Genomic DNA, 114721 nt, shown 5'->3' with positions numbered 1-114721 from the left:
ACGGGCGCATCGCCTTCCTCTCGGACCACGAGGGCTACGGCAACCTGTATTCGGTCCTGCCGGGCGGCGGGGACCTGCGGCGCCACACCGACCACGAGGACTTCTACGTCCGCCACGCGTCCACGGACGGCAAGCGCGTGATCTTCGAGTCGGCGGGTGAGCTGTGGATCCTGCATGACCTTGGCTCCGATGCTGTCCGGCTGGAGATAACGCTCGGTTCGGCGTCCCAGGGCCGCCGTCCCTCGCTTCTCAAAGTCTCCAAGCACCTCGGTGACGTCCGGCCGGACACCGCAGGGGCAGCCAGTGCGGTGGAGGCCCATGGAACAATCCACTGGCTGCAGCACAAGGACGGACCGTCCCGCGTCGTCGAGGCAACGGCCGGCGTCCGCGCCCGCCTGCCGCGGCCCCTTCCGGACGGCCGCATCGCCTACGTGGCAGACCACGACGGCGACGAGGCCCTGTTCATCAGGGAAATCGCCCCGCAGGTCCCGGCACACGATGCCGCTGCCCAGGCAGCCGCAAAGGCCTCGGCAGCAGCCAACACCAAGGCCGCCCCGGACATAGCACCCGCCGGCGGCCAACAGGAAGCCGCGTCTCCGGTTGTGCCCCTGCCCAGTCCCGTTTCCGCCGCCGGCGTAGCGGGGCCCCGCGCCACGCACCCGGTGGCAGACGACGCCGCGGCCAACCTCGCTCCCGCGGAGGCAGCCACCGAAACGGCGGCCGGCCAGGCAACCGGCACTGCGGCCGCCGAAGCAGGTCCGCTCCGGATCCCATTCCCCAGGCCCTCACGCGCCAGCGCCATCGAGGCCAGTCCCGACGGCCGCTGGATCGCCATCGGAACCGCCTTTGGCGACCTCTACATCGCTGACGCCCACGACGGCGGGCTGACGGCGGTGACCAGCATCGGTGAGGGCAGCATTGAGGACCTTGCCTGGTCGCCTGACTCCGCGTGGCTCGCCTGGTCTGAACCCGTGACGTCCTTCGGGTCGCGCAGCCGCCTGCGGCTGGTCCGGGCCAACGCACTGGAAACGAACGCCCGGGAACCTGGCACGGGGGAAACCAGCACCCAGGCCGCCAGGGCCGGGGAGCCCAGCGACGGGGCGGGCAACATCGTGGAGGTGACGGACGGGCGCTTCCGGGACGAATCGCCGTCGTTCTCCCCGGACGGAAAGTTCCTGGCCTTCCTGTCCAACCGGAGTTTCGATCCGGTCTACGACGGCCACTCCTTCGACCTGTCCTTCCCCAGCCCCATCAAGCCGTACCTCGTGGCACTGGCCGCGGACACGGCCTCGCCGTTCGGTCCCAGCGTGGCCCTGGCAGACGATGCCGGCGAGCCGGGAAGCACAGCAGTCAAGTCCGATGCAGCCGCCGAAGGCAAAACGTCACCGGCCGCCGTCAGGGTGGACGCCGAAGGTCTGACCCACCGGGTCATCAGCGTCCCGGTGCCGCAGGGCAACTACTCGGCGCTGACCGCCGCCGACGGTGCACTGCTCTGGCTCGACAGTGCCCTTGCCGGTGTCACCGGAGAGGGCAGGGCCAGTCTGGAGGACAAGAACGCCGCCCCGAGCCTGGTCCGCTTCGACCTGGCCAGGCGCAAGAGCACCACCCTCGTGGATGCCCTGAATAGCTACCGCCTGTCCGGCGACGGCGGGAAGGTGGTTCTGGTCCACGACAAGCAGATCCGGGTGGTGCCCTCCGATGCCAAGGCCGATGAGGAGTCCGGCCAGCTGGTCAAGGTGGACCTCACTCGCGTCCGGGTCCTGATGGACCCGCTGAGCGTCTGGGGCCAGGCGTTCGACGAGGCGTGGCGGCTGCAGCGCGACTTCTTCTGGACGGAGGACATGGCCGGCCAGGACTGGGATTCCATCCACACCCGCTACCGTCCCCTCGTGGACCGGCTCGGGTCACATGACGACCTGGTGGACCTGCTGTGGGAGCTGCACGGCGAGCTTGGCACGTCGCATGCCTACGTGCGTCCTGCGGCGGCCACCGAAAACGGCAGCAACGGCCAGGGCCGGCTGGGCGCGGACCTCGCGTTCACCGGCGAGGGCTGGGAGATCGAGCGCATCCTGGCCGGCGAATCGTCGGACCCGCTGGCCGCGTCGCCGCTGACGCGGCCGGGCGCCGACGCCAAGGCCGGGGACGTCCTCCTGGCGATCGACGGCGTGCGCCTCACGGAGTCACTGACCCCGGCCATGCAGCTGGTGGGCGCGGCCGGGCGCGCGGTGGAGCTGACCATCCGCAACGGTGCCGGCCACGGCCCGGCAGCGGGAGCCCAGCGCCGCATTGCCGTCGTCCCGATCAAGGATGAGGAACGGCTCCGCTACCAGGATTGGGTGAACGCCAACCGCCGGACTGTGCGCGAGGCGTCGGACGGCAAGTTCGGCTACCTGCACATCCCCGACATGCTCGCCAATGGCTGGGCGCAGCTCCACCGTGACCTGGACACCGAGACGGCGCTTGACGGCCTGATCGTGGATGTGCGCCGCAACCGCGGCGGGCACACCTCCCAGCTTGTGGCCGAACTGATTGGGCGGAAGGTGACGGGCTGGAGCATGCCCCGCGGCGAAAAGCCGCGGACCTATCCGCACCACGCGCCGCGCGGTCCCGTCATTATCCTGGCCGATGAGTTTGCCGGGTCCGACGGTGACATCATCACCCAGGTGTCCAAGCTTCGCGGCATCGGACCGGTGATCGGCACCCGCACCTGGGGCGGCGTCGTCGGGATCGACAACCGCTTCACGCTGGCCGACGGAACAGGTGTCACGCAGCCCCGCTACGCCACGTGGTTCGGTGGAGGCGTGGGCTGGAGCGTCGAAAACCACGGTGTGGCTCCGGACATTGAGGTGACGTTCCCGCCGCACGCCTATGCTGCCCGCCGGGACCCGCAGTTGGAATCCGGCATCACGGCGCTGAAGGAGATGGTGCAGGAGCTTCCCACGGACCGGCCGCCGGCCCGCGAGGGTTACCGCCGGCTGCGCCCGGAGCCGCTGCCGGCCCGCCGCGCCGGCGCGTAGCACTCCGGAAACGCGCGAAGGCCCTGTTCCCGACTGGATTTACCAAGGGGAACAGGGCCTTCGGTTTTAAGATCAGGAAGCCAGCGTGGCGTCCAGGGTGATCTCGATGCCGGTCAGGGCCTGGGATACCGGGCAGCCCTTCTTGGCGGATTCCGCGATGCGCTGGAAATCCTCCTCGGAGATGCCGGGGATGCGCGCGTTCAGGGTCAGGTGGCTGCCGGTGATGCCGGTACCGGGCTGGAATCCAACCTCTGCCTTGGTGTTGACCTCGTCCGGCGTGAAACCCGCCTGGCTCAGCTCGTGGCTGAACGCCATGGAGAAGCATGCGGAGTGTGCCGCGGCGATGAGTTCTTCGGGGCTGGTCTTGCCGCCTGCCGCTTCGGTGCGGGCCTTCCAAGTGACGTCGAACGTGCCGAGGCCCGAGCTGTCCAGCGTGGTGTTGCCTGAGCCGTCCGTCAGGCTGCCGTTCCATACAGTGTGCGCGGTGCGTGTTGTAGCCATGTCACTCCTCAACGTTGATTCGATCCGGGGGTCCGGCACCTGCCGGAGCCCCGCCGCTACCAATCCTATGGATTGGTTGCCTCCGGTGCACGGGTTGTCCGCTGTCAGAGGATTATGACCGTACTGCCCGATGCCCGAATCAGTTCCACAGAGTGGCGATGGCGATGTTGATCAGAGCCAGCCCGCCAACGCCGTGGGCGAGGCCGGTTGAAACGGGCTGCCCGTTCTTAACTTTGCGCGCCCCGATTACGGCCAGGACGGCAACAACGACGGCGATGACGAACTTGATGCCCAGCTTGGCGTAGTTCGGGTCGCCAAAATTGGTCGGATCCTGGCTGTGCAGAATCGGTAGCACACCCATCATGGCGATGCCCGTGAGCAGCTGCAGGAAGGCTCCGTCGCGCTGGCGGGGGTGGACCGTGGGCTGCTTCATTGTGGCGATCCAGTAACCCACAATCATGGCAGCGCCGACGATGTGCAGGAACAACAAGATGCTGAAGAGAATACTCATGGCTACAGCTTAGCCAGAATCTTCTACAAGCCGTAGCAAAGCCACGGGGCAAAAGCCGCGAAGGCGAACAAAATATACGGGGCAGGCCCCGGCGGTTTCCCACCGAGGCCTGCCCCGTCGTCGTAATTACTACCGGATCAGAGTCCCAGGTCTGCTTCGAACGCGCCTTCTTCGAGGCGGGTCTTCAGCGTCTGCAGGAAGCGTCCGGCGTCCGCACCGTCCACCAGGCGGTGGTCGTACGTGAGGGACAGGTACATCATGGAGCGGATGGCGATCGAGTCGTCACCGTTCTCGTCCTGGACCACCACGGGGCGCTTGACGATCGCACCGGTACCCAGGATGCCGACCTGCGGCTGGTTGATGATCGGGGTGTCGAACAGCGCACCGACGGAGCCGATGTTGGTGATGCTGAACGTGCCGCCGGACAGCTCGTCCGGGCCGATCTTGCCGTTGCGGGTGCGGTCTGCGACGTCGGCGATCTTGCCGGCGAGGCCGGCGAGGTTCAGGCTGCCGGCGTCGGAGATGACGGGAACCAGCAGGCCCTTGTCAGTGTCGACGGCGATCGCCAGGTGCTCGGCGTTGTGGTACGTGATTTCCTGCTTGTCCTCGTCGTACGCGGCGTTGAGCTTGGCGTGCTGCTTGAGGGCCTCGGCCACAGCCTTGGCGATGAAGGGCAGGAAGGTGAGCTTGACGCCGTTCTGGGCCTGGAACGAGTTCTTGGCCTTGAGGCGCAGCTTGGCCACCTTGGTCATGTCCACTTCGTGCACCTGGGTCAGCTGGGTGGAAACATCCAGCGACTCACGCATGCGGCGGGCGATGACCTGGCGGATCCGCGGAGCCTTCTGCACGGTGCCGCGCAGCGATGATGCTGCGGCTGCCGGAGCAGCGGAAGCGGGGGCTGCCTGTGCTGCGGCTGCCGGAGCGGCCTTGGACTCGGCAGCGGCCAGGACATCCTGCTTGCGGATGCGGCCGCCGACGCCCGTGCCGGAGACGGAAGCGATGTCCACGCCGTGCTGGTTGGCGAGCTTGCGGACCAGGGGAGTGACGTAGCCGGACTCGGCGCCTGCGGCCGGTGCGGCCTGGGCTGCGGGTGCGGCCTGCGGTGCGGGAGCAGCCTGGGGAGCGGGGGCCTCTTCCTTTGCGGGGGCTGCTGCCGGTGCGGGCTGTTCCGCAGCGGGGGCGGCCGGAGCCTCGGCGGGCTTCTCGGGAGCAGCAGCAGGTGCAGCGGCGCCGGAGCCGATGACGGCGAGGACGGAGCCAACCTCGGCGGTCTCGTCCTCGCTGACGCGGATTTCCTGCAGCGTGCCGGCCACGGGGGACGGGATCTCGGTGTCCACCTTGTCCGTGGAAACCTCAAGCAGCGGCTCGTCAACTTCCACGGAGTCGCCAACAGCCTTGAGCCAGCGGGTGACGGTGCCTTCCGTGACGCTCTCGCCAAGGGCCGGGAGGGTGACCTCGTGGCCTTCGCCGGACGCGGGTGCTGCCTGGGCGGCGGGGGCCGCTTCAGCCTGGGCTGCCGGGGCCTCTGCGGCGGGTGCCTCTTCGGCAGGTGCTGCAGCCGGTGCTTCTTCAGCCGGGGCAGCCGCGGGTGCTTCGGCGGCCGAGCCGCCGCCCGAGCCGTCACCGATGCGCACCAGCGGGGCGCCAACTTCAGCGGTCTCATCTTCGGCGACGAGGATTTCCTCGATGACGCCGGCGATAGGAGAGGGGATTTCAGTGTCTACTTTGTCGGTGGAAACCTCGAGCAGCGGTTCGTCCACCTCTACCCGGTCACCCACCTGCTTGAGCCAGCGGGTGACAGTTCCTTCGGTGACGCTCTCACCGAGGGCGGGCAAGTTAACGGATTCAGACATGTCGTCCCCGTTCTCCTTATTAATCTAAAGTGCGGATGATTGCTGCATTGTTCGAGCCTGGTGCACCCTGCAGTTCGAGCCGGGCGCACCAGGCCCTGTTGTTTTGCGGAACGAATTAGCCGTGGAGGGCTTTGCCGGCGAGGGCAAGGTTGGCCTCGCCCAGGGCCTCGTTCTGGGTGGGGTGGGCGTGCAGCAGCTGGGCCACATCCTCCGGGTAGGCTTCCCAGTTCACGATCAGCTGGGCTTCGCCGATCTGTTCGCCCATGCGGGAGCCGATCATGTGGACGCCCACCACCGGGCCGTCCTTCTGGCGGACCAGCTTCACGATGCCGCCGGTGCCGAGGATGGAGCTCTTGCCGTTGCCGGCCAGGTTGTACTCCTGGATCTCCACCTGGTCGTCGCCGAATTTCTCCTTGGCGCCCTTTTCGGTGTAACCGACCGTCGCGATTTCCGGCTCGGAGTAGGTGACCTTGGGGATGTTGACATCCTCCACGATGACAGGCTTCAGGCCGGCAATTTCCTCGGCCACGAAGATGCCCTGCTGGTAGCCGCGGTGCGCGAGCTGGACGCCGGGGACAATGTCGCCGACGGCGTAGACGTTGCCCACGCCGGTGTGCAGGCGTTCGTTGGTGATGACGAAGCCGCGGTCGATGGTGATGCCAGCCTCTTCGTACCCAAGGTTGGCGGTCACCGGTCCGCGGCCGACAGCCACGAGGAGCAGTTCGGCTTCGAAGGTCTTGCCGTCAACCAGGGTGACCTTGACGCCGTCGTTGTTCTGTTCGACGCCCTGGAAGAACACGCCGGTGGAGAACTTGATGCCGCGCTTCTTGAAGGCACGCTCAAAGTTCTTGACGATCGCTGCGTCTTCGTTCGGGACCAGCGACGGCAGGCCCTCAACGATGGTGACGTCGACGCCGAAGGACTTCCAGACCGAAGCGAACTCGACGCCGATCACGCCGCCGCCCAGGATGATTGCACTCTTGGGGATGTAGTCCATGGTGAGTGCTTCGTCGGACGTGATGACCTTGCCGCCGATTTCCAGGCCCGGCAGTGTACGGGAGTAGGAACCCGTGGCGAGAACGATGTTCTTGCCCTTGTAGGCCGTGCCGTTCACGACGACGGTGTCGGTGCCCTGCAGCTTGCCTTCACCTTCGATGACGGTGATGCCCTTGGACTTGATCAGGCCCTGCAGGCCCTTGAACTTGCCGGCGACGATGCCGTCTTTGTAGGCGTTGACAGCGGTGATGTCGATGCTGTCGAGGGTGACGTTCACGCCGTACTTGGCGGAGTCGCGGGCGTGGTCTGCCAGTTCGGCCGAGTGCAGCAGCGCCTTGGTGGGGATGCAGCCGTTGTGGAGGCAGGTACCGCCGAGCTTGCCCTTCTCCACGAGGCCAACGGTGAAGCCAAGCTGAACGGCCCGGAGAGCCGTGGCGTACCCGCCGCTGCCACCACCGAGTACCAGGATGTCGAATTCTTGCGCAGTTGCCTGATCGGCCACTTAGACGCTCCCTCGCGTGAACGATGACACGAGAGTACGCATCATCTGGTCTTGGAAATTGCTCTGCCGTGATTATGCCAGCAGGCCTTTTCCCTTTCATTTGTGACTACCGTGGTTCACCTTAGCGAACCACTTATCCATGCTCCACCTTGCCGGTCCTTTTGTGGAGCGCTTGTGTCCAGTGTCACGCGGCTGTGTGGCGAGCGGATCACGCTGGCCGCACAGCCGCGCGGCGCGCCGGCTCAGGCCAGGAGATCCTCGACGTAGGCCACCAGCGTGCGCACCGTGCAGCCGGTGCCCTGCTTTGGCGTGTAGCCGTAGGGCGCCCCGTTGTTGAAGGACGGCCCGGCGATGTCGATGTGTGCCCACGGGATGGTCTGGCCGCCCTTGTCCTTGCCCACGAACTCGCGCAGGAACACGGCCGCCGTCATCATGCCGCCGTGGCGCTCACCGATGTTGGCGAGGTCCGCCACCTGGGAATCGAGGCTGGGCCGCAGCTCTTCGGGCAGGGGCATGGGCCAGACGAGTTCGCCGGCCCGGTCAGCGGCAGCTTTCAGCGGACCGGTAACGCTGTCGGCGCCCATAATGCCGGCGGTCCGGTTACCGAGCGCGATCAGCTGCGCGCCGGTCAGGGTGGCAACGTCGATGATGGCGTCCGGGTATTCCTGGCTTGCCGCGACGATGCCGTCGGCCATGACCAGCCGGCCTTCGGCGTCGGTGTTAAGGACTTCCACCGTCTTGCCGCCGAACATGGTCAGCACGTCGGCTGGACGTGACGCAGCCCCCGAGGGCATGTTCTCGGCGATGCACAGCCAGGCGGTCGCCTTGACGGGCAGCCCCAGGCCCGCGATGGCCAGGACCGTATTAAGCACGACGGCGGCGCCCGCCATGTCGCTCTTCATGTCGCCCATGCCGAGGGCGGGCTTAATAGAGATGCCGCCGGTGTCGAAGGTGATGCCCTTGCCCACCAGGGCGATTTTCCGGGTGGCCTTGGCGGGGGAGTACTCCACCTTGACGAGGCGCGGCTGCCGGGCCGAGCCCTTGCCGACACCCATGATGCCGCCGAAGCCTTCCTTTTCAAGGCGCTTTTCGTCCCACACCGTAACCTTGACGGGCAGTCCCTTGGCCAGTTCCTTGGCGGCGTCGGCAAACGATTCGGGGTAGAGGTGGCTCGGGGGCTGGTTCACCAGCGAGCGGGTGGCGTTCACGGCCTTTCCCAGCAGGCGGGCACGCTCGAGTGCAGCATTCAGGTCCTTGTCGGCGGCCAGTTCAGTGAAGATAGCGACATCGGCCACTGGATCCTTGAGGCCGTCCTTGGACGAACGGAATTCAGTGAAGGAGTACGCTCCCAGGGCTGCGCCCTCGGCGATGGCAGCGACGTCGGCGACATCCGCCGTCGGGAATGCCAGCGTGACCGACGACAGCCCGGCGAGCTGGCGGACAGCGGAACCGGCGGCGCGGCGCAGCGCCTCGCCCGAGACCCTTCCGCCGGTGTTCACCTTGCCCATGCCGGCCAGCACCAGGATTCCCGAGCCCGTTTCCGGAAGCCCGGGAAGGCGGACCGCCTGGTCCGGTGCACCGGTGATGCCGAGGACCTTCAAGGAGTCGCTCAGGGCCTCAACGGATTTCGCGGTCAGGGGGTTGTCCAGCAGGAAGGGGCCGTCCGTGCCCTGCCCGACGCCGATGACCACTGCGTCACTTGCCGCCTTCTTCAGGTCCCTGGCAATGGCACTAAGGTTGATTTCAGTATTCTTGACCACGAGGATCGGTCCTCAATTCTCTGTGATTGTTTGGGCAGGGAGCGCAGGCAAGGCGCCCACTCGCGGGGCCGGCCGCCGTCCGTGTCAGGGCAGCGGCGCCGGCTTCCAAGGAAGCCAATTCCGATCGTAGTCTCTCGTTCCGCAACTGCGGGGAAGCGCCTGGCAACCGGGCAGGTTGAGAGCCGCGCCACATCGCCCCGAGGAATGACGCCGACTGCCCGGGCGTTATGAAGATTAACCCCGACCACGAAAGGAACTCGCCGTGTTTGAACGGATTTCCGGCTCGCTGCTGGACCCCGATGCGCTCTATGCCAAAAACATTGGGCTGTTCCATAACCCAGAGCTCCGCGGACTGAACCTGGTGATGGGATTTACCGGATTCGCCGACGCCGGCCACGTGGTCCGGCAGATCACCGCGGAGCTCCTCGACACGCTCGACTCCGAGCAGGTGGCCGTGTTCGACGCCGACCAGCTCATTGACTACCGGTCACGGCGCCCGCATGTGACCTTCGTCGAGGACCATCTGCAGGACTACCAGCCGCCAAGCCTGGCCCTCTATAGGCTGGTCGACGGCTTGGGCCGGCCCTTCCTGTTCCTTGCCGGCTTCGAACCGGACCTGCAGTGGGAACGCTTCGCCCGTGCGGTGGTGCAGATCGTCGAGGCGCTGGACGTCAACCTGGTGGCCTGGATCCACTCGATTCCGATGCCCGTGCCCCACACCCGCCCGGTGGGGGTGACCGTGCACGGAAACCGGCCGGAACTCATCGAAGGCATCTCCTCGTGGAAGCCGACCGTGGAAGTTCCTGCCGCCGTCGGCCATGTCCTGGAGCTGCGCCTGACCGACGCGGGCCGCAACGTTGCCGGGTACGTGATCCACGTGCCGCACTACCTCGCTGAGGCGGAATATCCCACGGCGGCGGTGGCCGGGCTGGAGTACCTGGGCGCTGCCACCTCGCTGATGCTGCCGACGGACCGGCTCCGCGAGTCCGGCCGTGAAGTTGGCAGGCAGATTGCCGAGCAGATCGAGGCCTCGGAGGAAGTCCAGCAGGTGGTGGCCCGGCTCGAGGCGCGGTATGACGAAAAGGCCGAGGGCACGGTGCGCCGGTCCCTGCTCGCCAATGAGAACCATGAACTGCCCGACGCCGATGCCCTGGGCGCCGCTGTGGAGGCTTACTTGGCGCGGGAGAACCCCGCCCCGTAAGCCCCGTCACTGGGCGGCATAAGGCTCGTCACTGAAAGGCCAAACAGGGCAAATAAAATAGTATTTTTGCCCCCGCTGAGGATAATAAAAGGGTGACTGCACCCCGCGCCTGGCTCATTTGGTCCATTGGCATCTTTTCGTACCTCGTGGCCGTGACGCAACGTACATCGTTCGGGGTGGTGGGCCTGGAGGCCACCGAGAGGTTCCACGCCAGCGCCTCGGCCATCTCCTTCTTTACTGTGCTGCAGCTGCTGGTGTACGCCGGACTTCAGATCCCCGTGGGCGTGCTGGTGGACCGGTTCGGTTCCCGGGCGATGATCGCCGGGGGTGCACTGCTCATGGGGCTGGGCCAGCTGCAGCTGGCCTTCGCGGACAGCGTCCCGGCCGGTGTGCTGGGCCGCGTGCTCGTCGGTGCCGGCGACGCCATGACGTTCATCTCCGTCATTCGGCTGATCCCGCTGTGGTTCGCGCCTGCCCGGGTTCCGCTGCTGACCCAGCTGACCGGCATGTCCGGACAGCTCGGCCAGCTGCTGAGCGTGGTGCCGTTCGCCTTCATTCTGCACAGCGCTGGCTGGACCCCGGCGTTCCTGGCGCTGGCAGGATTCTCCGGAATCGCCGTCGTGCTGGTGGTGGTGATGCTGAGGGATGTGCCGCCGGGTACGCCCCGGCAGGAGGCAGCCAAGGGGCTGCGCGCCACGGGCGTCTCGCTGTCGCGTGCGTGGAAGCAGCCGGGCACGCGGCTGGGCATGTGGAGTCACTTCACCATCCAGTTCAGCGGCACGGTGTTCGCGATGACCTGGGGCTACCCATTCCTGATTTCCGCGCAGGGGCTCAACGCCGGCACCGTCGCCTCGCTCATGTCCCTCTACGTGGCCGGTGCCATCGGGGCGGGGCCGCTGATCGGGCGTTTTGTGGCGCGGCACCCCTTGCGCCGCTCCACCATGGTCCTGCTCCTGGTCGCTGCCACCGCGGCGGCGTGGGCGGCGGTGCTGATGTATCCAGGCCGCTCACCGCTGTGGCTGCTTGCCATCCTGATCGTGGTGCTGGCCATCGGCGGGCCGGGGTCCATGATCGGCTTCGACTTCGCCCGCACATTCAACCCGGCGCACCGCATCGGTACCGCCACGGGCATCGTTAATGTTGGCGGCTTCTTTGCAGCGCTCATCGCCATCTATCTGATCGGCGCCGTTCTGGACATCCTCCATTCCACAGGCTTTTCCCACGGGGAGCTGTATGGCCTGGAGCCCTTCCGCATTGCACTCTGCGTACACTTCCTGCTCCTCGGCGTTGGCTCTGTCGCCATGCTGGTGGTCCGCCGCAAGGTCCGCCGGCAGATGGCGGCCCAGGGTGTGCTGGTCCCGCCGCTGCTGCAGGCCATGGCCCAGCAGCGCAGGGCACGGATTGCCCGCCGTAAGACTCCTTCCCGCGATTAGAGGCTCTGTGCCACAGGTGGCGGGGCTGTTGCCCGGCCGAGCCACTGCTCCTCAACAGGCGCCGTTATCCACTTAGCGCCAAAGTCCACATAGCTCAGTGTCCACATGCAAGAACTGCCTGTCGCGCCGGCGGTGACCTCCGTCGGAAGCTGTTTCCATGACAGCACCGGAGCATCTCACCATCAGCGGTCCCGAAGACATCCTTGGTTACATTCCACACAGCCTGGGCTATTGGCCGTCGCAGAGCCTCGTGGCCATGACCATGCAGGGCAAGCGCCTCGGAGCGACGCTCCGGGTCGACCTCCCGGAGGGCGGTGGCCGTCGCGGCCGGGAGGCATTCGCCCGCACGGTGGCGGAGTACCTGCTGGCGGACAAGGAAGCCGACGGCACGCTGCTGGTCTTCTTTAGTGACGGTGGCTGGTTTGGTGGCGACGGGGGGCTCAACGGCGACGGCAGGGAAGGTGCCGTGGAGGCCTCCCTGCGGCGGCTGCTCGCCGACCTTGAATGCGCGCTCGGGCTGGCCGGCATGCCGGTGCGTGATGCCTGGTATGTCGGCGAAGAGTACTGGCGCAACGTGTACTGCACTGACAGCAGTTGCTGCCCCCTGCCCGGGCGCCCCGTTTCCGAGATCCGGGACAGCCGGCTGAACGCGGAGATGGTGTACCTAGGCAGCAGCGTGGGCGCGCCTCCCGGGGTTCAGGCGCCCGGAATTGCTGAAAAGCCGTCGGCGGAGGACGCCGCTGTCACCGCAGCCGAGCGTGAGTGGAGCACCCTACTGACCGGCAAGGGGACCGTCCGGGCCCAGTTCGATGCTGTCCTCGACGCCTGGGCGGCTGCGCTCGAAGCGGCCTCGCTTGAAGCCGTTCCGCCTGAAACCGGTTCACCTGCAGCCGGTGCACCTGTAACCTGTCCGCCCGCAGCGGGCTCAGCTGCAGCCGTTCCGCTTCCAGTTGGCTCACACGGGGCCGGTCCGGCAGGTGGCCTCGGACCGGAACTCGCCGGGTTCCTGCGCGCGTCCCTACATGTTCCGGCCTGGCGTGACGCGGTGCTGGTCATGGCTGCTGCCGGGCGCGCCGCGGCAGCAGCTGGGGCGGAAGCCTTCGGGATTTTCTCGGCCGGGACCGGAATGCCCGTCTCCTGCCCGCCGCTGCCGGAACCACTGCCGTCTCCGAGCTCTCCTCACCATGAGCACGCCCCTCACAGTCCCGACCGCGAACCGGCCTCCAGCTGCTGCCCGGATGCCCTGCCGGGTTATGGCGAAGTCCTGTTGGGCCTGAGTCCACCGGTGCCGGACTGGGAGACCATGAAACGACTGGAGGGCCTGATGCTGACGCTGTCGTCGTGCGGCGGGGGTGAGGCGCAGGCTGCGGCGTTAACGGCGACTGGCTGGATCGAATGGTGCCGCGGGAGGGGCTCCTTCGCGCACGCGTCCCTGACCCGGGCCCTGGATGCCAGTCCGGGATACCGGCTGGCAGAGCTGCTGACCGAGGTGGTCCGGCGCGGGACAATCTGCGGATGGGCGGGGCGCCGCGAGGCCGCCTGGCAGAGATTCGGATCGGACGCCGCCTAGATACAGAGCCGGGCGAGGCCGACACGCCTCCGCCCCAGGGTGTATTACGGCCCGATCGGCCTCCGCCCCAGGGTGTATTACGGCCCGATCGGCCTCCGCCCCAGGGTGTATTACGGCCCGATCGGCCTCTGGCGTGGAAATCATGAGACAATGGAGCCCGAGACCCGGTTGGGTCCGTGAATCAATGCTTGCAGTGGACCCCCAAACGGGAACATTGCGGCCGCCCCGGCAGTTCTACTTAGTGGCTCTGTCGGTCGGTTGCATCTGATATCAATCACGGACTTGACAGGGTCATAGTGGTGTTGCCCGAAGGTGACTCCACAGACCGCCGCTAGAAAGGTTTTCTGTGACCCCGTCTTCCCCGAAGAAGGAACCCGCCGCCTTGGCCGTTGACTCTGCCGAGGAGAAGCCGGCGGCATCCAGCGCCAAGCGTGCAGCCACCACCCGTGTCGCCGGGAAGCCCGAGCCCAAGAAGCGCGGACCCAAGCCCGGAGCCAAGGCTGCAGCCGAAGCTGCCGGAAGCCGCTCAACCACCGATGATGATGCAGAAGTCGAGGAGGACCTCGACGACGCGCAGCCCGACACCGCTGATCTGGTCGATGAACCCGACGAGGCCGGCAAGGAAGCCGCAGCGCCTACCGGCTCGGGATTCGTTTACTCTGATGCCGATGACGACGACGCACCTGTTCAGCAGGTCATGTCCGCCGGCGCCACCGCCGACCCCGTCAAGGACTACCTGAAGCAGATCGGCAAGGTAGCCCTCCTTAACGCCGAGCAGGAGGTTGACCTCGCTCTCCGCATCGAGGCCGGCCTGTTCGCCGAAGAGAAGATCGCCGCCGACGACGGCTCCATGGACCCGAAGTACAAGCGCGAGCTTGAGTTCATCATCCATGACGGCAAGCGCGCAAAGAACCACCTCCTCGAGGCCAACCTGCGCCTCGTGGTTTCGCTGGCCAAGCGCTACACCGGTCGCGGCATGCTGTTCCTGGACCTCATCCAGGAGGGCAACCTGGGCCTCATCCGTGCAGTTGAGAAGTTCGACTACACCAAGGGCTTTAAGTTCTCCACCTACGCCACCTGGTGGATCCGCCAGGCCATCACCCGTGCCATGGCGGACCAGGCCCGCACCATCCGCATCCCGGTGCACATGGTCGAAGTCATCAACAAGCTGGCGCGTGTCCAGCGCCAGATGCTGCAGGACCTGGGCCGCGAACCCACGCCCGAAGAGCTGGCGCTCGAGCTGGACATGACGCCTGAGAAGGTCGTCGAGGTCCAGAAGTACGGCCGCGAACCGATCTCGCTCCACACCCCGCTTGGTGAGGACGGCGACTCCGAATTCGGTGACCTCATCGAGGACTCCGAAGCCGTGGTGCCGGCAGATGCTGTGAGCTTCACCCTGCTGCAGGAACAGCTGCACTCCGTGCTGGACACCCTGTCCGAGCGAGAGGCCGGCGTCGTCGCCATGCGGTTCGGCCTCACGGATGGCCAGCCGAAGACTTTAGACGAAATCGGCAAGGTCTACGGCGTTACCCGTGAGCGCATCCGTCAGATCGAATCCAAGACCATGTCCAAGCTCCGCCACCCGTCCCGGTCGCAGGTGCTGCGGGATTACCTGGACTAGGAAACACTGGGCCAGTAACACCGGCCAGCAAGCGCGAACACAGGCCAGGCCTTCCACCGGTTTACCGGAGGAAGGCCTGGCCTTCGTCGTACGCGCTTTCCCGCTGTTGGTGTGCGACGCCGGACAGGCCATTCAAGCGCCCTCAAACAATGCCGGGGAAACCGCCATCGAGCCGTGCGTCCCGGCCGGGCTGCTGAAGGTCAAGGGTCTGGTCGAGCACGCGTAGACGTATGGCGGCATTAGCTCAGGCGGGGCAGTCCTCTGTCCCGTCCGGGGCGTATCTACGCTGCCGCACTTTTGCCTCCGACGCTTTGCCGTCCGCGCCCCGCTCCCTGCGACCGTACCCGTGCGGCCGCGCCTGTTACGGTGCCGGGCCAAGCTGTTCGGATGGGCCCGTTTCGCGCATCCCGGTTCAGGGCACGTTGGTTCCATTCGGTCCGGTGCCGGGCACTCTGAATCCGGCGAGTGGCGGGGCGGTGGAGCGGTAGGCGGGGCCGGTGGGTGTGGTGATTTCGATGGTGTGCCTTAGTCCCGGTCTGGGTTGGGCTTTCCAGCCGGGGAGTTCCTTGGTGTGGTTGCAGGCTTCGCACAGTCCCGCGCCGTTGGCCAGGGTGGTGGGGCCGCCGGCGTGCCACGGGACGATGTGGTCGTGGTGGCGGATCGGGGCGTCGCAGTAGGGGGTGCGGCAGGTGTCGTCCCTGATCTGGATGAAGCGGCGCAGCTTTGGCGGGAAGAGACGCCTTCGGGAGTCCATGGCCACCAAGTCGCCGCTTCGGGGTGCGGTGTAGAGCCGCATGAGCCAGGTGTTGAATTCCTGGTCTCCCTCTCTTTTTTCCTGAGTTATCAGGTTCCGGGCGAAGTCTGCGGGGATGATGCCGTAGCCGGGGATCCGGGCAGGTTCGGAGTCGCCTTGGAGGAGGGTGCGGTCGGTCATGACGAGGTTGAGTTCTATGCCGGTGATGCCGCCGGGGGTGCCGGTGGTGCACTCGACCAGAGTGTCGGCCTTGATCTGGTCGCGTGAGCGCGGGTCCCCGGTGGCCCGGAGCGAGTCGGCGCGCCGGGTCAGCGCTGTATGGACGGCGACGCCCTCGTGGACGGGCAGCAGCGCCGTCAGGTAGGTCATGCAGTCCGGGGCCGGGCGCAGGCTCACCCTCCGCACCGACGCGGCATGGCTGGCGCGTTGGGCGACGGAGCGGGGGTCCCTGCGGATCGCTGCGGCGCGGACCGCGGCGATGACGGCCCGGGTCCCGGAGCCGTTGAAGGTTCCGGTGTCGGCGGCGAGTTCCTCGTCAACGGCCGTCCGGTCCTCAACACTCAAACAGGCAGTCTCCTTGACCACGTGCATGACCCGCTCTTCATTCAGCTGCCCGGTATCCAGCGCGCCCAGGGTGTGCGGCATCCCCATCAGGGCCTTGGCGGTGCCGAGCAGCCGGCCGCCCCGGTTGGGGGATTCGCCCCGGGCCAGGGCGATCTGTTCGGCCGCGCCCGTGCCCCTGTCTTTCCCGCGGTCCTTGCCCAGGTCCTCTGCGGCCAGTGGCGCGGGCCTGTTCCTGGCGGTGACGGGCCTCGAAGGTCACAGCAAGCCGCGCCTGTTGCCCGGCGGCCCAGCACTTGACGTCCTCGTACGCGCGTATCTGGTCGATTAGCCCTGCATTGTCAGCGGTGGGGTCAGCTGCCGGGAGGAACCAACCCGAGGTCGTTGCAACGGTCCTGGGCCCAGGAACTGCCCGGAGTGTGCCCGGAAGCAGCGGCGCTGGAGGGAACGCCGTCGTGAAAATCGCAGTCGTGAAAGGCGTCGTCGTAAACGGGCTGTCGTCAAGGAGGCTGTCGTCGCGAGGACGGTCGGCAAACAGAGCCTCAGGAAACGGGTCCTCAGGAAAGGATGCCGGAAACGCGGCATCGAGGTCATCGTCAGACGCTAACCCGCCGTCCTCGAACTCATCGAATGGAAAATCGGCGCCATAGTTCCCAGCGTCATGAGGAAGGGCAACAAGAACGGCGGCAGGAACGGCGCCAGCGAACGCGGCAGCGTGCAGGCCGCGCGCTGTGGCGGCCCGCGGTGCCCCCGCCAAAACCTGCTCCGATTTCCCAATTCCAACCATGGATACAGTCTGATGAGGGGGCCTGACATTCAAGCGCTGCGTCCGCACCAAGGCCCCGGGAGCATTCACGGGGGAGCGGCTTGGGGACAAAGAAAAGCCAGGACCCCCGCAGGGGCCCTGGCTTTGAGCTTTGTTGTCTAGTCGACCGGAACCGGTACCTTTTCGTGGAGCCGGTCCGTCTCATCGTGCCAGTCGGAGCTGAGCGGCCTGAGGGTCGCTTCAACGGCGCGTGAATGGTGAGCGCAGAAGAGCAGCTCACCTCCGGAGGTCCCGAGTACAACCCGGACGTATGCCTGCGCTCCGCAACGGTCACACCGGTCAGCTGCGGTAAGCGTGCGGTCGGCAACTGCTGTTGTCATGTCGGCCTCCTTAGTAGATCTGTACATCTATATAACCAGCATTCGCTGACAAACCATGGCAAGGATGGGTCACTTTCGCTGTCCGCGTATCACGTCTGCGTAACGAGCGCCCGGAGCCTTCGCCCGTGTCGGGAGTGGCAGTCAGGCGTTAGGCCCTAGCAGGACTAGGCTAGGGGAAGCCATTTAGCGCCTTAGCCGGCCCATTTATGAAGGAGTTCACAACCTGTGGCACCGAGTTCTGATTACACCGCCCGCCACCTTTCGGTGCTGGAGGGGCTGGAGGCCGTGCGCAAACGCCCCGGCATGTACATCGGATCCACAGACTCCCGCGGCCTCATGCACTGCCTCTGGGAAATCATCGACAACTCCGTCGACGAGGCGCTGGCTGGCTTTGGCCACGACATCAGGATCATCCTGCACGCGGACAACTCAGTAGAGATCCACGACGACGGCCGCGGCATTCCCGTTGACGTCGAACCCAAAACGGGGCTCACCGGCGTCGAGGTGGTCTTCACCAAACTGCACGCGGGCGGCAAGTTCGGCGGCGGTTCCTACACCGCCTCCGGCGGCCTGCACGGCGTCGGCGCCTCCGTCGTCAACGCGCTCTCGGCCCGTCTCGACGCCGAGGTTGACCGGGGCGGCAAGACGTACAAGATGTCGTTCCGCCGCGGCGAACCCGGCCGCTTCAATGACAACGGCCGGCCCAGCCCCACCGCCACGTTCGCCCCGTTCGTCGAGGACTCTGTCCTCGACGTGGTCGGCAAAGCCAAGCGCGGCGTGACCGGCACGCGCATCCGTTACTGGGCGGATACCCAGATCTTCACCGCGGACGCCCGCTTTTCCTACGAGGAACTGACGGCGCGCGCGCGGCAGACCTCCTTCCTGGTTCCCGGCCTGAAAATCACCCTCCGTGATGAGCGCAAGCTCGCGGGCACGCCTGGGGAAATGGGGCCGCACGAGGAAGTATTCCACCACGACGGCGGTATCTCCGAGTTCGTCGAGTTCCTCGCCGCCGACTCCGGTGTCACGGACGTCTGGCGCCTGCACGGGGCCGGCAAGTTCAAGGAAACCGTCCCCGTCCTGGATGAGAAGGGCCACAGCAAGATCGCTGAAGTGGAACGCGATTGCGAAGTGGACGTCGCACTGCGCTGGGGGATCGGCTACGACACCAGCGTCCGCAGCTTCGTGAACATCATTTCCACGCCGAAGGGCGGCACCCACCAGGCCGGCTTCGAGCAGGCGCTCGTCAAGACGTTCCGGAAGACCGTGGAAGCCAACGCGCGGAAACTGAAGGCCGGAAACGACAAAATCGAGAAGGACGACATCTTCGCCGGGCTCACCGCGGTCCTGACCGTCCGGCTCGCCGAGCCGCAGTTTGAGGGCCAGACGAAGGAAATCCTCGGCACCTCGGCGGTCAAGGCCATCGTGGCCCGGGTCGTGGAGAAGGAGATAGCGGCCAAGCTTAACTCCGCCAACCGCAACGACAAGGCCCAGTCCGCGCTGCTGCTGGAAAAGATCGTCAGTGAGATGAAGTCGCGCATCTCCGCCCGCGTGCACAAGGAGACGCAGCGCCGCAAGACCGCCCTTGAATCATCCTCCATGCCCACCAAGCTGGCAGACTGCCGCACGGACGACGTCGCCCGTTCCGAACTGTTCATCGTGGAGGGTGACTCGGCGCTCGGCACGGCGAAGCTTGCGCGTTCCTCAGACTTCCAGGCCCTGCTGCCGATCCGCGGCAAGATCCTCAACGTGCAGAAGGCCTCGGTGGGCGACATGCTCTCGAACGCGGAGTGCGCGGCCCTCATCCAAGTGGTCGGGGCCGGCTCCGGGCGCAGCTTCGCGATAGAAGCCGCCCGCTACGGGAAGGTCATCCTGATGACCGACGCCGACGTCGACGGCGCCCACATCCGTACGCTGCTGCTCACCCTGTTCTTCCGCTACATGCGGCCCATGGTGGAGGAAGGGCGCGTGTTCGCAGCCGTCCCACCGCTGCACCGGGTGGAAGTCATCAATCCGGGGCAGAAGGCCAACGAGATGATCTACACCTATTCCGAAGCCGAGCTGCACGCCCTGCTGGCGAAGCTCGCAGCCGAGGGCAGGAAGTACAAGGAACCCATCCAGCGTTACAAGGGCCTCGGAGAGATGGACGCCGAACAGCTGGCCGAGACCACCATGGATCCCCGGCACCGCATGCTCCGCAAGGTCAACATCGAGAACGCCCAGCAGGCGGAAGCCACGTTTGACCTGCTGATGGGATCGGACGTCGCGCCGCGCAAGGACTTCATCATTGCCGGTGCGTCCAGCCTGGACCGCGAACGCATCGACGCCTAAAGTAACGGCGCGTAAAGCAACGGCACCAAAGGCATGTTCAGCCGAGCAGGCCCGGAACGATCAGCAGGGCGGTGGGCATCGCCAGCAGCAGCGCGCACAGCGCCAGGACGGCTGCACGAAGGCGGCCGGCAAGCGGAGGCTGGGGTGAGAGAAGACGGCTGACGCGTGACGCCGTCGTACTGGCTGCGCCGGACGCCCCCGCGCCGTCCGGCGCATGAAAGCCGGCACCCCCAAGGCCTGCCGGTTCGACGACGGCGGCCCCCTGGGGTGCCGCCGAGCCGCTGGCAACGATGGCTATCGCCTTGATCAGTGTTGCCTTGCTCTCGGTCTTGAGGGCAACGTCGTCCGCCAGCATTTCGATCAGGGAGTTCACCGCCTCCTGCGCCAGGCGCGTGGTGGGCAGCCACGGCAGCGCCTGGCGCCAGGCGGCGAAGGCCCACAGCAGCAGGTGGTGGCGCTGGGTCAGGTGCGCGTTTTCGTGAATCAGGACGGCACGCAGCTCCGCCGGCTCCAGCGCTGCCATGAGTCCGTCGGACAGGACGGTGACCGAGCGGGCGCCGCCGGGCAGGCAGTACGCGACCGGTGAATCATGGCTGATGACCACGGTGCCGGGCCCGTCGTCGGACGGAGAGGCCAGAAGGGCGAGCAATTCGCGGTGGCGCCGGCGCTGGCGCTCGATCTTGTAATAGGTCAGCAGCAGGGTGAAGACGAGGTGCGCCGTCAGCAGCGCCGCCGCGGAGAGCGCGAACAGGTGCCAGAAGCCCAGCGCGGTGGTGGGCGCAGCAAACAGCACCATGCCGGCCAGTCCGCGCAGGCCGGCAATGAGGTTGTCCCCGATGGGTCCGAGGCCGTAGACCAGCATGGCGCCGATCATCGACAGCCCGCCGGCCAGGCCGATCGCCTGCCACAGCACCATGGCCGTAAAGGGGTCGCGAGCCGGCCAATGGGCACGGGAAAGAAGGATAGGTACCGGCCAGGCCAGTACTATCGCCAGGACCGCCAGGAAATATGAGGTCCAGAACATCAGGTGCTAGTTGTGGCCAAGCAGTTTGCGCAGCGTTTCGGCTTCACCCTCCGTCACCGAACCGATGAACCGGGCCAGCACAGCCTCGCGGTCCGGAGCGGATCCCAGCACCTCGTGCATGAGTTCGGCTGTGTGGTCTTCGCGGCTGGAAACAGCCTGGTAGCGGTGCGGCCGGGTGCCGCGTTCGCGTTCCACGAGGCCCTTCTTTTCGAGTCGCGAAAGGACCGTCAGGACCGTGGTGACCGCCAGGTCCTTGCCCTCGTGCCCTGCCGTGCCGCCGTGCGCTGCCGTGCTCTGCGCCAGCATGTCCCGCAGCGTGTTTGCCGTAGCTGCTTCGTGGCCCGCCCAGAGCAGATCCATGACTGCGCGTTCCAGTTCCCCAAGACTTGCCATCTGTACATCCTTCTGACAACGCACTGCCAGGGTCCGGTGGCCCGGCCCGTGCCGTGATTCCAATACTGCAACTTCAAATCTACCGCGTTTGGCCCCGCGTTTCTACATGAGGTAGAACGCTCGGCGCGTCGCGGGTGATTGCGTTCCTCCGGAGTGCATGCAACCGTGTTTACAGGGTTCGACCTGTGTTCTACACTCTGTAGAAGTTGAAGTTCTACGTTGTGTAGAAAACAACGCTGGAGAGCTAGACCCAACCGTAAGTAGGGACCGCCTTGGACGCCTTGGAAATCGCACGCTGGCAATTCGGAATCACCACCGTCTACCACTTCATGATGGTGCCCCTGACGATCGGCCTGGGCCTGGTCGTCGCGGTGATGCAGACCGTCTGGCACCGGACCGGAAACCCGGCCTACCTGCGGATGACCAAGTTCTGGGGAAAGCTCTTCCTCATCAACTTCATCATGGGTGTGGCCACCGGCATCGTCCAGGAGTTCCAGTTCGGCATGGCATGGAGCGAGTACAGCCGGTTCGTGGGTGACGTCTTCGGCGCCCCGCTTGCCCTTGAGGCACTCCTGGCGTTCTTCGTCGAGTCAACGTTCCTGGGCCTGTGGATCTTCGGCTGGAAGCAGCTGAAGAAAGGCGTGCACCTTGCGTGCCTCTGGATCGCGGTGGTCGGCTCGTTCTTCTCCGCCTACTTCATCATCGTGGCCAACAGTTGGATGCAGCACCCGGTGGGCGTCAAGATGATCGACGGCCGGCCCGTCATGACCGACGCCTGGGCCGTCTTCACCAACAACACCGCCCTGGTGGCCGTGCCCCACACGCTCTTCGGCGCGCTTGCCGTGGCTGGCGGATTCCTGCTCGGCATCGCCTGGTACCACCTCTGGCGCCGGCGCCGCGACGGCATCGACGCCGTCGGCGAGGATGGCAAGGTCATCGCCGGGGAGGCCCAGATCCCGGGCCGCGACCGCACCGACTACACGGTGTGGATCAAATCGCTGCGGATCGGTGCCGTCGTCGCCATGATCTCCTTTGCGGGAACCGCCTTCACCGGCGACCTCCAGGGCAAGCTGATGTTCGAACAGCAGCCCATGAAGATGGCAGCTGCCGAGGCCGCATGCCACGACGGAACGGGCTTCTCCGTCCTGAGCGTGGGCAACGTCGGCTCGCGCAACTGTGATGACATCAAGGCCGTGATCGAGGTGCCGGGCATTCTCTCCTTCCTCGCCAAGGGCGACTTCACCACCGAGGTGAAGGGCGTCAACAGCCTGATCGAGCAGTACAAGGCCAACTACGGCACCAACGTCCCGGACAACCCCATCTACGGCGACCGCGCCGGCCAGGAGATCCAGTACGTCCCGGTCATGGAGGTCACCTACTGGGGCTTCCGCGCCATGATCGGCTTTGGCGGTCTGGCCGCCCTTGCGGCCCTGGTGGCACTCTGGCTGACCCGCAAGGGAACCGTGCCCGAGTCGGGGTGGCTCATGCGGCTGGCCGTGTTCGGCATCCTCGCTCCCTTTGGCGCCAACGCTACAGGCTGGATCTTTACGGAAATGGGCCGGCAGCCGTTCGTCGTAGCCCCCAACCCCGACCTCAACGGCATCGACCAGGTTTTCATGTTCACCGCCGCAGCGGTTTCGCCCGGGGTCTCCGCCGGCGAAATCCTGACCTCCCTCGTTGTCCTCACCCTGATTTACGCGGTGCTGCTGGTGGTGGAGGTGAAGCTCCTCGTGAAGTACGTCCGCGGCGGCGTCGTCTCGGCGATGCCCGAACTGGTCCACGCGCCAGTCGACGAGAACGAGGACGCCACACCCCGCGACGGCGGACCGGACAAACCCGGGACCCCCGACGACGTCCTGGCCTTCGCCTACTAAGCCCCGAGCCTGTTAAGACCGAGGAGACAAAGCATGGAACTGCTGCCAACCATCTGGTTCATTGCCATCGCCGTCCTGTGGACCGGCTACCTCTTCCTGGAGGGCTTCGACCTGGGCGTCGGGATGCTGATGAAGATCTTCGCCCGCAACAACACCGAACGCCGCGTGCTGCTCAACACCATCGGGCCGGTCTGGGACGGAAATGAAGTATGGCTCCTGACCGCAGGCGGCGCCACCTTTGCCGCCTTCCCGTTCTGGTACGCTTCCCTGTTCTCCGCCCTTTACCTGCCGCTGCTGCTGGTCCTGGTCGCGTTGATTTTCCGGGCTGTTGCGTTCGAATACCGCGGCAAGGTGGACACCGACCGCTGGCGCAACACGTGGGACTGGGCGATCGCCGTCGGGTCCTTCCTGGCAGCATTCGGTGTGGGTGCCGCTCTGGGGCTGACCACCACCGGACTGCCGCTGAACGCCAACGGCGACCGCGACGGCGGGCCGTTCGCCTGGTTCAGCTGGTACGCGGTGATGGGGGGCCTGGCGGTGGCCGGCTTCGCCCTCCTGCACGCCCTTGCTTTCCTTGCGCTAAAGACCGACGGCGACGTCCGGCACCGCGCACGGCAGTGGTTCGTTCGCCTGCTTCCCGTCCTGCTCCTCCCGATGGCCGGCTGGGCCATCGGCGTGCAGGCCCTCAGCGGGAAACCCTGGACACTGGTGGTCCTTGCGGTGGCCGTGGTTGCCGCGGCAGTGGCCTGGGCCCAGGCCCGGAAGGGAAACGAAGGCAGGGCCTTCCTGGCAACCGGCGTGTTCCTGCTGGGCGGTTCCGCCTCCATCTTCGGGGCAGTGTTCCCGGTGGTCCTGCCGTCCACCATTGACCCCGCCTACAACCTCACCATCTCCAACGCCTCGTCCTCCGACTACACCCTGGGCCTGATGAGCATCGTGGCGTGCGTCGGGCTGCCGCTGGTGATCGCCTACCAGGCCTGGACGTACTGGGTGTTCCGCCGCCGCGTCAGCGCGGCCCACATCCCGGAGGCGCACAGCTTCCTGCCCGCGGTGGCCGCCAAGGCACTCATCAGGAAAGACTGATCCGAGTTGAAACCCCAGTTTCCGTCCGGCCCCTCCACCCGCCGCGCCGTATACGGGCTTGGGCTGCTGGCTGCGCTGAAGGCCCTGTCCCTGGTACTCATGGGACAGGCCGTCGCGTCCGTGCTTGCCGGCTTCATGACGCAGGACGCGGCGTGGGCTGACCAGCTGGCCTGGGGCGCGGCCGGCGTGGTGCTGCGGTCCGTGACAGTCTGGGCGCAGGGCGTCGCAGCACGGCAGGCTGCCCTGGGCGTCAAGGAGGAGCTGCGCGCGCAACTCGTGGAGACGGCGCTGCGCAACGGCGTCCGGGCGGCGGGCCCTGCCGACGGCGGACTGGCGGTGCTTGCGACCCGTGCGCTGGATGCCCTGGACAGCTATTACACGCAGTACCTCCCGGCACTGGTGAATTGCGCGGTGATACCGCTGCTGCTCGGCGCCCGGATCCTGTTCGCCGACTGGGTCAGCGCGGTGGTTATGGTGCTGACCGTGCCCCTGATCCCGGTGTTCATGGTGCTGATCGGCCGCTACACCGAGGACAAGGTCCGGGACGCCCAGGCCGCCTTGTCCCGGCTGTCCGGGCACATGCTCGAACTCGCCAAAGGACTGCCGGTGCTGGTGGGACTCGGGCGCGCCGCCGCCCAGCGCCGCGCCCTGGAAGACATCTCGGAGGACTACCGCTCGCGAACCATGGGCACCCTGCGGACGGCGTTCCTCTCCGCCCTCGCCCTGGAGCTCATCGCCACAATCTCCGTTGCCGTGGTGGCGGTGTTCATCGGTGTCCGGCTCGTCCACGGCGACATGGCGCTGGAGGCAGGGCTGCTGGCGCTCATCCTCGCCCCGGACTGCTACCTTCCGCTCCGCGAGCTGGGGACCGCCCACCACGCGAGCGACGACGGCAGGGCCGCGCTTGCCGAAACAACAGCGGTGCTGGACGCCCCGGAGCCCCGGCGGCTCCTGCCGGGGCCTGCCGCCGCGGGGCTGGCGGGCGTCACTGTCCGGGACCTCACCGTGAGTTATCCGGGAAGGCAGGGTCCCGCCGTCGGCCCCCTCAGCTTTTCCGCGCCGGCCGGACTGGTCACCGCACTGGACGGTCCCAGCGGGGCGGGCAAGAGCACGGTGCTCGGCGTTCTCGCAGGAACGGTCGGAACCGGGGGCGGCACCGCCGTGTCCGGAACCCTTGAGGGATTCACGGCCGGCGGTGTGGCCTGGGTGCCGCAGCATCCGGTAATGGTGGCGGACACCGTGCGCGAGGAAGTCCTGCTGTACCTGACGGCCGGCACCGTGAACGCCGGCACCGTGAACGCCGGCACTGTGACGGCCGGCGGCCCGGCCGGCGGCGCGGGTGCCGGCTCCTCCGGGGGAGTCCTGCGCTGCCTGGCAGCCGTCGGCGCGGAGCACCTGGCCGGCAAACATCCGGCGGAACTGAGCCCGGGCGAGCTGCGGCGCGTCGCCCTTGCCCGCGGCCTGGCCCGCGTCGAGGCGGGGGCCACGGTATTGCTCCTGGACGAGCCCACAGCCCACCTCGACCGCGATTCAGCCAACCGGGTCCAGGACACGGTCCGTTCGCTGCGCGGGCGCGCCACCGTCATCCTGGTGGCCCATGACCGCCAGACGAGGGAGCTCGCCGACCGGATCGTGCCAGTATCCGGCCGCGGAACGGCCACGGCTACAGCTGAGGCCGCGGCTCACGGCCCCGCGGTTGAGGTTTTCCCTGTGCACGCTTCCTCCGGTGCCGCCGTTCCCTGTGCTTCGGCGGACGGCGTCAGCGCCTCCGCAGCCGAGGCCGGCACCACCACGGCCGGCGTTCAGGTCTCCGGGGCACACCAGCGCTCCGGCCACGCGGCCGGGATGCTCGTCCGGCTGCTCGCGCCCGTGCGCGGACGGTTTGCTGCCTCCGGCGTCGTCGGGGCCCTGGCCGCCCTTTTCGCCGTGGCGCTTTCCGGGCTGTCCGGATGGCTGATCCTCCGCGCCAGCGAGCAGCCGCCCATCATGTACCTCCTGACCGCCATCGTGGGTGTCCGCTTCTTCGGGATCGGCCGGGCCGTTCTGCGCTACTGCGAGCGGCTCCTCCTGCACGAAGCCGTGTTTGCCTCCCTGACGAAGCTGCGCGGCGGCCTCTGGGCGTCCCTCAGCCAGCGGGCATTGTCCCTGCGGCGGCTGCTGCAGGGCGGCAACGTGCTGGGGGCAGTCATCGAGGACGTCGACACCGTCCGGGACCTGCTTCCGCGGGTTGTGCTGCCCCCCGTTACCGCAGTTGCGGTGGGTGCGGCCGCGGCCGGTACGGTCGCGTGGCTGCTTCCGGCGGCCCTGCCTGCCGTGCTCGCGGCCGCCGTGGTGAGCCTGGTGGCCGCGCCCGCCGCTGCGCTGCTCGCGGACCGGATGTCGGCCAAAGCCGAGCAGAGGCTGCGCGCCGGGGTCCTCCGAGGAGTGGCCGCCGCGCTTGACGCCAGGGCGGAACTGCACGCAAACGGCGCCAAGCAGCCGGTCCTCGACGGCATCCGCGCGCTGGACCGGGACGCCACCGGCGCCGCCCGGCGTTCCGCCTGGGCTGAAGGGCTGGGCCAGGCCCTCACCGTGGCTGCATGCGGTGCGGGCGCCCTCTACAGCGCCGTGCTGGCGGCCCCGCAGGTGCTGGCCGGTACCCTGCCGGCGACCATCGTCGGCGTCGTAGTCCTCCTCCAGTTGGCGCTCGCCGAACCCTTTGGGGCCATCACGACGGCGGTCCGGCAGTTTCCGGCGCTGCGTGCGGTCCTGCGCCGCATCGGTGAGTCGGGCGTCCTCCTGCAGGAAGGATCACAGCCGGGAGTGCCGAGCGCTGCAGCCAAGGACGATGTGCAGAGCCCGGACAGCGGGCAGCCTTCCAGGCCGGAGGCGCGCGGGCTCGGTCGGCCGGGCGTGGAACTGGACGGGTTGACGGCCGCCTGGCCCGGGGGCGGCACGGTTTTTAGCGGTCTTTCCGCAGTGGCTGAGCCGGGCCGCTGGCTGGCGGTGACCGGCCCGTCCGGCGCCGGTAAGTCCACGCTGCTGGCCGTGATGCTCGGGTTCCTCCCTGCCCGGGGAGGCCGCGTTGCGGTCACGGGCACCGCTGCATGGTGCCCGCAGGAGGCGCACCTCTTCGACTCCACCGTCCGTGGCAACCTGCTGCTCGGCAGCCCGCGGCAGCAGCCGGGCGAGGAACCCGCGGCGGAGACCGAACAGGCGGTGCGGGACGCACTGGAGGCGGTGGGCCTGGCGCCTCTGCTGGCCCGGCTGGATGACGGCCTGGATACCCGCATCGGCCCGGGCGGAGCTTTCCTCAGCGGCGGCGAACGGCAGCGGCTGGCGGTCGCGCGTACGCTCATGACGCAGGCCGACGTGATCCTCCTGGACGAGCCAACGGCGCACCTCGACGCCGAATCAGGACGGGCGCTGATGGCCGACCTGCGTGCCGGCCTGACATCCCACACCGTGGTGCTGGTGACCCACAACCCGGCGGACATCAGTCCCGACGACGCGCTCCTGGACCTTCGCCCCGAACACAGGCCTGCCGCCTCCGCCGTGGTGGCAGCAGGCCGCGCCTAAGCCACCCTGGCAGGGCCTAGCCCACCAGCGCCTGCTTGCGGCGTCCGTTGACCACCGACGTGGCGCCACAGTTCGAGCAGGTGATCCGGTAGGAGCGGGAGGTGGTGAAAATCGGGATGAAGAACAGCGTGAACTTGGTGGCGCGCTCCTCAAGGTGATGGTGGGCGAAAACGCGGCAATACTGGCAGGTCGCCGACCGGCCCGGCAGCAGCTTCCGAACCGTCTTGAAACCGAAGAGTAGAAGCATTTCTGCGCCTTTCTGGAACCGCCGGCGGCCAAGAATAGGGGGCCCGGTGATGGCCCAAGCCTACGGCCTACGACCCCGCAGTGTCAGGAATACCAGTGCGGCACGGTGGGCTATGTCCGCGTCAGCACAAGCTTTGCATGGGACAGGATTTTCTAGGGGGAAACGGTCCCGTGACGAAAACGGCCGGTCAGCCGTCCACGTCCGCAAGGTGATGGACGACGTCGTGCAGGAAATACTGCGCGAGCGTCAGGACGGTGAACTCCGAGCCGTTGCTGCGCAGCCCTGTCCGGCCCCACTGCGACTCGTCCACCCTGGCAAAAGACGCCGCCACCTGCTCGCCCTCTGCATTGAGCTCGGCGCTCACCACCGCAGGGTCCGCGTGTGCGTAATCGCTTTCCACCGCTGTCTGGTCCTGGTCCCAGTTCTCAAACTGGGCGTTGTCCACAGTGAGCATCAGATTGAGCCGACGGTCGAAGAGGCTGAACACGTCCCTCACATGGCAGGCGTACTCCAGCGCCGACCAGGTGCTGCCGTCCGGCCGCTCGGTGGCCTCCGGCCGGCGGAGCACAGCCCGCCAGCGCGGCAGCATGTTTTCGACACTGCCGGGAACTGTCGACGGCGTGACGGTGGACGCGTCGAAGCCGCACTGGGTGCAAGGGCGGGACAGGACCCAGGTCCAGTCCTTTTCATCCGGAACGATAGGCATGGCAGTAGTTTAGGCGGATTCCGGCCAGGCCATGCTCGGGCCGATGACGTCCACAGCCTGCGAGAGCGGGATGCCCGAACCGTCGCGGCGCCCGTGCTCCTGGGGCAGCGAGCGGGCCACCCCGGCCGACGACGACGCCTTGGCCGGGCCGTGGCCGGCCCAGGCCAGCAGCAGCGTGTCCTCGCCCTTTAGGAACCGGTGCGCCCGGACCCCGGCGGTGGCGCGCCCCTTGGCCGGGTATTCGGCAAACGCCGTCACCTTGGCAGCCCCAGGGGCGGTGCCCGGCAGGGCACCTTCCGTGCCGGAAATGGTGACCACGACGGCGGCCTCGTCGCCGGGGGCGACCGCACCGAAGAACACCACCTGGTCCCCGGCGGCAAGCTTGACGCCGGCCATGCCCCCGGCCGTCCTGCCCTGCGGGCGGACATTGGCGGCGGTGAACCGCAGCAGCTGTGCCTGCCGCGTCAGGAACACAAGGTCGGCGTCGTCGGACCCGGCGGCCGCCACGCCCACCACGGTGTCCTTGTCCTTCAGCGTGATGACTTCCCAGTCTTCGCGGTTCAGGGGGTAGTCCGGCTGTACCCGCTTAACGATGCCCTGCGCCGTGCCGACCGCCAGCACCTCATCGAGGGGCGCGAATGCCACGAGGGTCTCACCCTTCAGGAGGGTGATGAAGTCCTTGGCGGGAACGCCGCCGGCAAGGTTCGGCAGGCCGGAGACCGGCGGGAGAACGGGCATGTCCATCACCTGGATCCGCAGCATGCGTCCCTGTGAGGTGACCGCAGCAATCTCACCACGTGCCGAGGTCTTGATCACCGACCGGAACACATCGTGCTTGGAACGCGGCCCGGTTTCAGCCAGGCCGTCCTGGTTGGCGGTCCTGGCGATTTGGCCGGTGGCTGTGAGGATGGCCCAGCAGGGGTCGTCCGCAATCTCGAGTGCGAGCGGAGCGGGCTTGCCCTTGATGCCTGCCTTGCCCTGGTCGCCGGCGGCGCTTGCCACCGTGGGGGACACGGCCTCGGACTCGAGGAGCACCGTCCGCCGCGGCGTGCCGTACTTCTCAGCGATCTCCTCGAGTTCTCCGGAGACCAGTTCCCGCAGCAGCTGGTCGGATTCGAGGATGGCCTCCAGCTCGGCTATTTCCTTGCGAAGCTGGTCCTGTTCCTTCTCCAGTTCAATCCTGCTGTACTTGGTCAGCTGGCGGAGCCGGAGCTCAAGGATGTAGTTGGCCTGGATTTCGGAGAGGTCGTAGATGGACATCAGCCGTTCACGCGCCGCGGAGGCCTCATCCGAGGACCGGATGATCTGGATGACCTCATCGATGTCCACGATGGCGATGAGGAGCCCCTCCACCAGGTGGAGCCGGTCCTTCTTCTTGCCGAGCCGGAACACCGTCCGACGCCGGACCACGGAGATTCGGTGCTCCACATAGACGGTGAGCAGTTGCAGCAGGCCGAGCGTCTGCGGCTGCCCGTCCACGAGGGTGACGTTGTTGATGCCGAAGGAATCCTCCATCGGCGAGTAGCGGTAGAGCTGCTGAAGAACGGCGTTGGGGTTGAACCCGTTTTTCAGTTCGATGACCAGCCGGAGGCCGTGCTTGCGGTCGGTCAGGTCCACGACGTCGCTGATGCCCGCCAGCTTCTTGCCGTTGACCGCGTCCTTGATCTTCTCGATCACCTTTTCCGGGCCAACCATGTAGGGCAGTTCGGTGACCACCAGACCGGTCCGGCGGGCCGAGAGCTGCTCCACCTCCACCTTGGCGCGGGTCTTGAACGAGCCGCGGCCGGTGGCGTAGGCGTCCCGGATGCCGTCCAGGCCCACGATGCGCCCGCCGGTGGGCAGGTCGGGGCCGGGGACGAAGCGCATGATGTCTTCGAGCGTGGCGTCCGGATTGGCGATGAGGTGCCGGGCGGCGGAGATAACCTCCACCAGGTTGTGCGGCGCCATGTTCGTGGCCATGCCCACGGCAATGCCGGTGGTGCCGTTGACCAGGAGGTTCGGGAACGCCGCGGGCAGGACCTCCGGCTGGGTGAGCTGGTTGTCGTAGTTGGGGACGAAGTCCACCACGTCTTCGTCGAGGTGGTCCGTCATGGTGAGAGCCGCCGCCGCCAAGCGGGCCTCGGTGTAGCGCGGTGCCGCTGGACCGTCGTCGAGCGAGCCGAAGTTACCGTGCCCGTCGATCAGGGGAAGCCGGAGCGAGAAGTCCTGGGCCATGCGCACCATGGCGTCGTAGATGGCGGTGTCGCCGTGCGGGTGGAGCTTGCCCATGACCTCGCCCACCACACGGGCGCTTTTGACGTGGCCACGGTCCGGACGGAGGCCCATGTCGCTCATCATGTAGAGGATGCGGCGCTGGACGGGCTTCAGGCCGTCACGGGCGTCGGGCAGCGCCCGGGAATAAATGACCGAGTAGGCGTACTCCAGGAAGGAGCCTTCCATCTCGGCAGTCACGTCGATATCAACGATGTTTTCGGTGTAGTCCTGGACGGTTTCCCCTGCGGGGGTGCGGGTTTGGCGGCGTGCCATGGGGCTGGTGGATCCTTTTTGCGGTGCACTTTGGGAGGTTTGGCTAGGCTAAGCCTATGGTGGATCAGCCCGGGGACAGCGAATATCCGGAATATTGGGAGGCCGATGTCGTCCTGAGGGACGGCGGAACAGCGCATTTGCGCCCCATCCACCCCACTGACGCGGACGCCGTGCAGACCTTCCACACGGGGCAGTCGCAGAACTCCATCTACATGCGGTTCTTCGCCTTCAAGGAACGGCTCTCCAGCCGCGAGCTCAAGCGTTTCACTGAGGTGGACTACCGCGACCGGGTGGCCTTCGTGATCACCATCGGCGGGGACATCATCGGGATCGGCCGGTACGACCGGTTGGACGACCCCGCGGAGGCTGAGGTGGCCTTCAACATCGCCGACGCCCACCAGGGCCGAGGCATCGGCTCGATCCTGCTGGAGCACCTCGCGGCCGCTGCCCGTGAAAACGGGATCCGCAGGTTCAGCGCCGAGGTCCTGCCCGCGAACCGCAAGATGCTCATGGTCTTCTCCGACGCAGGCTACGACGTCAAACGCCATTTCGACGACGGCGTGGTGAGCCTGGAGTTCAACATCGACCCCACCGATAAATCGCGTGCGGTGATGGAGGCCCGCGAGCACCGCGCGGAGGCGAGGAGCGTCCGGGACCTGCTGGCGCCGTCGTCGGTGGCCGTCATCGGCGCGAGCCGCAAGTGGGGGACCGTCGGGTACCAGCTCCTGGAGCACATCATCGAAGGCGGCTTTACCGGCCCCGTCTACGCCATTAACCCCGAGGCCTTTGAACTTGCCGGCATGCTGTCCTTCGGCAAGCTGTCCGAGGTGCCAGGGCCGGTGCAGCTGGCGATCATCGCCGTGCCCTATGAAGAAGTCCCCCGGGTGGTGGACGAATGCGCGGCCGCCGGCGTGAAAGGGGTACTGGTGGCCTCCGCCGGGTTCACCGAGGACGGGGAACGGGGCCTCGCCCGGCAGCGGGAGCTGGTGCGGCAGGCGCGGTCCAACGGGATGCGGGTCATCGGACCGGCATCGCTCGGCATGATGAACACCAACCCTTCGGTGTCGCTGAACGCCTCCATGGCGCCCAGCCTGGCCCGCGGCGGCGGACTGGGGCTCTTCAGCCAGTCCGCGGCGATCGGGGTGGCGCTGTACGCAGCGTCCAGCCGGCGCCGCGCCGGGATCTCCTCCTTCCTGTCGGCCGGAAACCGGGCCGATGTGTCCGGCAACGACATGATGCAGTTCTGGGAGGACGACGCCGACACCACCGCCGTGGGCCTGTATCTGGAGTCGATCGGCAACCCGCGCAAGTTCTCCCGCATTGCCCGGCGGCTTGCCCGGACGAAGCCGGTGATCGTGGCCAAATCCACGTCCACGGGGCTGCAGCTGCCGCCCGGCCACGCGGTGCGCACCACGCAGGCTCCGGCCGATGCCCTGGATTCGATGATGCGCCAGGCCGGCGTGATCCGGGTGGAGACCATCGAACAGCTCATGGACGTGGCACAGATCGTGTCCGCCCAGCCGCTTCCCACGGGGGCCGGAGTGGCGGTCTTCAGCAACTCCGGGGCGCTGGGGAAAGTGGTGGCGGACAGCGCCGTATCCCACGGACTGGGGATCGAGGAGCTCGTGACGGAGCTGGACCTGGACGCCGGCATGTCCCGTGCCCTGCCGGCCCTGCGGGACCGGCTGCGCGAGGTGCTGGCCAAAGAGGCGGTCCACGCCGCCGTGGTTGCCTTCCTTCCGGCCCGCGGGCTGACCGTGGAAAAGATTGCCGGGGCGCTCGCAGAATCCTCCGCCGAGGCCGGAAAGCCGGTCGTGGCGGCCTTCACCGGCATCCTGGATCCGTCGGTGTACGTCGAAGGCATGGTGGGGGAGGGCTCCGGCACGGCACCGCTGCCGTGCTACTCGAACCCGGGAGCAGCCGTGGCTGCCCTCTCTGCCGTGGTGCGGTACGCCGAGTGGGCTGAACGTGACCAGGGCCTCTTTACGGACCCTGACGGGTGCGATCCGGACGCCGCGCGCGCCGACCTCGAGAGCCTGCTGGCGGATGTCCGCGGCGAACAGCTCAAGACGCTCGGTTCTGAGTACGCTGCCCGCCTGCTGTCGCATTACGGAATCAGGGTCATGCCTTCGGAAGGTTTCGACACCGCGGATGAAGCCGTGGAGGCGGCCGCCAGGCTGGGCTGGCCGGTGGCGCTGAAGACCACAGACCCAACGCTGCGCCACCGGCTGGACCTGGGCGGGGTGCGGCTGGACATCCAGGACGCGGATTCCCTCCGGCTGAACATCCTCCAGATGCGCCGGGCGCTTGAGCCCTACGGTTCAGCGTCGCTGGAGGTCCAGGCCATGGCCCCCGTGGGCCAGGCCTGCACCCTTCGCGCCATTGAGGACCCCCTGCTGGGGCCCGTGGTGTCCTTCGGGCTGGCCGGCGACGCCGTGAACCTGCTGGACGACTGGGCGCACCGGGCACCGCCGCTTTCCGGCGCAGACCTCCGCGACCTGGTCCGCAGCCCGCGCGCATCCCGGAGACTGTTCGGCTACCAAGGCCTGCCCGCCGTGGACGTTTCCGCCCTCGAAGACGTGGCCGCACGGCTGGCACGGCTCAAGGACGCGCACCCGGAAATAGCCCTGGTTGAGTTCAACCCCGTCCTGGCCACGCCGCAAGGGGCATTTATCCTGGCCGCGGATGTGCGGATCGGCAACGCGGCGCAGCGCACCGACAGCGCGCGCCGGGCGATGCGCAGCTAGCTGGCCGTGGGCGCTGCCGGCGGGCGCAGCTGGCTACTTGGTTAGCATGTGCCACACCGATCTGTGAAAATGGGGAAATGAGCTCCCAGCCTCCCACCTCGAAGCCTCAAGCGCCCGACCACAGCCCGCAGGCTTTCAACCACAGCTCACACAACCACAGCGTGCAGGGCCAGAGCCTCGACGGCGCCCTGCAGCAGGCCGGTTTCTACCCGCTCCTGGTGGCCGATGTGGTGGATGACGCCCTGGACGGCCGGGACTGCCTGGCACACCTGGTCCACCTTGAAACGCACTTCGACCGCGCCGAGGTCCGCCGGCACATCACCGTGCTGGTCCTCACCGAGGACATGCTGGTGATCACCCACGTGGACGACCAGCAGCTCGACGAGGCGGGCGAACAGATCGTCGCCCAGATTTCCACGGAATCCGTCCCCGTCGCGCAGATCCGCTCGGTGGTCCTGAGCTACATGTACGCCCAGCCGCAGAACTACAAGCCGTCCGACCCCGTGCGCGAGGTCACCCTGTCCATCGCCTGGTCCGGCGGCCAGCGACTGGACATGGGCCCGGCGAGCTGCGGCGACCCGCAGTGCGAGGCCGACCACGGTTACAGCGGCACCATCGCCCAGGAGGACATCGTCCTGCGCATCAGCGCAGAGGCAGACGGCCTGCAGGCGGTCCAGGATGCCAAGCTTTTTGCCCGTGCCCTGCGCGCGGTGAACACGGGATCCGCCACGCCGGTGCGGCACGCGCCTTCGGCCACCCACCCGCGTCCCCGCGTGGGCGTTTTTGCCAACCGGCTCAGCCGCGGGCACAAGCGCTGAGATGCGGGAACAGGAAAACCATTCCTCAGCCCCCGCAACACGAACTACGGAATCCGGCCCGCCCGTAAGCGGCTTGCCGTCCGCCCCGGCCTACGGCCGCCGCTCCGTGGCCGAGGTCCTGGGCAGCGCGGCCGCCAGCCTCGGGGTACCGGGCTTCGAGAACGCCCTGGGCCTCCCGGCGGCCAGGCGCGTGTGCGTTGTCCTGGCCGACGGGCTGGGACGCAACCTGCTTAAGCAAAAGTCCGCGCACACCCCCTTCCTCCGGGGTGTCCTGCAGCAGGGCCAGGGGGCCGTGCCGGTCTGGCTGGATTCGGCCTTTCCGTCGACCACCGCAGCCTCCCTCGCGAGCCTGGGCACGGGACTTGCTCCCGGCCAGCACGGACTGGTGGGATATGACGTCCTGGATCCGGCGCAGGACAAGGTGGTCAACATGCTGGGCAACTGGGATGCCGGCGTGGACCCACAGCAGTGGCAGCCGTTCCCCACGGTCTTCGAACGTGCCTCCGAACACGTTGCCGTCACCACCGTCAGCCTTCCGCAGTTCGGCGGCTCGCCCATGACCCAGGCGGCGCTGCGCGGCGGCACGTTCGTCTCCGGCATAACCTCCCATGCCCGCACCGCGGCGGCGGCCGAGGCGATGGCGGACGCGGAGTCCGCCCTCATGTACTTCTACGTGAACGACCTGGACAAGGCCGGCCACCGGTATGGCGCGCAGTCGCCGCAGTGGGAACACCAGCTTGAGGAGCTGGATGCCACGGTCAAGCGGCTGGATGCTACCCTCCCGGCCGGAACCACAGTGCTGGTCACCGCCGACCACGGCATGCTGGATGTCGCTGAGTCACAGCGGCTGGACTACGCCGCGGATCCCGCCCTCGTGGATGGCGTCCGGCACACCGCCGGGGAACCGCGCATGGTGCATCTGTATCTTGAGGACGACGCCGGTGATGGCGGGCGGGAGCGACTCCTGGCGGCCTGGCGCGCCCGTTTTGGCGACAGGATCTGGGCTTTCACCCGCGAGGAAGCCGTGGCTGCCGGCCTCTTCGGAGCGGTCCGGCCCGAGGTCACGGGACGGCTGGGGGACGTGATGGTGGCAGCCCGGGACGCACTGGCGTTCTACGACACGCGCCGGGTGCGTCCGACGGCCATGGAAGTGGTGGGCCAGCACGGTTCCCTGACCAAGGCCGAACGCGAAGTCCCGCTGCTCAGTTTCCAGGCTTCCGGAAAAACAGCCTCCGGCAAGGGAGCTTCCGGAAAGGCGGCGGCCCGCCGGGGACCCCGTGGCTGAGCTCGTCTTTTTCTCCGGCACCATGGACAGCGGCAAGTCCACCCTTGCGCTGCAGATGGACTACAACCACCGTGCCCGCGGCCGCGGCGGGGTGCGGTTCAGCCGCAACGACCGCGCCGGCGACTCCAGGATCTCCAGCCGCCTGGGGCTGCAGACTGAGGCCGTGGAAGTCGTCGATACGACCGACTTCTGGGACGAGGTGGTGCTCCGCCGCACCCAGGGGATCCGCGTGGACTACCTTATCTGCGACGAGGCACAGTTCTACTCGGCCGCCCAGGTGGAGCAGCTGGCACGCGTGGTGGACGAGATTGAAGTGGACGTCTTTGCCTTCGGCATTACCGCCGACTTCCGGACCCGCCTCTTTCCGGGTTCGCAGCGCCTGATTGAACTCGCGGACCGGGTGCAAGTCCTGCAGGTTGAAGCGTTGTGCTGGTGCGGCCGGCGCGCCACCCATAACGCCAGGACGGTCGACGGCGTGATGGTCACCGAAGGTGCCCAGGTGGTGGTCGGCGACGTGGACATGGCAGCCGAGGCGACAGTTGGTGATCTCGGCAGTGATGCAGGCTTTGGGCCAGTCGTGGGCTACGAAACGCTGTGCCGGCGGCACTTCATGCGCCGGGTCACCGCCCACGGCGCCAACATCATGGCCCGGCAGGACCAGCTGCTCCCGTTTGAGGTGGACGCCTGCCTGTGGCACGGCGCCAGCGGAAGGGCCGGCGCCAGCGGAAAGGCCAGTGCCGGTTCCCCGGCCGGCAGCTAGTACTTAGTCACCGCGCGTGCCGAAGACGATTTCGTCCCAGCTGGGGACACTCGAGCGCTTCGGCCGCGACGGCTGGCGTTCCGGTTCGTCCCGGTCCTGATCGGCGCGGGACGAACCCTGGCCAGGCTGCGGCCGTGTCCCTTCCAGGCGGCTTCCCTCGAGGCGGCTTCCCTCCAAACGGCGGCGGGCATTGCCGCGGCCCAGGAGTTCGTCCAATCCGGCGCTGGCGGCCGCCGGACGGCCGGAAGCCGGGCCAGCGGGGGCTTGCGCCGCCGGTGACGTGGGTTCCTCCGGCTTGGCCGGCCCCGGCTGACCCGGGACGCTGGTGTGACCGGGGACTATGGTGATTTCACGCGTTTGGGTGCTCACGCCGTCGTGCAGCTTCAGTGATTCGTCGTCGGCGTCCTCGTGCCGGGGCACAAGGTTGAGGCGGGAGACCATCGAGGGCCTGCCGTCACGCCGGCGAGCCAGCATGAACTCGGCCGCGGGAGCCTCGGCGGCGTCGTCGTCGTTGTTGTCCGCCTCCGACTCCTCCTGGTGCGAATCATCCAGCTGCAAGGAATCATCCGGCCTGGCGGAACCGTCAGTTGGATGGGAATCATCTGCCGGCGGCCGGCCGGCCTCGGTGTCTTTAGATGCTTCGTCCGGCCGCGGGTGGGCGGCCGGCACACCATTAGCCAGCAACAGCGCAAGGGCGTCGTCGCTGTCCTCATCCACGCCGAGCCGCTGGCCGCGCCGCGAACGCAGCATGTCCAGCAGGCCGTCCGGGTCCTTCTGCTGCTCTGAGCTGTTAGCTGGGCCGGGGCTGTTGCCTGCGCCGGCACCAATGCCATTGCGGGCCGCGGCTTCTGCGTCGGTTTCGAAGTCGAAAGGCCTGTCTGACACCGCGGAGAGCCGGCGGGCGGGCACGGGTCCGTCCAAGGGCTCCAGCTCGCTGAGCTGCTGGGCCCAGCGGTTGGCGTTGTGCAGCGATTTGCGGGTGGGGTTGAACGTCCACATCGCCGGAGGTTCTTCGCCGATGCTCGCGTGGCCGCCGGGAGCGGCTGCAAACTTGGCGACGACGGTCCAGGTGCCGTCCGGCCGGCGCCAGGAGTCCCACTCCAGGGTGCGGGACTCGATGCCGTGGGCGTAGAGACGGTGCGCCACCATGTCGCCGAGGGTGGCGGGACTATCGCCGAAGGCCGAACGGTAGACGTCATGCCCGGGAGCGGGGGAGGCCACCTCCACCTTTTGGGCCTGCTGGGCAACGTACGCGCGCTCGGCCAGAACCGGCCCTTCGTACCGTTCCACCTTTTCCAGGGGCATGCCGCAGGCGGCGGCCACCTCCGCAGCTGTGGAACCACTGCGGATCTTCGCCTGGATGTCGCGGGGGGACATGGCCACGGGCGCCCCCGCCGACTGGCGCGCGGCAGGCCGGCTGGCGGCCAGCCTGAGCGCCTCGTTGATCGGCAGCCGGAACATTGCGCCACCGGCGCCGCTTAACAGGAGATGCTCCCCGTCGTCGTGGACGCCTACAAGCCGTAGATCCTGCATACAATCCTCCACCCTGGCATTACTATCAATCGAAACTCTGCCACCCCGCACCGTCTTTTCCCGTTAGGGCAGAGGGCGCGCCGCGAAATTCCGGGACTTTTGGGCGGTTGGTCGAGGCCGGGGCGGGGACGTCAACGAGGACTCGATTGAGGAGCTGAAGACCCGCAGGGCGGACAAACCGACGGCCGTGGTGGAGGAGGACGAGTCCGACCTCGCCGAACGCTACGAGCTGCCCGGGGCCGACCTGTCCGGCGAGGAGCTGCTGGTGCGCGTTCTGCCTGCTCGAGCCGACGAGTTCACGTGTGCCTCTTGCTTCCTGGTCCGGCACCGGTCCCAGATCGCCCGCGAAAGGAACGGTCTTCTCTACTGCCGGGACTGTGAAGGCTAACTGCGGCTACTTGCCGGTCAGCGCAGCGACGAGCTCCTCGGGGCGGCGGGTGGACGTCAGCCAGTACGGCGTCGGGTCCGACGGATCGGTGATGTCGATTTTAACCACGGGGTCAATCCAGCCCCGGATGCAGAGGTAGGCCAGGCCGTTCAGGCGCGTTCCGCGCTCCGCAGTTGCTTCCTTGGCGCGGTACGCCGCAGCCCCGCCGACCAGGCTGCGGTCGATGCTTGCCCGGCCCACCTGCAGGGTGCGGGGAGTCACGGATATTGTCGGTGTGGACAGGACCAGCAGCACGGCTTCGATGGCAAACAGCACAGCGGCTGCGGTGAAGCCGGCCGGAAGGCTGATGGGGGCGAATACCAGGATGCCCGCTGACGCGATGCCCACGGCGACGATCCAGATCCACGCGCCGGGCCACAGCTTTTCGGAGTAAACCACGGTTTCGTCCGGTGAGGACGGTTGGCGGGCAGGGACGGCGGCGCTTGATTCGGGCATGCCATCAAGCTTAGTGGCCAGTCAGAGGACGCACTGCAAGTAGGAGACGCACTGCAATAGGAGGAGTCAGAGCGCGGGCGATAGAGTGTGGGACTGTGACTGACGAATCAACGGCCATGACATCCCTCGCGCAGCAGGCGCCCGTGCCCGCCGCTGCACAACAGCCCAGGGCGGAGTTCGGCGCGCCCACGGTGCAGGTGCAGCTGAAAATGCTCGACGACGGCCTGGAAGCGCCGTCGTACGCCCACCCCGGCGACGCCGGGGCAGACCTGCGCGCCCGTGAGGACGTGGTGCTTGAGCCGGGGGAGCGGCGGCTCGTCCCCACCGGCGTAGCCATCGCGCTCCCGGACGGCTTTGTTGCCCTCATCCACCCCCGCTCGGGCCTCGCCACCAAGCACGGGCTCACGGTCGTGAACGCACCGGGGACCGTCGACGCCGGATACCGCGGGGAGATCGCGGTGACGCTGCTCAACACCGACCGCGAGCAGGCCATTGAACTGCGGCGCGGCGATAGAATTGCACAGATGGTGATCCAGCGCGTGGAGCACGCGCAGTTCGTCGCAGTGGGGGAGCTGAACGACTCTGTCCGCGGTGCCGGCGGCTTCGGCTCCACGGGCGGGTTTGCCGTTCCGGGCACGTAGCCTTCCACCACCGGCTGAGCTGCACACCCGCTTTTCGGGGCGAGCGACACGATCACAACTAAGGAGACAACGCATGGTTTTTGGGCGGGGCAAGAAAGCCAGGAAACAGGAACCGGCAGAGCCGGAGGACGTCCAGGAGGATGTTAGCCCGGATCCGGGCGAAAATGCTGCGGACCGCCGCAGGGCCATCGGCCCTTTCGACGTCTCCGAAATCAGCAGCCGCGACGGCTATGTGGACCTCGGCGCCCTTCTCATCGCCCCCCGCGACGGACTTCAGCTCCGGCTTGAGGTCGAGGAAGCAACGCAGCGGGTCGTCGCTGTAACCATGGATCTGGAGGGGTCAAGCCTGCAGCTGCAGGCGTTCGCCGCGCCCCGCTCGGAAGGCCTCTGGGACGAGATCCGGGAGCAGATCGGGCAGTCTGTCGGCGGCCAGGGCGGCCAGGTTGAGGAGACTCCGGGGGACTACGGCGTGGAACTCGTGGCCAAGCTGCCGGCGGGCGCGGCCGACGGCAGCCAGGGGTACCGGGTTGCCCGTTTTGTCGGGGTCGACGGTCCCCGCTGGTTCCTCCGGGGCGTCTTCGGCGGCGAGGCAGCGTTGGACCGTGAAGCGGCGGCGGGCCTTGAGGACCTGTTCCGGAAGATCGTGGTCATTCGGGGCGAGAACCCGATGCCGCCCCGCGACCTGCTGCAGCTGCGCCTGCCCAAGGACGCTGCGGGACCGGTGCCCCCTGCAGGGCCGGACCTCCAGCAGCCCGAGCGCGGGCCGGAAATCACCCAGATTGGTTGACGCAGGCGGCCCGCAGTACCAGGCGGTACCCATCCGCGGGCTGCCGGAGCGCGGGCGCATCCTGTGCCATGGATTTATTGAGTCGGTGACCTACGCGCCCCCATCGCAGGTGGCAGCCTTCACGGCCATCGTCTCGGATCACGACGCACCGGCCGCGCAGCGGCCCGGGCGGCTGCGCGTCATCTGGCTGGGCCGCCGTCGGATTCCGGGGATCGACGCCGGGACGGAACTCAAGCTCGAAGGCATGCTCACCGTCAGGGAAGGCCTGCCCACCATGTTCAACCCCCGCTACGAGATACTGTCCCGCCAGGAGAACCAATGACTTTGCCTGAGAACCCGGAATCCGCAGCGGGCCGCGAGGAACCCAAGCCCGCCCCCGAGGCCCCCGGCTTTGCGGGACTCGCCGAAGACTACGCGTCCAAGGCCGGGCTGCACCGCACCCATGACGGCCGCATCGACGTTCTGAAGAGCGCCGGCGGTTACCAGGGAATCGCCGAGAGCATCCTGCCCGGCCTCGTCTTCCTGGTCTCGTTTACCGCCACCAGCGCGCTGACGCCCTCGCTCATTGCCGCGCTGGCCACGGCCGCCGTCTTTACCGTGGTCCGGCTCGTACAGCGCCGCCCGCTGACCCAGGCCCTGGCCGGAGTTGTCGGCGTGGGCATTTCCGCGTGGCTTGCCAACACCACGGGCAAGGCCGAGGACTTCTACCTTCCGGGATTCCTGACCAATGCCGCCTACATTGTGGCGATGGTCATCTCCATAGCGGTCCGCTGGCCGATCGCGGGCCTGCTGTTCGGGTTCATCCGGAATGAGGGTCTGGACTGGCGCAAGGACCCGGCGCGCGTGCGCGCCTACCGGCTGGGCACCTGGATCATCGTCGGTGTGCTGGTGCTGCGGCTGTTGGTGCAGGTTCCCCTCTACCTGATGGGCCCGGACGGGCTGGCGGCGCTGGCCACCACCAGGCTCATCATGGGCGCACCGCTGTACATCCTCGGCGTGTGGATCGCCTGGCTCATCACCCGGCCCGCGGCAACGCCCGACGGTCAGCCGTCGAAGCCGTCGTCGTCCAACTGATCTGCCGCGGCGTGGCCTGCAGCGGCCGGGGCCGAATACGCAGCCGCACCGCCCTGCTCTGCGCTTGACTCCTGCTCTCCGCCGGAGCCGTACGCTTCACTCAACCCGCGCCCCTCGCTGGAGCCCGGCGACAGCAGCTCGCGCAGCTGGTTTTCGGCGGCGATGGTGGTGACGAAGAACAGTTCGTCGCCGCCGTCAATGACGTCGTCCCGGCTGGGCGTGATCGGCGCCTGGTCCCGCAGTATGGCCACCAGCGTGGAGTCCTCCGGCCAGTCGATGTCGCCAACAGTCAGCCCGATGGCGTGCGAGTCATGCGGCACCGTGAACTCGACGATGGACGACACCCCTGTCTGCAGGGTCAGCAGCCGGACCAGGTCGCCGATTTCCACGGCTTCCTCCACCAGGGCCGTCATGAGCTGCGGCGTGTTCACGGCAACGTCCACGCCCCAGGAGTCATTGAACATCCAGTCGTTCTTCGGGTTGTTTACGCGGCCCACGGTGCGCCCGATGCCGAACTCGGTCTTGGCCAGCAGTGAGACGACGAGATTCACCTTGTCATCGCCCGTGGCGGAAACCACCACATCCGCGTCCTCGAGCTTCGCATCCTGCAGGGTGCTCAGCTCGCAGGCGTCGCCCACCAGCCAGTGCGCCCCGCGCAGTCCGCTGCGCCCGATCACTTCGGGCTTGAGGTCAATGAGCAGAATCTCGTGCTTGTGGGCCAGCAGCTCACGGGCAATCGAGGAGCCGACGCTTCCGGCCCCGACGATGACGACTTTCACTTAGGACTCCTTGGCGGGTGCTTTGGCGAGGATGTGGGCGACGTCGGACGTGCGGTCCACCCGCAGCATGGCATGCACCGTGTCGCCGTCCTGGTAGGAGGTGCCCGCGGCCGGCAGTATCCCTTCGCCGAACCGGGTCAGGTAGGCGACCCGGACGTCGGCCACCTTTTCGATGGAGGACACCGGATGCCCCACCCACTCCGGGTGGAGGTCAAGTTCGGCCAGCACGAGCCGGCCCGAGGGGTCGCGGAAGTCCCCGGCAAGGTGCTGTTCGGGAAGGATGCGGCGCAGGACCTGATCGGCGCTCCAGCGCACCGCGGCCACGGTGGGAATGCCCAGCCGCTGGTAGATCTCGGCGCGGCCGGGGTCGTAGATGCGGGCCACCACGTGCGGCACATGGAACGTCTCACGCGCCACCCTGGTGGCCAGGATGTTGGAGTTGTCGCCGCTGGACACGGCAGCAAAGGCATAGGCGTCCGCAACGCCCGCCTGCTTCAGGGTGTCGCGGTCAAAGCCGACGCCGGTGACTTTCCGGCCGGTGAAGCCCGAGCGGAGGCGGCGGAAGGCGCGGTCGTCCTGGTCGATGATGGCCACCGAGTGGCCGGCATCCTCCAGCGTGTGCGCCAAGGTGGCCCCGACGCGTCCACAACCCATGATCACGAAGTGCGCCACGCGTTCTCTCCTCAACTCTCGCCGACTGCTCCGTAAGACTCTACCGCCGGAAACCTGCCATGACATCGCGTGCGAATCAGACTAACTTTGTGTGGTGCTGACAATTCTGAATGCCGTGAAGCGCGTGCTGGTGGGAAGGCCCTTCCGGAACGACAGGATGGCCCACACTCTCCTGCCCAAGAGGATCGCGCTGCCCATTTTCGCCTCGGATGCATTGTCCTCCGTTGCCTACGCCCCCGATGAGATTCTCCTCACGCTGGCTTTGGCCGGCGTAAGCGCGGTGACAATATCCCCGCTCGTAGGCCTCGCCGTCATGGTGGTCCTGCTCACGGTGGTGGCGTCCTACCGGCAGAACGTCCACGCCTATCCGTCCGGCGGCGGGGACTACGAGATCGCCAACGAGAACCTGGGCAAGTACGCCGGCCTGACGGTCGCCGCGGCCCTGCTGGTGGACTACGTCCTGACCGTTGCCGTGTCCATGTCCTCCGCGGCCGCCTACCTCACCACCGCTATTCCCTCCCTGCATGGCCGGCAAGCCATAATCGCCACCATCGGCGTGGTGGTCCTGGCGCTCGTCAACCTGCGCGGCATCAAGGAAGCCGGCAGCGTCTTCGCGGTGCCCACGTACATCTTCATGGCGTCCATCCTGGGCATGACCGTCGTCGGCGTCTTCCAGGCTGCCACCGGCCAGCTGGGCCAGGCGCCGTCGGCCGCGTTCACGATTGTCCCCTCACCCGACTTCGACCAGGGACTCGTGGGCCTCGCCGGCGCGTTCCTGCTGCTGCGCGCCTTCTCGTCAGGCGCCGCCGCCCTGACCGGCGTGGAGGCGATCAGCAACGGCGTGCCGAACTTCCAGAAACCGAAGAGCAAAAACGCGGCCAGCACGCTGCTGCTGCTCGGGATCATCGCCTCGGCCATGCTGGCGGGCATCATCTACCTGGCCAACGCCACCAAGGTCCACATCGTGCTGGACCCGGCCACCGAATTCCTGCTCAACGGGCAGCCGTTGCCCGAGGGCTACATCCAGAACCCGGCCATCAGCCAGATTGCGCAGACCATCTTCGGCGCCGGCTCAATTCCCTTCTACATCGTGGTCGCGGCCACGGGCGTCATCCTCGTCTTTGCCTCCAACACGGCCTTCAACGGCTTTCCGGTGCTGGGCTCCATCCTCGCCCAGGACGGCTACCTGCCCCGGCAGCTGCGCACCCGCGGCGACAGGCTCGCCTTCAGCAACGGCGTGCTTGCCCTGGCCGCCGGGGCCCTGGTGCTCATCGTGTCGTTCAACGCGGATGTGACCAAGCTCATCCAGCTGTATATCGTCGGTGTTTTCATCTCCTTCACAGCCAGCCAGCTGGGCATGGTCCGGCACTGGGGCCGGGAGCTGAAACTGGCCAAGGACAAGGCCGTCCGGCGCAGGATCATCAAGTCGCGCACCATCAACATGACCGGCTTCGGCATGACCGCGCTGGTGCTGGTGATCGTGCTAATCACCAAGTTTGAACAGGGTGCCTGGATTGCCCTGCTCGCCATGTTCATCCTGTTCCTCATCATGTGGAGCATCCGAGCCCACTATGACAACGTGGCCAAGGAGCTCGCCGTCGATGAGGACTCCTCACCCCGCGCCCTGCCCACCCGGGTCCACGCCGTGCTGCTGGTGTCCCATGTCCGCAAGCCGGTGCTCCGCGCCCTTGCTTATGCGCGTGCCTCCCGGCCGTCGCGGCTGGACGCCATCACCGTGGACATCAACGCCGAGGAGACAGCGCACACCCTCGCCGACTGGGAGAAACTGGAGATCCCGGTTCCGCTGACCATCCTCGCCAGCCCCTACCGCGAGACGGTCACGCCGATCATGGACTACATCAAGAACATGCGCCGCGACTCGCCCCGGGACCTCATCGTCGTCTACATTCCGGAGTACGTGGTGGGCAAATGGTGGGAGCAGCTGGTGCACAACCAGACAGCCCTCCGCATCAAGACCCGGCTCCATTTTGAGCCCGGCGTCATGGTTGCCAGCGTCCCCTGGCAGCTCAAATCATCCGAAGAAGCCAAGAGACTGCAGGACATTCAATGAGCCCGGACACCCAGACCACTTCCACCGGACTCGAACTGGTCGTCGACGTCGGCCCGGTGGCCCACGGCGGACACTGCGTTGCCCGCCACGAGGGCCGCGTGGTCTTCGTCCGCCACGGCATTCCGGGCGAGCGGGTGCGGGTCCGGCTCACCGACGCCGAAGACAAGGCCAAGTTCTGGCGCGCGGATGTTGTGGAGGTCCTGGACGCTTCGCCGGACCGGGTGCAGCACTTCTGGCGGACCGCCGATTCCGCCAGCTCCTGGGCAAAGGGGCGCCCGCCGGTGGGCGGCGCCGAACTCGGCCACGTGTCGCTGCCGCGCCAGCGGAGCCTCAAGGCGGAGGTGCTGGCCGAACAGCTCAGCCGGCTGGCCGGCGTCAAACTTTCCCCGGAAGTGGAACCCGCGGGCAGTGGAAAAACGGACGGTGCCGGAACAGCGGACGGTGCCGGAACAGCGGACGGTGCCGGAACAGCGGACGACGGCGGGGCGGGCCTTGCGTGGCGAACGCGCGCCAGCTTTGCCGTCACCGGCGGCGGCCGGCTTGGCATGCACGCCCACCGCTCCGACCAGGTGATCCCCGTCCGGGAGATGCCGCTGGCCGTCGACGGGATCAACGCCCTGCGGCTGTGGGACGTGGACCTGCAGGGCATTGACCGCGTGGAGGTGGCCGCCCCCGCGAACGGCTCGCGGCCGCTCGTCCTGCTGGCCCCCGCCCCCGGAACCCGCGCCAAGCGGCTGAACTCCATCCTGTCCCAGCTTCCGGCGGACGTGTCCGTGGCCAGCTACGATCCCCTCAAGAATGAGACGCTGCAGCTCCGCGGCCGGACCTGGGTGCAGGAATCCGCGGCCGGCCACGACTACCGGGTCACGGGGGCGGGCTTCTGGCAGATCCACCGCGATGCACCGGAAACGCTGGTGGGGGCGGTCACGGAATTCCTGCGCGAGGGCGGTTTCCTGGAACCCGGTGCAGCGGTGGCGGACCTCTACGCCGGCGCGGGGCTGTTCACGGCCCCGCTGGCCGACGCGGTGGGGGAGACCGGGTCCGTGCTGTCGGTGGAGGGCGCCCCGGGCACCAGCCGGGACGCCCGGAAAAACCTGCACGGCGCCCCGCAGGTGGAGATCGTGCAGGGCAAGGTGGAACGGGTGCTCCGGCAGCGGCCGCGCCAGTTCGACGCCCTGGTGCTGGACCCGCCGCGCGCCGGCGCGGGCAAGGCCGTTGTGAGCCAGCTCATTGCCTCAAGTCCTCGCGCCATAGCCTATGTGTCCTGCGACCCGTCGTCGTTCGCACGCGACATTGGTTACTTCCAACAGGGCGGCTGGTCACTGGCGGGGCTGCGGGCCTTCGACCTGTACCCGCACACGCACCACCTGGAGACGGTCGCACTGCTGACTCCCCGCGGGTGATGTGGCTAGGATGGGCGTAGTAGTCCCGCGTCGCGCGCCGTATTCTCGGCTGACCCCATGCTCTTGTGTATGACCTTGTACTAGTTAGGATGACCTAACTAGCAAGCGGTCTACCGCGCGACAAAGATGAAACTGTTGCGAGAGGAGTCCTGCGATGAGCACTGTGGACAGCTTCGGTTCAAAAGGCAAACTTAATGTAGCCGGAACCGAATACGAAATTTTCCGGTTGAACTCCGTTGAAGGTTCAGAAAACCTTCCGTTCAGCCTCAAGGTATTGCTTGAAAACCTGTTGAGGACCGAGGACGGCGCGAACATCACCGCCGATCACGTCCGGGCCCTGGCAGGATGGGACCCCAATGCCCAGCCCGACACCGAAATCCAGTTCACGCCTGCCCGCGTGATCATGCAGGACTTCACTGGTGTTCCCTGCGTGGTGGACCTTGCCACCATGCGCGAGGCAGTGAAGGAGCTCGGCGGCGATCCAAAGAGGGTGAACCCGCTTGCTCCGGCCGAGATGGTGATTGACCACTCCGTCCAGATCGACGTCTTCGGTAACTCCGGCGCACTGGAGCGCAACATGGAGATCGAATACCAGCGCAATGGTGAGCGCTACCAGTTCCTGCGCTGGGGCCAGACCGCGTTCGACGACTTCAAGGTTGTCCCGCCGGGAACCGGCATCGTGCACCAGGTCAACATCGAGTACCTGGCCCGCACCATCATGACCCGCGAAGTGGACGGCGCGCTGCGCGCGTACCCCGACACCTGCGTCGGCACTGACTCGCACACCACCATGGTCAACGGCATGGGTGTGCTCGGCTGGGGCGTCGGCGGCATCGAAGCTGAGGCTGCCATGCTGGGCCAGCCGGTTTCCATGCTGATCCCGCGCGTGGTCGGCTTCAAGCTCAGCGGCAGCATCCCTGCCGGTGCCACCGCCACCGACGTGGTGCTCACCATCACCGAGATGCTGCGAAAGCACGGTGTTGTTGGCAAGTTTGTGGAATTCTACGGCGAAGGCGTTGCCGCGGTGCCGCTGGCCAACCGCGCCACCATCGGCAACATGAGCCCGGAGTTCGGCTCCACGGCCGCCATGTTCCCGATCGACGACGTCACCCTCGACTACCTGCGCCTCACCGGCCGGCCCGACGAGAACGTTGCCCTGGTGGAGGCCTACGCCAAGGAGCAGGGCCTTTGGCACGATCCTTCCCGCGAACTGCGCTTCTCCGAGTACCTCGAGCTGGACCTCTCCACCGTGGTTCCTTCGATCGCCGGCCCGAAGCGTCCGCAGGACCGCATCGAGCTGACTGAGGCCAAGGACGAATTCCGCCACGACCTCAAGAACTATGTCACCCACGACGCCGACGCCGGCTCGCTGGACGAGTCGCTGGAGGAAAGCTTCCCGGCCTCCGACCCGCCATCCTTCACCACCGGCGCCACGCACGTGACCGACTCCGACCGCGTTCCCCCGAAGTACTCCGCCGCGCACGGCGCCGAAGGCCGGCTTTCCAGCCCCGTCGCCGTGAAGATGGAAGACGGCCGCGAGTTCGACCTGGACCACGGAGCGGTGACCATCGCGTCGATCACCTCCTGCACCAACACGTCCAACCCCTCGGTCATGCTTGCCGCCGCTGTGCTGGCCCGCAACGCCGTAAACAAGGGCCTCACCGCCAAGCCGTGGGTAAAGACCTCGGTCGCCCCGGGCTCCAAGGTAGTCACCGACTACTACGAGAAGTCGGGCCTCACCCCGTACCTGGAGAAGCTGGGCTTCTACATCGTGGGCTACGGCTGCGCCACCTGCATCGGCAACTCGGGCCCGCTGGAAACCGAGATCTCCGAGGCCATCCAGGCCAACGACCTCGCCGTCAGCGCCGTGCTCTCGGGCAACCGCAACTTCGAAGGCCGCATCAACCCGGACATCAAGATGAACTACCTGGCCTCCCCGCCGCTGGTCATCGCCTACGCCCTGGCCGGTTCCATGGACTTCGACTTCGACACCGACCCCCTGGGCAAGGACGAAGCAGGCAACGACGTCTTCCTCAAGGACATCTGGCCCAACCCGGTCGAGGTCCAGGAAGTCATCCACTCCTCCATCGACAAGGAGATGTTCGCCAGGGGCTACGAGGGAGTCTTCGAGGGCGACGCCCGCTGGAAGGCGCTCGACACCCCCGCCGGCGATACCTTCGCCTGGGACCCGAAGTCCACGTACGTCCGGAAGCCCCCGTACTTCGAGGGCATGAAGGCCCAGCCGGAGCCCGTACAGGACATCACCGGCGCCCGCGTGCTGCTCAAGCTCGGCGACTCCGTCACCACGGACCACATCTCCCCGGCCGGTTCGTTCAAGTCCGACACCCCTGCCGGCCAGTACCTGCTGGCCAACGGTGTGGAGCGCAAGGACTTCAACTCCTACGGCTCGCGCCGTGGCAACCACGAGGTCATGATCCGCGGCACGTTCGCGAACATCCGCATCAAGAACCAGCTCCTGGACGGCGTGGAGGGCGGCTTCACCCGCGACTTCACCCAGGCTGACGGCCCACAGGCCTACGTCTACGACGCCGCTCAGAACTACCAGGCAGCCGGCACCCCGCTGGTGGTCCTGGCGGGCAAGGAGTACGGCTCCGGTTCGTCCCGTGACTGGGCAGCCAAGGGCACGGCGCTGCTGGGCGTCAAGGCCGTCGTCGCCGAGAGCTACGAGCGCATCCACCGCTCCAACCTCATCGGCATGGGCGTTCTTCCGCTGCAGTTCCCGGCCGGCGAATCCGCTGCCACGCTGGGCCTGACGGGTACGGAAAGCTTTGCGGTTGAGGGCGTCACTGCCCTGAACGAAGGCACCACGCCCAAGACCCTCAAGGTCACCGCCACCGCCGACGACGGCTCCGCCAAGTCCTTCGACGCAGTGCTCCGCATCGACACCCCGGGTGAAGCGGACTACTACCGCAACGGCGGCATCCTGCAGTACGTTCTGCGCCAGATCTCCGCTAACTAGCGAGACCTAGCCGGGCGTGTCCCGGCAAGCAGAACGATAAGGCCCCGGCCGGTCAGCTGACCGGCCGGGGCCTCTGCGTTGCTGCAGGCGCAGAGGCGTTAGAGTTAATAGGCATGTCTACCAGCCGAAGGAGGGGCCGTTGGGAATCTTGGAGACCATCCGGAATCCGCAGGACCTGAGCAAGTTGTCCGCGGCGCAGCTGGATCAGCTGGCCGCAGAGGTCAGGGAATTCCTGATTGGCAACGTCTCCCAGACGGGAGGGCACCTGGGTCCCAACCTCGGCGTCGTTGAACTGACCATGGCCGTGCACCGGATCTTCGATTCGCCCCGCGACAGCATCGTCTTCGACACCGGCCACCAGTCATACGTGCATAAGCTCCTCACCGGGCGGCATGACTTCAGCACCCTCCGCCAGCAGGGCGGCCTGTCCGGCTACCCTGACCGTGCCGAGTCCGAGCATGACATCGTCGAGAGCTCCCACGCCTCGTCCTCGCTCTCCTGGGCTGACGGCATTTCACGCGCCCGCCAGCTGACCGGCGACGGCGACCGGTACGTCGTGGCCGTCGTCGGTGACGGTGCCCTCACCGGCGGCATGGCCTGGGAAGCCATCAACAACATCGCGGCGGACAAGAAGCGCCGCGTCGTGATCGTCGTGAACGACAACGGCCGCTCCTACGCGCCGACCGTGGGCGGCTTTGCCGACTACCTGGCGTCCCTGCGCCCCACCATCGACTCCCTCCGCGCCGCCCCCGCCTACGAGGGCGCCCTGGACTGGTGGAAGAAACGCCTCCAGAACGGCGGCCCCGCCGGCCAGTTCACCTACAAGAGCCTGCACGCCATGAAGAAGGGCATCAAGGACTGGTGGGCCCCGCAGGGCATGTTCGAGGACCTCGGCATGAAGTACATCGGCCCGGTGGATGGCCACAACCTCCAGGCCATGGAACACGCCCTGTCCACGGCCAAGAATTACGCCGGCCCGGTCATCGTGCACGCCATGACCGAGAAGGGCCACGGTTACGCGCCGGCCCGCGCCCATGAAGCGGACCAGTTCCACGCCGTCGGGATTATCGACCCCGAGACGGGTGAGCCCGCCGAGGCCGGCGGCGCGAAGTCCTGGACGTCGGTCTTCGCCGATGAAATCGCGGACATCGCCGACGAGCGCAAGGACATCGTGGGCATCACCGGCGCCATGCTCATCCCGGTGGGGCTGCACAAGTTCGCGGCACGGCACCCGGAACGCGTGTTCGACGTCGGCATCGCCGAACAGCACGCCCTCACCTCCGCCGCGGGCATGGCATTCGGTGGACTGCACCCTGTGGTCGCCGTCTACGCCACCTTCCTCAACCGCGCCTTCGACCAGCTGCTGATGGACGTCGCCCTGCACAAGGCCGGTGTGACCGTGGTCCTGGACCGCGCCGGCGTCACCGGTCCAGATGGCGCAAGCCACCACGGGATGTGGGACATGGCCATGGTCCAGATCGTTCCCGGGCTGCACCTGGCCGCGCCGCGCGACGCCACACGGCTGCGCGAGGAGCTGCGCGAAGCCGTCGCCGTCGAGGACGCTCCCACGGTCATCCGCTATTCCAAGGGAACGGTCGGGGCCGAAGTCGAGGCCATCGAACGGCTCGCCGACGGCGTGGACGTGCTGTCCCGCCGCCCGGCCGGGTCCACCGAGAACGACGTCCTGATCGTCAGCGTGGGCGCCATGTCCGAGCTTGCGCTGAACGTCGCCAACCGGCTGGGCGCGCAGGGCATCAGCTCCACCGTCGTGGACCCGCGCTGGGTCCTCCCGGTGCGGAAGTCAATCATCGCCCTGGCCGCCAGGCACCGGCTGGTCATCTGCATCGAGGACGGCGTCCGGGCCGGGGGAGTCGGCTCCAGGATCCGCCAGGAGATGCGCGCCGCCGGCGTGGACACCGCACTGAACGAGGTGGGCCTGCCGGTCGAGTTCCTGGACCACGGTACCCGGAGCCAGGTGCTGGAGCGCGTGGGCCTCACCGCCCAGCAGATCACTCACGACGTCGTTGCCCAGGTTCTCGGGACCAAGGTCCCGTTCGCCCGTCCGCTGCCCGGCCAGGAGCACCCCACCACCGGAAGCCTGCCCAAACTGTGAGGGAGCCCGCATCCCTGCAGCCGGGGGAACTGGTGGTGTCCCGCAACCGCAAATGGGACGGCTCGGCACACTGGGTGGTGCCCGGCCGGTACCTCGGCGAGGACCGGCACGGCTGGTGGATTTTCCAGCCGGCCAACGAGTTCTGCTCCCGGCCCGGCGCCGCCTTCTACACGGCATCCGATGCCGTGCTGTTGGTTCCGCGGACCGGCGACTTCGTGGTGACTTTCTACGACGACACCTATCCGGGCGACTTCCGCGTCTACGTCGACCTGGCCACCGGCCACGAGTGGCGCAGGATCAAGCCCGGCGTGACGGAATTCCATGTCATCGACATGGACCTCGACGTGATCCGCTCAGTGAAGCGCGGCGTGTTCGTTGACGACGAGGACGAGTTCGCCGAGCACCGGCTGCGCATGGAGTATCCTGAGACGCTGGTGCGCGCCATGCAGGCCGAGTGCGACGCCCTGTTCCTTGCCGTCAAGGGCCAGGACGCGCCGTTTGACGGCACAGACACCAGTTGGTTTACGAGAGGACGGGCATGAGCGGAATTATCCGGGTATACAAGCGCGACGACGAGGGAGCGCTTCTGTTCCGCGAAGCCTGGTACGACGAGGACTACAGCCAGTTCGTCACGAACCACGGCGCCGTGGGGCACCAGAGCAAGACCCAGGAGACCGACGTGCCGGACGCCGCGGCCGCTGAGCGCCTGATGGACGCCTTCGAGATGGCGTGCACCGAGGACGGCTACGCGGAGATTCCCGAGGAGCAACAGTACTGGGTGGTGGCCCAGTACGCGCTGAAGACCCGCGAGGGCACCAGCCGCGACCGCTACCTGGAGGAAAAGGCGAAGGACGCACTCTCCGGCCACCTCGCCTGGCGCGGCCTGGGCGTGGTGGACCGCTCGGAATTCAGCGACGCCAAGCTCAACATCTTCTGCCTTTGCCCGGACGTGAACAAGGCCGTGAACGCGATCAAGGTCTGCATCCGGGGCGAGGACCTGGACTTCACGAAACTGAGCATTGGTGCCGCCCCGTTCAGCGACCTCTCCGCCCTCAAGCTCAAGCATTCACCCAAGCAGGTGACCGGCTTCACCCTCTAAAGCAGTTCACGCACAAGGAAGGCAGCACATGACGAAGAAGTCAGCCCAGCCGGGCCGCACGCCGCTTCCGCGGGGCCTCGCCTCGCCCGACCGCAGAATCCTCGCCCATTCCGGCGTGGAGTCCCTTGAGCAGCTGGCCCAGTTCGGGCGGCGCCAGCTGACCGCGCTGCCGGGCATCTGCCCGCGGACCCTGGCCCAGCTTCAGGATGCGCTGGAGGAGCACGGCCTGGAGTTCGCCTCCGCCTAAGCAGGTTCCCCAGCCGGGCCCGGAAAGGCCGGCCGCGAAGGCTGCCGCCTGCGCCGTTATAGGGTGATTCCATGACTGAATACCGCCGTCTTGGAAAATCCGGGCTGACTGTCTCCGTCGTGGGCCTGGGCTGCAACAACCTGGGCCGGGCAAACACGGTGACCGAATCACAGGAGGGCACGGACGCCGTCGTGCATGCCGCCCTCGACGCCGGAGTGACGCTGTTCGACGTCGCGGACACCTACGGCCGTGAACCGGGACTCAGCGAAACGATGCTCGGCAGGGCCCTGGGGGCCAGGCGTGACGACGTCGTGGTGGCCACCAAGTTCGGCATGGACATGCGCGGAGCCAACGGGGAGGACTTCGGCGCCCGCGGTTCACGGCGCTATGTCATCCGGGCCGCGGAGGCCTCCCTGCGCCGGCTGGGCACCGACTACATCGACCTGTACCAGTTCCACACGCCCGACCCCCTGACGCCGATCGAGGAGACACTCGACGCGCTGAACGACCTCGTCACCAGCGGCAAGGTGCGCTACATCGGCCACTCGAACCGCGCCGGCTGGCAGATCGCCGAGGCCGAATTCGTGGCACGCGCCCGCGGCGGCGCCCGGTTTATCTCCGCGCAGAACCACTACAACCTGCTGGACCGCCGCGCCGAGCAGGAGGTCACCCCGGCGGCGGAGGCCTACGGGCTGGGTGTACTGCCGTACTTCCCGCTGGCCAACGGCCTCCTGACCGGCAAGTATGCGCAGGACCAGGCACCTGAAGGTTCACGCCTCAGCCACACGCGGACCAACCTGGTGCACGACGCCGACTGGCAGCAGCTCAAGGCATTCAGTGCCTTCGCCGCGGCCCGCGACCTGACCGAAGTTCAGGTGGCCTTCTCCTGGCTGGCGGCGCAGCCCTCGGTCGGCAGCGTAATTGCCGGCGCCACCCATCCGGAGCAGGTCCGGCAGAACGCGGGTGCGGTGGCCTGGGTGCCGGACCGGACCGAACTCGACGAACTGGATGCCATCTTCCCGCAGATCCCCAAGGTGGCCCTGTTCTGATGCCCTCCATCCTGATGGATGTTGATACCGGCATCGACGACGCCCTCGCGCTGGTCTACCTGCTGTCCCGGCCGGAGGTCCGGATAGAGGCCATCACGTGCACGGCCGGGAACGTGGGTGCCCGCCAGGTGGCACTGAACAACCTCGCGCTGCTGGAACTCTGCGGCAGGGCAGGCATTGAAGTCGCCGTGGGCGCGGAAGTGCCCCTGGAGATCCCGCTGGTCACCACGGAGGAAACCCACGGCCCGCAGGGGATCGGCTATGCCGAGCTCCCGCCGCCGATGCAGGAGATCTCCCCGCGGCATGCTGTGGATGTGTGGGTGGAAACGGCCCGGGCGCGCCCGGGCGAGATCACCGGGCTCATCACCGGGCCGCTGACCAACTTCGCGCTGGCATTGCGGGCTGAACCGGACCTGCCCAAACTGCTCAAAGGGCTGGTCATCATGGGCGGCTGCTTCAACTACCAAGGCAACACGACGCCGACGGCGGAGTGGAACGTTTCCGTGGACCCGCACGCTGCCGCCGAAGTCTTCGCGGCCTACAGCGGTCTCCCGGAGGAGAACCTTCCGGTGGTGTGTGGGCTCGAGACCACGGAACGCATCGAGCTGCGGCCCGAGCACCTGCAGCGGCTTGCCGAGGCCGCGGGAAGCGGACCCGAACTCGTGCTGCCCGAGCAGCCGGAAGGCCAGCGCAGCCGCTCGGGGAACCCGCTCGTGGCGTGCCTCTCGGATGCCATCCGCTTCTACATGGAGTTCCACCGGCTCTACGACCAGGGCTTCATCGCGCACATGCATGACGCCTTCGCCGCCGCCGCGGCCATCGGGCGCACTCCCTACGGGGCGCGGCCTGCCACCGTACACGTCGAAACGGAGTCGCCCCGCCTGGTCGGAACCACCGTCGCCGATTTCCGCGGCATCTGGAAGGAGCCGTCCAATGCCAGGATCGTCACCTCCAACGACCCCGCGCAGTGCTTCGACGAGCTGATCTCCTCGGTGGGCGCGCTGGCGGCCGCGGTGGGGCAGGGTTCTTCAAGCCATCGGGGCCGTAGCTAGCCGGGCCCATGGGTCGGTAGGATGGTAGCCGCGCCGAGGTGACATTAGGCGCCGCTTCCGCGCATGCGGAACATCACGCCACGGGTGCGGGACCCGCCGTTTTCAGCCTAAGGATCCACCATGTCACAGCCGTCCCTGACCCTTCCGCCCACGGACCGGAAGACCGTCCGCCGGCGCAGGCTGCTCGAACTGCTCGGCGCCGCTGCAATCGCCGCCACGTTCATCTTCCTGGTCCTGACCCAACCGGCCGACATCGCGGGCGGGCTCGGCAGCGTTTCCTCGCTCGTCGCTCTGGGCGGCTTCCTCATTGGCGCCCTCCTGCTGATCGTGGGCGTGCTCCCCACCCTGCCCACATCCACCGTGGTGCTCATCCCCGTGGCGCTGGTCCTGAACATCGTGCTGGGACAACTCATGGGCACCAGTGGCCTGCCGTTCTACCTCGACTCCATCGGCACCGTGCTCATCGCCGTCCTGGCCGGGCCCGCGGCCGGCGCCGCCACCGGCGCGCTGAGCAGTATCGTCTGGTCGTTCTTCAACCCGACTGTCCTGCCGTTCGCTGCGGGCGCGGCGCTGATCGGCTTCCTGGCCGGTGTGGCCGCCCGCTACGGTTTGTTCCGTCGTTTTTACCTGGCCCCGGTTGCCGGCTTCGTCACCGGTATCATCGCCGGCGTGGTGTCCGCGCCCATTGCAGCCTTCGTTTTCGGGGGCACGTCCGGTGCGGGCACCGGTGCGATCGTCAGCGCCTTCCGGGCCATGGGTGACACGCTGCTGGCGGCCATCACCAAGCAGGCCCTGATTTCCGACCCCATGGACAAAGCCATCGTCTTCGCTATTGCCGCCATGCTGGTCTACGCCCTGCCGCGGCGCACCACGTTCCAGTTCCCGTTCGTCCGCCGCTTCCGCGTCCTGGCCGGCAAGGAGCCGGCTGCGCGGAATTCCTGATCCCGGAACTCCCGCTCAGGTGGCCGCACGCCTCAACCCGCTGACGGAGCTGACGGCCGCCGCCGCCGTCCTGGTCATGACGACGGCGGCCGCCAGCTGGGCGGTTTCCCTCACCGTTGCCGTCGGCGCAGTGCTGCTGTCCGCCGCAGCGGGCACGGTGCGGCGGGTCCTCCTGGCCGCGGGAGCCATCATTGTGCCCTTCTGGCTTTCGCTGCTGCTGATCCACGGCCTCTTCTTCCCGGAGGGGCACACCGTGCTGGCCAGCTGGGGACCGGCCCGGGTCACAGCCGAAGGGCTGGCCTTCGCCCTGCAGATGGGGCTCCGGACCGCCGCCTTCGTCCTGGTTCTGATGGTGTTTTCCTTCAGCGTGAGGGTCCCCGAGCTGGTTGCCGCCCTGACGGCCCGCCGTGTCCCGCCGCAGGTCGGGTATGTGCTGGCCTCCACGCTGCTGCTTGCCCCGCTGGTCGCGGCACGGCTGGACAAGGTCCGGCAGGCGCAGGAGTCACGAGGACTCGTGGTGGGGCGGGGGTTCGGCAGCCGGGTTGCGGCCATCCGGCTGCAGATGGTTCCGCTGGTGCTCGGCCTGGTGCACGACGCCGGGATCCGGGCCCAGTCCCTCGACGCGCGGGGGTTCAGGGGCGCCGGTCCGCGGACCAGCTACACGGAGGTCCCCGATTCAGCCGCCCAGGCAAGCTTCCGCGTTATCGCCATCCTGCTGGCCCTGGCGTCCGTCGGCTGGCGGATCGCCGATTCACTGTTGGCCGGAGCCGCTTCCGGGGGAGGACCTGGATGATCGCGGACAGGACTGCGGCAACCACGCTGCTGGCGGCCATTGCCTCGTTTTCGTATCACGGCGATGCCAGCCCGGCACTGCACGGTGTGGAGGTGGCCGCCGTTCCGGGCACGCTGACGGCGGTGCTGGGCGGATCCGGCAGCGGAAAATCCACGCTGGGACGCCTGCTCGGGGCGTGGCTGCTCGGCGGGCGCGACGGAACGCTGGCCGGCACTCTGCAGCTGGAGGTGGCCGGATACCCGGAGGGCAGCAGGCCGCTGCGCTTTTCCGGAGCACCTGATGATCCGCGGATCGACCCCGGGGCGTGGGCACGGCACGTCGGCTACGTGCCGCAGGACGCAGCGTCCATGCTTTCGGCGGTGCGCGCAACGGTGGAGGAGGAACTCGCCTTCAGCCTGGAGAACCGCGGCGTCCCGCGCGACGAGATGGTGCGGACCGTGGCCGATATTGCCCGCCGGACAGGGCTCGACGGGCTCTTTCAGCGGGATCCCGCAACACTGTCCGGGGGAGAGCTCCGACGTTTGGCGGTGGGCTGCGCCGTGGTGGACGGGCCAGGCGTCCTGGTCCTCGACGAGCCGCTGGAATCCCTCGATGAAGCCGGGATCCGGACCGTGGTTGAGCTCGTGCATGCTGAGCTGGCCCGGGGTACCGCCGTTGTGGTGCTGAGCCAGCACGCCGATGAGCTGACCCGCGCGGCGGAGCGCTGGATGGTGTTGAAGGACGGGAAGGTGACGGCCGCAGGACCGCCTGGCCGGATCCTGCGGGGAGGGGCGCTGGCTGAGTCCGGCGTCGTGGTTACTTCGCGGGAGCCGGTGCCGCCGCCTCCCGCGCTGCAGGCGCTTCCCGTGGCGGAGCTAGCTGCCGGATCCCCGGCTGCTTTGGAGTTGGCGGACGTGGCGTTCGGTTTCGGGGCAGGCCAGCCTGCGTCGGGGGACTGCCTGCTCCTGGAAGATGCGAACCTGCAGGTGATGCCCGGGGAGATCGTGGCCGTCACTGGGCCCAACGGTGCCGGCAAGTCCACGCTGCTCCGGCTCTTCAACGGCCTGTACCGGCCGCTTCGCGGCGACGTCAGGGTGGTCGGCGAGTCCATTGCCGGGGTTCCCACGGGCCTGGTGGCCCGCCGGCTGGGGCTCCTGTTCCAGCACCCCCATGACCAGCTGTTCGAGCGGACCGTGCTGCGGGAGGTGCTGTTCGGGCTGGACCGCCTTTTTGGTCCCGAGGCGCCGGAACGGGCAAGCGCAGCCTTGGCGGCCGTCGGCCTTGAAGCCAGGGGCAACGCCCATCCCCATGAGCTACCGGCCTCAGGCCAGCGGCTGCTGGCCCTCGCCACCGTCCTGGCGCGCGAACCGTCCGTCCTGGCGCTCGACGAACCCACGGTGGCGCTGGACGCCCACGGCCTGGAGCGGCTCACGGCCGCCATGTCAGCGGCGGCCGGCCGCGGCGCCGCCGTCGTGATGGTCACGCACGACCTCGCGTTTGCTAAGTGTCACGCCCACCGGCTTCTCAGGCTCGACGGCGGCAGGCTCCGGCCGCACTGACCGGCTCCTTCAGGCGCAGGGGCCAGCGTCAGGAACGGGATGCTGCGCCAGCCGGCAGGAACCTCTTGCCGTTGACGCGCTCCGAGGCTCCCACCCTGTCGAGGTAGGGGGTGATCCCGCCCAGGAACATCGGCCAGCCAGCGCCCAGGATCATACACAAGTCGATGTCCTGGGGCGCGGTCACCACGCCCTCTTCGAGCATCAGCCCAACCTCTTCGGCCAGGGCGTACTGGGTCCGGCGCAGCACATGGTCTGCAGTTGACGGTGCGCTGCCGAAGGACATCAGGGCCGAGGTGGCTTCAGGGATTTCCTGCCGGCCGTCCTCAGCCGCGGACCACAGGGACCGAACGTTGTTATCGACCAGTTTCTGCAGGTTCTGCGAGACCGGGAAACGATCCCCGAAGGCAGCGTGCAGGGATTCCTGCACATGCTGGGCCACAGGAAGTCCAACCATGGCGAGGAGGGTGAACGGCGTCATGGGAAGTCCCATGGGGCGCAGCGCGGCGTCCGCAACCGCGGCTGGCGTGCCCTCGTCGAAGGCGGCCGTGACTTCGCCCAGGAGACGCAGCAGGATTCGGTTGACCACGAACGCCGGGGCATCCTTGACCAGGACAGCCGACTTTTTTAGGCCCTTGGCGAGTTCGAAGGCCGTGGCCAGCACGGCGTCGTCGGTCTTCGGTGCCCGAACGATTTCCAGAAGCGGCATGACGGCCACGGGATTAAAGAAGTGGAATCCCACTAGGCGCCCGGGATGCCGCAGGTCCGCAGCCATGGCCGTCACGGACAGTGAGGAGGTGTTGGTAGCGAGGATGCAGTCAGGCCGGATGATGGCTTCCAGCTCGGCGAACACCTGCTTCTTGACGTTGAGTTCCTCGAACACCGCCTCAATGACGAAGTCCGCGTCCGCGAACGGCTCCCTGGAAACCGACCCCGTCACGAGCGACTTAATCAGGGTGGCGGCGTCGCTGCCCAGCCGGCCCCTCGCGGCCAGCTTGTCCACTTCGTTGTGGACGTAGCTGACTCCCTTGTCCACCCGGTCCTGGTCGATGTCGGTCAGGACCACGGGAACCCCGAGCTGGCGCGCGAACAGCAGAGCGAGCTGGCTGGCCATCAGGCCGGCGCCCACCACGCCGATCTTCGTGACGGGCCTGGCGAGCTCGCGGGCTGGGGCGCCGGCGGGCCGCTTGGCCCGTTTCTGGACGAGGTCGAGGAAGGCGTAGACGGTGGCACGGAACTCGTCGGTCTGCATGAGGCCGGCCAGCGTTTCACATTCGAGCGCGGCCGACTCCGCCTGCGTCATGGTGCGGTTGGCTGACATGAGGTTCAGTACCTCGGCCGGCGCGGGGGAGGCATTTGACGTTTTGGTTTCCACGAAGGCGCGGCCGGCAGCCACCGCGTCCGCCCAGCGGGCGGCAACGGCTGGGTCCGCGGGATCGACGGCGGCGGGCCGTTCCTGGGCTGTGCCAGTGAGAACGCGCGCAGCCCAGGCGAGGGACTGTTCGAGGAAATCTTCCGGTTCGAACAGGGCATCCGCGATGCCGAGCTGGAAGGCTTCGCTGCCGGACAGGGTGCGGTTGTTATTCAGCGCGTTCTCGATCATCACCTTCACGGCATTCTCTGGCCCGATCAGCCGCGGCAGCAGGTACACGCCGCCCCACCCGGGCACCAGCCCCAGGAAGGCCTCGGGAAGAGCTAGTGCCCCGGCGCCGGCGGACACGGTGCGGTAGGTGGAGTGCAGGGCGATCTCCAGGCCGCCGCCAAAGGCCACGCCGTTGATGAAGGCGAAACTGGGAACGCCGAGATTGGCCAGCGAGGCGTAGACCTCGTGGCCCAGCTGCGCCATCCACAGTCCGTGTTCCCGCTCCCGCAGGGATGTGACCGCGGACAGGTCGGCGCCCGCAACGAAGAAGTTAGGCTTGCCCGTCACGCCCACGGCCGCGATCTCGCCCGCGGCGGCCCGCTCGCGCAGCACTTCGAGGACGGTGCCCAGTTCCACGAGGGTGTTGGGGCCAAGCGTGGTGGGCTTGGAAGGGCCCAGCCCGTTGTCCAGGGTGATCAGGGCGAGGATGCCAGGGCTTGCCTGACCGTCCCTGGCCGGGAGGTGAATATCCTGAACGGAGGAGTGAGTGACCGCCTCATCGGGGAAGAGATCGGCCAGCTTGCGGAAATCTGCGGCGCTCATTCTGTGGCTCCTCGTTGAGACGGGCGGGCCGGTCCGTGCCCAGACAGCCGGGACCGGGCATCGGTGAACCCAACGTTACTCGTGAGTAATATCGACTGCAAGCGCTGTTAAACCGGGACACTACCCCCACCACGGCACTGGCTGAGGCGTGGCATGCCTGAGTGCGGCTGCGCTGTTGCGACAGGTACGCATACGGACCGGATCGAAAAGTTTCTTTGTTCCGCTCGAGAATTAGAACTGGGTAGCAGGTCAGGGCGTTCCCAGCTCTGGGAACGCCCTGAGCTGCCACTCAGTTGGGCACTTAGGCGAGCGAAAAGCGCGCCGCGACATTCTCTGGACTCAGAAGGGCAGGTCACACCTCTGGATGATGCCGCGGATTTGAGGCAGAATGAACCTGGCGGGCGGAATGACCCCGTTGTCGCACCTTCGGGTGCTGACCATAACACGCCGCTCGACGGCCATTGGTGGCGTTCCGCCCGCCCCAGCTCTGCGTTGATCGGAGTCAGCCCTGCTACGCGGAGGTTTCCTTCGGTTCCCTGGCTTCCTTGGGCGGAAGCGGCTGCGGGTTGAGGAACGCCGCAGTGATGAGGGGAGCTACCAGCCCGGTCTGCCACGCCCGGGCGCCGAGCCCGATCAGTTCCTCGGCAATGGCGGCATCGCTGAGGTCCGCCGGTGGCCGCCACGCGACGCGGCGGAGATAGTCCGGGGTCAGCAGGTTTTCGAGCGGGAGCTTGAGCTCGTCCGCCTTGTCCTGCAGCAAAGGCCTGGCGGTCTGCAGCCGTTCAGCGGCGGCGAGGTCCCGGTCGGCCCATACCCGTGGGGGCGGTGGGGCGTTCGTGGGCAGGTGGAGCGGGGGAAGGTCTTCGAGCGCCCGGGCCGCGGCGATGCACCGCAGCCAACGGGGAGCCTCCCGCTGAGCGGCCCTGCCGTGGAACCCCTTGGTGCCGAGCAGTTGCGGCACGGTTGTAGGCATCGCCTTGGCGGCGGCGACGAGGGCTGAGTCGGGGATGAGCCGTCCCGGTGCCACATCGCGTTTCTGGGCCAGGGCGTCGCGTTCCAGCCACAGCTCACGCACCGCTGCCAGCTGGCGGCGGTCCCTGATCTGGTGAAGCCCGGACGTTTTCCGCCAAGGATCCACCCTGGGCGGTGCGAGCCCGGCGGACAGGATCGCGGCGAACTCCTGCTCGGCGAATTCCAGTTTTCCGTCCGCTTCGAGCAGTTCGATGAGTTCCTCGCGCAGTTCCGTCAGGACTTCGACGTCGAGCGCTGCGTACCGGAGCCAGGGTTCCGGCAGGGGGCGGGTTGACCAGTCGGCTGCCGAGTGCTCCTTGGCGAGGCCGAAGCCAAGCAGTTGCTCGATCACGGCCGCAAGGCCGACGCGGGGAAGGCCGGCCAGTCGGGCGGCAAGTTCAGTGTCGAAGAGCTTGTCCGGCCACATGCCCAGCTCGGACAGGCACGGCAGGTCCTGGCTGGCGGCGTGCAGGATCCATTCGACGCCACGCAGGGCATCGTTGATGATCCGCAGGTCCTCGAACGGCTCGGGGTCGATCAGCCAGGTGCCGGAACCTTCCCGGCGGATCTGGACGAGGAACGCGCGCTGCCCGTAGCGGAAGCCCGACGCGCGTTCCGCGTCGACGCCCGCCGGGCCCGTTCCCGCGGCGATCGCGGCGGCGCAGCGTTCCAGCCCGGCCTGGGTTTCGATGACCAGCGGCACCCCGTCGCGGGGTGAATCGAGATCAATGACAACGGGGACCCGGCTGTCAAAGCCTTCCACCGTTATGTGGGGTGTGTTTTCAGCAGCCGGAGCGCCGGCTGTGGTGTTATCCGGATTTTGAGGGGTCATGATGTCCCTAGTTTACCGGCAGGAGACACAAGGGCGGTTCCGGGCCGGGTTTGCACCCCAACAGGTCGAGGGCTCAGGCGAAGAGGCCCTCCCCGATGAATCCACCCTGCCTCGCGCCCGGCGGCACGGCGAAGAGGCCGGAACCTGTGTGCTTGAGGTACTCCAGGGCGAGGGTGTCCTCCTTGGCCATGGTCATCTGCATGGGCACATAGTGCGTCCGCGGGTCCTTGACGAAGGCAATGAAGAACAGCCCGGCGTCGAGGTGGCCCAGCCCGTCCGAGCCGTCGGTGTAGTTGTATCCGCGGCGGAGCATCCGCACGCCGCCATTCTGGTCCGCGTGGGCCAGCCGCACGTGGGAGTCCATGGCAATCAGGGGCTCGCCGTCGTTGCCCTTGATGGCAAAGTCGGGGGCCGTGAACTCCTTGCCGCCCGAGAGCGGTGCACCTTCTCCCTTGGTCCGGCCGATGAGCCCTTCCTGCTCGCGGAGCGAGGTGCGGTCCCAGATCTCGATGTGCATCCGGATGCGCCGGGCCACCAGGTAGCTCCCGCCGGCCATCCAGCCTTCGCCTACGCGGGATCCGGCGCCGGCCCACACGTGCTCGTCGAGCAGCGCGGCGTCCTCGGCCTTGAGGTTGTTGGTGCCGTCCTTGAAGCCGAACAGGTTGCGCGGGGTCTGCTGCGCGCGGGAGGTCGACGACGTGCGGCCGAAGCCCAGCTGGGACCAGCGGACACGTGCCTTGCCGAAGCCGATCCGGGCCAGGTTGCGGATGGCATGCACCGCCACCTGGGGATCGTCGGCGCATGCCTGCACCACGATGTCACCGCCCGAGCGACCCGGCTCCAGGGCATCGCCGGGAAAGCGCGGCAGGTCGATCAGGGCATCGGGCCGCTTTCCGTCCAGGCCAAAGCGGGCCTTGCCGTTCTTCTCGAACAGGGAGGCACCGAAGCCAAATGTGAGGGTGAGCCGGCCGGCGTCGACGTCCAGGGCCTCGCCGGTGTCCTCCGGCGGGGCGTCGTATGGGCCGTCGACGGCGCCGGTGGTTCCGGTGGTCCGGCCGGCGGTCATGGCCTCCGCGGCGGCAGTCCAGTCCTTGAGGAGTTCGATGATCGCCGCACGGTCTTCGATGGTGACGTCGAAGGCCGCCATGTGGAGGCGGTCCTGCGCAGCGGTGGCGATCCCGGCCTGGCGGTCGCCGAAGAAGGGGATGACGGAATCGTTGGCGGCCGGGGGTGCTGCGGCGGCCGCCAGGGCGTCGTGGCCGAGCAGGCCGGCGGCGATTCCGGCCACCGCTCCCGCGCCGCCCACGCCAGCCAAACCCAGAAGTCCGCGGCGGGACAGGCGGGGGTTATCGCCGTCGGACGTTGCCGTTCCGAAACCTGACGTCTCCGGCGGCGTGCCGGAACCGTCGGACGGTGCCTTGATAGGGGGCTGCTGGGCCCCGCCGAAGGGGCAGCCGCTCACAGCACCACTGCCGCGGTGAGCTTGGACAGCGGCTCGCCGAGGGCATCGACCAGGGCGCTGAGCTGCTGGACCTCGTCCTTGCCCAGATCGTCGTAGTAGGCAAAGCCGTCGCCCTTGGCGTGCTTCTTCAGCTCGGCCTGCAGGGCGCTAAACTTGGCGTCGAGGTTCTTGGCCAGGGCGGGGTCCTTCTGCTGCAGGGCGGGCTTGAGGTTTTCGAACGCGATCCGGGCGCCGTCCACGTTGGCCTGGAAGTCCCAGAGGTCGGTGTGCGACCAGATTTCCTCCTCACCGGTGACCTTGCCGCGGGCAACCTCATCCAGCAGTTCCTTGGCGCCGTTGCCCAGCTTGTCCGCGCTGAGCTGCACGGCCCGGGTGCGGGTGCCGAGTTCCTCGGTGTCGGCGACCAGCTGCTTGGCGAGGGCCGCTCGCTCAGCCGCAGTCAGCGCGGTGTAGCCTGCCGGCGGGAACAGGTCCTTCTCGGCACGGTGCCAGCCGGTCCACTTCTGCCCCGGTTCAAGGTCGGCCTCGCGGGCGTCGAGCTTGGGATCGAGATCGCCGAAGGACTCGGCCACGGGTTCGATCCGTTCCCAGCGCATGCGGGTGGCGGCGTAGAGGCTCCTGGCCTTGGCTGCGTCGCCTGCGGCATAGGCTGCGGCGAATTCCTTGGTTCCGGCGACGAGCTGCTCGGTCTGGTCCTTGACGTAGGCCGTGTACTGGGTGACTCCGGTGTCCACGAGCTTTTGGTGATCGGCGTCAACGGTGGCCTGTTTGCCGGAGTCCTTGACGGTGAAGTCGGCGCGGATGCCGTCACCTTTCATGCCCGGCTTACAGGCGGTGATGTACTTGCCTGCCGGCGCGGTAAGCACCAGGTTGCGCGTGATCCCGGGGCCGATGTTCTCCACTTCGGCCACGATCCGCAGGCCGTCTTCGGCGAGCACGTAGAACTCGGTGACCTCGGCGCCGTCGTTCTTCACGGCGAAGGTGAGGTTTCCAACCGGGGCTTCAGCGGCGGAGACATTGCAGCCGCCATCGGTGCTGCTCACCTGGATCGGGCCGCCGGTGGTAGCGGAGGCGCTGGCGCTGGCATTGTCGGTGCAGGACGCCAGGGCCAGCGGGAGGACTGCGGTGACTGCCGCGATGGCGAGGCGGGCACCGGCGGTCCGGCGGATTTTGGGCGAGGTCAAGCCGGGCATGTGGATTCCTTGGAGTGTTGGGGTGCCGCGGGCTGTTGGGGTGCGGCGTTCGTTTGGGGGAGGAGCTGCCGTCAGGACGCGACGGCGGCCGCTGCGGCAGGGGCAGCCTGCGCCGGCCGGAGCGGCCGGCGGAAGTTGGCACGGAGGTAGAGGAACATCATGGGGACGGCGTAGAGGGCCCAGGCAGCTGCTTCCAGCCACGTCGTGGCAGGGGAGAAGTTCAGGGTCCCCTTCAGCAGGGTGCCGTACCAGGACGACGGGGGGACGGCGGCTGAGACGTCGAAGGCGAGGCTGTGCAGCCCCGGCAGGATGCCGGCCTCCTGCAGGTCGTGGACGCCGTAGGCGAGGACGCCGCCGGCGATGACCACCAGGGCGACGCCCGTCCAGGTGAAGAAGCGGGACAGGTTGACCTTCAGGACGCCGCGGTGCAGCAGGTTGCCGAGTGCGGCTGCCAGGGCAAGCCCCAGGAGCGCGCCGAACAGCGGAGTTCCGGATTCACCGCTTGCCTGGGCTGCAGCCCACAGGAAGAGTGCCGTCTCCAGGCCTTCCCGGCCGACTGCCAACGCCGCAACAAGCACCAGGCCCCAGGCGGCGCCGTCGGCCACGCCGTCAACCCGGGAGCGCAGTTCGCTGCCGAGCGTGCGGGCAGTGCGTGCCATCCAGAAGACCATCCAGGTGACCAGCCCGACGGCGACGATGGACAGCCCGCCGCCGATCGCTTCCTGGGCCTTGAAGGTCAGGCCGCGCGGGCCGAAGGTCAGTAGCGCTCCGAACCCGACCGACACGGCAACGGCGATGCCCACACCCGCCCAGAGCCGGGGGAGCAGTTCGCGCCGGCCGCTCTTGGTGAGGTAGGCCATCAGCAGGACGACAATGAGCGTGGCCTCGAGGCCCTCGCGGAGACCGATGAGGAAGTTGGCTGTCATGTAAAGCACCTTCTGTCAGGGGAGCCAAGCTTAGGCTCACCTAATCACGGGACTTTACACGGCAAATGTCATTAGGCAAAAGAACTGTGCCGTAATTGCCCGGGAAATTACTCCAGTGGTTTGGGCTGCCCTGTGGCCGGGGTTTTGAGGGCCCAGTGATCGCCGCGCCTAGCTGCGGCGTCTGCTGGGCAGCGCCGGTCGCGCAGGGAGCAGCCTAGTTGCGGCGCCTGCGGGGCAGCGCTGATACGCCCTCTGGCAGCGGCGGGAGGCCGGCGAAGGTGCACACCATGTCCGACCACGCTTCGAGGTGGGCCTGGACCTCGGCGCCGGCCGGAGTCCACGAGGCGCGGAGTTCGATGTCGATCGAGGCGGGCCGGTCTGCCAGCGTTCCGAAGCTCTCGGACAGCACCCGCGTGGCCGTCCCGCCGGCGGCGCGGTAGGGGGCATTGTGGGTCTCGAGGGCCTCAACGAGCCATGTCCAGGCCACGGAGCCGAGCATTTCATCGTTGCCCATCTCGGCGTCGAGCTGCGCCCGGATGTAGGTGACGATCCGGAACTCGCCATCCCACACGGCGGAGCCGTCGGGATCGTGCAGCAGGATGAAGCGTCCGGTTGCAAGCTCCTCGCCGTCGTCGTCATCGTCCCCAGGGGACGCTCCGGCGGCGGCCGAACGGGCCAGCGCCATGGCCGCGGGCCCATGGACGGGTGGCCGGTCCTTACCGACGCTTGGAATTATGACCTCGGCGCCGACGGCGACGGCGAAAGGCGCCAGCCGCGCGGGCGCCGGGATTTCGTCCAGGCGCAGTTCGCTGCGGCAGCGTGCTTTGCGGAGCGTTCCCAGCGCATACAGAAAATTCGCGGGAACCTGGGCAAGTTCGTTCACAATCGCAGGCTACGCAATGGAAACCGCCGATTCCGGCAGGCTCGCCGCCTGCTCACGCAATCCTGCGCATGTTACTGCGCTGCCGCCGGCGAGGACCCGGGCCGGGCAAGCTCGCTCTTGATCGCTGCCACAAAGGCATCGACGTCCTCCTCGCTGGTATCGAAGGAGCACATCCAGCGGACCTCGCGGGTGGCCTCGTTCCAGTCGTAGAAGCGGAAGGACTCCCGGAGCCTGTCCGCCACTCCTTCGGGAAGGACCGCAAAAACGCCGTTGGATTCCGTTTTCTGCGTGGGCTCCACACCCTCAATGGCGTCCACGGCGGTACGCAGCCTCGCGGCCATGGCATTCGCATGGGCAGCCGAGCGAAGCCACAGGTCACCCTCGAGCAGCGCGATAAACTGCGCGGACATGAACCGCATCTTCGAGGCCAGCTGCATGTTCATCTTGCGAAGGAACAGCAGCCCGTGGGCGGCGTCGGGGTTAAGCGCCACCACCACTTCGCCGAACAGCAGCCCGTTCTTGGTTCCGCCGAAGGACAGGATGTCCACGCCGGCGTCGCGTGTGAAGGCCCGAAGGGGAACGCCCAGGTGCGCCGCGGCGTTGGCCAGCCGCGCGCCGTCCATGTGGAGTTTCATGCCCCTGGCGTGGACGTGCTCGGCGATCGCCCGGACTTCATCCGCCGTGTAGCAGGTGCCCAGTTCCGTGGTCTGGGTGATGGAGACGGCCAGCGGCTGGGCGCGGTGCTCGTCACCCCAGCCCCACGCCTCGCGGTCAATGAGCTCCGGCGTGAGTTTGCCGTCCGGGGCGTGCACCTGCAGCAGCTTCATGCCGCCCACGCGCTCCGGGGCGCCATTCTCGTCCATGTTGATGTGCGCCGTCGACGCGCAGACCACCGCACCCCAGCGCGGCAGGAGGGACTGCAGGGACAGCACGTTGGCGCCGGTGCCGTTGAAAACGGGGAAGCACTCGATGCCGGGCCCGAAGTGTTCTTCCATCAGCTCCTGCAGGCGGCCCGTGTACTGGTCTTCGCCGTAAGAGACCTGGTGCCCCTCGTTGGCGGCGGCCAGCGCCGCCAGCACCTCGGGGTGCACGCCCGAGTAGTTGTCCGAGGCGAAGCCACGCACCGAGGCGTCGTGCAGCCTGGACATGGTGCCGTTGCCGGCCGTTTCAACCGTTGTTGTCATCTCTTTGGTCACGCTCTCAGTCTAGGTAGTTGCGGCGCCTGCGGGCACCTGGGCCAGCAGCAGCCGCTGCCCGTTCAGCTCCGCGGCGGGCTGGCTAAAGAGCCCGACGGCGGCGGCGGCCAGTTGCTCGACGTCCGTGTAGCCGGGGAACTTCCGTTCCGGTTGCCTGCTGCGCATGCCGGTGTCCACCAGCGCCTTCACCACGAGGACGACGGCGGCGCTGTGCTGGGCGTCGTCGGCCACCATGTCGGCCGGGTCCTGCTGCCCCTGGGCGTCCTGTCCGTGGCTGTCCTGGCGGAAGCCCTCCGCCATGGCCATGGTCCACGCTTCCGCGGCGGCCTTGGCCGCCACGTAGCTGGCGACGCTGGCGGCGGGACTGCCCACCGCCGTCGACGACACCATGGCAAAGCGTCCGCAGGGGGAGGCGGCGAGGTCGTCGTAGAAGACCCTGGTGATGTTCCGGAGCGTCGTGACAGCGCTGCGTTCCAGGAAATCCCAGTCCTCGTCGGTCTGGGTGGTGATGCCCTGCGCGCCGCGCCAGCCGCCCACGAGGTGGACGACGCCGTCGATCCTTCCGGCAGACCGGGCAAGCTGGTGCTGCAGGTCCCGCACGGCGCCGAGGTCGGCAAGGTCGCAGACGAGCGGCGTGGCGCCGCCCGCAGTTTCCGCGGCCGCTTCTATGCGATCCTTGTCCGAACCCACGGTGAAGACGGCGAAGCCGGCCAGCAGCAGGGCGCGGGCGGCGGCAATGCCCGAAGGGCCGCTGCCGCCCGTGACCAGCACGTGCAAAGGCCGGCCGTTGCTCATGCTGCCGTTGGTCATGCCGGCGCCGGTCATGCTGCCGCCGCGGCCGGGCTGCCCGCCGGCAGGGCAGAGTCCGAGGAACCGGTGATGCCTGCCGTGGATTCGATGACGGGGCGCATTTTCATTTCCAGGGCCTCATAGAACATGGACAGCGGGAACTCGTCGTCCAGGACCTGATCGGTGAGGCCCCGCGGCGGTCCGTCGAGCGGAAGTGCGCCTGGCCCCTTCGCCCACACCGAGGCGGGGTTGGGTGTGACGGTGCCCGAGATCAGCTCGTAGGCCGCCAGCCAGTGGGCGGTTTTGGGCCGGTCAATGGAGCGCCAGTAGAGTTCCTCAATCCTGGCGCCCAACTCCACGACGACGCCGGCGACGTGCTCCCAGTCGATGGTCAGCCGGCTGTCGGTCCAGTGGAGGACACGGTGCTGGTGCAGCCACGCGAAGAGCAGCTGGCCGCCGAGCCCGTCGTAGTTGCGCACCCGGCTGCCGGTGATGGCGAACCGGAAGATGCGGTCGAAAATAACGGCGTACTGCACGAGTTTGGCATGCCGGCGGGCTTCCGGATCCGCGGCCTCGTCCTTTTCGATCTTCACCGATTCCCGGAAGGCCGTCAGGTCGCAGCGCAGCTCCTCGAGCGAGTACAGGAAGAACGGCATCCGCTGTTTGATCATGAACGGATCGAACGGCAGGTCCCCGCGCATGTGCGTCCGGTCATGGATCAGGTCCCACATGACGAAGGTCTTTTCGGTGAGTTCCTGGTCCTCGAGGAGTTCGGCGGCACCCGCCGGCAGCTCGAGCGATGTGATGTCGGCGGCCGCCCGCAGGACGCGGCGGAAGCGCGCCGCTTCCCGGTCCGCGAAAATGGCGCCCCAAGTGAACCTGGGTGTCGCCCGCACGCCCACGGTTTCGGGGAACAGCACAGCGGAGTTGGTGTTGTACCCGGGAGTGAAGTCAATGAAGCGGATGGGAACGAACAGCCGGTTCGAGTAGTCGCCCTGTTCCAAGCCGGCGATGAAATCGGGCCAGACGACGTCGATGAGGACCGCTTCGACGAGCCGGCTGCTGCTGCCGTTCTGCGTGTACATCGGAAAGACCACGAGGTGCTGCAGGCCGTTCTCGCGGTCGGCCTGCGGCTGGAACGCGAGCAGGGAGTCCAGGAAGTCCGGCACACCGAACCCGCCCTCGGCCCAGCGGCCAAAGTCGCGGCACAACAGGTCCAGGTACAGGGCGTCGTGGGGGAATGCCGGTGCCAGCGACGCGATGGCGCCGGCAAGGGCCTCGACATGGCCCTGCGCTGCCGCGTGGGCGGACTGGTCGGGGATGGAGCCGTCCTGCACCTGCAGGTCCCGCAGGGCAGTGGCGGCGGTCTTGAGGCGCTGCCACTGCGGGTGTTCTGCAGAGATTCGGGCTGGTGCTGTGTGTACGGTTACGGTCATCGCTGGCCTCGCCTTTCTGGTTACCTGGGCTTCTACGGTGAGCGTAGCAAGCGGACAGGTCTCCTAATCGGTCAAAGGCCCGAGCGTAAGAAACTTTAGGGCTCGGGCCTCCGCTAATTACCCCTAGGCGCAGCGCCAGGCAACCTCAGGCCTGGGGGCCGTCCGCGGCCGGAACCAGCTTCAGTGAAATGGAGTTGATGCAGTAACGCTGGTCGGTCGGAGTCCCGTAGCCCTCGCCCTCGAAGACGTGCCCAAGGTGCGAGTCGCAGTTGGCGCACCGCACCTCGATGCGTTCCATGCCCAGGGTGCGGTCGTGGATGTAGCGAACGCGCCCTTCGGCCAGCGGGGCCCAGAATGACGGCCAGCCGCAGTGCGAATCGAACTTCTCCTTGCTGGTGAACAGTTCCGTTCCGCACGCCCGGCAGTTGTAGACGCCGGTGGTGTGGGTATCCCAGTATTCGCCGCTGTAGGGGCGTTCCGTGCCGGCCTGGCGCAGCACGTGGTATTCCTCCGGCGTCAGTTCCTGGCGCCAGTCGTCGTCGGACCGGCCGGCGGCAGGTGAAGCGTCGCTGGCGGTGTTGGTGAGGTCGGATTTCTCGGGAGTGCTCATAGTCGGACCAACGCTCAGGAGTCGCCGATAAATCCCGAGCCCGCGTAAAGATGCAGGACGGGCAGGCCCAGCTTGTCCTGCGCCCGGTTGGCCCAGTCAGTGTGGAAGGTGTCCGACACGGCATGCGGCCTGGTGATGACCACAGCCTGGGCTGCCCCGAGCGCCTTGACCTTGGCCACGAGGCCGTTAACGGCGCCGCCGTCCACCACCTCGCCTGCAACTCCGCCGCCGAGGCCCTCCAGGGCGCTGACCGAGGCGGAAAGGGTCGCGTCCGCCGCTGCCCGTTCCTCCGTAGGGTCCGGGGCGTGTGCGGTCAGCTCGCGGAAAGCCTTGGCAATGTCCAGCATCGACAGGTTCTCGAGGAAGTCAACCAGCAGATGCCGTTCCGTATTGGCCGGCACCAGCACAACCAGGGGCGCGTCACCTCCGTCCACCAGGCGTTCGATGTTCACGCGGTCGTCCGCACCCAGCGGCTCTTCAGTCAGAATGACGATTGGATCGCTCATGGCATCAGCCTAGTCCCGCCCGCCAGTGCCCGCATGTATTTGGCTTGCCTGCGTTTGGCCCGCATGGATTTGGCCGTGAATGTGCCCGACAGGTCCAAATCCGTCAAGATGGGTGGCATGGATTCTGCGCAGGCTGCCGTGACCACCCACTCCACTACCCCGGGCAACGCAATGACCCTGAGGGCGAAGTGGACGCTCGGGGGAGTCATTGCCGGGGGCACCGCCGCTGCCCTGCTCGGGGCAGGATCGTCTGCCCTAGCTCTTTACTTCGCCCGCCGCGTCCTCACCCCCGCCCGCGTGCGGGCTGCGGACCAGGAAGTGCTGGCCGTCATCAGGGAAGGCAGGGACCTGCAGGTCATCCTCGCGGCCACTCCGGAGACAACACACAACGGCGTGTACAGCCTCTTCTTCGACGCCGGTGCCGGTCATGCCCGGATCGGCAAAATCCTGTCCTATTCCCCGTCCGAGCGCACGGTGCTGCGCGAGGTGGAGGCCGTCTACAGCGGCAATCTGGAAACCGCAGGCCGCGGCTGGTGGGGAGGCGCCACGTACCAGCATCCCTCCGACGTCGGGCTGGCGTCCCAAGACGTCGCCATCGAGGTTGAGGGCGGAACGGCCCCCGGCTGGCTGATCCCGGGCGATACCGGCGCCGATACCTGGGCCATCATGGTTCACGGGCGCGGGGCTACCCGGCAGGAATGCCTCCGTGGCGCACGGGTGGCCCACGAACTCGGACTGCCGAACCTCCTGGTTTCCTACCGGAACGACGGCCTGGCGCCGGCTGCGTTCGACGGCCGGTACGGGCTGGGTTCGACGGAGTGGCGGGACATCGACGCCGCCATCTCCTTCGCCCTCGCCCACGGTGCCCGGGACGTCGTGCTTTTCGGCTGGTCCATGGGAGGCGCCATCTGCCTGCAGACCGCGGACCTCTCCGAGCGCAGGCATGTCATCCGGGCCATGGTTCTGGACGCGCCGGTCATCGACTGGGTGAACGTACTGGCGCACCACGCCGAGCTGAACCGCATCCCTTCGGCTGTTGGTCGCTACGGGCAGCTGATGATGGGGCACAAAGTGGGCCGCCGGCTCACGGGGCTGGCTGCGCCAGTGGACCTGAAATCAATGGACTGGGTGTCCAGGGCTGTGGAACTCAGGACGCCGACGCTGATCATCCACAGCGTGGACGACGAATACGTTCCCTATCAGCCATCGGCCCTGCTCGCGGAAAAGAACCCGGAAATGGTCACGTTCGAGCCGTTCGAGGGGGCGCGGCATGCGAAGGAATGGAACGCTGATCCGGTCCGCTGGGAAGCACTGGTCCGGGCGTGGCTGCAGCAGCAGCTCGCACCGCGCCGCAATCCCGGCCAGCCGGATGCCGGCGAGGATCCCGCAGCCGACCGAATGGTAGCCGGCTGACTGGTAGCCGGCTGACTGGCAGCCGGCCGACTGGCAGTCGGCCGATGGGCCGGGCCGGAGCTGTCAGCGTTTGCCGCCCGTCCCGGCGCCGGCGGTTCCGATCGCGGCCGTGACGGCCTTGGTGAGGCGCACGAGGTCGCGGGGATCCAGCTCGATGTCGAGGCCGCGCCGGCCGCCGGACACCAGAATGGTGTCCAGGCCGAGGGCACTGTCGTCGATCACCGTGGGGGAGGGCTGACGCTGTCCCAGGGGCGAAATGCCGCCCAGGACATAGCCGGTGCGCCGTTCCGCCACCGCGGGGTCCGCCATGGCGGCCTTCTTGCTCCCCAGCGCCGCGGCGATCGCCTTCAGGTCCAGGCTTCCGCTGACAGGAACGACGCCGACCGCCAGCCGGCCGTCGACCTCCACCATGAGCGTCTTGAAGACCCTGGCAGGATCGATCCCCAGGACCTCGGCCGCCTCCAGTCCGTAACTGGCCGCGGCCGGATCGTGGTTGTAGGGGTGCAGGTTAAAGGAAACGCCTGCCGCAGCCAGTGCGGCTGTGGCAGGCGTTCCCTGTGAGGTGTTCTTGCGCGCCATGCGGGTCCGGTCCCTAGGCGTGGAGCCGGGCCGCGGCGCCCACCTTGCGCTTGATGCGCCCGAGCATCGCCGTCATGCCGCGCATGCGCAGCGGCGTGATGGCCCGGGTCAGGCCGAGCAGTTCTGGCATGTCGTCCGGAACAGCCAGGATCTCCTCGGCGGTGAGGCCATCCAGACCCTCATGAAGCACGCCCGCGAAACCACGGGTGGTGGGAGCCTCCGGTGGTGCCTTGAAGAACAGCCGGAAAGCAGGGGACCCGCCGTCGTTCTTTTCCGTCTCAATGGTGAGGAAAAGAGGCGACTGGCATTCCACCACCTGCTCCAGCAGCTCCGGGTGGTCGCTCAGGCGCTCCGGGAGGTCCGGCAGGCCGCGGGAAAACTCCAGCAGGAGCTGCAGCCGCTCGGGCTCGCTCAGTGCCTGGAAGTCGTCGACAATCTCCGCCAGGGCGGTGGGAAGTGCTTGAGTACTCATCACTTCCAGCTTACGCAGTTTGTCCCCGTCCGCCGCTTTTTTACGGACACTTACCTCGCGGCAACTGCCGGAACCGAGCCGCGTTCTGCGCCCTTGGCAATCGGCACGCGCACGGCGTTGCCCCATTCAGTCCAGGAGCCGTCGTAGTTGCGGACGGTTTCGAAGCCGAGCAGGAACTTCAGCGCGAACCAGGTGTGGCTGGAGCGTTCGCCAATGCGGCAGTAGGCCACGACGTCGTCGCCCTCGGTCAGTCCGGCTTCGCCGAGGTACAGCGCCTCAAGCTCGGCGCGGCTGCGGTAAGTGCCGTCCTCGGCCGCTGCCCGTGCCCACGGGATGGAGGCCGCGGTGGGAATGTGGCCGCCGCGCAGCGCGCCTTCCTCCGGATACGCGGGCATGTGGGTGCGCTGGCCCGTGTACTCCTCGGGGGAGCGGACGTCGATCAGCGGCTTGCCAAGGTGGGCCAGGACGTCTTCCTTGAAGGCGCGGATCGGGGCGTCGTTGCGCTCCACCACGGGGTAATCCGCCACGGCGGGCGACGGGATGTCGGTGGTCAGGGCGCGGCCTTCGGCGATCCACTTGTCCCGGCCGCCGTCGAGCAGCCTGACGTCCTCGTGGCCGAACAGGCTGAAGACCCAGAGGGCGTAGGCGGCCCACCAGTTGGACTTGTCGCCGTAGATGACCACCGTGGTTTCGCGGGAAATTCCCTTCGCGGCGGCCAGGGCCGCAAACTCCTGGCCCTGAACGTAGTCACGGGTCACTTCGTCGTTCAGGTCGGTGTGCCAGTCGATCTTGACGGCGCCGGGAATGTGGCCGGTTTCGTAGAGCAGGACGTCTTCATCGGACTCCACCACGACGAGCTTGCCGTCGTTAAGCGCACCGGCGTCGATGGCTGCAGCCAGCCACTCGGTGGAAACAAGCCGCTCGGGGTGCGCGTAGGCGGCGAACTTCTCGTTCTGTTCAACGGGGTAGGACATGCGTATGGCCTTTCACTGAAACGGTCAGGTCAGACCGCCGGGGGACGGCGGGTCACTGCTCCAACACTAGCCACGGGCCGGTATGAATGCTCCTGTGTGTTAACAGGACGAAATGTGTGCTTGCTCACGGCATCGGCGGTAGTAAGGCGTTGCCCGCTGGGCGGGCGGCCGATGCCGGTATTCTTGCTGGGGACAAATCACCAGCAGAATGGACCACCTTGGTACAGATCGCAAAGCTCGCCACCCGGACGCCCGCGGTGTCGGTGGATGAGCTCCTCAAAGGTTTTTACCCGTCGCCCAGGTTCGGGCAGGTGTCCTTTGCAAGCTACCGGCCCGACCCGAAGCAGCCGAGCCAGGCTGCCGCAGTGAACGCGCTGCAGGCATTCGCCGGAGGCGTCGGGGCCGGGGACGGCGGGGGATTGTTCAAGAAGCTCTTCGGCAAGAAGGACACCACCCGCGCCGGGATTTATCTCGACGGCGGGTTCGGCGTCGGGAAGACCCACCTGCTGGCATCGCTTTGGCACGCTGCGCCCGGGCCCAAGGCCTTCGGAACCTTCGTGGAATACACCAACCTGGTGGGAGCCCTGTCCTTCCGGAAGACCGTTGAGGCGCTGAGCTCCTACAAGCTTGTCTGCATCGACGAGTTCGAACTGGACGATCCGGGCGACACGGTCCTGATGTCCCGCCTCATGCGGGAACTGGCCGACGCCGGCGTGAAGCTCGCGGCCACGTCCAACACCCTGCCCGGCTCGCTGGGTGACGGCCGCTTCGCTGCCGTGGACTTCCAGCGCGAAATCCAGGTCCTGGCGGACCAGTTCGACGTCATCAGGATCGACGGCGAGGACTTCCGCCACCGCGGGCTGCCGGCAGCGCCGGCCCCGCTGCGGAACAGCGAACTCCACGCCCACATGAAGGCAGAGTTCGACGGCAAGACCGTTGCCGAGGACGACTTCGGCACCCTCATCGCACACCTCGCGGGCGTGCACCCCAGCCGCTACCGCAAGATGCTCGACGGCGTGGACGGCGTTGTCTGGCGGGACGTGGATACCATCACCGAGCAGGCCGTGGCGCTGCGCTTCGTGGTGCTGGCCGACCGCCTCTACGACAAGGACGTGCCGATCCTTGCCAGCGGCGTTCCGTTCGACAAGCTGTTCACCGAGGACATGATGAGCGGCGGCTACATGAAGAAGTACTTCAGGGCGGTTTCCCGGCTTACCGCGCTGGCCCGCGAGGGCCAGAACCACGAGCCCTCCTAGACACTGGCGCGCTTGGACGCGGGGACGCACGGAAACGCCGGAAATCTTGCAGGGACGCGAAAGGTGCCGGCGCCGCCTCTCGGCGGGACCGGCACCTTTTTGACGTTTAGGGGCGAAGCCCGGTAAATCCTGGCTACGGAGCCTTCTCAGCCGGCGGGACGTTGTCCGCCGGTCCCTGGGTAGGCCTCTCATTGGCTTTGTCAACGAGAGCGGAAGCGCCGCTCTGGACCGTATCTACCTGGCCGGCGTATTTGCCACCCGTCTTCGAGTCGACAAAATCACCTGCTTTGGTGATGCCGTCCTTGATGGCCTGCTCGTTGCCGCGGATCAGACCCTGAGCCTTGCCCTTTAGATCGTCAAGTAAACCCACGAGCACCTCCCTTCAATCGCGGAGCCAGTTCGCTCCTCCGCCATCGATCCTAGCCCGGAAGGCGGCGCCTGCCAAGGAGTTCTTGACAAACCTTGTCAAACAGTATGAGGGCAAGAAAAAAGCAGCTCCGGGGAGCTGCTCTGTTTGGTGGGCGATACTGGGATCGAACCAGTGACCTCTTCCGTGTCAGGGAAGCGCGCTACCGCTGCGCCAATCGCCCGGAGCCGGTAAAAACCGGCGGTATCCTGGGTTCGGATCCCGAGGGATCAAAGAGAGCGGACGACGAGATTCGAACTCGCGACATCCACCTTGGCAAGGTGGTGCTCTACCAGCTGAGCTACGTCCGCATTTTTGAACTCTGGCCCGGAGGCTGAACGTTCAACTGCAAGCAAGTTTCCTTGCTTTGGTGGGCGATACTGGGATCGAACCAGTGACCTCTTCCGTGTCAGGGAAGCGCGCTACCGCTGCGCCAATCGCCCATTGCATCCGGCGTTACCGGAAACCATGGTTTTCACCGAGGTGGGTACGGGATTCGAACCCGTGTATACGGCTTTGCAGGCCGCTGCCTCGCCTCTCGGCCAACCCACCGTGTAAGCATCGGTTCCTGGAATCAACTTCTGGGAATCAGTGCCGTGACAGTGTCCTGCGAGCGGACGACGAGATTCGAACTCGCGACATCCACCTTGGCAAGGTGGTGCTCTACCAGCTGAGCTACGTCCGCATTTCGGAGCCGCGGTTCCGTGCCTGATCGGCAGTTCGTCGCGTTCCAACGAGTAAGAACTCTATAGGAGGTTCCGGGAATCTCCAAATCGAGTGCCGACGGAAAGTCCCAGAAGGCCATAGTTCGTTGAATTCTAGGGAGATTTTAGAATTACAGGCGTGTAGTTTCTGGCCCAGGCTTTGCGAGCCGTGCAGGGCCGCGGACGCTCACTTCCGTCGACTCGGTGCCGATTTCCGTTAACCCGGATCGTGGGCTAGCATTCAAATGCATCGGGGCGATTGGCGCAGTGGTAGCGCGCTTCGTTCACACCGAAGAGGTCACTGGTTCGAACCCAGTATCGCCCACCGATGGAGAGTCCGTTTCGCCCAGAAGATATCTGGGAGGAACGGACTTTTCTGTTTCCGCACACCAATGTCTCTGCTTGGCATCCATGTCAGACCCCTGTGAAAGAGTCTCACCATGACCGCTCCACTCCTCGCCCACGCCACAGAATATGGCCGGATGTACGCCCGCTCCACCACAGAGCACTTCACGGTTCCCTCAATTACCACCGTCATCGGGCAGCAGCCCCACGGCCTGGATGGCTGGTTCGGCTATATGGGCGCCAACAGCCTGGCCAAGGATCCCTCGCTTCCGGAGATCCTGGGCAGCCCCGCGAGGGTGCGGCAGGCAGTGAACCGCGCGGCCAAGGCGGCCGAAACCTACCGGGACGAGGCAGCCCAGCGCGGGGACCGGGTGCACCACTACTGCGAGCAGGTGGCCCTGCGGGCCCTCGGCAGGCCGCATCAGATGAAGGAAGCGCGGGAAGCGCTGGCCTCCAACGGCGAGGAAGCCTTCGCCTCCCGCTTCGATGAGTGGTGGGAGCTGTTCCGGGTGGAACCGATTGCCCCGGAGATCACTGTGTGGAACAAGACGGTTGGATATGCGGGAACGCTGGACCTTGTTGCGAAGATCAACGGACGCACCTGTCTCATCGACTACAAGACCAAAGGAACAACACGAGACGGCCAGGTCAAGCCCCTGGACGACAAAGTGGTCATGCAGCTTGTTGCCGGCATGAAGGCCGAGGAAAGCCTGGTGGACCCCGTGGCAGGGGAATGGGAACCGTGGCAGCACGGCGAATCCCCGGTCCTGCTCGCCGTCGCCATCGGTGAAACCGAGGTGCGGCCCGTCCGCGCAAATCCGGAAGTCCTGAAGCACCACTGGTGGAAGTTCTGTGCCCTGCGGCGGGTGTGGGAGATGTCCGCGGACACCGTGAGCGCCGGACCCGCGCTGCTGCCCTTGGCGCCGCCGGCGTTTTCCTGACTATCCTGCGTCGGGCTGCCCTGCGCTGGGGCTGCCCGGGCCGCCGCCGCCGTCATCTGTGGCGGCCAGGCCGCAGCAACTAAACTGGACTGGATCCTATTACCCGTTCACCGTGAGGAAATGACTGCACATGGCAATTCTGAATATCCGTATCATCGGCGATCCCGTGCTGCGCACGGTTGCCGACCCTGTCACGGATTTCGGGCCGGAGCTGGCCAGGCTCGTTGCCGACATGACCGAGACGATGGAGGACGTGGAAGGCGCAGGCCTGGCCGCGCCCCAGATCGGAGTCAGCCTCCGGGTCTTCACCTACCGGATCGGCGGCGTTGAAGGCCACGTCATCAACCCGGTGCTGGACAACAGCGAGGACTTCCAGCCGGACGAGGTGGAGGGGTGCCTGTCCATCCCCGGGCTGGGCTTCCCTGTCCGCCGTTACCGCAGCACCCGCGTGACCGGCGTCGACATTAACGGCGACCCCGTCTCGGTGGAGGCCGAGGGCATGCTGGCCCGCTGCTTCCAGCACGAAACCGACCACCTGGACGGCATCCTCTTCACCGACCGGCTCGAAGGCGAGGACCGTAAGACCGCCCTGCGCTCCATCCGCAACGCCAACTACGACTCCATCACCGAACAGACCACGGCTAAGCGCGCCAAGACCGTCGGCTCCAGTTTCGGCGGCGCGAGCTTCGGCGCGGCAGCGTCCGGAACCGGCAGCTTCGGCGCTGCCGGATGAGGGTCCTCTTCGCCGGAACACCGTCCGTGGCTGTCCCCTCGCTGGATGCGCTGGTGGCCGCCGGTTTCGAAATCGTCGCGGTGCTGACCCGGCCGGATGCGCCGGTGGGACGCAAGCGCGTGCTCACGCCGTCGCCCGTTGCTGCCCGCGCCGCCGAGCTCGGCATCGACGTCATCCACGCCTCGCGGGTGGACGCTGCCGTCACCGCACGGATCGCGGAGACCCGTCCGGACGTGGCGGCCATCGTCGCCTACGGTGGCCTAGTGCCCCGGGCGGCCCTGGCTATTCCGGCGCACGGCTGGATCAATCTGCACTTCTCGCTGCTGCCGGCCTGGCGCGGTGCCGCTCCCGTTCAGCGGGCTGTCATTGCCGGTGACGACATCACCGGTGCCGTCACCTTCCAGCTCGAGGAAGGGCTGGATACCGGCCCCGTCATCGGCACCCTGACCGAAGCCGTCGGCCCGGAGGACACCTCCGGGGCGTTGCTTGAACGGCTGTCCCACAGCGGCGCCGTCCTGCTCGCCCAGACGCTGTCCGCCGTCGGGTCCGGTGCGGCATCGGCCCGGCCGCAGCAGGGGGAAGTGACCCTGGCGCCCAAGCTCACCATAGACGACGGCCGCCTTGACTGGTCGGAACCGGCCCTGTCCGTGGGCCGGCGGGCGCGCGGCGTGACACCCGAACCGGGAGCCTGGACCACCCTTGACGGCCAGCGGCTGAAGCTTGAGCCGCTGCGGCTCCGTCCGGACGTTACCGATGTTCCGCCGGGGCAGCTGGCTGTGGCCGGCAAGAGCGTGGTGGTGGGCACGGGTTCGCATGCCGTCGAACTCACCAAGGTGCAGCCTGCCGGCAAGAAAATGATGGCCGCTGCCGACTGGGTGCGTGGCCAGGCATCAGTTGAAAGCGTGGTATTCCAATGAGTGACTCCGGCAGAAGCGGATCCGGGCAGGGACGTTCCGGCCGCAGCGGCCAGCGCGGTTCAGGTATCGGCGGTTCGGGTACGGGCGGTTCAGGGGCCAGCGGTTCAGGGACCGGCGGTTCGGACCAGCGCCGGGGCGGGGGCGGGGCCAGCCGCCGCAATGCGCAGGGCAGGGAGCGCAACCGCGGACCGCAGCGTAGCTTCACCGAGAGCGCGCCGGCGCAGCGCACCCGCAGGGCGGATCCCGCGCGGCTGGTGGCCTTCGAAGTGCTGCGCGCGGTGGCGGCCGAGGACGCCTACGCCAACCTCGTGCTGCCGGCGCGCATCCGTCAGCACGGCCTCGACCGGCGCGACGCCGGATTCGCCACCGAACTGAGCTACGGCGCGCTTCGGAACCAGGGCACGTACGACGCCATCCTCGCCCGCTGCGTGGACAGGCCCCTGGACAAGCTGGATCCGGCGGTCCTGGATGCCCTGCGCATCGGGGTCCACCAGCTGGTGGCAATGCGCGTGCCCGCCCATGCGGCCCTCGACCAGACCGTGGGCCTGGCCCGGGCGGTCATCGGCGCGGGCCCCTCCGCCCTGATCAACGCCGTGCTCCGGAAGGTGGCTGCCCGCAGCCTGGACGAGTGGCTGGACGAACTGGTGGGCGGAGAGCAGGACGAGAACAAAATTGCCTCCGTCCGGTACGCCCACCCTGAATGGATCGTCCGCGCCCTGCGGCAGTCCCTCGTGGCCCACGGGCGCCCGGTCGGCGAAATCAACGACCTCCTGGCAGCCGACAACGCTGCGCCAGTGGTGAACCTGGTGGCCCTTCCMGGGCTGGGAAGCCTGGACGAGGCCCTGGAGAACGGTGCCGTCCCCGGTGAACTGGTGGAAGGATCCGCCCTCTCCAGCGGCGGTGACCTCGGCCGGCTGGAGTCCGTCCGCTCCGGCACCACGCGCGTGCAGGACGTCGGCTCCCAGCTGGTGGCCCGGGCGCTTGCGGCGGCCAGCCTCGAGACGGCAGACGCCGAAAGCCTAACGGGGGAGTACGCCGCTGGGGAAACCTGGCTCGATCTGTGCGCCGGACCCGGCGGCAAGGCGGCCCTGCTGGGCGCCCTCGCAAACGAACGCGGTGCCACGCTGCTGGCCAACGAGCCCGCCCCGCACCGGGCCAAACTGGTCAGCCAGGCGCTGTCCGCTGTCCCCTCGGACGTCTGGACCGTGAGGACCGGGGACGGCCGCGAGGTTGGCTCTGAGCAGCCGGCCGCCTTTGACCGCGTGCTCGTGGACGTGCCCTGCAGCGGACTCGGAGCCCTGCGCCGCCGGCCCGAATCACGCTGGCGCCGCACTCCCAAGGACCTTGCCGACCTGGGGCCGCTGCAGCGGGAACTGCTGAACTCCGCGCTGGCAGCCGTGCGGCCCGGCGGCGTGGTGGCCTACGTGACCTGCTCGCCGCACCCGGCCGAAACCACCGCCGTGGTCAGCGACGCCCTGCGCAAGCGCGAGGACCTGGAACTCCTGGACGCCGGCACTGTGCTGGACGCCGTGAGCCTGGGCGGAGGCCTGAACGCCGGGCATGAGAAGACTGCCCAGCTGTGGCCGCACGTCCACAGCACGGATGCCATGTTCCTCGCCCTGATCCGGCGCAAGCGCTAGTCCGGCGCAGGCGCAGACTTCCCACCGACAGATCCCATACCCCGGACTTCCGTCCCGCGAAAGGACCCCGCATGACGCAGTGCTGCATCAACCCCAGCATCCTCTCCGCCGACTTCGTGAACCTCGAATCCGAGCTGCAGAAAATCAGCAACGCCGATTCCGTGCATGTGGATGTGATGGACAACCACTTTGTCCCCAACCTCACCCTGGGACTTCCCGTGGTCCAGCGGATCCAGGCGGTCAGCCCGGTCCCTCTGGACGCCCACCTCATGATTTCCGACGCCGACCGCTGGGCCCCCGGTTACGCAGACGCCGGCCTTGCTTCCGTGACGTTCCACGCCGAGGCGTCCATCGCGCCGGTGAAGCTGGCCCGGGAGCTCCGCGCCCGGGGTTCGAAGGCCGGGATGGCGCTGCGTCCCACCACTGCGGTGGAGCCGTATTTGGACATGCTTCCGGAGCTGGACATGCTGCTGATTATGACGGTGGAGCCCGGATTTGGCGGCCAGGCGTTTCTTGATCTCACGCTGCCCAAGATCCGCCGCGCCCGGGCCGCGATCGAGGGATCCGGGGTGAACGTCGCCATCCAGGTTGACGGCGGAATCACCGAGGAAACCATTGTCCGTGCGGCGGAAGCCGGAGCGAACGTCTTCGTGGCCGGGTCCGCGGTGTACGGTGCGGCGGACCCAGCCGGAGCCATCGACCGGCTGCGCAAGGCCGGCAGCCTCTAGCCTTACATCCCCGGATTCCAGTCATGAGCCCGGTCATGGAGGCCCGAACCGGCCTCCATGACGGCCGTGTACCGTTTTGTAGCGGGAATAGCCTGGGCACCCGCCAAGTTGTGTCAGAATAGCAACACACAATACGTGCTCCGGGGTCGGTGTAAGTCCGAACCGGCGGTGACAGTCCGCGACCCGCGAGCCGGTGTTTCCTTGACGGAACCCGGCGAACGGTTGAATCGGTGAAATTCCGGTACCGACAGTTAAAGTCTGGATGAGAGAAGCACGTACAGCTGTACTTGTGGCGTTCCAGAACGCCGCTGCGTTTCGCTGTCGTATACCCCCGGAGCATTCTCGGCTCTTGAGGGAAGGAACGACACACACGCATGGACATCCTGCGCTGGCTCTTCGAGGCACAGATCCCCGTGGGCGGATCAGTCCTTATTCTCCGCGAAGTGCTGGGAAACATCTTTGGCCTGGCCAGTGCCCTCGGCGGCATGCGGCGCAAAGTCTGGGCGTGGCCGGCCGGCATCGCCGGCAACCTTCTGCTCCTGACGGTCTTTCTGGGCAATGTCTTCGGCTCCGCCACGCCCGCCACGCTTTGGGGCCAGGCCGGGCGGCAGGCCATGTTCATCATCGTGGCCGTCTACGGCTGGCAGCGTTGGCAGCAGAGCCGCCGGGCGGCAGGATCCCCGACGGCGATCGCACCGACGTGGGCCAGCGCCAGGACCCGGGTGGCGCTCGTGCTCGCGCTGGTGGCCGGAACCGCTGCCCTCACTCCGCTGTTCGACTCCCTCGGTTCCTACCCGCCCGTGTGGGCTGACGCCTGGACCTTCACCGGCTCGCTCCTGGCCACCTACGGCATGGCCCGTGGCTGGACCGAGTTCTGGCTGGTCTGGGTGGCTGTGGACATCGTGGGCGTTCCGCTGCTCTTCAGCGCCGGATACTTCGCCAGCGCCTTCATGTACCTGTTCTACGGCTTCTTCACACTGGCCGGCTTCATCGTCTGGTGGCGGGCCTCCCGGACCCAGGCCCAGGCGGACGCCTCCGCCGTCATGGTTGCGACCGCCTTCCCGGACCCGGCGGTGTCGAAGTGACTGCTGCCCAGAAGCCTGTAACGGCCTTCACCGCCGCTGAAACAGCCGCCATGAACACGGCCCTGGATGCCGCCCTGCAGGGTCCCCGGGGTGCCAACCCGCTGGTGGGCGCCGTCGTCGTCGGACCCGACGGGCGCCAGCTGGCGACGGGCTACCACCGCGGTGCCGGCACCGCGCACGCCGAAGCCGACGCGATAGCGGCGGCGGCCAGCACCGGCGTCGACCTTCACGGGTCCACGATGGTGGTCACGCTGGAACCGTGCAACCACGTGGGCCGCACAGGACCGTGTGCCCAGGCCATCATCGACGCCGGGATAGCGAACGTCGTGTACGCCGTCGACGACCCCCACGACCCCGCGGCCGGCGGAGCCGCCACCTTGCGCGCGGCGGGAGTGAGCGTGCGGAGCGGACTGGCCGCCGAGCGTGCACTGGAGCTGAACCGGCGCTGGTTCCGGGCCGTCGACGCCCAGCGGCCCTTCGTCACCCTGCACATCGCGCAGACCCTGGACAGCCGGATAGCGGCAGAGGACGGCACCAGCCAGTGGATTTCCAGCCCGGAGTCGCTGGCGGACAACCACGCCATCAGGAGCAGGATCGACGCCATCCTCGTTGGAACCCAGACCGTGCTGGTGGACAACCCCCGCCTGACAGCCCGGGGCGCCAACGGCGACGCCACCGGATTGCAGCCGCTGCGCGCCGTCATGGGACTTCGCGACGTGCCGGAAGACGCCGCCGTGCGCGGCGCGGACGGCAAGGTCCTGCACCTGCCCACACGGGACCCGCACGAGGCCCTGGCTATGCTGTTCGCCGCGGGCACCCGGCACGTCATGGTGGAGGGCGGATCGAGGATTCTCAGCGCGTTCCTGGCCGAGGGCCTCGTGGACGAACTCATCGTCTACCTGGCCCCCACGTTGCTGGGCTCCGGAACGCCGGCCCTCAACGGCCTCGGCATCGGAACGCTCGCGGATGCCCAGCGCTGGGAATGGGACGCAGCCTCCGGCGGCGCAGTCCAGTACCTGGGCAGGGACCTGCGCCTGCACCTGCTCCCGGAAGAAGCCACCGTGCCCCGGCAGACCCAGGACCAGCCCGCCGCGGCGCAGGCAATATCAACACAACCAACGTCAACCGATTCACTACCTGCCCGCACAGCAGCGGGCACAGCCATGGGAGGCTACTGATGTTCACCGGAATTATCGCCGAACAGGGAAAGGTCCTCTCCGTGGACCGGAACGGGGACTCGAGCGCAACGCTGCGCCTGCACGCCCCGGGCACCGCGGACGGGCTGGCGCTCGGCGGCTCTATCGCCGTCAACGGCGTGTGCCTCACGGCCACGGCCATCGACGGCAAGGACTTTAGCGTCGACGTTATGGGCGAGACCCTGATCCGCAGCACCATCGGCGAGCTGGCGGCGGGCGACCCCGTCAACCTGGAACGCTGCGTCCCCGCCGGCGGGCGCCTTGACGGCCACGTGGTGCAGGGGCACGTGGACGGTGTCGGCGAGCTGCTCGAACGCGAGCCGCAGGGAAACTGGGAACGGCTCCGGTTCGGCGTGCCCCAGCGACTTGCGCGCTACATCGCGGAAAAAGGTTCCATCGCCATCGACGGTGTCTCCCTCACCGTCACCGAGGTCAGCCCGGCGGCCGAGACGGCGCCGTGGTTCGAGGTGGGGCTCATCCCCACAACCCTCGCCGACACCGGCCTCGGCGCCAAGCCGGCCGGCGGCAGGGTGAACCTCGAGGTGGACGTGCTGGCAAAGTACACCGAGCGGTTGCTGGCCTTCCGCACGGCAGGTTCGGAAATCGGCACTGAAGGTTCGGAGGTCCAGCGGTGAACGGCACGGCAAAGCTCGACGCGGCGGTTTCCGGCGCCCCGACTCCAGGCGACCTGGCTTCCGGCAACCTGACCTCCGTTCCCCTCAGGCTTGACCCGATTGAGGACGCCGTCCGCGCCATGGCGGCCGGCCGGCCGGTCCTGGTGGTGGACAACGAGGACCGGGAAAACGAAGGCGACATCATCTTCGCAGCCCAGCACGCCACCCCGGCGCTCATGGGCTGGACCATCCGGTACAGCTCCGGGGTCATCTGCGTGCCCCTCGATGGCGCCCGGGCCGACGTATTGGAGCTGCCCCCCATGGTGGAGGTCAACCAGGATGCGAAGGGCACTGCATACACCGTGTCCTGCGACGCGGCCACCGGCGTGAGCACCGGCATCTCGGCCACCGACCGGGCCCTTACCGCCCGAGTCATCGCCGATCCGGCCAGCGGCCCGGACACGCTGACCCGTCCCGGGCATATTTTCCCGCTGCGGGCCGTTAATGGGGGAGTGCGTGAACGCCCCGGCCACACCGAAGCGGCCGTCGACCTCTGCCGGCTTGCCGGCCTGGAGCCGGTGGGCGTGATCGCCGAGGTGGTGTACGACGACGGTGAGATGATGCGGTTGGACGGCCTCCGGGTTTTCGCTGCCGAGCACGGCTGCCCCTTGATCTCGATTGAGGACTTGGTTGCCTATCTGGGAGCTGGCAACCGTGTATCTTCACAGGAGAGCAGTTTGGAAGTCAGACCGGCCGGAGAAGGGGAAACACGATGACGGCATCTCAAGCAACGGAACCGAGCAGCAACGGCCGGCAGCCGCATCCGGTGAGCAAAGGACCCGTGGTGCAGCTGCCTACGGCGTTCGGCAGTTTCGTGACGCAGGCCTGGACCGACCTTGTGACCGGCGCCGAACACCTCGCCGTCAGCTCGCCGAATCCGCCCAGGGATGGCAAGGCGCCGCTGGTGCGCCTGCATTCGGAATGCCTCACCGGCGATGTTTTTGGCTCCTACCGCTGCGACTGCGGCGAGCAGCTCGCCTACGCCCTGGAACTGATCGCGGAAAACGGCGGCACGCTCCTGTACCTGCGCGGCCAGGAAGGCCGCGGCATCGGGCTGGCCAACAAGATCAAGGCCTACGCCCTGCAGGAGGCCGGGTTCGACACCGTGGAGGCCAACGAGCAGCTGGGGCTGCCGGTGGACGCCCGCTGCTATAAAGCCGCGGCGCAGATCCTGGCCGAGATGGGCCTGCACGAGATCCGGTTGCTGAGCAACAACCCGGACAAGCAGAACCGCCTGGCCATGGCCGGCGTGAAGGTCATAGAGATGGTGCCCACCGAGGTGCCGTCGCGGGAACAGAACCTCCGGTACCTGCAGACCAAAAAGGACCGCATGGACCACCTGCTGACCCTGGACACCGAGACCGCGGGCCTGCCCCGCACCGGCACCGACACTTTTGAACACGAACAAGACTGAACGGATCAGGTAAGACTTTATGAGCGGACACGGCGCACCCCAGATTGACCTCACCACCCTCGACCCCGCTGAGACCTCGCAGCTGAAGTTGGCGATCGTGGCGGCAAGCTGGCACACGCAGATCATGGACGGCCTCCTGGACGGCGCCCTGCGCGCTGCCAAGGACGCCGGCATCAACGAGCCCACGGTGCTGCGCGTCCCGGGCAGTTTCGAGCTTCCGGTCGCTGCCGCGCGGCTGGCACCGCACTTTGACGCCGTCGTGGCCCTCGGCGTTATTATCCGCGGCGGTACGCCGCACTTTGACTACGTTTGCCAGGCCGCGACGTCGGGACTTACCGATGTGAGCGTCAGCACCGGCGTTCCGGTCGGGTTCGGCGTGCTCACCTGCGACACCGAAGAACAGGGGCTGGACCGGGCAGGACTGCCTGGGTCCTCGGAGGACAAGGGACATGAGGCCGTCACAGCCGCGCTGTCCACGGCACTGCTGCTCAAGAACTACTAAGTGCTCAAGCAGTACTAAAGTATCTTTCCCCAGTTCCACGCGGCTGCGGGGATGCGGGCGCAAGCACACAGCGTGTGTAATCGCTCACATCCCCGCCGTCATGGAACTGCCCGACAGGCGGGCCCCCGCCCCGAGCAAGTAGGCTGGAGGGCGTGAAGAATTTCGAGACGCTGTTCGCAGAACTGAGCGAGAAGGCAGCGACCCGGCCCGAGGGCTCCCGTACCGTCGCCGAACTGGAGTCGGGAATCCACGGCATCGGCAAGAAAGTCGTGGAGGAAGCGGCTGAAGTCTGGATGGCAGCCGAGTATGAATCCGACGCCGCCGCCGCCGAGGAGATCTCGCAGCTCCTGTACCACCTGCAGGTCCTGATGCTCGCCAAAGGACTCAGCCTGGAAGACGTCTACAAGCATCTCTAGCCGCCTCTGCGTGGCCCCGCTTGCCTGACACCCAACTTCCAAACCAGAAAGACCTCCTCATGCTGCGTGTAGCCGTACCCAACAAGGGATCCCTGTCCGAAGCCGCCTCGGCGATGCTGTCCGAGGCGGGCTACCGCCAGCGCCGGGACACCCGCGAGCTGGTCATGGTGGACCCCGACAACGACATCGAGTTCTTCTTCCTCCGCCCCCGCGACATCGCTGTTTACGTCGGGCAGGGAACGCTCGACGTCGGAATCACCGGCCGCGACCTCCTGCTGGACGCGCAGGTGGAGGCTGAGGAACTGCTTCCGCTCGGCTTCGCCGCCTCGACGTTCCGCTTCGCCGGCCCGATCGGGGACTTCGGCGCGGTGGAGGAGCTCGAAGGCAAGCGCCTCGCCACCAGCTACGACGGTCTCCTGCGCGATTACCTGGCGGAGCGCGGCATCAAGGCGAAAGTGGTCCGGCTGGACGGTGCCGTGGAATCCTCCGTGCGTCTCGGCGTCGCGGACGCCATTGCCGACGTCGTGGAAACGGGCAACACCCTCAAGGCCGCCGGCATGGAGATCTTCGGCGAGCCGATCCTCAAGTCCGAGGCAGTGCTCATCCGGCGCACCGGCGAGGGCGGGGCGGCCAACGGCACGGCCAAGGAAATAGACGTCCTGATCCGCCGCCTGCAGGGTGTCCTGGTGGCGCGCCAGTACGTGCTCATGGACTACGACATCCGCAAGGAACTCGTGGAGCAGGCCGCCGGCCTCACGCCCGGCCTGGAATCACCCACCGTCTCGCCGCTGCGCGATTCCGACTGGGTGGCCGTCCGCTCCATGGTGCCCAAGAAGGAAACCAACCGGATCATGGACGAGCTGTATGACCTGGGCGCCCGCGCCATCCTGGTCAGCAGCATCCACGCCTGCCGGATCTGACCCGTTTCCTTAGACAGCACACCCCAGCAGTACAACAGGAGAAGTCATGGCTGTAGCCGTCCGCGTTATTCCCTGCCTGGACGTTGATGCCGGCCGCGTGGTCAAGGGCATCAACTTCGAGGGCCTCCGCGACGCCGGGGACCCGGTGGAACTGGCGCACCGCTACGACAACGCCGGCGCCGACGAACTCACCTTCCTGGACGTGACCGCGTCCTCCGGCAACCGGGAAACGACGTTCGACGTCGTCCGCCGCACCGCCGAGGAAGTGTTCATCCCGCTCACCGTCGGCGGCGGCGTCCGCGGGGTGGCCGAGGTGGATAAGCTGCTGCGCTTCGGAGCCGACAAGGCCTCCATCAACACCGCCGCCGTGGCCCGCCCCGACGTCATCGACGAAATCACCCGGCACTTCGGCTCCCAGGTGCTGGTGCTGTCCGTGGACGCCCGGCGAGTCCGCCCCGGATCCCAGCCCACGCCGTCGGGCTTTGAGGTAACCACCCACGGTGGCCGCCAAGGTACCGGAATCGACGCGATCGCCTGGGCCAGGGAAGCGGCGGACCGCGGAGTGGGTGAGATCCTGCTGAACTCCATCGACGCCGACGGCACCAAGGATGGGTTCGACCTCGAGCTCATCCGGCTGGTCCGGTCCGCGGTCAAGGTTCCGATCATCGCCTCCGGCGGCGCCGGGGAACCCGCGCACTTCCCGCCGGCCGTGCAGGCAGGTGCGGACGCCGTTCTGGCCGCCTCGATCTTCCACTGGGGCCCGGATGACATGATGTCCCAGGTCAAGGCCGCAATCCGCGACGCCGGCTTCGAAGTCCGCTAGTCCCCACCCGCGGCCCCGAAAAGCAACGCGGGGTCACTTATCGCCCAACAATCAGACGTTATTGGGCGCTAACTGACCCCGCGTTGCTTTGTTACAGACCCACTTCGGCTGACTGGAGGAGTGCGACGGCGTCCGGCTGGCCTTCGAAGGTGACCAGTGCATGGCGCGTGCGGCCGTGGGCGTGCATCAGCAGCTCGCCGGGTTCCCCCACGATCGCCACCGACACGGGTGCGCGCTTGGCAACATGCCGGGGGCCGGAGGGGCTGACCAGGACGATACCCAAATCCACGCCGCGGTAGAGGATGGCGGCCCGCTTGACCAGCTCATCCCACAGGGCGTCCGAGTATTCCTGGTCGAGGGCGCGGGGAGCCCAGCGGTCAACCGCGCGCCGGACGTCCTCCGTGTGGACAAAGTATTCGATCAGGTTGGAGCTCTCGTCCAGCGCCTTGATCTTCATGGGTGAGAGTGCGGGCGGTCCTGCGCGGAAGGAGTTCACCAGCTTGGCGTAGTCGTCGGCCGTCCTGAGCTTGCCGGCCAGGCGGGCGGTTGCCTTGTCCGAGGCCTTGGACAGGCTCTTGATGATCAGGCCCAGCCCGACGGCGGCCTTCCGCTCACGCAGGTAGAGGTGAGCTGCGAGGTCCCTGGTCTTCCAGCCCTTGCAGAGCGTGGGGGAGTCAGGACCGGCCGCAAGCAGGGTCTCGGCCAGGACTTCTCGGGACGGATCGACGAAATGCATCACTTGGAAAACTAGCACGTCCCCGGGGGAGTTGCGCAGTCTGTTGATGTCGGTGGATTTGTGCCCCGGTTCAGGGTGGTCCGGCCAGTTCCCGGATCCGGGGACGCTTCAAGTAACTCCAAGCTTTTTCCAAGCTGGCACACCAAGTATGTGCAGGGGGAGTGCGTGCGAACTGGCTCCAGCGCAACACCAGACTCTTTTGGTCTGCTTCCGGGGGTGAGTTGGAAGGCTGCAGTGGAGCGAACAGGAAAACTCCATCTGTGGCGTGAGGAAAAGCAATGAGCACTCTAAAGACAATGGGACACTCGGCAGCTTGGGGCTGCTGGTATCGGGCAGTCTGATCTTCGGTTCGGCGAACGCCGGCGTGGCGGCGACGTGCCGGACGGGGCTGGCAGCCCCGGCCAGCACCACCTTCACGGGCACGCTGGTGGCGGCCACCAACTTCGAGGGAAACACCCTGTCGCCGTTCAGCAGGAGCATCGCAGGGACCGGAACGGTGGCCGTGGCAAGCCCCAAGGCGCACTCAGGAACCTGCTCCGTCAGAATCCGTGCGACAGACACTGCGGGCTCGGTGGCGAACATGGCTGTGGCACTGGCTACCGGGACAAAGCGGGCCAACGCGGACGCCTGGTTCAACATCACCACGGGCGGGCTCGCCGGCAACAATGTGCCGTACGTGCGGTTCTTCTCGGGCTCCAACAGGGTGGCCGATGTTTTCCGCAATAAAGCCAACGACCAGCTCTGGCTGCGGCTCGCGAATTCCAACGGCACCCTCACCTACGCCAGGCTTCAGGCCGCCAGCGTTCCGCTGAACACCTGGCAGCACATCAGGATGCAGGTCCGCGCAGACGGCACCCGGTCCTCCATCCAGATTTGGTTCGGAACTGTCCAGGTGTTCAACCGGACAGTGAATCTGGCCTCTGCCAGCCTGAGCAGGGTCCAGTTCGGCGCCGAGCACCCGCGCCAGATGGGGGCCAGCCACGTTGACGACGTTGTCGTGAAGCGGTCTACTTCCTGACCGGAAATTCCTGACCCGAGGAAAATGCTCCCACGTTTGAATTGCTGATATCCGGTTGAATAGCTGGCATCCAGCTGACCGCACGGGTCCGCAGGTGGCTCTAAGCCCCCGTGGGCCGTGCTGTGTCTCAGGGATGCGGCAGCGGCGTCCGTCGTGGGGCGCCGGTGGTGGGGCGTTGGGGCGTTTGCGCCAGCGTCCCCGCATGGGCACTAGACTTGACGTGATGTCTGAGCAGCCCGCCCCCAGCCCCGCGCCCGCCCCAACCGCAGGTACCCCCGCCTCCAATGCCGGCGGAACACTTCTGCACGGAAGCCCCCTTCCGGCCGACATTGCCTCGGCCCTGAAGCGCGACGGCGCCGGACTCGTGGCTGCCATTGTGCAGCAGTTCGACACCAACGAGGTGCTCATGCTCGGCTGGATGGACGACGAGGCCCTGAACCGGACCATGACCACCGGCCGCGTGACGTTCTACTCGCGCTCCCGGCAGGAGTATTGGCGCAAGGGTGATACCTCCGGCCACGTGCAGTGGGTCAAGTCAGTGGCCCTGGACTGCGACGGCGACGCCCTCCTCGTGCGGGTGGACCAGGTGGGGGCAGCATGCCACACCGGTACCCGGACCTGCTTTGACGGCCGGGCCTTCGACGTTGTGGCAGGTCCGGCCGACTAGCGGCCTATCTCTTCGGCCCAGCAGGCCTCCACATTCAACAGGCCCCAACACCCAGCAGGCCTCCAACACCCAGCAGGCCCCAACACCCAGCAGGCCCCAACACCCAACAGGCATTACCAAAAACAGACGGAGAACCAATAGCCATGCAGGACCTCGGAATCATCAGCCCTGGCCTGGAAGAATTCCGGGAACTCGCCGCCCACAGCCGCGTCATCCCCGTCCGGCTCAAGGTGCTGGCGGATGCCGAAACGCCGATCGGACTGTACCGGAAGCTGGCGCAGGGCCAGCCGGGCACGTTCCTCATGGAGTCGGCGGCCGTCGGCGGCGCCTGGTCCCGCTACTCCTTCATTGGCTCCCGGTCCCGAGCCACGCTGACCACCAAGGACGGGCAGGCACACTGGCTGGGCGAGCCTCCGGCCGGGGTCCCCGTGGACGGAAACCCCGTTGATGCCATCCGCGACACCATCGAGGCGCTGCGCACGGACCGGTTCGACGGGCTCCCGCCGTTCACCTCCGGCCTGGTGGGCTTCCTCGGCTGGGAAACGGTCCGACACTGGGAAAAGCTGACCAGCCCGCCCGAGGACGACCTGCAGCTGCCCGAACTGGCGCTGAACCTCGTCACCGACATGGCCGTCCACGACAACATGGACGGCACCGTGCTGCTGATCGCCAACGCCATCAACTTCGACAACAGCTCCGAGCGTGTCGACGAGGCGTGGCATGACGCCGTCTCCCGCGTGAAGGAACTGCTGGCGCGCGTCAGCACCCCGGTGGTCCAGCCGGTGTCCGTGCTGGAGCCGGCGGCTCTCGATTTTGCCGCCAGCGTCCAGGAGCGCTGGCACGAGTCCGAGTACCTTGCCGCCCTCGACCGGGGCAAGGAGGCGATCCTGGACGGCGAGGTCTTCCAGGTGGTCATCTCGCGCCGCTTCGAGATGGAGTGCGGGGCCTCGCCGCTGGACGTCTACCGAGTGCTGCGCAACACCAACCCGAGTCCGTACATGTACATCTTCAGCCTCGAGGACGCCGCCGGCCGCCAGTACTCGATCGTCGGCTCGTCGCCGGAGGCGCTGGTGACTGTCACCGGCGAGGACGTCATCACCCACCCCATCGCCGGCTCCCGGCCGCGCGGCAAGACCGTGGACGCGGACAAGGCCATGGCCGAGGAGCTCCTCGCGGACCAGAAGGAACGGGCGGAACACCTCATGCTGGTTGACCTGTCCCGGAACGACCTTTCGAAGGTCTGCGTGGCGGGTTCCGTGGATGTCACCCAGTTCATGGAGGTTGAGCGTTTCAGCCACATCATGCACCTCGTCTCCACCGTCGTCGGCCGGCTGGCTCCGACGGCGAAGGCCTACGACGTCCTGAAGGCCACTTTCCCGGCGGGTACCCTCTCCGGTGCTCCCAAGCCGCGGGCACTTCGGCTCCTGGATGAACTCGAGCCGCACCGGCGCGGCATCTACGGCGGCGTGGTGGGATACCTGGACTTTGCCGGCGACATGGACATGGCCATCGCCATCCGGTCCGCACTCCTGCGGGAAGGACGCGCCTACGTCCAGGCCGGCGGCGGCATCGTGGCGGACTCAAGCAACCCCGCCGAAGCGCAGGAAACCGTCAACAAGGCGGCAGCCCCGCTGCGTGCTGTCCACACGGCCGGCTCGCTGCACAACATCAGCCCGGACTCCGTGGACACGCCCGGTTCAGTCAGCAGTCCCGATACCGTCACCGGGGCAAACTCCTGATGGCGGTTCCCGACGGATCCGCCGCGCCGGCCAAAACGCGCAGCACGGTGCCGGGCTGGGCACGGAAGTCGACGGTGGTGCTGGTGATCGCGGCCCTGGCGCTGGCGGTCTTCGGCACCACCACCCAGACCTGGCTGACGGTTCACCTGGATCCCCGGCAGCTGGGCCAGGCCTCCGGCGGCGACGGACTCCAGGTCCAGGGCAGCAAGGCTGCCACCACGGTCACGGCCCTGGCCCTGGTCGCACTGGCTGGCGGCCTCGCGGCATCCATCGCCGGGAAAATTGCGCGCTGGGCCATCACGGCCATCATCGTGCTGGCCGCTGCCGGCATCATCGCCGCGGCCGCCACGGTCCTCGCTGATCCCCTGGCCGCGGCCCAGGGATCAATCGCGGCCGCCACCGGGGTCTCGGGCGGCAGCGCGGACGTGAGCGTCAGCGCCTTCCCGGTGCTCGCCGTCGTCGCCGGTTCCCTGCTGGCTGTCTGCGGCCTGCTGGTGGTTCCGGCCGGGCGGTACTGGAAGTCCCGCACCAAGTACGACGCCGCGGCGGCGGGCCCCGCGCGGGAGCAGACCGGACCGGTGGACGAGATCGACAGCTGGGACAGGCTCTCCCGGGGCGATGACCCCACCTGAGTCCGCGGGTCACGCAAGCCACGCGCCCCGGCAGCGATGCCGAAGGCCGCGGCAAAAAATGGCAGAATGTAAGCAGTATTGATCCTGAGGAGATTCACATGAGCAAAGCCACTGTTTCCGGTACAAAGCCCACCGCCCCCAAGGAGCACCACGGCATCGACCACAGCATCGACCTCGGCCACGGCAACAGCCCGGCCGCCTGGACCTGCGTGATCGTCATGCTCATCGGCGCCCTCATCGCCTCCATCGCGTTCGTCATTGCCAACAGCCCCATCTTCTGGGCCGGCATCGCCGTCATGTTCGTCGGCCTGCTGGTGGGCTTCGGGATGCGCAAGGCCGGCTACGGCGTGGGCGGCAGCAAGATCAAGAACAGCCACTAACCGTGACGGTTCTCGACGACATCAATGCCGGTGTCAGGGAGGACATGGAGGCCCGGATGCGCCTCGTGTCCCTCACGGAACTGAAGGACCGCGCCCTGGCGGCGGCTCCGGCCCTGGATGCCTGGGCTGCCCTTGGCGGCACCTCCGCGGACCGCGGCGAGCTCAAGGTCATCGCCGAGATCAAGCGCCGTAGCCCCTCCAAGGGCGACCTCGCCAGTATCGCGGACCCCGCGTCACTGGCCGTGCAGTACGCCGACGGCGGCGCCGCAGTGATCAGCGTGCTCACCGAGCAGCGCCGTTTCAGCGGTTCGCTGGCTGATTTGGACGCCGTCCGCGCCCGGGTGGATGTCCCGTTGCTGCGCAAGGACTTCACGCTGGACGAGTACCAGATCTGGGAAGCCCGCGCGCATGGTGCGGACCTCATCCTCCTGATCGTGGCGGCGCTGTCTGACCAGCAGCTGCGCGAATTCAGCGCGCTGAGCCGTGAGCTCGGCATGAACGTGCTGGTGGAAACGCACACGCCCGAGGAAGTCGAGCGCGCTGTGGCCGCCGACGCCCGGATCATCGGCGTCAATGTCCGCAACCTCAAGACGCTCGACGTCGACCGCTCCCTTTTCGCCTCACTCGCCGGGAGCATTCCGTCCGGCGCTGTGGTGGTGGCGGAGTCCGGAGTTCGGAACGCCGACGACGTCGCGCACTACGCGGCGCACGGCGCCAACGCCGTCCTCGTGGGGGAGGCGCTCGTCAGCGACGCCACCCCGCGCGAACGCATCGCGGAGTTCACAGCGGCCGGTGCCGCGGCCATCGCTGCCCGGGCCTGAGCTACCACCCAACCGTGGCGCCGTCTGTCCGCACACCGTGCGGGCGGGTTGCGCCTGAGATCAACAAGAAAAAGTGAACAGGATGGTGAGACTGATGGCCGACGCGCCAACAGCCGGCTCTGACGAGGGCACGGTGGATGCATTCCTGCATGGAGGCACCTCGCTGCGCCACGCCCCGGGACCCTACTTCGGCGCCTACGGGGGCCGCTGGATGCCTGAGTCACTGATCGCCGCCCTGGACGAGCTCGAGGACACGTTCGAGAAGGCCAAGGCCGATCCCGAATTCACCGCCCAGATCGCGGACCTGAACAAGAACTATTCCGGCCGGCCCTCGCTGCTGACCGAGGCCAAGCGCTTTGCCGAGCACGCCGGCGGTGTGCGGGTCTTCCTCAAGCGTGAGGACCTGAACCACACGGGCTCGCACAAGATCAACAACGTGCTGGGCCAGGCGCTGCTGGCCAAGCGGATGGGCAAGACCCGCGTCATCGCGGAAACCGGTGCCGGCCAGCACGGTGTGGCCAGCGCCACGGCCGCGGCGCTGCTGGGCCTGGAATGCGTTGTCTACATGGGTGCCGAAGACTGCCGCCGGCAGGCGCTGAACGTGGCCCGGATGGAACTCCTCGGAGCCACCGTCATCCCGGTCACCAACGGGTCACAGACCCTGAAGGACGCCATCAACGAAGCCCTCCGGGACTGGGTGGCCAATGTCGGCGACACCCACTACCTGCTCGGCACGGCAGCGGGTGCCCACCCGTTCCCGGCCATGGTCCGGTACTTCCACGAAGTCATCGGCGAGGAGGCCCGCGCGCAGATCCTGGAGCAGACGGGCCGGCTGCCGGACGCTGTGTGTGCGTGCATCGGCGGCGGTTCCAACGCCATCGGCATTTTCCACGGCTTCCTCGATGACCCGGCCGTGAAGATCTACGGCTTCGAGGCCGGTGGCGACGGCGTTGAGACCGGTCGGCACGCGGCCACCATTACGCTGGGCCGGCCCGGGGTGCTGCACGGGGCCCGGTCCTACCTGATGCAGGACGACGACGGCCAGACCATCGAATCGCATTCCATTTCGGCCGGGCTGGACTACCCCGGCGTCGGGCCGGAGCACTCCTACCTGGCCGACATCGGACGGGTCAGCTACGAGCCGATCACGGACAGTGAAGCGATGGAGGCCTTCAAGCTCCTGTGCCGCACTGAGGGCATTATTCCTGCGATCGAGTCCTCGCACGCCCTGGCGGGCGCCATCAAGGTGGGCCAGCGCCTGGCGGCGGAGGGCGGAACCGCCGGTGCGTCAGAGAAGATCATCATCGTGAACCTGTCCGGCAGGGGTGACAAGGACGTGGCCACGGCAGCGGAGTGGTTCGACCTTCTGGACAAGGACTCGGCCGAGGCGGCCATCGGCAAGGAAGGGGAGCAGCTGTGACTACAGCGGACATCACCAGCAAGTCGGCCATCGCGATTGACAAGGCCCGCGCGGAAGGCCGTGCGGCCCTGATCGGTTACCTGCCCGCCGGGTACCCGAGTGTCGAGGAAACCATCGCCGCGGGCATCGCCCTGGCGCGCAACGGCGCCGACCTGATCGAAATCGGCATCCCGTACTCGGACCCGGTCATGGACGGCCCGGTCATCCAGGCAGCCACCACGGAGGCCCTGGCCAAGGGATTCTCCGTCCGCCAGGTCTTTGACGTCGTCGCCGGCATCACCAGCCAGACCGACGCCGCAGTCCTGGTCATGACGTACTGGAATCCCGTGGTCCGGATGGGCGTGGACGAGTTCTCGCGGCGCCTGGCCGAGGCCGGGGGAGCGGGGCTCATCACCCCGGACCTGATCCCGGACGAGGCAGCCGAGTGGATGGACGCGTCCGAGAAGTACGGCCTGGACCGTGTCTTCCTGGTGGCGCCCTCCTCCACCCCGGAGCGCATGCGCCGGACCGTGGACGCGAGCCGCGGCTTCGTCTACGCCGTCTCCATCATGGGCGTCACCGGCGCCCGGACGTCCGTGAGCTCGGCGGCCGAGGACGTCGTCGCGGCGGCCAAGGCAGCCGGCGCCGAACGTGTGTGCGTGGGCCTCGGCGTGTCCACCGCGGAGCAGGTCGCGGAGATCGCGGCTTACGCGGACGGTGTGATCGTCGGCTCGGCGCTCGTGGCGGCCGTGCGCGACGGCGGCGTGGACGCCGTCGCACAGCTCACCAAAGACCTCAGTACCGGACTGGCCAGGAAGTAACGCAACCATGCAGACGCTCCTCACCGCAGCCGCACTGGTTCCAGCCGGCATGGTGCCCGCAAGCATCCCGAGCCCCGACTGGTCCGGGTTCGACATTCCGCTGCCGTGGGGATCGCTCCGCATCCACGCCTACGCCCTGTGCATCCTGGCGGGCATCGTGGTGGGCCTGTGGCTCACCTCGGTCCGCTGGGCCAGGCGCGGAGCGCCCGAGGGCAGCGTCTGGGACATTGCTATCTGGGCCATCCCTTTCGGCATCATCGGCGGCCGGCTTTACCACGTGTTCTCGTCCCCGGACGCCTACTTCGGCCCTGGATTCAACGGTACCGGGGACCTGTCGCTGATCCCGCAGATCCAGCGCGGCGGCCTGGGCATCTGGGGCGCCGTGGTGCTGGGTTCCTTCGGTGCCTGGATCGGGTGCCGCCGTGCAGGGGTCAAGCTCACGGCGTTCATCGATGCCGCGGCGCCGGGTCTTCTGCTGGCGCAGGCCCTCGGCCGGTGGGGAAACTACTTCAACCAGGAGCTGTTCGGCGGGTCAACCACGCTGCCGTGGGGACTCCAGGTGGACGCGGACAACGCCAACTTCCCGGCCGGTTACCCGGCTGACACCCTGTTCCACCCCACGTTCCTCTATGAATCCCTGTGGAACATTGCGGGCGTGCTGCTCCTGCTGGCGCTGGACCGGCGGTTCCACTTCCGCCGCGGCCGGCTCTTCTGGCTCTACGCCATGTACTACACGCTGGGCCGGGTCTGGATCGAGGCCATGCGGATCGACGACGCCGAGCAGATCAACCTGTTCGGAATCACCACCCGGCTGAACGTCTGGACCAGCATCTTCGTTTTCATCGCCGCGCTGGCCGTGTTCATCGTGCTGAGCCGGCGCAAAGAAGGCGACGCGGACAGTGTTTTCCTTCCGGGCCGGGGGGCCGCCGGTTCGGCGGCCGTAAAGGCTGACGGCGGGAAGGCCGACGGCGGGAAGGCGAGTTCCGCGGCGGCCGACGGGTTAGCCGACGGCGGGAAGCCGACGGGCGCTGAAACGGTACGTGCCGGCGGGAACACGCGGAAGGACTCCGGTTCCGATCTGAATGTGACCGGCACTCCGGTCCGTGATGCGGACCCTGTTGTCTCAGATAGTGAATCGCGTGATAATCTCCCTGATAACCAAAACGGTTCCGGGCTAGCTTCTGCCCAAACGGAAGCAGTCCCGGCATCCACCGGCGGCACCCCAACCGCCGCGGAGTCGCGGAACACCGGAAAGTCCGGTGGCACAGACACCGGGACCGCGCCGGAGGCCGGCAGCTCACGCTAGCCGGCACCGGTACCCAGGGCAGCAGAGAGTTACCGCTCGGAGCGCCCAACACCACAGCGTCGTGGCAGAGGCCAACTCCGGCCAGCATAGAGCTGCTGACCGGTCAAGCCCGGGGCGGAAGCCTGCGTAACTGTTAGTTCAGCAGGTATGCCTGCCCTACAATTTCCAATAAGCAATAACACTTTGTTGTGCCCATCACAGAGGCGCTCTGAGTGGGGCCAACGTTGTCCCTTCCATACGCACGATCAGGAGGAAGGACGTCTCCCATGACCCAAACTCTTTCAAGCCCCAGCTGGTCCGAACCGGACCAGCCGGACGCCGCCATGTCGCCGTTCAAGCGGTTCGCGGCGCTCCCCGAGGCATCCGGGCTTTACAACCCTGAGCAGGAGAAGGACGCCTGCGGTCTTGCGATTATCGCCACCCTGCGCGGTGAGCCTGGCTACGACATTGTCGACGCCGCCCTTACCGCCCTGCGCAACCTCGAGCACCGCGGTGCCGTGGGTGCCGATGAGGGAACAGGTGACGGCGCCGGCCTCCTGATGCAGGTACCGGACGAGTTCTTCCGTGCCGTCACCGAATTCGAACTTCCGGCTCCCGGCCAGTACGTGGTGGGCACCGCCTTCCTGCCTGCCGAGCAGCGCGAGGCCAGCGCCGCGAAGGCCGGCATCGAGGGCCTGGCCGCCGACGAGGGACTGACCGTCCTGGGCTGGCGCGAGGTTCCCGTCGTCGCCGACCTGGTCGGTGCCATGGCGCGCGCCTGCATGCCCTACTTCTCCCAGCCCTTCTTCGCCTCGGCAACCGGCGAGCAGCTGGAACGCAACGACCTGGACGGCCGCGCCTGGCGCATCCGCAAGCGTGCCCAGAACAAGTTCGGCGTCTACTTCCCGTCGCTGTCCTCCCGGACCATCGTCTACAAGGGCATGCTGACCACGGCGCAGCTGGAGCCGTTCTACCCGGACCTGTCGGACAAGCGCTTCAAGACCAAGCTGGCGATCGTCCACTCGCGCTTCTCCACCAACACGTTCCCGTCCTGGCCGCTCGCCCAGCCGTTCCGCACCATCGCCCACAACGGTGAAATCAACACCGTCAAGGGCAACCGGAACTGGATGCGCGCCCGCCAGTCCCAGCTCGCCAACCCGCTGCTGGGCGATTCGCCGGAAGAGCTGTTCCCGATCTGCACCCCGGGCGCGTCCGACTCCGCGTCCTTCGACGAGGTTGCCGAACTGCTGTGGCTGTCCGGCCGCCCCATCACGCACTCGATCATGATGATGATCCCCGAGGCCTGGGAAAACCACGCCACGATGGATCCGGCACGCAAGGCGTTCTACGAGTACCACTCCCTCCTGATGGAACCCTGGGACGGCCCCGCCGCCGTGTCGTTCACCGACGGCAACCTCGTGGGCGCCACCCTGGACCGCAACGGCCTGCGCCCCGGCCGCTACTGGATCACCGAGGACGGCCTAGTGGTCTTCGCCTCCGAGGTGGGCGTGATCGACGTCGAACCTTCCAAGGTGGTTAAGAAGGGCCGCGTCTCGCCCGGCAAGATGTTCCTGGTGGACACCGAGGCGGGCCGCATCATCGGTGATGAGGAGGTCAAGGCCGAGGTTGCCGCGGCGAACCCCTGGGCCGAGTGGGTCAAGGACAACCTGATCGACCTCAACGAGCTGCCCGAACGTGAGCACGTGGTGCACACCGCCGCGTCCGTGAACATCCGCCAGCGCACCTTCGGCTACACCACCGAAGAGCTCAAGATCCTGCTTGGCCCGATGGCCCGCACCGGTGCCGAACCGCTGGGCGCCATGGGCTCCGACACCCCGGTGGCTGTGCTGTCCAAGCGCCCCCGCCTGCTCTTCGACTACTTCGTGCAGTCCTTCGCGCAGGTGACCAACCCGCCGCTGGACGCCATCCGTGAAGAGCTGGTCACCTCCCTGACCTGCGCCATCGGCCCCAACGGAAACCTCCTGGACACCAAGCAGGTGCGCCAGCCGCAGGTCTCCCTGCCGTTCCCGGTGATCAACAACGACCAGCTCGCCAAGATCGCCAACATCGAGAACGCCGACGGCGACAAGGTGGCCATGAAGGTCCGCGGCCTTTACCGCCCCGAGGGCGGCGAGAACGCGCTGCGTGCCCGGCTTACCGAAATCTGCGAGCAGGTGTCCGGTGCCATCAACCGCGGCGTGCAGTATGTGGTCCTCTCGGACCGCGACTCCAACGCCCAGTGGGCCCCGATTCCGTCCCTGCTGCTGGTCAGCGCCGTGCACCACCACCTGCTGCGCAGCGCCAACCGCACCAAGACCGCCCTGGTGGTCGAGGCCGGCGACGTCCGCGAGACGCACCACGTGGCAGTCCTCGTGGGCTACGGCGCGTCCGCCGTGAACCCGTACCTGGCCATGGAATCCGTCGAGCAGCTTATCGCTGCCGGCGACGTGGTGGGCGTGACCCCGCAGGACGGCGTTTACAACCTGATCAAGGGCCTCGGCAAGGGCGTCCTGAAGATCATGTCCAAGATGGGCATCTCCACCGTGGCGTCCTACACCGGCGCCCAGACGTTCGAAGCGCTTGGCCTCGGCCAGGAGCTGGTGGACGAATTCTTCGCCGGCACGCACTCCCAGCTGGGCGGCGTAGGTTTGGACGTCATCGCGGCCGAGGTTTCCGCGCGGCACCAGATGGCCTACCCGGACGGCGGCATCGAGCAGCCGCACCGGCCCCTGCTGGGCGGCGGCGAGTACCAGTGGCGCCGCGACGGCGAGCCGCACCTCTTCAACCCGGAGACGGTCTTCCGGCTGCAGCACGCCACGCGTGAGCGCCGTTACGACATCTTCAAGGCCTACACCAAGGGCGTGGACGACCAGTCCGAGAACCTGATGACCCTGCGCGGTCTGCTCAAGTTCAAGGACGGCGTGCGTCCCGCCGTGCCGCTCGAGGAAGTCGAGCCGGTCTCCAGCATCGTCAAGCGCTTCTCCACGGGTGCCATGAGCTACGGTTCCATCTCCAAGGAAGCCCACGAGACCCTTGCAATCGCCATGAACCGGCTGGGCGGCAAGTCCAACACCGGTGAGGGCGGCGAGGACGTGGACCGGCTGCTCGACCCGGAGCGCCGTTCCGCCGTCAAGCAGATTGCCTCGGGCCGCTTCGGCGTCACCAGCCTGTACCTGAGCAACGCGGACGACATCCAGATCAAGATGGCCCAGGGCGCCAAGCCCGGTGAAGGCGGCCAGCTGATGGCGCAGAAGGTCTACCCCTGGGTTGCCCGGACGCGCCACTCGACCCCCGGCGTCGGACTCATCTCCCCGCCCCCGCACCACGACATCTACTCGATCGAGGACCTCGCGCAGCTCATCTACGATGCGAAACGCGCCAACCCCTCGGCCCGGGTGCACGTCAAACTCGTCTCCGAGGTGGGCATCGGCACAGTTGCCGCCGGCGTTACCAAGGCCAAGGCCGACGTCGTGCTTGTTTCCGGGCACGACGGCGGTACCGGCGCCTCGCCGCTGAACTCGCTCAAGCACGCCGGTGTGCCGTGGGAGCTGGGTCTCGCAGAGACCCAGCAGACCCTCATGCTCAACGGCCTGCGCGACCGTGTGGTGGTGCAGGTGGACGGCCAGCTCAAGACCGGACGCGACGTCGTTATTGCCGCGCTGCTTGGCGGGGAGGAATTCGGCTTCGCCACCGCACCGCTGGTGGTTGAGGGCTGCATCATGATGCGCGTCTGCCACCTGGACACCTGCCCGGTGGGCGTGGCTACCCAGAACCCTGAGCTGCGCGCCCGCTTCAGCGGCAAGCCGGAGTTCGTGGTGAACTTCTTCGAGTTCCTGGCCGAGGAAGTCCGCGAGATCCTGGCGGAGCTCGGTTTCCGGAGCATCGAGGAGGCGATCGGCCACGCCGAAATGCTGGACACCCAGGAGGCCATCAGCCACTGGAAGGCAGAGGGCCTGGACCTGGATCCGATCCTGCACGGCCTTGAGTTCGACGACGACGCCCCGCTGCGGAACCTGACCGGCCAGAACCACGAGCTGGACAAGCACTTCGACCAGCGGCTCATCACCATGGCCGCAGAGGCGCTGACCGACCGTGCCCCGGTGAAGATCACGGTTGACGTCATCAACACCGACCGCTCGGTGGGCACCATGCTCGGCCACGTCGTGACCAAGACGTTCGGCACGGACGTGCTGGCCACGGACACGATCGATATCACGCTGAACGGCACCGCCGGGCAGTCGCTGGGAGCCTTCCTGCCTGCCGGCATCACGCTGCGCTTGTTCGGCGACTCCAACGACTACGTCGGCAAGGGTCTTTCCGGCGGCCGGATCATCGTCCGCCCGGACCGCACCAACGTGTTCCAGGCCGAGCGCAACGTGGTTGCCGGCAACGTGATCGGCTACGGCGCGACGAGCGGCGAGATGTTCCTGCGCGGCCAGGTGGGCGAACGCTTCCTGGTCCGCAACTCGGGCGCCACCGCGGTTGCTGAAGGGATCGGTGACCACGGCTGCGAGTACATGACCGGCGGCCAGACGCTGATCATCGGGCGCACCGGCCGCAACTTCGGCGCCGGCATGTCCGGCGGCACGGCCTACGTGCTGGACCTGCGGACCGAACGCGTCAACAAGCAGGCCCTCGAGTCCGGCGAACTCCAGCTCCTCGAGCTGGACGCCGAGGACCGCGACATCGTCCACGGCCTGCTGGTCAAGCACGTGGAGGAAACCGAATCCCAGCTGGCAGCGCGCCTGCTCGACAACTTCGACGACACCGCTGCCCGCATTACAAAGGTGCTGCCGCGCGACTACGCCGCAGTGCTGCAAACCCGTCTTGACGCCATCGAAGAGGGCCTCGACCCCGACGGCGAAGAAGTTTGGTCTCGAATCCTGGAGGTGACCGGTGGCTGATCCACGCGGATTTCTGAAAGTACGTCAGCGTGAAACCCAGCCGCGCCGTCCCGTTCCCGTCCGCATCATGGACTGGAAGGAAGTGTATGAGGCCCAGGAAAAGGGTGTCCTGAAGAGCCAGGCCGGCCGCTGCATGGACTGCGGCGTGCCGTTCTGCCACCAGGGCTGCCCGCTGGGGAACCTGATTCCCGAGTGGAACGACCTCATGTGGCGGGACAAGGGCGAGGAAGCGATTGAGCGGCTGCACGCCACCAACAACTTCCCCGAATGGACTGGCCGGCTGTGTCCCGCCCCGTGCGAGGCGTCCTGCGTGCTGGGGATTAACCAGCCTGCTGTGACCATCAAGCAGGTGGAGGTGTCCATCATCGATGAGGCGTTCGACAACGGCTGGGTCAACCCGCTGCCGCCGCACCGCCTCACTGGCAAGACGGTCGCCGTCGTCGGTTCCGGCCCTGCCGGCTTGGCGGCTGCACAGCAGCTGACCCGCGTGGGCCACACCGTGGCCGTGTACGAACGGGACGACAAGATCGGCGGCCTGCTGCGTTACGGCATTCCCGACTTCAAGATGGAAAAAGAGCAGGTGGACCGCCGGCTCGAGCAGATGAAGGCCGAAGGCACCCGCTTCCGCACCGGCGTCGCCGTCGGTTCGGACGTCACCTGGGAGCAGTTGCGCCGCCGCTACGACGCCGTGGTCATCGCCACGGGCGCCACGGTGCCGCGTGACCTGCCCATCCCGGGCCGGGACCTGGACGGCGTGCACTTCGCCATGGATTACCTGGTGCCTTCCAACCGCCTGGTGGCGGGGGAGTCCCCGGAGAACCACATCGACGCCCGCGGCAAGCACGTCGTAATCCTCGGCGGCGGCGACACCGGTGCGGACTGCATCGGCACGGCGCACCGCCACCAGGCTGCCTCGGTGACCACCCTGGCCATCGGCAAGCAGCCGCCGCTGGAGCGTGCCGGCCACCAGCCGTGGCCGACGTTCCCCACCGTCTTCGAGGTGGCCAGCGCCCACGAGGAAGGCGGTGAGCGCACGTACCTTGCCTCCACCGTGGAATTCGTGGGCGAGGACGGCAAGCTGACCGGTGTCAAGGTCGCGGAGACCGAATTCGTCGATGGCAAGCGCCTCCCCAAGGCCGGCACCGAGCGGATCATCCCTGCAGACCTGGTGTTCCTGTCGCTGGGCTTCACCGGAGCCGAACCGGCCGGCATCACCGAGCAGGTCAGCGCCGAGTTCGACGGCCGCGGCAACGTGGCCCGCGACGGGTACTACATGACCAACACCGAGGGTATCTTCGTGGCAGGAGACGCCGGCCGCGGACAGTCCCTGATCGTGTGGGCCATCGCCGAAGGCCGTGCCGCCGCGGCCGCGGTGGACAAGTACCTGATGGGCAGCACCATCCTTCCTGCACCCGTGGCTCCGACGGACCGCGCCATCGCCGTCCTGTAACGAGTCGTCCTGTGCGCCAAGGCGGGGATGGAATTCATCTCCGCGACAACTTAACCAATGCAAGTGACAAATAGGGTAGGTATATGAGACGCGCAAAGATTGTGGCCACCTTCGGACCGGCCATTGCCAGCTATGAAAACACCCTCGCGGTGCTGGAAGCCGGCGTTGATGTAGCCCGCATGAACATGAGCCACGGCGACTACTCCGTGCATGACAACACCTATGAAAATGTCCGGAAGGCCGCGTCCGACCTGAGCAAGGCCGTCGCGATCATGGCTGACCTGCAGGGCCCCAAGATCCGCCTGGGCCGCTTCGTCGACGGTCCGCACCAGCTGGCCGTGGGGGACATCTTCACGATCACCACAGAGGACGTGCCCGGCACCAAGGACATCTGCTCCACCACGCTCAAGAGCCTCACCGAAGACGTCAACCCGGGCGATGCGCTGCTGATCGACGACGGCAAGGTGGCGCTGCGCGCCATCGAGGTGGACGACGTGAAGGTTGTCGCCAAGGTGACCGTTGGCGGCATGGTGTCCAACAACAAGGGCATCAACCTCCCGGGCGTTGCCGTCAACGTCCCCGCACTGAGCGAAAAGGACGAGGATGACCTGCGCTGGGCCATCCGCCGCGGTGTGGACCTCGTCGCGCTGTCCTTCGTCCGTGACGCGGGCGACATCAAGCGCGTCCACGAGATTATGGATGAAGAAGGCCGCCGCGTTCCGGTGATCGCCAAGATCGAAAAGCCCCAGGCCGTGGAGCAACTCCACGAAATCATCGACGCGTTCGACGCGATCATGGTGGCCCGTGGCGACCTCGGCGTGGAGCTTCCGCTGGAGGAGGTGCCGATCGTTCAGAAGCGCGCCATCGAACTGGCACGCCGCTGGGCCAAGCCGGTCATCGTGGCCACCCAGGTGCTCGAGTCCATGATCGACAACCCGCGCCCCACCCGCGCCGAGGCCTCCGACTGCGCCAACGCGGTGCTCGACGGCGCCGACGCGGTCATGCTCTCCGGCGAGACCAGCGTGGGCAAGTACCCGATTGAGACGGTCAAGACCATGGCCCGGATCATCGAGTCCACGGAGGAGCACGGCCTGGAGCGCGTCCCCCCGCTGGGCACCAAGCCCAAGACCCGCGGTGGCGCCATCACCCGTGCCGCCGTCGAAATCGCCGACCAGCTGGACGCCAAGTACATCTGTACGTTCACGCAGTCCGGTGACTCGGCGCGCCGCCTGTCCCGTCTTCGCCCGATCAAGCCGGTCTTCGCGTTCACTCCGGTGGAGCACGTGTGGAACCAGTTGGCTCTGACCTGGGGCATCCAGCCGCAACTGGTTGCCATGGTGGGCCACACTGATGAAATGACCGCACAGGTGGACCGCAGCCTGCTGGACATGGGACTGGTGGAAGACGGCGATCTCGTGGTCATCGCTGCCGGTTCCCCTCCCGGAAAGGCGGGTTCGACCAACTCGCTGAAGGTCCACAAGGTGGGCGACCTCGCGGACACCCCGCGCCTCGGCGAAGCCGCCGAGAAGAAGGAAAAGCTCGGCCCGTGGCCGGAAAAGAAGAAGAGGAACAAGGACAAGGCTGCCGCGGCTCCCGCTGAGTAGCCAGACCTGAAAGGGAGGATCCCCGCCACCAGTTCACCGGTGGCCGGGGTCCTCCCTTTTTGTTGTCTCGTCACTGGAAAGCGGAAGGACCCGGCGCGCTGCCGGGTCCTTCCTGTGCGTTGCTTGTGGCGTTAGTTGACCTGGTTGATGATGGTCTCGGCCACTTCGCGCATGCTCAGGCGGCGGTCCATTGAGGTTTTCTGGATCCAGCGGAAAGCTTCCGGCTCCGTCAGGCCCATCTTGGTGGTCAGCAGGCTCTTGGCGCGTTCCACGAGCTTACGGGTGGCGAACTGCTCCTGCAGGTCGGTGACCTCGGCTTCGAGGGCCTTGATCTCCTCGTGCCGGGAGAGGGCGATCTCCAGTGCGGGGATCAGGTCGGCCGGAGTGAACGGCTTCACCACGTAGGCCATGGCGCCCGCGTCGCGGGCGCGCTCCACGAGTTCCTTCTGGCTGAAGGCGGTCAACAGGACCACAGGGGCGATACGTGCCTTGACGATCTTCTCGGCCGCTGAGATGCCGTCCATGACGGGCATCTTGACGTCCATGAGGACCAGGTCCGGCTTGAGCTCCTCGGCCAGCTGCACGGCCTTCTCGCCGTTGTCGGCCTCGCCGATGACGTCGTAGCCTTCGCCGCGCAGGATTTCGATGATGTCCAGGCGGATGAGGGTTTCGTCTTCGGCCACAACGACGCGGCGCGCCGGCTGGGACGTTTTGTTTGACTCCGTCGGTTCTGACACGGGATCTCCTTGAAAAGGTACGGCGGGACTATGACCATCTTAGTTGGGCCCCGCGCTTGTACTTGGATCGGCATGGCTTGTTGCGACGGCGGTGGCGCGATTCTGGGTTTTAGCCTATCTGCATGTAGAGTAAATCCGCGCACTGGTAGTGGCTGCGTTGATCACACTTCGTTGTGAGCCTACGATTGTTACTCCGTGTACTCCGCGCCCGAGTGGCGGAATTGGCAGACGCGCCGCACTCAAAATGCGGTATCGAAAGGTGTGTGGGTTCGAGTCCCACCTCGGGCACAGTGTTTTCGCAGGTCAGCGGCTTTCTCGCCGCTGGGTGTGGACAAATCTACGAAAAGTGTGGACAGCGGCGTAGCATTTTGCCCATGGCCAGCATTAAAAGGCGCACCAAAAAGGACGGCTCCACCTCGTTCATGGTCTGCTGGCGTGACCCTGCAACGCGCAAAGAGCACGGCATCACTTTCGCGACTGAAGCAGAAGCGACCACCCTAAAGCGTCTCCTCGATGCCAATAACCAGTCGTTCGAAATCGCGCAGCATGCGATGGTTCAGAACCAGACCAAGGCACCGACGGTCGCCGCCGTCATCCAGGAGCACATCGATCTGCTGGTGCGCCCGTCTGTGGGGACTGTCCAGACGTACCAAACGATGTTGAAGCTGCACATTACCGACGTCATAGGGCACATTCCGGTCGACAAGCTTGATTACCGGCACATGACGTACTGGATCAAATCGATGCAGGCGAAGGGCCGGTCGCCCAAAACCATCAAGAACAATCACGGTTTGATCTACGCCGCCATGGAAACCGCCGTGATGCTGCGCTACCGGAAGGACAATCCGTGCCGCGGGGTCCAGCTTCCGTCCGGCGAGAAAGCAGAGGACGAAGCCCGTTTCCTGACTCACGCTGAGTTCGGGCTCATCCTCGAGGGTATGGGGGAGAGGTACAAGGCTTTCACGGAGTTCCTGGTCATGACTGGAACCAGATTCGGCGAGGCAACTGCGGTGACCGTGGCCGACGTCGACCTCACGTCCAAGCCCCCGACAATCCGAATCAACAAAGCGTGGAAGCGCGGGAAAGAATCGGAGTACTACATCGGCGCGACAAAGACCGGTGCCGGAAAGAGGACAGTCTCACTCAACCCACATCTGGTGGACGTTCTTGTTCCCCTGGTGGCCAGCCGTCCTGGCAAGGAGCTCCTGTTTACCACCCCCAAGGGTGAACGGATCATTCACAAGCTTTACTGGCATCACTACTGGGTCCCTGCTGTGAAGGCGGCACAGGCCAGAGGGCTCACCAAGGAACCCCGCATCCACGATCTGCGCCATACGCATGCGTCCTGGCTGATTCAGGACGGCGTTTCGTTGTTTACAGTGTCCCGGCGGCTCGGGCATGCATCCACTCGAACAACGGAGCAGGTGTACGGGCACCTGATGCCGCAGGCCCTCCAGGACGCCGCCGATGCAGTGGAACGATCCGCCGCCATCTGGCGCAGCTAAATGGACCACGGCAGCTAGGAGGTTTTCTGCCGTGCCTGTGCCCGGGTTCCAATTACTCTGACGGACGTTGGCGATTGCGCGGTCCTCCGGACTTCACGCAACAGAGCAATCTCTTTCAAGTGCACTGACGTAAACACGATCTTCCCCTTGCCCCAGACAGAGTGGGGGAACTCGCCCTTTGCAGCCCCGTCCCGGAGCCACGCCTCTGAGCACTTTAGAACCGAAGCAGCCTCGGCTGGTTCGAAGAATTCGAGTTTCATGCCGTCTTCGATCCCCTCGTCATCGTGGAGCGGCGCCCGTTGTGGGGCCTGCTCTAGCTCATGGACGGGGTGGCGGCCGTCTGCATGACCGGACGCGTTATTCCTCGGCGTGCAGGGCGAGCCAGGCGGCAAAGTCGCTGCGGCTGATCCGCAGGTGGCGGCCAATGCGGTACGCGCGCGGTCCAACGTGTTTGGCACGCCACTGATAGAAGGTCTGCTCGGGGATCTGCAGCAGCGCGCAGATCTCTTTCGGCGTTAGCCAAGTTTCGTCTGTGGTGTCGATGCTTCGGCCGCGTTTTGGAAGTGAGGTCATCTGGGTCTCCGTCGTGCTTGCCAGCACGATGGCCAGCTCGGTTCTTAGTTCATGGGCGAAGGGCCGACGGTCGGCATGATCTGGGCGCTGAAGCTTTCCGCGAGCGCTTCCACCTGTCGCTGGACCTGCTCTGCCGAGGCGTCGAATTGATCGGACGAGCGTTGTACCAGGCCGGCGCGGCCCAAGAGAGTGAGCTGTCGGCGAATCGTGGACGGCGAAGCTCGGAGGCCCGTTCCGATTTGGCCACAGGTCGACGGGCCGTTCCTCAGAAGGAAGCGGATGATTTGGCTTCGCGTTCGGTTCATCAGGATATTCGACATGGAGAGACCACAACCCAAGAAGTATGCGGGACCTGCTGCTGTAGACGGGTCTACAGCAGCAGGTTACTCTCGCCGAGATCATGTTGGAAGAGGCTCGCCGGGGAAATGATGCAACGGAACCGCTAGCTGATGGGCTGATGATGCCTGACGAGCAAGGAGAATGTCATGGATGACCATCCACAGGTTAAGGCCTTCCGGGATGCGGCCGGGATGCTCCGTGCTGAGCGCTATTGGGGCTTCGACTCAAAGGAAGAACAAACAGAGCTCTTACGCGCGCTAAAAGACGTGCTGACGGAGGTCTGCTTCCATCTGGATGCCCATGGGGTGTTGCCGCAGGCTGTCCTACGGATGTGGCAGGCTATGGCCGCTCCGGGGATCCAAGGATTACCCGTGCGGCCATCGTCTGGTCTCGTGTTGATCTCTTACCTTGACGGTCGGATCGAGCAGTTGATTGCCGAGTCAAACGACTCAGGGAATACTGGGGCGGAGGGGAGTTCCAGACCTTGACCAAGCCAACTGGCCCCCGTCCGCTGAACGAGGAGTGTGGGCAATGCGGGGTGCCGAGTCTGGGCGCGGCGATGCGTTGTCTCCTCAAGCTCAGCTGGCGCGCCGGCTAAACCTGCTGCTGGATGCGGCGGTCGCCGAGCGGGGGAAGCCGGTGACGTTCAGGGAAGTTCAGGCCGAGCTTGCGGCCAGGGGGATCAAGCTTTCCCGAGCGCGGTGGTTCTATATGAAAGAGGGGACCGGGCGCCTGGTTAGCGACCCGGTTTTGCTCTCCGGGCTATGCAGTATTTTCAAGGTCAATCCCTCGTATCTGATCGACGACGATACTGAACTGCCCGAGCGCATCGACTCGCAGCTGGAATTCGTTAAGTCTCTCCGGGCTGCTCGCGTAAAGTCCTTCGCCGCTCGAACCCTGGGGGACGTATCCCCCGAGACTTTGAGGGCCATCTCTGAGTACTTGAATAGGGATATTGGGCGCCATCCCGAAGGTGAGCAGGCGGCCGCTAGTCCTCCAGAAGATACTCAAGATGGGCAGCCAACAGTTCCCTGATTCGTGCGGGATTTGTTGAATACCGTGGTGAGCGGCCATGCCGCCGGCCTGGTTCCACGTCGACGACGACGGCGCCCGACTCCTCCAGTGCAAGCAGGTGCTTCGCGACACTGGGTTCGCCAGCGCTAACTGAAGCGACGATGTCACCTCGGGTGGCGGGGCCGTGTGCGGAAAGATAGCGGAGGATTTCGTTGCGTGCCCTATTGCCGAATGTAGCCACTGCAGCCTCGACGTCGGCAGACCATGCTTCGTCGTGTGGCTGGGTAATCCTTGGCATAAGACCATTCTTATCGAACGCCACTCAAAAAGTAAGACTTGGAGTCTTGACGATACTTTAAGTATCTTTGACAATAGTTTCCATAGTCTTTTCGTAGTTGTGGTTGGCCTTGGTTCTTGGCCGCCGCACCCCAGGCGCCTGACTTGGTGCTGACGCCGGACTCATTGGATTGTCTACTCGAAGCGGTGAAGACCATGAGAGTCGAAACCAGGGCAGATCAGGCCCAGAACGAACAAGCAACCAAGATTTACGTTGATGTCTCCCTACGCCGCGCTCCGGAGCCCGCCGCGCTCGCAGTTCCTGTGGATCAGATCATGGTCGCCGTCGACAGTGTGCGTGGATATGTCATTTCGCACCTCGGTCGCATTGGCCGGGCGTCCGATGCGGACGACGTTATGCAAGACATTCGAGTCGCGGTCTGGGAAGGAGTAACGCGAGGCCGTTACCGCCAGCTGCCCGGAGTTCCCTTCGCCGCATGGGTGCAGGGCGTCTGCTGCAACGTCTGCGCCGCGTACATCCGCCGCGAATTGAGCCGTCAGACGCTTCCCCTCCTCATGGAACCGGACTGCGGCGAAGGAGCGGCGTCACTGGATGCTGTGGACTTTCTCGGTTTTGACAGGGTCGGGGACCGAAGTGCAGAGAAAGTTGTTGATCAGGACTGGGCTCGGACGATCATTGAGTTGACGCGTTCGAGCGTTCCTCCGGGAGTCTGGGAACTTGCCGTGGTTAGTCTCACCGGACCTCGCCAGTACGGTCTACCGTCGAACCAGGACCGCCGCCGGTGGCGTGCGGTCACTGTGGTCCGCCAGACGGCACGGACCGTCCAACACGCACTAGAGGTTGAGCCAACGGCCGTCGGCAACATCAACGACGTGTGCGAGCAGGCCGTAGCCTGCCTGCCAACCCCTGTGCTCCGACGAACTGCCGCCACCATTGTTCGTCCAGGACTCCGAGGGCCAGAACGAGCCCGGGCATTGCAAGCCGTGGCCGCAGAGCTTGGCGTGACCGAACGCTACGTGGCCGTACAAATCGGTTTCGCCCGACGGCTGTATCAAGCCTCGTGGCGGATCATCCGTGCCGGCATGCTACGCGCTCGCTGATCATGCATGAAGCCGGTCCTCTTGCAATGAGCAGGTGAGGAGGCTGATATGTGGTTATCGCGAAGAAGCTCGCTCTCTGGTTCTAGCAGCAGGCGTCGATGGTGGTTTATCGTCATCGTCCTTGCGGCCCTAGCCACGGTCATCTTCGTTCTGTCCCGCCCTCCACAGGGGCCCGCCGCGGAACCGGATCCGCCACGGCCGAGTGAAACGACACCGGACGCTGCGACGGGCACCTCGCCGACGCCGACGGCGGTAGTTCCATCGCCGGCGCCCACCGTCGACGGCAACGATGTTTCGGCTTCACCTCGGACCACCGACTATCGCAGGCTAGCCGCCACGGCAGCCAAGACGATCTATACCTGGGACACCCGTAACTCAACGTATTCTGAGGTCTACTCACGGCTTCGTGACTGGTGGAATGTGCTGCCGGACGGATCCAATCCACTTACGGTGTTGGTGCAAGAGTTCGAAGCCACGGGGGTAAACGCCGGAACATATGCGTCCTTAGCAGGGCAACAGGCCCGCCGAACTGCAGCGGTCCAGTCTCTGCGCTGCGACTTCGAGTTGGCGAAGGTGCGGGAGCGGCCGGCGCCTTGGGCGGGACTGCACGTGTGCACCGTCTCGCTTCGCGTTCTGGACCAAACGAGCTCTTCCCGGAACATGTACATAGCGCCCGTGAGCGTCATGATGAATTGTCCACCGGCCGACATGGCTCCTCCAGATCATTGCGTCATGGTCGGGTTCTACGCTGCGGCCAACAGGATCGTCTACTGATGCCGGCACCCGCCATTCTTGCGGCTCTAGCCAGGCGTCGTCTAATTTTTCGGGCCTCGGTGGCAGCAGCCACAGCCCTGGTTATGGTGGGCACTGTGGCGTTTTCCGCCTGCATTGCGGCCCTCGGCCTCAACCCCGTGGCCAGCTCGCCTGTATGTCTCTCAGCCAGCCCGGGGACCGATCCACTGAGCGTTGGTTCTGACAGCCAAAGTCCAGCGAGTCTGTCTGTCCGCCAATCTGTCGTTGCAAGGCAGTACATCTCAGTCGGAAAGCAACTGGGCGTACCTCGCGATGGCCAGATCATCGCGATCATGATGGCTTTGCAGGAATCCAGTCTCAGAGTGCTGGCGAACTCGAACGTTCCTGCCTCGCTACGATTCCCGCATGACGGCGTCGGCAGCGACCATGATTCCCTCGGCACTGCCCAACAACGTCCGGCGGCTGGTTGGGGGTCCATCGGGCAACTGATGGACCCCGCGTACAACGTGAGAGCCTTCTATGGCGGCCCAAGCGGACCAAATCACGGCAGCCCTCGCGGGTTGCTGGACATCCCGGGCTGGCAGTTCATGAGTAAAGGCCAGGCTGCACAGGCCGTCCAAGTGTCGGCGTTTCCCGAACTATATGCCCGATGGGAGCCGGAGGCTTCTGCCATAGTTGATGCACTGTCGGGCAGTGTCACCTCGTATCCCTGCACAGACTCGACGAGTGCCTCGCAGCCAATGCTTCAGCGCACCAATTTGAGCCAGATCCGAAAAGATATTCTGCGGTTTACGCAAGAAGGCGTCGGCGGCACATACGTGTGGGGCGGCACAGCTTTCAAGGCGTGGGACTGCTCAGGCTATGTCCAGTGGATATACCGGCGGGCAGGAATCAACCTGCCACGCGTGGAGCAATGGAGGGTGGGCGTAAGGACTCGCACTCCGCAACCAGGAGATCTCGTGGTGCAGAACGCACAGGGCCCGAACAACTGGGGACACGTGGGCATTTACGCCGGCGACGGCAAAATGTACAGCGCGCTCAATCCTGCGGTCGGCACGTTGCTGCACCCGATCACCTGGAACTCGCATACGGCATATTTTGATCTACTGAAGTGAAGGTGGTCTAGGTGACGGCAGGCTCTCCTGGCGTTAGGGCCACCGGTTCCTTATCCGGGTTGGACGTGTCCAAGATGGCGTCTACTAAGAAAACGAAGGTGACCTCCCTGGGGAAATTGGGGTGAGGTTGGGCTCGAATCCGAGCGCGAGCATTCGGCGTTGGAGGCGATTTCTGGCGCGTTCGGGGTTTGTTTTGTCGTAATGATCGATGCCGAGTTCGTCGTAGGCTAGGC

98 protein-coding genes, 7 tRNA genes, 1 pseudogene and 1 riboswitch (1 of these 107 cut by a window edge) are annotated in these 114721 nt (G+C 66.9%); of the genes and pseudogenes, 65 read left to right on the top strand and 41 right to left on the bottom strand.

Annotated elements, in window-relative coordinates; genetic code table 11:
• Positions 1 to 3017: the 3' portion of a S41 family peptidase gene (locus tag AC1DFE_RS11470; protein ID WP_476906001.1), read on the top strand. 604 nt of this gene lie to the left of the window's left edge; 3017 of the gene's 3621 nt are visible here — the last part of the coding sequence; its start codon lies beyond the left edge, outside the window; its stop codon occupies positions 3015 to 3017.
• A 72-nt stretch (positions 3018 to 3089) separates the two neighbouring features.
• Here AC1DFE_RS11470 and AC1DFE_RS11465 read toward each other — a convergent pair whose 3' ends face one another.
• The 5 genes from AC1DFE_RS11465 to AC1DFE_RS11445 all read right to left on the bottom strand — a co-directional run bounded on the left by AC1DFE_RS11465 (position 3090) and on the right by AC1DFE_RS11445 (position 9140).
• On the bottom strand, positions 3090 to 3518 hold the full coding sequence (locus AC1DFE_RS11465) for an OsmC family protein (RefSeq protein WP_476906000.1): 429 nt from the start codon (positions 3516 to 3518) through the stop codon (positions 3090 to 3092).
• A 139-nt stretch (positions 3519 to 3657) separates the two neighbouring features.
• The gene (locus AC1DFE_RS11460; RefSeq protein ID WP_476905999.1) at positions 3658 to 4029 is read right to left on the bottom strand and encodes a hypothetical protein; all 372 of its coding nucleotides are present in this window, start codon (positions 4027 to 4029) and stop codon (positions 3658 to 3660) included.
• A gap of 137 nt (positions 4030 to 4166) precedes the next feature.
• A complete protein-coding gene (gene sucB, locus AC1DFE_RS11455) occupies positions 4167 to 5882 on the bottom strand; it encodes a 2-oxoglutarate dehydrogenase, E2 component, dihydrolipoamide succinyltransferase (RefSeq protein WP_476905998.1) in 1716 nt (571 codons plus the stop codon).
• 115 nt (positions 5883 to 5997) lie between these two features.
• Positions 5998 to 7380, bottom strand: a complete 1383-nt coding sequence (gene lpdA, locus AC1DFE_RS11450; RefSeq protein ID WP_476905997.1) for a dihydrolipoyl dehydrogenase — start codon at positions 7378 to 7380, stop codon at positions 5998 to 6000.
• Positions 7381 to 7622: 242 nt separating this feature from the next.
• Positions 7623 to 9140 (bottom strand): leucyl aminopeptidase, encoded by a 1518-nt coding sequence (locus AC1DFE_RS11445; protein ID WP_476905996.1) that lies wholly within the window; start codon positions 9138 to 9140, stop codon positions 7623 to 7625.
• A 262-nt stretch (positions 9141 to 9402) separates the two neighbouring features.
• On the opposite strand from AC1DFE_RS11445, the gene AC1DFE_RS11440 reads away from it, so the two are divergent.
• The 4 genes from AC1DFE_RS11440 to AC1DFE_RS11425 all read left to right on the top strand — a co-directional run bounded on the left by AC1DFE_RS11440 (position 9403) and on the right by AC1DFE_RS11425 (position 14965).
• Positions 9403 to 10341: a proteasome assembly chaperone family protein gene (locus tag AC1DFE_RS11440; protein ID WP_476905995.1), complete on the top strand. Its 939-nt coding sequence runs from the start codon at positions 9403 to 9405 to the stop codon at positions 10339 to 10341.
• A gap of 92 nt (positions 10342 to 10433) precedes the next feature.
• Entirely contained in the window at positions 10434 to 11774 is a 1341-nt protein-coding gene (locus AC1DFE_RS11435) for an MFS transporter (protein ID WP_476905994.1), read from the top strand.
• A gap of 157 nt (positions 11775 to 11931) precedes the next feature.
• Positions 11932 to 13344, top strand: coding sequence for a DUF4192 family protein (locus tag AC1DFE_RS11430; RefSeq protein WP_476905993.1), 1413 nt, complete (start codon positions 11932 to 11934; stop codon positions 13342 to 13344).
• 346 nt (positions 13345 to 13690) lie between these two features.
• Positions 13691 to 14965, top strand: coding sequence for an RNA polymerase sigma factor (locus AC1DFE_RS11425; RefSeq protein WP_476905992.1), 1275 nt, complete (start codon positions 13691 to 13693; stop codon positions 14963 to 14965).
• Positions 14966 to 15377: 412 nt separating this feature from the next.
• Here the strand turns inward: AC1DFE_RS11425 and AC1DFE_RS11420 are convergent, their stop codons facing one another.
• The gene (locus AC1DFE_RS11420; protein ID WP_476905991.1) at positions 15378 to 16364 is read right to left on the bottom strand and encodes an HNH endonuclease; all 987 of its coding nucleotides are present in this window, start codon (positions 16362 to 16364) and stop codon (positions 15378 to 15380) included.
• An 840-nt stretch (positions 16365 to 17204) separates the two neighbouring features.
• The gene (locus AC1DFE_RS11415; protein WP_476905990.1) at positions 17205 to 17426 is read right to left on the bottom strand and encodes a DUF7455 domain-containing protein; all 222 of its coding nucleotides are present in this window, start codon (positions 17424 to 17426) and stop codon (positions 17205 to 17207) included.
• A gap of 225 nt (positions 17427 to 17651) precedes the next feature.
• Between AC1DFE_RS11415 and AC1DFE_RS11410 the strand changes: the two genes are divergently transcribed.
• Positions 17652 to 19757: a DNA gyrase/topoisomerase IV subunit B gene (locus AC1DFE_RS11410; protein WP_476905989.1), complete on the top strand. Its 2106-nt coding sequence runs from the start codon at positions 17652 to 17654 to the stop codon at positions 19755 to 19757.
• Positions 19758 to 19794: 37 nt separating this feature from the next.
• Here AC1DFE_RS11410 and AC1DFE_RS11405 read toward each other — a convergent pair whose 3' ends face one another.
• Together AC1DFE_RS11405 and AC1DFE_RS11400 are read right to left on the bottom strand one after the other, a co-directional pair.
• On the bottom strand, positions 19795 to 20781 hold the full coding sequence (locus AC1DFE_RS11405; RefSeq protein WP_476905988.1) for a M56 family metallopeptidase: 987 nt from the start codon (positions 20779 to 20781) through the stop codon (positions 19795 to 19797).
• A 6-nt stretch (positions 20782 to 20787) separates the two neighbouring features.
• Positions 20788 to 21174 carry a BlaI/MecI/CopY family transcriptional regulator gene (locus AC1DFE_RS11400; protein WP_476905987.1) on the bottom strand — a complete coding sequence of 129 codons (387 nt, stop codon included), beginning with the start codon at positions 21172 to 21174 and terminating at the stop codon, positions 20788 to 20790.
• Positions 21175 to 21446: 272 nt separating this feature from the next.
• Here AC1DFE_RS11400 and AC1DFE_RS11395 point away from each other — a divergent pair, with 272 nt between their 5' ends.
• The 3 genes from AC1DFE_RS11395 to cydD are packed head-to-tail and all read left to right on the top strand — an operon-like array spanning position 21447 to position 27689.
• Complete coding sequence (locus tag AC1DFE_RS11395; protein ID WP_476905986.1) at positions 21447 to 23048, top strand: cytochrome ubiquinol oxidase subunit I; 1602 nt, start codon at positions 21447 to 21449, stop codon at positions 23046 to 23048.
• Between the two features lie 33 nt (positions 23049 to 23081).
• Positions 23082 to 24131, top strand: coding sequence for a cytochrome d ubiquinol oxidase subunit II (cydB, locus tag AC1DFE_RS11390; RefSeq protein WP_476905985.1), 1050 nt, complete (start codon positions 23082 to 23084; stop codon positions 24129 to 24131).
• Positions 24132 to 24137: 6 nt separating this feature from the next.
• The gene (gene cydD / locus AC1DFE_RS11385) at positions 24138 to 27689 is read left to right on the top strand and encodes a thiol reductant ABC exporter subunit CydD (protein WP_476905984.1); all 3552 of its coding nucleotides are present in this window, start codon (positions 24138 to 24140) and stop codon (positions 27687 to 27689) included.
• A gap of 16 nt (positions 27690 to 27705) precedes the next feature.
• On the opposite strand, the gene AC1DFE_RS11380 is transcribed toward cydD, so the two are convergent.
• From AC1DFE_RS11380 to AC1DFE_RS11370, 3 genes are all read right to left on the bottom strand, one after another.
• Complete coding sequence (locus tag AC1DFE_RS11380; RefSeq protein WP_476905983.1) at positions 27706 to 27936, bottom strand: zinc-ribbon domain-containing protein; 231 nt, start codon at positions 27934 to 27936, stop codon at positions 27706 to 27708.
• Positions 27937 to 28123: 187 nt separating this feature from the next.
• Positions 28124 to 28642, bottom strand: coding sequence for a DinB family protein (locus tag AC1DFE_RS11375; protein ID WP_476905982.1), 519 nt, complete (start codon positions 28640 to 28642; stop codon positions 28124 to 28126).
• A 9-nt stretch (positions 28643 to 28651) separates the two neighbouring features.
• On the bottom strand, positions 28652 to 31168 hold the full coding sequence (locus tag AC1DFE_RS11370; RefSeq protein WP_476905981.1) for a DNA gyrase/topoisomerase IV subunit A: 2517 nt from the start codon (positions 31166 to 31168) through the stop codon (positions 28652 to 28654).
• A 56-nt stretch (positions 31169 to 31224) separates the two neighbouring features.
• Between AC1DFE_RS11370 and AC1DFE_RS11365 the strand changes: the two genes are divergently transcribed.
• The 4 genes from AC1DFE_RS11365 (at position 31225) to AC1DFE_RS11350 (ending at position 36778) form a co-directional block, all read left to right on the top strand.
• Positions 31225 to 33915 carry a bifunctional acetate--CoA ligase family protein/GNAT family N-acetyltransferase gene (locus AC1DFE_RS11365; RefSeq protein WP_476905980.1) on the top strand — a complete coding sequence of 897 codons (2691 nt, stop codon included), beginning with the start codon at positions 31225 to 31227 and terminating at the stop codon, positions 33913 to 33915.
• A gap of 77 nt (positions 33916 to 33992) precedes the next feature.
• Positions 33993 to 34733, top strand: coding sequence for a DUF5998 family protein (locus AC1DFE_RS11360; protein WP_476905979.1), 741 nt, complete (start codon positions 33993 to 33995; stop codon positions 34731 to 34733).
• 1 nt (position 34734) lies between these two features.
• Entirely contained in the window at positions 34735 to 36018 is a 1284-nt protein-coding gene (locus AC1DFE_RS11355; RefSeq protein WP_476905978.1) for an alkaline phosphatase family protein, read from the top strand.
• Positions 36011 to 36778: a thymidine kinase gene (locus AC1DFE_RS11350; protein ID WP_476905977.1), complete on the top strand. Its 768-nt coding sequence runs from the start codon at positions 36011 to 36013 to the stop codon at positions 36776 to 36778. The genes AC1DFE_RS11355 and AC1DFE_RS11350 overlap by 8 nt, the downstream gene beginning before the upstream one ends.
• Positions 36779 to 36781: 3 nt before the next feature.
• Here the strand turns inward: AC1DFE_RS11350 and sepH are convergent, their stop codons facing one another.
• A complete protein-coding gene (gene sepH, locus AC1DFE_RS11345) occupies positions 36782 to 38311 on the bottom strand; it encodes a septation protein SepH (protein WP_476905976.1) in 1530 nt (509 codons plus the stop codon).
• 112 nt (positions 38312 to 38423) lie between these two features.
• On the opposite strand from sepH, the pseudogene AC1DFE_RS11340 reads away from it, so the two are divergent.
• Positions 38424 to 38699, top strand: a pseudogene (locus tag AC1DFE_RS11340) (DUF4193 domain-containing protein); the annotation flags it as partial.
• A gap of 6 nt (positions 38700 to 38705) precedes the next feature.
• On the opposite strand, the gene AC1DFE_RS11335 reads toward AC1DFE_RS11340, so the two are convergent.
• A complete protein-coding gene (locus AC1DFE_RS11335; RefSeq protein ID WP_476905975.1) occupies positions 38706 to 39194 on the bottom strand; it encodes a DUF3093 domain-containing protein in 489 nt (162 codons plus the stop codon).
• Positions 39195 to 39289: 95 nt separating this feature from the next.
• On the opposite strand from AC1DFE_RS11335, the gene dut reads away from it, so the two are divergent.
• From dut to AC1DFE_RS11315, 4 genes are all read left to right on the top strand, one after another.
• Complete coding sequence (dut, locus tag AC1DFE_RS11330; RefSeq protein ID WP_476905974.1) at positions 39290 to 39835, top strand: dUTP diphosphatase; 546 nt, start codon at positions 39290 to 39292, stop codon at positions 39833 to 39835.
• Between the two features lie 73 nt (positions 39836 to 39908).
• Positions 39909 to 40622, top strand: coding sequence for a DUF3710 domain-containing protein (locus AC1DFE_RS11325; protein ID WP_476905973.1), 714 nt, complete (start codon positions 39909 to 39911; stop codon positions 40620 to 40622).
• Complete coding sequence (locus tag AC1DFE_RS11320; protein ID WP_476905972.1) at positions 40615 to 40944, top strand: hypothetical protein; 330 nt, start codon at positions 40615 to 40617, stop codon at positions 40942 to 40944. Before AC1DFE_RS11325 ends, AC1DFE_RS11320 begins: the two co-directional genes overlap by 8 nt.
• Positions 40941 to 41696, top strand: coding sequence for a DUF3159 domain-containing protein (locus tag AC1DFE_RS11315; RefSeq protein ID WP_476905971.1), 756 nt, complete (start codon positions 40941 to 40943; stop codon positions 41694 to 41696). Before AC1DFE_RS11320 ends, AC1DFE_RS11315 begins: the two co-directional genes overlap by 4 nt.
• Here AC1DFE_RS11315 and AC1DFE_RS11310 read toward each other — a convergent pair.
• On the bottom strand, positions 41666 to 42475 hold the full coding sequence (locus AC1DFE_RS11310; RefSeq protein ID WP_476905970.1) for a potassium channel family protein: 810 nt from the start codon (positions 42473 to 42475) through the stop codon (positions 41666 to 41668). The genes AC1DFE_RS11315 and AC1DFE_RS11310 overlap by 31 nt on opposite strands.
• A complete protein-coding gene (locus AC1DFE_RS11305) occupies positions 42476 to 43147 on the bottom strand; it encodes a potassium channel family protein (RefSeq protein ID WP_476905969.1) in 672 nt (223 codons plus the stop codon).
• A gap of 94 nt (positions 43148 to 43241) precedes the next feature.
• Between AC1DFE_RS11305 and AC1DFE_RS11300 the strand changes: the two genes are divergently transcribed.
• From AC1DFE_RS11300 to AC1DFE_RS11245, 12 genes are all read left to right on the top strand, one after another.
• Positions 43242 to 45218 (top strand): APC family permease, encoded by a 1977-nt coding sequence (locus AC1DFE_RS11300; protein ID WP_476905968.1) that lies wholly within the window; start codon positions 43242 to 43244, stop codon positions 45216 to 45218.
• A complete protein-coding gene (locus tag AC1DFE_RS11295; protein ID WP_476905967.1) occupies positions 45215 to 46621 on the top strand; it encodes a class I SAM-dependent RNA methyltransferase in 1407 nt (468 codons plus the stop codon). The genes AC1DFE_RS11300 and AC1DFE_RS11295 overlap by 4 nt, the downstream gene beginning before the upstream one ends.
• A gap of 154 nt (positions 46622 to 46775) precedes the next feature.
• A complete protein-coding gene (locus AC1DFE_RS11290) occupies positions 46776 to 49601 on the top strand; it encodes an aconitate hydratase (protein WP_476905966.1) in 2826 nt (941 codons plus the stop codon).
• A gap of 139 nt (positions 49602 to 49740) precedes the next feature.
• Positions 49741 to 51714 (top strand): 1-deoxy-D-xylulose-5-phosphate synthase, encoded by a 1974-nt coding sequence (dxs, locus tag AC1DFE_RS11285; RefSeq protein ID WP_476905965.1) that lies wholly within the window; start codon positions 49741 to 49743, stop codon positions 51712 to 51714.
• The gene (locus AC1DFE_RS11280; protein ID WP_476905964.1) at positions 51711 to 52256 is read left to right on the top strand and encodes a DUF402 domain-containing protein; all 546 of its coding nucleotides are present in this window, start codon (positions 51711 to 51713) and stop codon (positions 52254 to 52256) included. Before dxs ends, AC1DFE_RS11280 begins: the two co-directional genes overlap by 4 nt.
• Positions 52253 to 52813, top strand: coding sequence for a hypothetical protein (locus AC1DFE_RS11275; RefSeq protein WP_476905963.1), 561 nt, complete (start codon positions 52253 to 52255; stop codon positions 52811 to 52813). The genes AC1DFE_RS11280 and AC1DFE_RS11275 overlap by 4 nt, the downstream gene beginning before the upstream one ends.
• A 28-nt stretch (positions 52814 to 52841) precedes the next feature.
• Positions 52842 to 53060: a helix-hairpin-helix domain-containing protein gene (locus tag AC1DFE_RS11270; protein WP_476905962.1), complete on the top strand. Its 219-nt coding sequence runs from the start codon at positions 52842 to 52844 to the stop codon at positions 53058 to 53060.
• A 71-nt stretch (positions 53061 to 53131) separates the two neighbouring features.
• Positions 53132 to 54109: an aldo/keto reductase gene (locus AC1DFE_RS11265; RefSeq protein WP_476905961.1), complete on the top strand. Its 978-nt coding sequence runs from the start codon at positions 53132 to 53134 to the stop codon at positions 54107 to 54109.
• Entirely contained in the window at positions 54109 to 55161 is a 1053-nt protein-coding gene (locus tag AC1DFE_RS11260) for a nucleoside hydrolase (RefSeq protein ID WP_476905960.1), read from the top strand. The genes AC1DFE_RS11265 and AC1DFE_RS11260 overlap by 1 nt, the downstream gene beginning before the upstream one ends.
• A gap of 120 nt (positions 55162 to 55281) precedes the next feature.
• Positions 55282 to 56103, top strand: a complete 822-nt coding sequence (locus tag AC1DFE_RS11255; RefSeq protein ID WP_476905959.1) for an ECF transporter S component — start codon at positions 55282 to 55284, stop codon at positions 56101 to 56103.
• A 19-nt stretch (positions 56104 to 56122) separates the two neighbouring features.
• The gene (locus tag AC1DFE_RS11250) at positions 56123 to 56896 is read left to right on the top strand and encodes an energy-coupling factor transporter transmembrane component T family protein (protein WP_476905958.1); all 774 of its coding nucleotides are present in this window, start codon (positions 56123 to 56125) and stop codon (positions 56894 to 56896) included.
• Positions 56893 to 58434: an ABC transporter ATP-binding protein gene (locus AC1DFE_RS11245; protein ID WP_476905957.1), complete on the top strand. Its 1542-nt coding sequence runs from the start codon at positions 56893 to 56895 to the stop codon at positions 58432 to 58434. Before AC1DFE_RS11250 ends, AC1DFE_RS11245 begins: the two co-directional genes overlap by 4 nt.
• Positions 58435 to 58462: 28 nt before the next feature.
• On the opposite strand, the gene AC1DFE_RS11240 is transcribed toward AC1DFE_RS11245, so the two are convergent.
• The 11 genes from AC1DFE_RS11240 to AC1DFE_RS11190 form a co-directional block, all read right to left on the bottom strand.
• Positions 58463 to 60616 carry a 3-hydroxyacyl-CoA dehydrogenase NAD-binding domain-containing protein gene (locus AC1DFE_RS11240; protein ID WP_476905956.1) on the bottom strand — a complete coding sequence of 718 codons (2154 nt, stop codon included), beginning with the start codon at positions 60614 to 60616 and terminating at the stop codon, positions 58463 to 58465.
• A gap of 511 nt (positions 60617 to 61127) precedes the next feature.
• Entirely contained in the window at positions 61128 to 62459 is a 1332-nt protein-coding gene (locus AC1DFE_RS11235) for an HRDC domain-containing protein (RefSeq protein WP_476905955.1), read from the bottom strand.
• Positions 62460 to 62532: 73 nt separating this feature from the next.
• The gene (gene efeB / locus AC1DFE_RS11230) at positions 62533 to 63921 is read right to left on the bottom strand and encodes an iron uptake transporter deferrochelatase/peroxidase subunit (protein WP_476905954.1); all 1389 of its coding nucleotides are present in this window, start codon (positions 63919 to 63921) and stop codon (positions 62533 to 62535) included.
• Complete coding sequence (gene efeO / locus AC1DFE_RS11225; protein ID WP_476905953.1) at positions 63918 to 65114, bottom strand: iron uptake system protein EfeO; 1197 nt, start codon at positions 65112 to 65114, stop codon at positions 63918 to 63920. Before efeO ends, efeB begins: the two co-directional genes overlap by 4 nt.
• 71 nt (positions 65115 to 65185) lie before the next feature.
• Positions 65186 to 66040 (bottom strand): iron uptake transporter permease EfeU, encoded by an 855-nt coding sequence (gene efeU, locus AC1DFE_RS11220; RefSeq protein WP_476905952.1) that lies wholly within the window; start codon positions 66038 to 66040, stop codon positions 65186 to 65188.
• Between the two features lie 214 nt (positions 66041 to 66254).
• A complete protein-coding gene (locus tag AC1DFE_RS11215) occupies positions 66255 to 66926 on the bottom strand; it encodes a DUF3000 domain-containing protein (protein ID WP_476906012.1) in 672 nt (223 codons plus the stop codon).
• A 68-nt stretch (positions 66927 to 66994) separates the two neighbouring features.
• Positions 66995 to 68107 carry a threonine aldolase family protein gene (locus AC1DFE_RS11210; protein ID WP_476906011.1) on the bottom strand — a complete coding sequence of 371 codons (1113 nt, stop codon included), beginning with the start codon at positions 68105 to 68107 and terminating at the stop codon, positions 66995 to 66997.
• Positions 68108 to 68128: 21 nt separating this feature from the next.
• The gene (locus AC1DFE_RS11205) at positions 68129 to 68944 is read right to left on the bottom strand and encodes an SDR family NAD(P)-dependent oxidoreductase (RefSeq protein WP_476905951.1); all 816 of its coding nucleotides are present in this window, start codon (positions 68942 to 68944) and stop codon (positions 68129 to 68131) included.
• Positions 68941 to 70344: a DUF6421 family protein gene (locus AC1DFE_RS11200; protein WP_476905950.1), complete on the bottom strand. Its 1404-nt coding sequence runs from the start codon at positions 70342 to 70344 to the stop codon at positions 68941 to 68943. Before AC1DFE_RS11200 ends, AC1DFE_RS11205 begins: the two co-directional genes overlap by 4 nt.
• A 145-nt stretch (positions 70345 to 70489) precedes the next feature.
• Positions 70490 to 70954, bottom strand: coding sequence for a peptide-methionine (R)-S-oxide reductase MsrB (gene msrB / locus AC1DFE_RS11195; protein WP_476905949.1), 465 nt, complete (start codon positions 70952 to 70954; stop codon positions 70490 to 70492).
• A 14-nt stretch (positions 70955 to 70968) separates the two neighbouring features.
• A complete protein-coding gene (locus AC1DFE_RS11190) occupies positions 70969 to 71460 on the bottom strand; it encodes a hypothetical protein (RefSeq protein ID WP_476905948.1) in 492 nt (163 codons plus the stop codon).
• Positions 71461 to 71577: 117 nt separating this feature from the next.
• On the opposite strand from AC1DFE_RS11190, the gene AC1DFE_RS11185 reads away from it, so the two are divergent.
• Positions 71578 to 72873 (top strand): alpha/beta hydrolase family protein, encoded by a 1296-nt coding sequence (locus tag AC1DFE_RS11185; RefSeq protein WP_476905947.1) that lies wholly within the window; start codon positions 71578 to 71580, stop codon positions 72871 to 72873.
• 63 nt (positions 72874 to 72936) lie between these two features.
• Here the strand turns inward: AC1DFE_RS11185 and ybaK are convergent, their stop codons facing one another.
• From ybaK to AC1DFE_RS11170, 3 genes are read right to left on the bottom strand one after another with little or no spacing between them, the layout of a single operon-like run.
• Positions 72937 to 73452: a Cys-tRNA(Pro) deacylase gene (ybaK, locus tag AC1DFE_RS11180; RefSeq protein WP_476905946.1), complete on the bottom strand. Its 516-nt coding sequence runs from the start codon at positions 73450 to 73452 to the stop codon at positions 72937 to 72939.
• A gap of 13 nt (positions 73453 to 73465) precedes the next feature.
• The gene (locus AC1DFE_RS11175; RefSeq protein ID WP_476905945.1) at positions 73466 to 73924 is read right to left on the bottom strand and encodes a SufE family protein; all 459 of its coding nucleotides are present in this window, start codon (positions 73922 to 73924) and stop codon (positions 73466 to 73468) included.
• Positions 73925 to 73974: 50 nt separating this feature from the next.
• Positions 73975 to 74898, bottom strand: a complete 924-nt coding sequence (locus AC1DFE_RS11170; protein WP_476905944.1) for a sulfurtransferase — start codon at positions 74896 to 74898, stop codon at positions 73975 to 73977.
• A 218-nt stretch (positions 74899 to 75116) separates the two neighbouring features.
• Between AC1DFE_RS11170 and zapE the strand changes: the two genes are divergently transcribed.
• Positions 75117 to 76154 (top strand): cell division protein ZapE, encoded by a 1038-nt coding sequence (zapE, locus tag AC1DFE_RS11165; RefSeq protein WP_476905943.1) that lies wholly within the window; start codon positions 75117 to 75119, stop codon positions 76152 to 76154.
• A gap of 133 nt (positions 76155 to 76287) precedes the next feature.
• Here the strand turns inward: zapE and AC1DFE_RS11160 are convergent, their stop codons facing one another.
• From AC1DFE_RS11160 to AC1DFE_RS11135, 6 genes are all read right to left on the bottom strand, one after another.
• A complete protein-coding gene (locus AC1DFE_RS11160) occupies positions 76288 to 76524 on the bottom strand; it encodes an antitoxin (protein ID WP_476905942.1) in 237 nt (78 codons plus the stop codon).
• Positions 76525 to 76669: 145 nt separating this feature from the next.
• Positions 76670 to 76744 (bottom strand) — tRNA-Val (locus AC1DFE_RS11155).
• Between the two features lie 54 nt (positions 76745 to 76798).
• Positions 76799 to 76871 (bottom strand) — tRNA-Gly (locus AC1DFE_RS11150).
• Between the two features lie 57 nt (positions 76872 to 76928).
• A tRNA-Val gene (locus tag AC1DFE_RS11145) sits at positions 76929 to 77003 on the bottom strand.
• A 38-nt stretch (positions 77004 to 77041) separates the two neighbouring features.
• Positions 77042 to 77112 (bottom strand) — tRNA-Cys (locus tag AC1DFE_RS11140).
• A gap of 60 nt (positions 77113 to 77172) precedes the next feature.
• Positions 77173 to 77245: transfer RNA gene (locus tag AC1DFE_RS11135), tRNA-Gly, on the bottom strand.
• A 272-nt stretch (positions 77246 to 77517) separates the two neighbouring features.
• Between AC1DFE_RS11135 and AC1DFE_RS11130 the strand changes: the two genes are divergently transcribed.
• The 15 genes from AC1DFE_RS11130 (at position 77518) to hisF (ending at position 89598) form a co-directional block, all read left to right on the top strand.
• Positions 77518 to 77589, top strand: a tRNA-Val gene (locus tag AC1DFE_RS11130).
• 115 nt (positions 77590 to 77704) lie between these two features.
• Positions 77705 to 78550 (top strand): cytochrome, encoded by an 846-nt coding sequence (locus tag AC1DFE_RS11125; protein ID WP_476905941.1) that lies wholly within the window; start codon positions 77705 to 77707, stop codon positions 78548 to 78550.
• A 130-nt stretch (positions 78551 to 78680) separates the two neighbouring features.
• On the top strand, positions 78681 to 79283 hold the full coding sequence (gene def / locus AC1DFE_RS11120) for a peptide deformylase (RefSeq protein ID WP_476905940.1): 603 nt from the start codon (positions 78681 to 78683) through the stop codon (positions 79281 to 79283).
• On the top strand, positions 79280 to 80200 hold the full coding sequence (gene fmt / locus AC1DFE_RS11115) for a methionyl-tRNA formyltransferase (protein ID WP_476905939.1): 921 nt from the start codon (positions 79280 to 79282) through the stop codon (positions 80198 to 80200). Before def ends, fmt begins: the two co-directional genes overlap by 4 nt.
• Positions 80197 to 81840, top strand: a complete 1644-nt coding sequence (locus tag AC1DFE_RS11110; protein WP_476905938.1) for an RsmB/NOP family class I SAM-dependent RNA methyltransferase — start codon at positions 80197 to 80199, stop codon at positions 81838 to 81840. Before fmt ends, AC1DFE_RS11110 begins: the two co-directional genes overlap by 4 nt.
• A gap of 71 nt (positions 81841 to 81911) precedes the next feature.
• Positions 81912 to 82568 carry a ribulose-phosphate 3-epimerase gene (gene rpe / locus AC1DFE_RS11105; protein ID WP_476905937.1) on the top strand — a complete coding sequence of 219 codons (657 nt, stop codon included), beginning with the start codon at positions 81912 to 81914 and terminating at the stop codon, positions 82566 to 82568.
• 131 nt (positions 82569 to 82699) lie between these two features.
• Positions 82700 to 82847, top strand: a riboswitch (FMN riboswitch).
• A 95-nt stretch (positions 82848 to 82942) separates the two neighbouring features.
• Complete coding sequence (pnuC, locus tag AC1DFE_RS11100) at positions 82943 to 83653, top strand: nicotinamide riboside transporter PnuC (RefSeq protein ID WP_476905936.1); 711 nt, start codon at positions 82943 to 82945, stop codon at positions 83651 to 83653.
• Between the two features lie 50 nt (positions 83654 to 83703).
• The gene (gene ribD / locus AC1DFE_RS11095; RefSeq protein WP_476906010.1) at positions 83704 to 84831 is read left to right on the top strand and encodes a bifunctional diaminohydroxyphosphoribosylaminopyrimidine deaminase/5-amino-6-(5-phosphoribosylamino)uracil reductase RibD; all 1128 of its coding nucleotides are present in this window, start codon (positions 83704 to 83706) and stop codon (positions 84829 to 84831) included.
• A complete protein-coding gene (locus AC1DFE_RS11090) occupies positions 84831 to 85484 on the top strand; it encodes a riboflavin synthase (RefSeq protein ID WP_476905935.1) in 654 nt (217 codons plus the stop codon). The genes ribD and AC1DFE_RS11090 overlap by 1 nt, the downstream gene beginning before the upstream one ends.
• Before the next feature lie 53 nt (positions 85485 to 85537).
• Entirely contained in the window at positions 85538 to 86239 is a 702-nt protein-coding gene (gene ribB / locus AC1DFE_RS11085; RefSeq protein WP_476906009.1) for a 3,4-dihydroxy-2-butanone-4-phosphate synthase, read from the top strand.
• Positions 86236 to 86937: a GTP cyclohydrolase II gene (gene ribA / locus AC1DFE_RS11080; protein ID WP_476905934.1), complete on the top strand. Its 702-nt coding sequence runs from the start codon at positions 86236 to 86238 to the stop codon at positions 86935 to 86937. The genes ribB and ribA overlap by 4 nt, the downstream gene beginning before the upstream one ends.
• A gap of 19 nt (positions 86938 to 86956) precedes the next feature.
• The gene (ribH, locus tag AC1DFE_RS11075; protein WP_476905933.1) at positions 86957 to 87439 is read left to right on the top strand and encodes a 6,7-dimethyl-8-ribityllumazine synthase; all 483 of its coding nucleotides are present in this window, start codon (positions 86957 to 86959) and stop codon (positions 87437 to 87439) included.
• Between the two features lie 152 nt (positions 87440 to 87591).
• Positions 87592 to 87855, top strand: coding sequence for a phosphoribosyl-ATP diphosphatase (locus AC1DFE_RS11070; protein ID WP_476905932.1), 264 nt, complete (start codon positions 87592 to 87594; stop codon positions 87853 to 87855).
• 59 nt (positions 87856 to 87914) lie between these two features.
• Positions 87915 to 88775, top strand: coding sequence for an ATP phosphoribosyltransferase (gene hisG, locus AC1DFE_RS11065; RefSeq protein ID WP_476905931.1), 861 nt, complete (start codon positions 87915 to 87917; stop codon positions 88773 to 88775).
• A 46-nt stretch (positions 88776 to 88821) separates the two neighbouring features.
• Positions 88822 to 89598 (top strand): imidazole glycerol phosphate synthase subunit HisF, encoded by a 777-nt coding sequence (gene hisF, locus AC1DFE_RS11060; protein ID WP_476905930.1) that lies wholly within the window; start codon positions 88822 to 88824, stop codon positions 89596 to 89598.
• 91 nt (positions 89599 to 89689) lie between these two features.
• On the opposite strand, the gene AC1DFE_RS11055 is transcribed toward hisF, so the two are convergent.
• Positions 89690 to 90334, bottom strand: a complete 645-nt coding sequence (locus tag AC1DFE_RS11055; RefSeq protein WP_354263369.1) for a TIGR03085 family metal-binding protein — start codon at positions 90332 to 90334, stop codon at positions 89690 to 89692.
• A 313-nt stretch (positions 90335 to 90647) separates the two neighbouring features.
• Here AC1DFE_RS11055 and AC1DFE_RS11050 point away from each other — a divergent pair, with 313 nt between their 5' ends.
• The 12 genes from AC1DFE_RS11050 to pyk all read left to right on the top strand — a co-directional run bounded on the left by AC1DFE_RS11050 (position 90648) and on the right by pyk (position 107054).
• The gene (locus AC1DFE_RS11050; RefSeq protein WP_476905929.1) at positions 90648 to 91352 is read left to right on the top strand and encodes a hypothetical protein; all 705 of its coding nucleotides are present in this window, start codon (positions 90648 to 90650) and stop codon (positions 91350 to 91352) included.
• Positions 91353 to 91575: 223 nt separating this feature from the next.
• A complete protein-coding gene (hisI, locus tag AC1DFE_RS11045; protein WP_476905928.1) occupies positions 91576 to 92019 on the top strand; it encodes a phosphoribosyl-AMP cyclohydrolase in 444 nt (147 codons plus the stop codon).
• 143 nt (positions 92020 to 92162) lie between these two features.
• Positions 92163 to 93758, top strand: coding sequence for an anthranilate synthase component I (locus AC1DFE_RS11040; RefSeq protein ID WP_476905927.1), 1596 nt, complete (start codon positions 92163 to 92165; stop codon positions 93756 to 93758).
• Positions 93758 to 94390, top strand: coding sequence for a Trp biosynthesis-associated membrane protein (locus AC1DFE_RS11035; protein WP_476905926.1), 633 nt, complete (start codon positions 93758 to 93760; stop codon positions 94388 to 94390). Before AC1DFE_RS11040 ends, AC1DFE_RS11035 begins: the two co-directional genes overlap by 1 nt.
• A gap of 98 nt (positions 94391 to 94488) precedes the next feature.
• Positions 94489 to 94770, top strand: coding sequence for an HGxxPAAW family protein (locus AC1DFE_RS11030; protein WP_476905925.1), 282 nt, complete (start codon positions 94489 to 94491; stop codon positions 94768 to 94770).
• Positions 94771 to 94772: 2 nt separating this feature from the next.
• The gene (gene trpC / locus AC1DFE_RS11025) at positions 94773 to 95591 is read left to right on the top strand and encodes an indole-3-glycerol phosphate synthase TrpC (protein ID WP_476905924.1); all 819 of its coding nucleotides are present in this window, start codon (positions 94773 to 94775) and stop codon (positions 95589 to 95591) included.
• Positions 95592 to 95685: 94 nt separating this feature from the next.
• On the top strand, positions 95686 to 97011 hold the full coding sequence (trpB, locus tag AC1DFE_RS11020) for a tryptophan synthase subunit beta (protein WP_476905923.1): 1326 nt from the start codon (positions 95686 to 95688) through the stop codon (positions 97009 to 97011).
• Entirely contained in the window at positions 97008 to 97811 is an 804-nt protein-coding gene (gene trpA / locus AC1DFE_RS11015) for a tryptophan synthase subunit alpha (protein WP_476905922.1), read from the top strand. The genes trpB and trpA overlap by 4 nt, the downstream gene beginning before the upstream one ends.
• A gap of 7 nt (positions 97812 to 97818) precedes the next feature.
• On the top strand, positions 97819 to 99117 hold the full coding sequence (lgt, locus tag AC1DFE_RS11010) for a prolipoprotein diacylglyceryl transferase (RefSeq protein WP_476905921.1): 1299 nt from the start codon (positions 97819 to 97821) through the stop codon (positions 99115 to 99117).
• A gap of 266 nt (positions 99118 to 99383) precedes the next feature.
• Complete coding sequence (gltB, locus tag AC1DFE_RS11005; protein WP_476905920.1) at positions 99384 to 104000, top strand: glutamate synthase large subunit; 4617 nt, start codon at positions 99384 to 99386, stop codon at positions 103998 to 104000.
• Positions 103993 to 105450, top strand: a complete 1458-nt coding sequence (locus AC1DFE_RS11000) for a glutamate synthase subunit beta (protein ID WP_476905919.1) — start codon at positions 103993 to 103995, stop codon at positions 105448 to 105450. The genes gltB and AC1DFE_RS11000 overlap by 8 nt, the downstream gene beginning before the upstream one ends.
• 83 nt (positions 105451 to 105533) lie before the next feature.
• The gene (gene pyk, locus AC1DFE_RS10995; protein ID WP_476905918.1) at positions 105534 to 107054 is read left to right on the top strand and encodes a pyruvate kinase; all 1521 of its coding nucleotides are present in this window, start codon (positions 105534 to 105536) and stop codon (positions 107052 to 107054) included.
• Positions 107055 to 107185: 131 nt separating this feature from the next.
• Here pyk and AC1DFE_RS10990 read toward each other — a convergent pair whose 3' ends face one another.
• Positions 107186 to 107791, bottom strand: coding sequence for an ANTAR domain-containing response regulator (locus AC1DFE_RS10990; protein ID WP_306922492.1), 606 nt, complete (start codon positions 107789 to 107791; stop codon positions 107186 to 107188).
• Between the two features lie 206 nt (positions 107792 to 107997).
• On the opposite strand from AC1DFE_RS10990, the gene AC1DFE_RS10985 reads away from it, so the two are divergent.
• Together AC1DFE_RS10985 and AC1DFE_RS10980 are read left to right on the top strand one after the other, a co-directional pair.
• A tRNA-Leu gene (locus AC1DFE_RS10985) sits at positions 107998 to 108079 on the top strand.
• An 86-nt stretch (positions 108080 to 108165) separates the two neighbouring features.
• Positions 108166 to 109296 (top strand): tyrosine-type recombinase/integrase, encoded by a 1131-nt coding sequence (locus AC1DFE_RS10980; RefSeq protein ID WP_476905917.1) that lies wholly within the window; start codon positions 108166 to 108168, stop codon positions 109294 to 109296.
• Positions 109297 to 109653: 357 nt separating this feature from the next.
• Here the strand turns inward: AC1DFE_RS10980 and AC1DFE_RS10975 are convergent, their stop codons facing one another.
• Together AC1DFE_RS10975 and AC1DFE_RS10970 are read right to left on the bottom strand one after the other, a co-directional pair.
• The gene (locus AC1DFE_RS10975) at positions 109654 to 109869 is read right to left on the bottom strand and encodes a helix-turn-helix domain-containing protein (protein ID WP_476905916.1); all 216 of its coding nucleotides are present in this window, start codon (positions 109867 to 109869) and stop codon (positions 109654 to 109656) included.
• A gap of 44 nt (positions 109870 to 109913) precedes the next feature.
• Positions 109914 to 110174, bottom strand: coding sequence for an ArsR family transcriptional regulator (locus AC1DFE_RS10970; RefSeq protein ID WP_476906008.1), 261 nt, complete (start codon positions 110172 to 110174; stop codon positions 109914 to 109916).
• A 180-nt stretch (positions 110175 to 110354) separates the two neighbouring features.
• Here AC1DFE_RS10970 and AC1DFE_RS10965 point away from each other — a divergent pair, with 180 nt between their 5' ends.
• Both AC1DFE_RS10965 and AC1DFE_RS10960 read left to right on the top strand, forming a co-directional pair.
• On the top strand, positions 110355 to 110696 hold the full coding sequence (locus AC1DFE_RS10965) for a hypothetical protein (protein ID WP_476905915.1): 342 nt from the start codon (positions 110355 to 110357) through the stop codon (positions 110694 to 110696).
• A gap of 43 nt (positions 110697 to 110739) precedes the next feature.
• Positions 110740 to 111243, top strand: coding sequence for a hypothetical protein (locus AC1DFE_RS10960; protein WP_476905914.1), 504 nt, complete (start codon positions 110740 to 110742; stop codon positions 111241 to 111243).
• Here AC1DFE_RS10960 and AC1DFE_RS10955 read toward each other — a convergent pair.
• Positions 111197 to 111520, bottom strand: a complete 324-nt coding sequence (locus AC1DFE_RS10955; RefSeq protein ID WP_354261531.1) for an ArsR/SmtB family transcription factor — start codon at positions 111518 to 111520, stop codon at positions 111197 to 111199. The genes AC1DFE_RS10960 and AC1DFE_RS10955 overlap by 47 nt on opposite strands.
• A gap of 143 nt (positions 111521 to 111663) precedes the next feature.
• On the opposite strand from AC1DFE_RS10955, the gene AC1DFE_RS10950 reads away from it, so the two are divergent.
• Together AC1DFE_RS10950 and AC1DFE_RS10945 are read left to right on the top strand one after the other, a co-directional pair.
• Complete coding sequence (locus AC1DFE_RS10950; RefSeq protein ID WP_476905913.1) at positions 111664 to 112620, top strand: RNA polymerase sigma factor; 957 nt, start codon at positions 111664 to 111666, stop codon at positions 112618 to 112620.
• Positions 112621 to 113489: 869 nt separating this feature from the next.
• Entirely contained in the window at positions 113490 to 114488 is a 999-nt protein-coding gene (locus tag AC1DFE_RS10945) for a C40 family peptidase (protein ID WP_476905912.1), read from the top strand.
• The last annotated feature ends 233 nt before the right edge of the window (positions 114489 to 114721 follow it).

Source organism: Arthrobacter sp. 05T423, from assembly GCF_056396245.1.
The sequence above is the reverse complement of the archived record's forward strand: the minus strand, read 5'-3'. Positions and strand labels throughout refer to the sequence as shown.

What these genes read in the sequence shown, in the direction of transcription:
- pyk (WP_476905918.1), top strand. Translation starts at nt 105,534, where the DNA reads ATGAGACGCGCAAAGATTGTGGCCACCTTCGGACCGGCCATTGCCAGC.
- AC1DFE_RS11255 (WP_476905959.1), top strand. Translation starts at nt 55,282, where the DNA reads ATGTCACAGCCGTCCCTGACCCTTCCGCCCACGGACCGGAAGACCGTC.
- AC1DFE_RS10965 (WP_476905915.1), top strand. Translation starts at nt 110,355, where the DNA reads ATGGATGACCATCCACAGGTTAAGGCCTTCCGGGATGCGGCCGGGATG.
- AC1DFE_RS11275 (WP_476905963.1), top strand. Translation starts at nt 52,253, where the DNA reads ATGAGCGGAATTATCCGGGTATACAAGCGCGACGACGAGGGAGCGCTT.
- AC1DFE_RS11290 (WP_476905966.1), top strand. Translation starts at nt 46,776, where the DNA reads ATGAGCACTGTGGACAGCTTCGGTTCAAAAGGCAAACTTAATGTAGCC.
- AC1DFE_RS11175 (WP_476905945.1), bottom strand. Translation starts at nt 73,924, where the DNA reads ATGAGTACTCAAGCACTTCCCACCGCCCTGGCGGAGATTGTCGACGAC.
- ribD (WP_476906010.1), top strand. Translation starts at nt 83,704, where the DNA reads ATGAACACGGCCCTGGATGCCGCCCTGCAGGGTCCCCGGGGTGCCAAC.
- AC1DFE_RS11205 (WP_476905951.1), bottom strand. Translation starts at nt 68,944, where the DNA reads ATGACCGGCGCCGGCATGACCAACGGCAGCATGAGCAACGGCCGGCCT.
- ribH (WP_476905933.1), top strand. Translation starts at nt 86,957, where the DNA reads ATGAGCGGACACGGCGCACCCCAGATTGACCTCACCACCCTCGACCCC.
- efeU (WP_476905952.1), bottom strand. Translation starts at nt 66,040, where the DNA reads ATGACAGCCAACTTCCTCATCGGTCTCCGCGAGGGCCTCGAGGCCACG.
- AC1DFE_RS11405 (WP_476905988.1), bottom strand. Translation starts at nt 20,781, where the DNA reads ATGTTCTGGACCTCATATTTCCTGGCGGTCCTGGCGATAGTACTGGCC.
- efeO (WP_476905953.1), bottom strand. Translation starts at nt 65,114, where the DNA reads ATGCCCGGCTTGACCTCGCCCAAAATCCGCCGGACCGCCGGTGCCCGC.
- AC1DFE_RS11430 (WP_476905993.1), top strand. Translation starts at nt 11,932, where the DNA reads ATGACAGCACCGGAGCATCTCACCATCAGCGGTCCCGAAGACATCCTT.
- lgt (WP_476905921.1), top strand. Translation starts at nt 97,819, where the DNA reads ATGCAGACGCTCCTCACCGCAGCCGCACTGGTTCCAGCCGGCATGGTG.
- AC1DFE_RS11185 (WP_476905947.1), top strand. Translation starts at nt 71,578, where the DNA reads ATGGATTCTGCGCAGGCTGCCGTGACCACCCACTCCACTACCCCGGGC.
- AC1DFE_RS10955 (WP_354261531.1), bottom strand. Translation starts at nt 111,520, where the DNA reads ATGCCAAGGATTACCCAGCCACACGACGAAGCATGGTCTGCCGACGTC.
- AC1DFE_RS11040 (WP_476905927.1), top strand. Translation starts at nt 92,163, where the DNA reads ATGCAGGACCTCGGAATCATCAGCCCTGGCCTGGAAGAATTCCGGGAA.
- AC1DFE_RS11415 (WP_476905990.1), bottom strand. Translation starts at nt 17,426, where the DNA reads ATGACAACAGCAGTTGCCGACCGCACGCTTACCGCAGCTGACCGGTGT.
- AC1DFE_RS11380 (WP_476905983.1), bottom strand. Translation starts at nt 27,936, where the DNA reads ATGCTTCTACTCTTCGGTTTCAAGACGGTTCGGAAGCTGCTGCCGGGC.
- sepH (WP_476905976.1), bottom strand. Translation starts at nt 38,311, where the DNA reads ATGCAGGATCTACGGCTTGTAGGCGTCCACGACGACGGGGAGCATCTC.
- AC1DFE_RS11325 (WP_476905973.1), top strand. Translation starts at nt 39,909, where the DNA reads ATGGTTTTTGGGCGGGGCAAGAAAGCCAGGAAACAGGAACCGGCAGAG.
- AC1DFE_RS10975 (WP_476905916.1), bottom strand. Translation starts at nt 109,869, where the DNA reads ATGACCTCACTTCCAAAACGCGGCCGAAGCATCGACACCACAGACGAA.
- AC1DFE_RS11355 (WP_476905978.1), top strand. Translation starts at nt 34,735, where the DNA reads ATGCGGGAACAGGAAAACCATTCCTCAGCCCCCGCAACACGAACTACG.
- AC1DFE_RS11260 (WP_476905960.1), top strand. Translation starts at nt 54,109, where the DNA reads ATGCCCTCCATCCTGATGGATGTTGATACCGGCATCGACGACGCCCTC.
- AC1DFE_RS11375 (WP_476905982.1), bottom strand. Translation starts at nt 28,642, where the DNA reads ATGCCTATCGTTCCGGATGAAAAGGACTGGACCTGGGTCCTGTCCCGC.
- AC1DFE_RS11030 (WP_476905925.1), top strand. Translation starts at nt 94,489, where the DNA reads ATGAGCAAAGCCACTGTTTCCGGTACAAAGCCCACCGCCCCCAAGGAG.
- AC1DFE_RS11460 (WP_476905999.1), bottom strand. Translation starts at nt 4,029, where the DNA reads ATGAGTATTCTCTTCAGCATCTTGTTGTTCCTGCACATCGTCGGCGCT.
- hisF (WP_476905930.1), top strand. Translation starts at nt 88,822, where the DNA reads ATGGCTGTAGCCGTCCGCGTTATTCCCTGCCTGGACGTTGATGCCGGC.
- AC1DFE_RS10960 (WP_476905914.1), top strand. Translation starts at nt 110,740, where the DNA reads ATGCGGGGTGCCGAGTCTGGGCGCGGCGATGCGTTGTCTCCTCAAGCT.
- hisI (WP_476905928.1), top strand. Translation starts at nt 91,576, where the DNA reads ATGTCTGAGCAGCCCGCCCCCAGCCCCGCGCCCGCCCCAACCGCAGGT.
- AC1DFE_RS11190 (WP_476905948.1), bottom strand. Translation starts at nt 71,460, where the DNA reads ATGAGCGATCCAATCGTCATTCTGACTGAAGAGCCGCTGGGTGCGGAC.
- AC1DFE_RS11370 (WP_476905981.1), bottom strand. Translation starts at nt 31,168, where the DNA reads ATGGCACGCCGCCAAACCCGCACCCCCGCAGGGGAAACCGTCCAGGAC.
- AC1DFE_RS11170 (WP_476905944.1), bottom strand. Translation starts at nt 74,898, where the DNA reads ATGTCCTACCCCGTTGAACAGAACGAGAAGTTCGCCGCCTACGCGCAC.
- AC1DFE_RS11335 (WP_476905975.1), bottom strand. Translation starts at nt 39,194, where the DNA reads ATGCCCGAATCAAGCGCCGCCGTCCCTGCCCGCCAACCGTCCTCACCG.
- AC1DFE_RS11235 (WP_476905955.1), bottom strand. Translation starts at nt 62,459, where the DNA reads ATGACCCCTCAAAATCCGGATAACACCACAGCCGGCGCTCCGGCTGCT.
- AC1DFE_RS11360 (WP_476905979.1), top strand. Translation starts at nt 33,993, where the DNA reads ATGAGCTCCCAGCCTCCCACCTCGAAGCCTCAAGCGCCCGACCACAGC.
- AC1DFE_RS11200 (WP_476905950.1), bottom strand. Translation starts at nt 70,344, where the DNA reads ATGACCGTAACCGTACACACAGCACCAGCCCGAATCTCTGCAGAACAC.
- ribA (WP_476905934.1), top strand. Translation starts at nt 86,236, where the DNA reads ATGACGGCATCTCAAGCAACGGAACCGAGCAGCAACGGCCGGCAGCCG.
- trpB (WP_476905923.1), top strand. Translation starts at nt 95,686, where the DNA reads ATGGCCGACGCGCCAACAGCCGGCTCTGACGAGGGCACGGTGGATGCA.
- AC1DFE_RS11240 (WP_476905956.1), bottom strand. Translation starts at nt 60,616, where the DNA reads ATGAGCGCCGCAGATTTCCGCAAGCTGGCCGATCTCTTCCCCGATGAG.
- AC1DFE_RS11265 (WP_476905961.1), top strand. Translation starts at nt 53,132, where the DNA reads ATGACTGAATACCGCCGTCTTGGAAAATCCGGGCTGACTGTCTCCGTC.
- AC1DFE_RS10980 (WP_476905917.1), top strand. Translation starts at nt 108,166, where the DNA reads ATGGCCAGCATTAAAAGGCGCACCAAAAAGGACGGCTCCACCTCGTTC.
- ybaK (WP_476905946.1), bottom strand. Translation starts at nt 73,452, where the DNA reads ATGGCGCGCAAGAACACCTCACAGGGAACGCCTGCCACAGCCGCACTG.
- cydB (WP_476905985.1), top strand. Translation starts at nt 23,082, where the DNA reads ATGGAACTGCTGCCAACCATCTGGTTCATTGCCATCGCCGTCCTGTGG.
- AC1DFE_RS11420 (WP_476905991.1), bottom strand. Translation starts at nt 16,364, where the DNA reads ATGCCGCACACCCTGGGCGCGCTGGATACCGGGCAGCTGAATGAAGAG.
- pnuC (WP_476905936.1), top strand. Translation starts at nt 82,943, where the DNA reads ATGGACATCCTGCGCTGGCTCTTCGAGGCACAGATCCCCGTGGGCGGA.
- AC1DFE_RS11210 (WP_476906011.1), bottom strand. Translation starts at nt 68,107, where the DNA reads ATGACAACAACGGTTGAAACGGCCGGCAACGGCACCATGTCCAGGCTG.
- AC1DFE_RS11400 (WP_476905987.1), bottom strand. Translation starts at nt 21,174, where the DNA reads ATGGCAAGTCTTGGGGAACTGGAACGCGCAGTCATGGATCTGCTCTGG.
- AC1DFE_RS10970 (WP_476906008.1), bottom strand. Translation starts at nt 110,174, where the DNA reads ATGAACCGAACGCGAAGCCAAATCATCCGCTTCCTTCTGAGGAACGGC.
- AC1DFE_RS11090 (WP_476905935.1), top strand. Translation starts at nt 84,831, where the DNA reads ATGTTCACCGGAATTATCGCCGAACAGGGAAAGGTCCTCTCCGTGGAC.
- def (WP_476905940.1), top strand. Translation starts at nt 78,681, where the DNA reads ATGGCAATTCTGAATATCCGTATCATCGGCGATCCCGTGCTGCGCACG.
- AC1DFE_RS11245 (WP_476905957.1), top strand. Translation starts at nt 56,893, where the DNA reads ATGATCGCGGACAGGACTGCGGCAACCACGCTGCTGGCGGCCATTGCC.
- AC1DFE_RS11035 (WP_476905926.1), top strand. Translation starts at nt 93,758, where the DNA reads ATGGCGGTTCCCGACGGATCCGCCGCGCCGGCCAAAACGCGCAGCACG.
- rpe (WP_476905937.1), top strand. Translation starts at nt 81,912, where the DNA reads ATGACGCAGTGCTGCATCAACCCCAGCATCCTCTCCGCCGACTTCGTG.
- msrB (WP_476905949.1), bottom strand. Translation starts at nt 70,954, where the DNA reads ATGAGCACTCCCGAGAAATCCGACCTCACCAACACCGCCAGCGACGCT.
- sucB (WP_476905998.1), bottom strand. Translation starts at nt 5,882, where the DNA reads ATGTCTGAATCCGTTAACTTGCCCGCCCTCGGTGAGAGCGTCACCGAA.
- AC1DFE_RS11465 (WP_476906000.1), bottom strand. Translation starts at nt 3,518, where the DNA reads ATGGCTACAACACGCACCGCGCACACTGTATGGAACGGCAGCCTGACG.
- AC1DFE_RS11055 (WP_354263369.1), bottom strand. Translation starts at nt 90,334, where the DNA reads ATGCATTTCGTCGATCCGTCCCGAGAAGTCCTGGCCGAGACCCTGCTT.
- AC1DFE_RS11315 (WP_476905971.1), top strand. Translation starts at nt 40,941, where the DNA reads ATGACTTTGCCTGAGAACCCGGAATCCGCAGCGGGCCGCGAGGAACCC.
- AC1DFE_RS11365 (WP_476905980.1), top strand. Translation starts at nt 31,225, where the DNA reads ATGGTGGATCAGCCCGGGGACAGCGAATATCCGGAATATTGGGAGGCC.
- hisG (WP_476905931.1), top strand. Translation starts at nt 87,915, where the DNA reads ATGCTGCGTGTAGCCGTACCCAACAAGGGATCCCTGTCCGAAGCCGCC.
- AC1DFE_RS11270 (WP_476905962.1), top strand. Translation starts at nt 52,842, where the DNA reads ATGACGAAGAAGTCAGCCCAGCCGGGCCGCACGCCGCTTCCGCGGGGC.
- AC1DFE_RS11295 (WP_476905967.1), top strand. Translation starts at nt 45,215, where the DNA reads ATGAGCCCGGACACCCAGACCACTTCCACCGGACTCGAACTGGTCGTC.
- fmt (WP_476905939.1), top strand. Translation starts at nt 79,280, where the DNA reads ATGAGGGTCCTCTTCGCCGGAACACCGTCCGTGGCTGTCCCCTCGCTG.
- AC1DFE_RS11125 (WP_476905941.1), top strand. Translation starts at nt 77,705, where the DNA reads ATGACCGCTCCACTCCTCGCCCACGCCACAGAATATGGCCGGATGTAC.
- gltB (WP_476905920.1), top strand. Translation starts at nt 99,384, where the DNA reads ATGACCCAAACTCTTTCAAGCCCCAGCTGGTCCGAACCGGACCAGCCG.